Below are 115,343 nucleotides of genomic sequence, written 5' to 3'. Positions count from 1 at the left end.
ATCGCAACGACAAGATCATGTCCAACATCCTGCAATCCGTCCCGGTCAATCAAAAAGTCGGCATCGCCTTCTCCGGCGGCCTCGATACCAGCGCCGCACTGACCTGGATGCGCCAGAAGGGCGCCATCCCCTACGCCTACACCGCCAACCTGGGCCAGCCGGATGAGCCGGACTATGACGCCATCCCCAAGAAGGCCATGCAGTACGGTGCCGAACTGGCGCGCCTGATCGACTGCCGCGAACAGCTGGCCAATGAAGGTATCGCGGCCCTGCAAAGCGGCGCCTTCCACATCTCCACCGCCGGCATCACCTACTTCAACACCACCCCGCTGGGCCGCGCCGTGACCGGCACCATGCTGGTGTCGGCCATGCGTGAAGACAACGTCGACATCTGGGGCGACGGCAGCACCTACAAGGGCAACGACATCGAGCGCTTCTATCGCTACGGCCTGCTGGTGAACCCCAACCTGAAGATCTACAAGCCCTGGCTGGACAGTACCTTCATCGACGAACTGGGCGGCCGCAAGGAAATGTCCGAGTTCATGATCAAGTCCGGCTTCGACTACAAGATGTCGGTGGAAAAGGCCTACTCGACCGATTCCAACATGCTGGGCGCGACCCACGAAGCCAAGGACCTGGAATTCCTCAACAGCGGCATCAAGATCGTGCAGCCCATCATGGGCGTGGCGTTCTGGCGCGATGACGTGGAAGTCAAGGCCGAGACGGTCACCGTGCGCTTCGAAGAAGGCCGTCCGGTGGCGTTGAACGGCAAGACCTTCGCCAGCATGACCGAGCTGATCCTGGAAGCCAACCGCATCGGTGGCCGCCATGGCCTGGGCATGAGCGACCAGATCGAGAACCGCATCATCGAAGCCAAGAGCCGCGGCATCTATGAAGCCCCGGGCCTGGCCCTGCTGTTCATCGCCTACGAGCGCCTGGTCACCGGCATCCACAACGAAGACACCATCGAACAGTACCGCGACAACGGCCGCAAGCTGGGTCGCCTGCTGTATCAGGGTCGCTGGTTCGATTCGCAAGCCATCATGCTGCGCGAAACCGCCCAGCGCTGGGTGGCGCGCGCCATCACCGGCGAAGTCACGGTGGAACTGCGTCGCGGCAATGACTACTCGATCCTCAACACCGAGTCGCCCAACCTGACCTACCACCCGGAACGCCTGACCATGGAAAAGGGCGAAGGCAGCTTCTCGGCCATCGACCGCATCGGGCAGCTGACCATGCGCAACCTGGACATCGCCGATACCCGCCAGAAGCTGTCGATCTACCAGAACACCGGCCTGCTCGATTCCAGCACTGCCGTGTCGCTGCCACTGCTGGGCAAGGACGAGAAGTAATTCCCGCTGGATTCACCTTTACCGTTTAATGGAAGCGATTCGATGAGCACTCAATTCGACAACGTCACCGTCCTGAAAAAGGGCAACGTCTACTTCGACGGCAAGTGTGTCTCGCACACCGTGCTGCTGGCCGATGGCAGCAAGAAGACCCTGGGCGTGATCCTGCCCTCCTCGCTGAACTTCAGCACCGGCGCACCGGAAATCATGGAAATCAACGGCGGCAGCTGCCGCGTGCGTCTGAAGGGCGAAGAAGCCTGGAATACCTACGCTGCCGGCACCACCTTCAGCGTGCCGGGCAATTCCAGCTTCGACATCGAAGTGACCGAGACCCTGGATTACGTCTGCCACTTCGGCTGATCCAATCGGCGCCTCAACGAAAAAGCCGTCCAGTAGCGATACTGGACGGCTTTTTTACATCTTCATCCGGGAGGCTGCCTAGATGAAGACCGGTTCCGGCTCCAGCTGCACGCCGAACTTTTCCTTCACATCCTCCTGGATTGCCCTGGCCAGCCTGGCTACCTCCGCCCCGGTCGCACCGCCCCGGTTGACCAGCACCAGTGCCTGTTGTTCATATACCCCTGCACGCCCGATGCTCTTGCCCTTCCACCCGCAGCGGTCGATCAGCCAGCCGGCGGCCAGCTTGTAGTGATCGTCATCGACGCGATAGCTGACCAGGTTGTTGTATTGCGCCAGCAAGGTATCGCGCAGACGGGCCGACACGATGGGGTTCTTGAAGAAGCTGCCGGCGTTGCCGATCTTCGCGGGGTCGGGCAGCTTGCGGGTACGGATGGCGATGACGGCCTCGGCGATGTCACGCGGGCCGGGTTCAGTGATGCCGCGCTCCTGCAGGGCCTGGGCCACGTCGGCGTAGTTGGCATTGGCGTGCCAGTGCTTGGGCAGTGCGAATGTCACTGCCAGTACCACGGCGCGGTCGCGCAGTTCCTGCTTGAAGATGCTGTCGCGGTAGCCGAAGCGGCAGGCTTCATGGTCGAGGGTGAGCAGTTCGCCGCTGACCAGGTCGAAGGCTTGCAGGCTGTGGAAACGGTCCTTGATCTCGATGCCGTAGGCGCCGATGTTCTGGATGGGCGCGGCACCGACGCTGCCGGGGATAAGTGAAAGATTCTCCAGCCCGCCCAGGCCCTGTTGCAGCGTCCACTGGACGAAGGCGTGCCAGTTCTCGCCGGCGGCGGCGCGCACGTAGATGAAGTTTTCATCCTCGCCGGTGATCTCTATGCCCCTACCCTGCATATGCAGCACCAGTCCGCTGAAGTCTTGTGTCAGCAGCAGGTTGCTGCCGCCGCCCAGGACCAGGCGCGGCAGGGCCATCAGGGCGCTATCCTCGCGCAGCGCATGGAGGGTCCGGGCATCCGTGACGGGCAGGTAGGCACGGGCCCGAGCCTCGATCCCGAAGGTATTGAGGGTGCGCAGGGAAATGTCGTGCTGGACGGGAAGTGAAGAAGTGCTCATAGGGGTGGGATTATATCGCCCACGCGGGGGCAAATCCGCTGACAGTGGCCTGGCGATAGCGGCGGGGGCGCCAGTCCGTTAAAATCACGGCTTGGACGCCGGCCTTCGCCGGCTGCAAGAACATAAGGAACAAGCCATGCCCTCATTCGATACCGTCTGCGAAGCCAACCTGGTGGAAGTCAAGAACGCCGTGGACCAGGCCAACAAGGAAATCTCCACCCGTTTCGACTTCAAGGGCACTGACGCCCGCGTCGAGCAGAAGGAGCGCGAGCTGACCGCCTTTGCCGACTCCGACTTCCAGCTGAGCCAGGTGCGCGATGTGCTGACCAACAAGATGACCAAGCGCAACGTCGATGTGCGCTTCCTGGACGAAGGCAAGATCGAGAAGATCGGCGGCGACAAGGTCAAGCAGGTCATCAAGGTGAAGAACGGCATCGAAAGCGACGACGCCAAGAAGATCGTGCGCGTCATCAAGGACAGCAAGATGAAGGTGCAAGCCAGCATCCAGGGCGACGCCGTGCGCATCACCGGCGCCAAGCGCGACGACCTGCAGGCGGCCATTGCGCTGCTGCGCAAGGAGATCAAGGAGATTCCGCTGGAGTTCAACAACTTCCGCGATTAAGCGGGGCGCTTCCTCCAGCAGTGACTACAACGCCGGCTTTTGCCGGCGTTTGTTTTTGGCGCCAGCTCGATGATATTCGAGAAAACGTAGCTGATTGCTTGAGGGCAAGCGGGTTTCCGCGCCGCCAAATCTACACTCCTTCCACCCAAAAATATCGGCGTCTCTTGAATTGAGCGCTGATGGGCTGTTTGGGCAAGTTGCCAACTGACGGAAGGAGCAAAGATGGAACACACGCAACCCGAAACGCTGCACCTCGCAGTCCGAGACCGACTCAATCCGCGTCGAGAAGGCGCTTGCGCCATTGGCATCACTTCGTCGCAGCTGCGGGAATATCCCGCCTCCAACGGAGGTTTGAAATGAAGATCATCGGCTGGATTCGCTATGGCGATAAAGCCGCCTGCGGCGGGACGGTGATTGAGGGTGACCAGACTTGCCGCAGCCATGGGCGGGCTTATGCCTTTCAGGGGGCTCGGGTGGCTTGCCGACAGGACTGCATCATTGCTGATGGTTTTCCGCGCTCTACGCTCACCAATGGACGGGCTCAGGTTATTCATGGGATGAAGACCAGTGCCGGGTGTCCGTTGCTTTCTACGCTCAATGAGGTTGATGGGGTGGGCAATGCGAGCGGTGAGGACATTCCAGCTCGCTTCGTGCAAGACGATGAGGGAGAGTGGATTGGGAAAATGAATGAAGGGTATGATCAGCACTTCGTCTTAACAGACGGACAAACCGGGCAGGTTCTCGCCAATCGCTATTACCGGATGACTTGCAACGGACAAATTAGCGAGGGTAAAACCGACAGCAAGGGGAGAACAAAGAAAGTATCTTCCGACGACGCCGCAGAAGTCACTATTGAAGTCATGCCGGAAGGCTACAAGGGAGCCTCTGCATGATTCCGCAAGCGATCGTCGTTGTCACAGCAGCGCTAACGTTAAAGTCAGATTCAGAGCCTGTACGCATCAGGGTCAATAAGCCACGAGGTTCGATTTATTGGGGTGGTGCCGGATTAAACGGCCCCTACATACAAGATCAAGTTTCAGCCCTCCAAGAAGCTGGGATCAAGCACATATGGATAGGAAAACGTACCTATGGCGAGTATCCGGACGCTGCACGTTCTGCAACTGATCTGCGTTATGAGGGACGCAGCGATGATCGATCTTGGATGATCGAAAGTATGGAGAATGTGCCCGCTGAGCAATTCAACCTGATTGGCTATTCCTACGGGTCATTGATGGCGGCTCACACCGCTCATGTCTACGCTTGCAACGGGCATCTCGTCGATCACTTGGTGTTGATCGCCTCTCCAATCGATGGGGACTTTCTTGAGAAACTTCAACAGAATAAAAACATCAAGAAAGTGCTCATCATTGACCTTCGCCAACACAAGGACCCGATTTACGCAGGCATGTCCCAGTGGCGTTTGATCCTGTCCAAATCAACTTTGGAAAAACAAGATGAAGCGTCTGGCACAACACGCGGCATTGGCCATTTCTATTACAGGCCAAACTCAGACGAAGGGAAGTTTCGCCGCAGGCAATTGGCAAACTATTTATATCGACAGGGCCTTCGATGATTCCAAACAGCTTTTTTTCAAATGTGCTTCGCTTCCTGGCTCTTCTTGGGGGCATGTTGTTTGCTGCGAGCGGTCCAGACTATCTGCGGGGAACGATTTCTTACGGACTATCGAATAACTGGCACTTTCAAAATGTTTCCGGATGGGGCTTTCGATTCGGACTCTGGTTTCAGTTATTGATTATTGGATTAGTGGCGGTCTCACCATTTTGGGTATGTGTTAAAAACGATACCCCGCCAAGATTTCTACCAAAGCGCAAAACGATCAACCTGATGGTCGGATTTGGGCTAATTTTTTTCCTGTTCTCTGCGGGTCTTGAAATACTGCTGAAAACGCATTTTCCTTAACAATCGCGGCAATTTACCGGATAGCGTCATGAACAAAGGTTGCCGGGCCCAAAACAACAAAGCCCTGGCTCCCACCAAGGCTTTGTTCACAACCTCACGCCAGCAGTCACCGACGCTTCAATCTCTCTTCAACGACAAGCCTCAAGCCGCGTCCCGCTCATCCCCCACCAAACGGCGCTGCTTGACCGAATCCGCCAGGCCCTGCAACACTTGCAGGCTTTCTTCCCAGTTGATGCAGCCATCGGTGATGGACTGGCCGTAAGTCAGTTCCTTGCCCGGCACCAGGTCCTGGCGACCGGCGACCAGGTGCGATTCGACCATCACGCCGACGATGCGCGTGTCGCCCGCTGCCACCTGGCGGCCGATGTCGGCGCAGACCGGGATCTGGTTTTCCGGCTTCTTGGAGCTGTTGGCGTGCGACGCATCGATCATCAGGCGCGCCGCCAGGCCGCTCTTGGCGATGTCCTGGCAGGCGGCTTCCACGCTGGGAGCATCATAGTTGGGCTGCTTGCCGCCGCGCAGGATGATGTGGCAATCCTCGTTGCCTGCGGTGGAGACGATGGCCGAGTGGCCGCCCTTGGTCACCGACAGGAAATGGTGCGGCTGCGACGCGGCCTTGATCGCATCCACGGCGATCTTGACGTTGCCGTCGGTACCATTCTTGAAGCCCACCGGGCAGGACAGGCCAGACGCCAGTTCGCGGTGCACCTGCGACTCGGTGGTACGGGCGCCGATAGCGCCCCAGCTGATCAGGTCAGCGATGTATTGCGGGCTGATCACGTCCAGGAATTCGGTACCGGCCGGCAGGCCCAGATCATTGATGTTCAACAGCAGCTCACGGGCCGCTCGCAGGCCGTCGTTGATGCGGAAGCTGTTGTCCATGTACGGGTCATTGATCAAACCCTTCCAGCCGACCGTGGTACGCGGCTTCTCGAAATAGACGCGCATGACGATTTCCAGCTCGTTCTTGTGACGCTCACGCTCCACCACCAGGCGACGCGCATACTCCATGGCGGCCTTGGTGTCGTGGATGGAGCAGGGGCCGATGACGACCATCAGCCGGTCGTCCTGGCCGTGCAGGATGCGATGCAGCGCAGTGCGAGCTTCGGCGGTGGTGCGCTCGACCTTTTCAGTGCAGGCGAATTCGCGGATGAGATGCGAGGGGGGGACCAGTTCTTTCATTTCTCGGATGCGAAGATCGTCAGTGCGCGGCATTTTTTTCTCCTGGTGTACTGCAATGATTCAGCTGGAAATTGACCAAAAAAAAACCGCCATCACTGGCGGTTTTTTAGGAAATCGGTTTTGTCTTTTTACGAACGCTTACCGCTTTTCACCGCCGTGGGGCTGGAATAGCTAAAGTAAAAATAAAAGTAAGCGCGGGCGAAAGACATGTCTGGCGTCATGGGTTAAGTGAAGCAGGCATTCATAGTGCTACAAATCAGGGGCTTTGGCAAGCAACAAGACGAAAAGGAGGTGTTGCGCTGCAAATGCAATATTTATTCACCAAATGCACATCAATAGAATAATTTTTGCAAATATTATCAAACAAACCGCCATCTACACAATAAAAAATCAACGACTACGCAAGCCTTGCGCAACACTGCGTACCCGGTCGGCTGTAGCATTCCTGCAAAAAAAGTGAAGATTTGATCTGACCACGTCAGTTTTTCCTGCTTCGGGACGACATTTTCCCGCCTTCGACATGAAAAAAACCGCCGGTCGCTGAGACCGGCGGTTTTCACCAGAAACGATGCTGCGATGAACGATCAGGCCGTGCCGCCCACGGTCACGCCATCCAGGCGCAAGGTCGGCTGCCCCACTCCGACGGGGACGCTCTGGCCTTCCTTGCCGCACACGCCGACACCCGAATCCAGGCGCATGTCATTGCCGATCATGGAGACGCGGTTGAGCACATCCGGGCCATTGCCGATCAAGGTCGCGCCCTTGACCGGATAGGTGATCTTGCCATCCTCGATCATGTAGGCCTCGCTGGCCGAGAAGACGAACTTGCCATTGGTGATGTCCACCTGACCACCACCGAAGTTGACGGCATACAGGCCATTCTTGACCGAGGCCAGGATCTCGCCCGGATCCTTGTCGCCGCCCAGCATGTAGGTATTGGTCATGCGCGGCATGGGCAGATGGGCAAAGGATTCGCGGCGGGCGTTACCGGTGACGTCCATCTTCATGAGGCGCGCATTCATGGTGTCCTGGATGTAGCCCTTCAGGATGCCGTCTTCGATCAGCGTGGTGCACTGAGTCGGATTGCCTTCATCGTCGATGTTGAGCGAACCGCGACGATCGGCGATGGTGCCATCGTCCACCACGGTCACGCCCTTGGCGGCCACGCGCTCGCCGATGCGACCGGAGAATGTCGACGAACCCTTGCGGTTGAAGTCACCTTCCAGACCGTGGCCGATGGCTTCGTGCAGCAGGATGCCGGGCCAGCCGGGGCCGAGCACCACCGTCATCGGGCCAGCCGGGGCCGGGCGCGCATCCAGGTTCACCAGAGCGGTGGCCACCGCTTCGGAGGCATACTTTTCCAGCAGGGTCTCGGAGAAATAGCCGTAGTCATAACGCCCACCGCCACCGCTGCTGCCCATCTCGCGACGGCCATTCTGTTCAGCGATCACGGTCACCGACACGCGCACCAGCGGGCGAATATCCGCCGCCAGCACACCATCGGCGCGCGCCACCAGCACCACGTCATATTCACCGGAAAGGCTGGCCATGACCTGTTTGACGCGCGGGTCCTTGGCGCGGGCGATGCGCTCGATGCGTTCCAGCAATTGCACCTTGGCCGTGGCATCGAGCGAAGTCAGCGGATCATGCGGCAGGTACAGCGCGCGACCACCCGCCGGGGTCATGGCACCGGCCACCTTGATCTTGCCGCTGCCCTGGCGGGCGATGGTGCGGGTCGCGGCGGCGGCATCCAGCAGGGCCGACTCGGAAATCTCGTCTGAATACGAAAACGCGGTCTTGTCGCCCGACACGGCGCGCACGCCCACGCCCTGGTCGATGGAAAAACTGCCGGTCTTGACGATGCCCTCTTCCAGGCTCCAGCCTTCGCTCTTGGTGAACTGGAAGTAAAGATCGGCGTAATCCACCTTGTGCGTGAACATGCTGCCCAGGGCCTTGAGCAGCTTGGATTCGTCCAGGCCGAAGGGAGTCAGCAGCAGGTCGCGCGCCACTTGCAGGGCGCCCATGTTGGGTTCAAATAATTTCATAGCGTCTTGTCGGAAGGCAAAAAGGTCAAAGCTTGCGGTGGCGTAGCGCCGGCAAACTTTCTCGAACGTATTGTAGACGATGGGGATCAATGTCGCCGATCACAAGCCCCTCCCCCTCGGGGAGAACCGAGACGATCTCGCCCCAGGGATCGACCAGCATGCTGTGACCCCAGGTGCGGCGGCCATTGACGTGCTCGCCGCCCTGGGCCGAGGCCAGCACATAGCACTGGTTCTCGATGGCGCGGGCGCGCAGCAGCAGCTCCCAGTGGGCGCGGCCGGTGGTATAGGTGAAGGCGGCGGGCATGACGATCAGGGCGCACTCGCCCATGGCGCGGTAGAGCTCCGGGAAGCGCAGGTCGTAGCACACTGACAGCCCGACCCGTCCGAACGGCGCCTCGAAGCTGCGTACCTCGCTGCCGTATTCGATGGTGCGGGCTTCGTCGTAGTTTTCTTCACCTCGTACGAAATTGAACAGGTGGATCTTGTCGTAACGCGCCACCCGCTGGCCATCCGGTCCATAGACCAATGAAGTATTGAGCACCTTGCCGGAAACCGCCGACTGTAGCGGCAGCGTGCCGCCCACCAGCCACAAGCGGTGCTGGCGCGCCAGGGCGCTCATGTGCTCCTGGATGGGGCCGCTGCCATCGGCTTCGGCATGGGCCAGCTTGTCGCGCTCGTGGCGGCCCATGATGGGCCAGTATTCGGGCAGCAGCACCAGCTGCGCACCTTGCCGGGCAGCTTGCGTCACCAGCTGCGCAGCCGCATCGAAGTTCTCTTGCGGCTCGGGCGTGGAGACCATCTGGATCGCCGCCACCTTGAAGGAATCATTCATGTCTGCCTCTTGCCAGCGTGGGGTGGGTTGAAACAATGCCGCCAGTATGGCCCATCCTGACCTGCCGCGCAGGGCTGCCGCAGGACCGGATCAGGCACCGGAATTGATGCGCGCTCCCGGCTCGGGCACCCGGCGCCGCTCAGGCGGGGCCACTGAGGGGGCCGGTGCCAGGTCATTGACCGGCTTGTCGTCGGTCTTGCCGTTCTTGTCCTTCTGCAGCACTTCGCGGGCCCGCTCGCCATCCACCGGTATGACCTGCCCCTGCTTGACCACGATGGGATCGCTCCACGGGCCGGTCACCTTGTATTCGAAGCTGAGCGACTTCATCACCGGATTGCGCAGGAACAGTTGCGCCAGCAAGGTACTCACCCCCACCACCGGATTGACTGCCATGGCCACCACGGAGGCGGTGCCGAGGTTGATCTCGGGGATCACCACCACATGCAGATCCTGGGTTTCGCGGGCGATGTCGGCCGAACCGCTCATCAGCACCGAGGCCGTCACGCCGGTCATCTTGAGGTTGTCGGTGCTGGCGATGCCCTTGGCAATGCTGGCGGTACCGGCCACGGTGTCGAAGGCAAAACCTTGCGAGAACACGTCCCGGAAGTCCAGCGTCAGCCGGCGCGGCAGCGCCTGCAGGTTGAGCACCCCCAGCAGCTTGGCCGCACCCGGATCAACCTTCAGGAACTGGCCGGAGTGCACATCCATGTGTACCTGCCCGGCCAGGGTGGCCATATCCATGGCATAGGGCGGCGCCTTCCAGCTGAGATCGCCATCGAGCTTGCCGTGCCCGCCGCGGATGGTGCCGGGATAGCCGAAGCGTTCCAGCAGCTTGCCCGCATCCTCGATATCGAGCGCATAGGTGAAGTTGGACGTGTGATTGCTGCCGAAGCTGAGCCAGTTGCCGGCCGCCCGGAACTGCGCGTCGGGATTGGCCAGCAACAGGCGGCTGATGCGCCATTCGCGGCCTACCGAGGTGACGATGTTGCTGGCATCGAGCTCCAGCCGGCCCAGCTTCTTGCCGCCCAGCTCGAACTGCTCGGCCCGGATGTCAAGGGCGGGCATCTGCAGGTGGTCGTCACTCTTGTCGGCACTGGCGGGCTGGGCCGTGTCGGCCGCGGTGCCGGACTTGGGAATGACCAGCGAGGACAGGCGCGCCGTGACCTTGCCGGCACCGCGCGCACTGGCGGGCTCGTCCCAGGTCACGGTACCGGAGGCCTGCCGGGACTCCAGGCTGATCTGCCAGGCATTGCGGCGGTGGCTGGCTTCCAGGACCAGCTGGTCGAGTTTCTTGCCCATCATGTTGAACTCGCCCACCCGGGCCGACACGCTGTCCGGCTCCAGATACTGCGTCACGTCGCTGCTGCCGAGCCGGTCGTTGCCTGCGCTGCTGGCGGCCTCGTTGCCGGCCAGCGCCTTCTTCAGGGCCAGCCAGGTATCGGCATCCAGGCTGTCGGTCGCCAGCGCCAGCCTGAGACCGGAAGCAGGCGTCGGCGCCGGCTGGTTCCAGCCGATGCCGCCGCTGGTGACGCGCCAGGCATTGCCGTTGCCGGCCACGCGCTCGCGTACATAGCGCGAGGCCACATGAGGACCCAGCGCCACGCGCATTTCCTCGCGTTCGATCAGTGGATCGGAAGAGGCCAGCGGCAGCAGATCGAAGCGCATCGGCAGGCTGTCCTGCACCCCTTTGCGCAGCGGCACCGGCAAGTCCGCGCCCAGCCCGGCCAGGTTCGACTCGACCGTGACCTCCGGCTGCCCCGCACGCACCGCCACCGTCGCGGTGTAACGCGTACCACCGGAGAAGCGCGCCAGCAGGCGCTGCAGCGAAGGATCGGGGTATTGCTTGCGCAGATTCTCGATGTTGATGGCGCCGTCCATGCGTACCTGGCTACTTCCATCCTTCTGCGTGCCGCCGCTGATGGCCAGATTGTCGCCCAGGAATTGCCCGTGCACGCCATTGAGCGAAAAACCGCTTTCGTTGAACTCGACCTTGCCACTGGTGCGATAGATGGGCGGCAGTTCAGGCAGCAGGTCCACATCGTTGTTGGCGAAATGGAAGACGCCCTGGGCACGGGTCTCGATGGCGTGATTGAGCGGCATCTGGAACTTCAGGTCCAGCCGCGCTTCACCACTGGCCGTGGTGTGCTCCATGACGTTGCCGGTCCAGCGTGCCACCGGGCTCTGGTTGACGTATTGCAGGAAGGCCGGCATGGGGCCGTTGGCCACGCCGTCGATTTCCAGCACGGCATCATGCGATTCGACATCGGCCACGCGCGCGCTGACCGGGCCCAGCCGCGCGCCCAGGGTGCGGGCACCCTCAGCCTTGATCTCCAGTCGTGTACGGTCGATGCTGATGTGTCCCCGCCCCTCCTCCAGCAAGGGCCATTCGGGTTCCTTGCCGTCGCGACCGACATGACCGGGCGTGTAGTTCAGCTTGAGGCCGTCGAAATCACCCGCGAGCTGGAACACGCCCTTGGGCTGCTCGCCCGGCTTGGTGGTCTGGAAGGGGAAATCGGCCAGCGCGCCCTTGAGCTTGAACCGTACGTCCTTGAGATTGCCGGCCAGCAAACCCTCGGTAAGCCAGCGATGCAGCGGTTCGCTCATGTGTTGCGGGAGATAGCGGCGAATCGCCTTCACATCGAAGCTGGTCAGCTCGCCGTGCAGGTCGACGCTGCCGAGCGAACCACCCTGCAACGGTAGCAGGTGCTGACCACTGAGACTGCCGGCCACGCCCGGCTGGGCAAACTGCATCTGGTCCAGGTCCACCTGCAGGGTCTGGTCCTTCAGGTATTGCCAGCGCGCCTGCAGCTTGAGGCTGTCAAAGGGCAGGCTGGACTCGCGGAACAGATCGGTGGGCAGCTCCACCGCCAGTTGCCGCGCATCGACCTTGACGGATCCGCCCTTCTCGCTGGCGTCAATCTCGCCGGAGAGGTTGCTGAAGCCGGGGAACGCGGCCCACTGCGCGCGCGCCGGCTGGACGCCGTTCCTGCGCGGCTCGACATGGGCCGGCAAGCCCTTCAGGCCCAGCCCCTGGAAGCGACCATTGACACGATAGGAACTCAACTCGGGATAGCTGCCCTGCCATTGCACGGTGAAGTCATGCAGCTCCCCGCGTGGCGCCAGGTCATCCAGCAACTTGCGCTGGGAGGGCGCCAGCGGCAGGCGGGCGGCCAGTTGCGACAAGGTCTGCAGATTCAGGTAGGTAGCCTTGAGGCTGGTGCGCTCGGCCTTGAGCGCAGTGGCCGGTTCATAGCTCTCGGCAATCGAGGTCGGCGGCAGGACGAAGCCGTCCGGCGTTTCGATGGAGAAATCGGTCAGCGTGACCTGGTGTCCATTGGCACCGAAGGTCGGTACGCCATCCTCCAGATTGGGTCCCAGCGTTTCGCTGGCGGAGATGCGGCCATTGACACGCTTGAGCGAAAGCGGCTCCAGCTGGCGCGACAGGCGGGCATTGAAGTCGGTCAGGCCGAGGTCGGCGGTGAAGTTGGCCACCTTGGCATGGTCCAGGGTCAGCCAGGCCCGCACCGAACCGCGACCGCTGTTGATGGCGATCGGGTAATCGAACCAGGCGCGCCAGACCGACAGGTCGGTATTGCGCAGATCCGCATACAGCACGCCCTTCCAGCGCGCGATGTCGGAACTGCGTCCGAAGGCCGGATGACTGAAGTCGGCCCGCACATCCAGAGGGGCAGCCATGTCCTGCGGCGGGATGGCGCGCAACGACAGACGATGACGCAGCCAGCGGTTGTGCAGTACCAGGTTGACGTCTTCCAGCACCAGTTCCGGGGCACGGCGCAATTCATCATTCCAGCGCAGCTTGCTGTGACGGATCACGATTTCGCGCTGGGACAGCAACCAGTCCAGGCTGCTGCCGTCGCCGCCGGCCGGCACCGGAATACCGGCCACGTAAAACTTGCCGGCGGCATCGCGCCGGATGGCCAGGTCGGCCCCTTCGATGCTGAGGTTCTCCAGTCGCAGGGAGGCCACCAGGAAGCTGCTCCAGGACAGCGTGGTAGACACGCGCGGCAGGCTCAGGGCCGGTTCGCCCTGCTGGTCATGGACGGTGAGATTGGTCAGCGAGAGCTGCGGACGCAGGCCGCTCCAGGAGGCCTCGATGACATCGATGCTGACCGCGCGACCGATCTCGTGCGAGACCAGCGCCTCGATACGCGACTTGTAGTGGCCGATCTCGGGCAGCACCGCATAGCGCAGCACCAGGAACAGTGCGCAAAAGACGAAATACGCTGCCAGCAGCAGCTTGAGGGTGAAGCCCAGGACGTGGTGGGTGGCCCGGTTCAGGCGCCGATAGCTGCCCCGCGCAAATCGCCAGCACAGCGCCCAGCGGCCAGGCTTGGGTGTGGCGTTATGTTGTTCTTGGGACATCAGGTTGCAAGGCGGCTCGGCAAATGAATGGAATCGGGCAGGCAGCATGATCGCATGGAAAACCGGCCCATGCCATCGTGACAATGGGACTATGAGGGGCAAAAACGCCGATAAGTTTAAAAAGGAAGGCTAGAATCGCTTGATTGGCTGCTCTTCCAGCAGATCGTCAGTGCGCAGTCTGCGTCAATCCCGCCGGACACGCATCACACGCGGGCGATCCGCCCTGCCTGCATTGTCGGCACGGGCCGGCCCGCTCTGAAGCGGGAGGGGCAGCGGTTTTCCTCCTTTTACACCTTGTCGTGGAGCTTTGCGGTCTCTTATGTCTGTTCATCCTCTCTCTCTGGTCGACGCCTCCACTTCCCGCTACTACACCCGCTGGACTCAGGCCGATCCGGCCCGCCCGGCCCTGGTCGCGCAGACGGCGGCGCAGCCCATGGACCGCGCCGCCATGCAGCAACGCCTGGCGGCCGACCTCGAGGCCGGCCTCGCCCTGCCGGCGGCCATGCGGCGTCTGCGCAACCTGATCATCTGCAGCCTCATCACGCGCGATCTGGATGGCCGCGCCGACCTGGCCGAAGTGGTGGCCACCATGACCGGTTTTGCCGATTTCGCCGTGCAGACCCATCTGGCGGCCCTGATGCAGGAACAAATCGCGCTATATGGCATCCCGGTCGGTGAAGAATCAGGACGCCCGCAGGAAATGATCGTGCTGGGCATGGGCAAGCTGGGTGGCGGGGAACTGAATGTTTCTTCCGACATCGACCTCATCTTCGTCTATCCGGAAGATGGCGACACCCGCGCCGAGGCCGGCCAGAAGTCGCTGTCGAACCATGAATTCTTCGTGCGCCTGGGCAAGAAGCTCATCGGCGCCCTGGCCGAGATCACCGCAGACGGCTTCACCTTCCGCGTCGACATGGCGCTGCGCCCCAACGGCAACTCCGGCCCGCTGGTAGCCAGCTTCAACATGGTCGAGGAATACCTGGTGCGCCAGGGCCGCGAATGGGAACGCTATGCCTGGACCAAGGCCCGCGCCCTGACCGGTACCGAAGAAGACATCGCTGCCCTGGAAGCGATCAGCCGGCCCTTCATCTTCCGCCGCTATCTGGACTTTGGCTCCATCGATGCCCTGCGCTCCATGCACGGCCAGATCCGCGCCGAGGTCAAGCGCCAGGAAGCCCTGCATCCCGACCGCAGCAACAACGTCAAGCTGGGACGCGGCGGCATCCGCGAGATCGAGTTCACCAGCCAGGTGTTCCAGCTGATCCGGGGCGGACGCGACCCCGAGCTGCGCGACCGCTCCACCCGCACCACCCTGCGCACTCTGGCCACCAAGGAACTGCTGGCGCCCGAGGTAGTGGACCAGTTGCTGGAGGCTTATACCTTCCTGCGTGACCTGGAGCACCGCCTGCAGTATCTGGAAGATGCGCAGACCCACACCCTGCCCGTCAATCCCGACGACCTGCTGCTGGTGGCCAACATGATGGGCTACGCCGACAGCCCGGCGCTGCTGCAGGAACTGGAGCGCCAGCGCGCTATCGTGGCCGCGCAGTTCGATGCCATCTTCGCCGACAAGCAATCCGAGGGCGAAAGCGAAGGCCCCACGGTGGCCGTGAGCGAGAACGACAATCTCGAAGGGCTCACCGAGGCCCTGCGCCTGGTGGGTTTTCCCGAGGAAGATATCGACAACGGCGCGCGTCGCCTGCATCTGACCTGGCAGTCGCCGCGCATGCAGAGCCTGCCCGAGGCCAGCCGCAACCGGCTCAACACCGTCATCAACAACTGTCTGCCGCTGCTGGCCGCCTTGCATTACGACCAGTTGCCCGCGCTGGGCCGCCTGCTCGATTTTCTCGAAGCGATCGCCCGGCGCGCGGCCTACCTGGCCCTGCTCACCGAATATCCCTACGCCCTGCAGCGGCTGGTGCGCATGATCGGGGCCAGCGGCTGGGCTGCGACTTACCTCACGCGCCACCCGCTGCTGCTGGACGAACTGCTGGACGACCGCAATCTCAAGGCCGCCTCCGACTGGAACGCCTTTGCCGACACCTGCCGCCGTCAACTGGCCAGTGCCGAGGGCGATACCGAACGCCAGCTCGACATCCTGCGCGAGCTCCATCACGCCGAACTGTTCCGCCTGCTGGCGCAGGATCTGGAGGGTGATCTGTCGGTGGAAAAGCTGGCCGATGAACTCTCGGCCCTGGCCGACGTGCTGGTGCAGGTCACTCTCGAAGCGATCTGGCAGACCATCGCCCAGCGCCACGTCGAAGTCCCCCGCTTTGCCGTGATTGCCTACGGCAAGCTGGGGGGCAAGGAACTGGGTTATGCCTCGGACCTGGACGTGGTCTTCCTCTACGACGATGACGACCAGGAAGCACCGGCGCTGTATGCCAAGCTGGCCCAGCGCTTCATCACCTGGATGACCAGCCACACCCCGGCCGGTACCCTGTTCGACATCGACATCGCCCTGCGCCCGGATGGCGCCAGCGGCTTGCTGGTGTCGCCGCTGTCCTCCTTCGAGAAATACCAGTTGAATGCCGCCTGGATCTGGGAGCATCAGGCCCTGACGCGGGCGCGCTTCTGTGCGGGCGATGCGGCCATCGGCGAGCGCTTCGAGGCGCTGCGCGAACGCGTGCTGCGCCAGCCGCGCGATGTGAACAAGCTGGAAGAGGAAGTGCTGTCCATGCGCCGCCGCATGCGCGAAGCCCACCCCAACCGCAGCATGATGTTTGATCTCAAGCACGATGAAGGCGGCATGATCGACATCGAGTTCATGGTGCAGTATTTGGTATTGCGCCATGCCTGCGACCATCCGCAGCTCACCGGCGACATCGGCAACATCGCGCTGTTGAAACTGGCGGCCCAGCTGGGCCTGATCGATGGCCTGCTGGCGGCCGAAGCGGCCAATGCCTATCGACTCTTCCGCAAGCTGCAGCACCAGATCCGCCTGCAGGGCTCGGAGCGCGCCCACATCGATGCGATCCGGGTGGAACATGAACGGGCTTGCGTGATCCGGCTCTGGCAGCAGGTTTTCGGTTGACGCCTCCAAGGCGCGGTGAAGAAAAAAACGGGAGGCGCCTTGCAGTGCCTCCCGTTTTTTCCTTTGACTTCACCTGCGTGACATCCTGTATGACCTCTTTTAATTCATTGGCTTGACCGCCACCAGGTTGATCAGGGTTTCTTCCCGATCCGCCTTGGGCTTGATACCAAAGACACGCTCCAGCAGCCCCAGGTCTTCGCGGCTCCACCACAGGTAGGGATAGGAGATCGCCTGCGGCGCCACCTCGAACCCGGCGCTGCGCACCAGGGCCAGATATTCGCCGGCGGTCTTTTGCACCTCCATCGGATGGCGGAACAACAGGCGGATGATCCACGAGTGGATGTAACGCCTGGTCGATTCGGCGAACAGGAGAATACCGCCCGGTTTGAGGACGCGGTAGAACTCGCGGATGGCTTCTTCCTGATCGATCAGATGATGGAAGGTCTGGTGGCAGAACAACAGGTCCACGCTGTTGTCTTCCAGGTGCATGCGCGAACTGGAGCACTGGATGAATTCGGCACGCAGGCCCTCGGCCTCGGCCTCGCTGCGGGCCGCGGCGATCATGTTGGCATCGATGTCCATGGCGATCAGGCGCTGCGGAGCAAAGCGCTGGTGCAGCTTCTTGAGCGAGCGGCCCCAGCCGCACCCGACGTCGGCCACCACGGGATAGCTGCTGCGACGCTCGGCAATGAGCCGCTCCAGATCCTGCAGGGCGCGTTCCAGCACGTGCAGGGTCCAGGTCGGCGTACGCAGGAACCAGAGGCCGAAGGCGGTCTCGGGGACGTGCTCCGGCATGGCCGGAGGCAAGGGCGGTGAGTGTGAGTTCATGTCGTTATGCTTGTTGTACTGGCCGGATGCCGGGCCGGTACTGGCGGACATCCGGGTCGCCGGCGGTTCCCCCTGCCGGCTGATGGAAAAATGCCCCGCAAGCGAAGGCGCGCGGGGCATCAGATGTTACCGGCTGGCAAGCAGGACTGCAACTTTCCTGCGCCTGTTGCTGCCCTCAGTACTTGGGCGGAGTCTTCTCGTCCCGGCTGGCGCGGCGATCGCTGCTGCCATCACGCGAAGACGAGGAGCTTTCGCGGTCGCGCGAACGGGCGTTGTCGCGGTTGGAGTCGCGGTCGCGGGTGCGGCTGCTGCGGTCGCTGTCCTTGCTGTCCTTGCTGTCCTTGCCATCCTTGGCCTTGGCGTCATCCTTGGCGGCGTCGGGCGCCGGCGCAGGCGGTGCCACGGTCTGGATGCCCTTGGCGGCCATGTATTCGTGCATGTCCTTCCAGCCGGTGAAGATGCCGGCCTTCAGGGCGTCGGGATTGCGCTGGTAGCAGTCTTCCAGGCTCTGGCCGGCCTGGCGGCAGCCGGCGCCCAGGGCAATGCCTTCGGCCTTGGCCTCTTCCGGGGTCTGCTTGGGCTTGGAAAAGCTGCTGATGTAGTCGCACGCGGACAGCGAGAAGCTGACGGCGGAAATCAGGGCCAGGTTGGCCAACAGGCGACGAGCCTGGGATGAGCTTGCTGACATGCGTTGCCTCGTTGGGTCGGTTGCTCTTGTTGTTGACGGGCCGTGCGGCCCTTGGCGGCAAATGGACAAAAGGCCATTGCAAGCGACGCTCGCAACAGCCTTCTGATCCGTTTGCAGGCTGATTCGTCTATTTTCACCGCGGCAAGCAGGCCTGCATACGAGGAAAAGAAGCCGAAACAGCCCTGAAATTGACGCTCCCGACCGGGGAACCCCGGCCAGAGCGCCAGATCACGCGTCTTATTTGGCGTTGGCCAGGGCGACGGTGGTGTCGAGCATGCGGTTGGAGAAGCCCCACTCGTTGTCGTACCAGGACGACACCTTCACCAGACGGCCGGACACCTTGGTCAGGGTGGCGTCGAAGTTGGACGATGCCGGGTTGTGGTTGAAGTCCACCGACACCAGCGGATCGGTGTTGTAGGTCAGGATGCCCTTGAGCGGACCGGATTCGGAAGCGGCCTTCAGGATGGCATTGACTTCATCCACGCTGGTGTCGCGCGAGGCCACGAAGGACAGGTCGACGATGGACACGTTGATCGTCGGCACGCGGATGGCGTAGCCGTCCAGCTTGCCGTTCAGTTCCGGCAGCACCAGGCCGACGGCGGCAGCAGCGCCGGTCTTGGTCGGGATCATGGACTGGGTGGCCGAACGGGCGCGGCGCAGGTCTTCGTGATAGACGTCGGTGAGCACCTGGTCGTTGGTGTAGGCGTGAACGGTGGTCATCAGGCCGTTTTCCAGACCGATCTTGTCGTTCAGTGGCTGCACCAGCGGGGCCAGGCAGTTGGTGGTGCAGGAAGCGTTGGAGATCACGGTGTCCGAAGCCTTCAGCACGCCGTGGTTGACGCCGAAGACGACGGTGGCATCCACATCCTTGCCGCCCGGAGCGGAGATGATCACCTTCTTGGCACCGCCCTTGATGTGGGCGCTGGCCTTTTCCTTGGTGGTGAAGAAACCGGTGCATTCCAGCACCACGTCCACGCCCAGCTCGCCCCAGGGCAGCTCTGCGGGGTTGCGCTGGGCCAGCACCTTGATGCGGTCGCCGTTGACGACGATGGAGTCGCCCTCCACGGTCACGGTGCCCGGGAACTTGCCGTGGGCGGTGTCGTACTGGGTCAGGTGGGCATTGGTCTTCGGATCGCCCAGGTCGTTGATGGCGACGATCTCGATGTCGTGCTTCTTGCCGCCTTCGTAGTGAGCGCGCAGGATATTGCGGCCGATGCGGCCATAACCGTTGATTGCTACGCGAATTGCCATGCTCTTCTCCTCAAGTAGTAAAAATCAATGCAAACCGGTAGTCGGGAAAGCGACCTGCCCGACAGCTTGCACCCTGGCGGCGCCGCCCGTCGGACATGAATCCTTCTTTTCCGGCCTTTTTGTTCAGTTGTTCTTGCCGTCCCTGCCTGCCCTGCTCATCCTGCCAATCCATCCAGTCCCGCGCTCATCCGCTCAGGAGTGGAGCTTGCGCCAGACGAAACCGATCTCGTCGAGTTCACTGCCATCATCCCAGGTGAACGTTTGTTCATAAAGCCTTTCGGCCCCGAGCGACTCGAAAAATTCCCCGGCGCCTTCATTCTTGCTCAGCACCCAGGCCATGAGGCCGGTCGCACCGGCACTGATGAGGGTGGCCGCCACATTGGCCAGCAGCCGCTTGCCCAGTCCCTTGCGCTGCTCATCGGGCAGCACGCAGATGGCGGTCAGCTCGGCATCGCAGCCGAAGCGCGACTCGGCCAGCGTCATGCCGGAAGCAAAACCGATGATCTCACCGCCGCTCTCGGCCACGAAGGTGCAGGCGGCGTCCGAAGACGCTTCCAGCACCTGCTCCCACAGCTTGACGCTTTCCTCGGGCTTGAGGTGATCCAGGTAGCTGTCGGGCACCAGGCCGCGATAGGCGGCGCGCCAGGCGTCGATGCGCACACCGGCGATCGACGCAGCATCGGCCTTGCGGGCGCGGCGGAACAGGACCTCTTCCGTCATAGACGACACAGTATTCAAGCCAGTACTGCCTTGGCCTTGGCCACCACGTTCTCGACGGTGAAGCCGAAGTGCTTGAACAGCACGCCGGCCGGGGCCGATTCGCCGAAGGTATCGATACCGACCACGGCGCCTTCCAGACCCACATACTTGTGCCAGAAGGCGGTCACGCCGGCTTCGATGGCCACGCGCGGAACACCGCGGGTCAGCACGGAGGCCTTGTAGGCGGAGTCCTGGCGGTCGAACACGTCGGTCGAGGGCATCGACACCACGCGCACGGCGATGCCTTCAGCGGTCAGGGCGTCAGCGGCCTTGGTAGCCAGTTCGATTTCGGAACCGGTGGCGATCAGGATCACCTTGGCATCGGCCGCATCGCGCAGCACGTAGCCGCCACGGGCGATGTCCTTGACCTGGGCGTCTGTGCGCTCCTGGAAGGGCAGGTTCTGGCGCGAGAAGATCAGGGTGCTCGGGCCATCGTGACGCTTGATGGACTCGGCCCAGGCCACGGCGGTTTCAGTGGTGTCGCACGGACGCCAGTTGTCCAGGTTGGGGATCAGGCGCAGGCTGGAGACGTGTTCCACCGACTGGTGGGTCGGGCCGTCTTCGCCCAGGCCGATGGAGTCGTGGGTGAACACGAACAGCGAACGGATCTTCATCAGCGCCGCCATGCGCAGGGCATTGCGGCTGTAGTCGGAGAAGGTCAGGAAGGTCGCGCCGAAGGGCAGATAGCCGCCATGCAGGGCGATACCGTTCATGATGGCGCTCATGCCGAATTCGCGCACACCGTAGTTGATGTGATTGCCGCGCTGGTCGGCGCGCACGGCCACCGATTCCTTCCAGTTGGTCAGGTTCGAGCCGGTCAGGTCGGCCGAGCCGCCCAGGAATTCCGGCAGCGCCTGCGCATAAGCCTGGATGGCGTTCTGGCTGGCCTTGCGGGTGGCGATGGTTTCCTTCTTTTCCAGCGTGGAATTGATGTAGGCGGTCACGGTCGATTCGAACGCGGCCGGCAGCTCGCCCTTGAGGCGACGCAGCAGTTCGGCGGCCTCGGCCGGGTATTGGGCGGCATAGGTGTCGAAGGTCTGCTTCCAGCTGGCTTCGAAGTCGGCGCCGGTGGCCTTGGCATCCCAGGCGGCGTAGACGTCAGCGGGAATCTCGAAGGGTGCGGAAGTCCAGCCCAGCGCTTCGCGCACGGCGGCGATTTCCTTGTCGCCCAGGGCGGCGCCGTGCACCTTGTCGGTGCCGGCCAGGTTGGGCGAACCCTTGCCGATGACGGTGCGGCAGCAGATCAGGGTCGGCTTGTCGGCCAGCTTGGCCTGGTGGATCGCCGCGCTGACGGCTTCGACGTTGTGGCCATCGACAGCGGGGATGACGTTCCAGCCGTAGGCTTCGAAGCGCTTCGGGGTGTCGTCCTTGAACCAGCCTTCGACGTGACCATCGATGGAGATGCCGTTGTCGTCATACAGCACGATCAGCTTGGACAGGTTCAGCACACCCGCCAGCGAGCAGGCTTCGTGCGAGATGCCTTCCATCAGGCAACCATCGCCGACGAAAGCATAAGTATAGTGATCGACCACGGACAGGCCGGGCTTGTTGAATTCGGCGGCCAGCAGCTTTTCAGCCAGCGCCATGCCCACCGCATTGGTGATGCCCTGGCCCAGCGGACCGGTGGTGGTTTCCACGCCCGGGGTGATGTGCACTTCCGGGTGGCCGGCGGTCTTGGAATGCAGCTGGCGGAAGGACTTGATGTCCTCCATCGACAGGTCGTAGCCGGTCAGGTGCAGCAGCGCGTACTGCAGCATGGAGCCGTGGCCGTTGGAGAGCACGAAGCGGTCACGGTTGGCCCAGTGCGGGTTGGACGGGTTGTGACGGTAGTGCTTGGCCCACAGGGCCACTGCGATTTCGGCCATCCCCATCGGCATGCCCGGGTGTCCGGAATTGGCTTTTTGAACTGCATCCATCGCCAGCGCGCGGATCGCGTTGGCCATCTTGTCGGTGGGGAGAGTGGAAATCATGTCGAGGTCTGAGTTTGCTGTGCGGGAGGCGCTGTCAGGCGCACCAATCGGGTTTTGTAGCCAAAGCGCCGCCCCGGAAGGCCAAGTGCAGCGCGGGGCCGTATTTTACCAGAGTGCGCCGGGGGGATTAAAATTCGGGACCAGCCCGTAACCGGACTGACAACTTTTTTCATGTCTTTTTGATCTTCTTCGCCCAGGACCCTGCCCCATGCCCCGCTTTTACTTCCCGCACCCCCTCGGCATTGGCTCGGCCCTGGTCCTGCCCGAGCAGATTGCCCATCACATCCAGGTGTTGCGCCTGCAACCCGGCGATACGGTGACCCTGTTCAATGGCGAAGGCGGCGAGTACACCGCCAGTCTGAGCGCCATTGAGAAGAAGCGCGCCCACGCCGAAGTGAAGACTTTTTCTCCGCGCGAAGCCGAACTGCCCTATGCGCTGACTTTGGCCCAGGCCCTGCCGGAAGGGTCGAAGATGGACTGGATCGTCGAGAAAGCCGTGGAACTGGGCGCCACCGCCCTCCAGCCGCTGGCCGCGCAGCGCTGCGTGGTGCGCCTGTCGGGCGAACGCGCCGAAAAGAAGCAGGCGCACTGGCAAGGCATCGTGCATGCTGCCGCCGAGCAATGTGGTCGCAATCGTCTGCCACAGCTGGGCGAGGTGACCGACTTCAAGCGCTGGATCGCCCAGAGCGACCTGCACCGCCGTATCCTGCTCTCCCCGCGCGGCACCGAGCCGCTGTCGGGCTGGGCGCGCCATCATCCGCCGCAGGCCGTGACGGTCATCGTCGGCCCCGAAGGCGGTTTCAGCGAGGAAGAGGAAGACCTGGCCTGCGCCCAGGGTGCGCTGATGCTGTCCATGGGCAGCCGCGTGCTGCGTACCGAGACCGCCGGGCTGGCGGCATTGGCGGCCTTGAATGCGGTGTGGGGGGAGCTTTGAAGAAACTTTCACACCGCTGATCCCGTGCAGCCTGGCCGCGAAGCGTTACCGCGATTTGTTGAAGGAGTTAGGGCAATGAGCAATCAACGATTTTCCAGCATCTGGGATGCCATCGAGGACACCCCGGAAGAAGCGGAAAACATGAAGCTGCGTTCCGTCCTCATGACGGCACTGAAGAACCACCTTACCCGCACGGAAATGAGCCAGGCACAAGCCGCCAAGCTCTTCGGGGTGACTCAGCCGCGTGTCTCCGATCTGATGCGAGGCAAGATCAACCTGTTCGGACTGGATGCGCTGGTGAACATGGCCACGGCTGCCGGCCTGCACATCGAAATGCGTGTAATCGAATCTGCTTGAGGTTCTCGACACTCGTCGTTTGAAAATAATAGGCAACTGTCCGTATCTCGGACTTGTTGCCAGGGCGGACGCATTGGACATCGACGAGAAACCGCCTGATTCCCGTGCAGCCCACCACGACGGACGTCCAAATTCGGCGCACGCCTCCCCATTTTGTCTCGCTGACAAAACTCTTCATTTACCCTCGCGCAACTTGCCTTCCAGCACTTCACCTCGCAAACCCGCGTGGTGAAGCCTTTTGCCGTTTTCCAGCCGCTTGACGGACCAGCTGGCACGCCTCCTGCTTAAAGATATTCAATCTTGTATTCAAGTTTGAATATCCACCATGACCACTACCCACGCCCTGCAGCAAGCCGCCCCCGAAGCCGCTCCGACCACCATCGCCGCCACCCTGGCGGCCTACCGGGAAGGCCGCAGCACGCCTGGCAAGGTGGTAGCCGAACTGCTGGCGCGCATCGACAGCAGCGGGCGCGATGAAGTCTGGATCAGCCGGGTGCCGTCCAAGCAACTGAAACAACAAGCCGCAGCACTGGACCTGATGTTGCAGATCAAGGGCGAAGCGGTGCTGGAGAGCATGCCGCTGTTCGGCATCCCCTTCGCCGTGAAGGACAACATCGACGTGGCCGAGATGGTCACCACCGGGGCCTGTCCCGAATTCGGCCGGCTGGCCAGCGAAAGCGCCACCGTGGTGCAACGCCTGCAAGCCGCTGGAGCACTGCTGGTGGGCAAGACCAACCTGGACCAGTTCGCCACCGGCCTGGTCGGTGTGCGCTCCCCCTACGGCGCGGTGCGCAACGCCATCAAGCCGGAATATGTCTCCGGCGGCTCCAGTTCCGGTTCGGCCGTGGCGGTGGCGCTGGGCCAGGTGATGTTCTCGCTGGGCACCGACACCGCCGGCTCGGGCCGCGTCCCCGCCGCCTTCAATCACCTGGTGGGCCTGAAACCCACCAAGGGCCTCATCAGCGCACGCGGCCTGGTGCCGGCCTGCCGCACCCTGGATTGCATCTCCATCTTCGCCCACGACGTGGCCGATGCCTGGCGCGTACTGCACAGCGCTTCCGGCTTCGATGCCGAGGATGGCTATTCGCGCCGCCCCACCATGCTGGGCGTGAAGCGCCGGGGTTATCGCATCGCCATCCCCGATCACTGCGAATTCTTTGGCGACAGCCTCGCCCAGGAAGCCTGGGAGCGCAGCCTGGCGCAGATCGCCGCCCTGCCCGGCGTGAGCCTGGCGAAGATTCCGTTCGCCCCCTTCAGTGCCGCCGCAGAACTGCTGTACCAGGGCCCCTGGGTGGCCGAGCGCCGTGCAGCCCTGGGCGACTTCTTCCAGGAGCACCGGGACGCCATCCACCCGGTGGTAGGCCAGATCACCGCCCAGGCCGACGACTACGACGCCGTAGACAGCTTCAACGCTCAATACCGCCTGGCCGACCTGCGCCGCCAGGCCGAAAGCCTGCTCGAAGGCAGCGACCTGATGTTGGTGCCGACCACCACCACCTTCCCCACCATCGCCGAAGTCGAGGCCGATCCGGTGGTGCGCAATGCGCAGCTGGGCCATTACACCAACTTCGTCAATTTGATGGACATGTCGGCCCTGGCCATCCCCGCCGTGTGGCGCCGTGATGGTCTGCCCGCCGGGGTCACCCTGATCGGGCCGGCCGGTGCCGATCATCTGCTGGCCGAAGCCGGCGCACGCCTGCAGCAGCAACTGGGCGGCGCGGCGCAAGCCGACGCGATTGCCGCCGCCCCGCTGCCCTTCAATGAAAGCACCATCAAGGTCTGCGTGGTGGGCGCCCACCTGGCCGGCCAACCGCTGAACTGGCAATTGCTGGAAGCCGGCGCGCGCCGCGTGGCCGTCACCCGCACCGCTGCCCACTATCGTCTTTACGCCCTGGCGGGTACCACGCCACCCAAGCCGGGCCTGGCTCGTACCGAAGGCGAGGGCGCGGCCATCGCAGTGGAAGTGTGGGAAATGCCGCTGCGCCAGTTCGGCGGTTTCGTCGCCGCCATCCCGGCGCCGCTGGGCATCGGTACGGTGGAGCTGGCCGATGGCAGCAGCGTCAAGGGCTTCATCTGCGAGCCGGCCGGCATTGCCGACGCCACCGACATCACCCACCACGGCGGCTGGGTCCCCTACCTCCATTCCTTGAACTGACACCCTCACCACGGAGCTGCTCATGAAAAAGAAGTCCCCCGCCGCAATCCACGATACCACCCGCCGCGACTTCATCGCCAAAGCCGGTGCCGTCGCCGCCACCGCCGCCATCGCGGGCGCCCCGGCCATCCTGCGGGCGCAGACCGTCCCCATCCGCATCGGCTACTGGCCGGTGGCCGCCGGCCTGCCCTTCTATGCCGCAGTGGAAGCAGGTTACTTCAAGCAGGCCGGGCTGGAAGTGCAAGCGATCAAGTTCGCCGGCGCCCAGCAAGTGATGGAAGCCATGCTGGCCGGCCGCGCCGATGGCTCGGCCAATGGTACCGGTGCCGGCAACCTGGCCATCGGCGAGATCGCGCAGCCGGGTCTGTTCAAGATCTTCGCCACCAATCCCAGCAACGCCAAGTACGTGCTCGATGAATTCCTGGTGCCCAAGGACAGCACCGTCAAATCGATCGCCGAACTCAAGGGCAAGAAGGTCGCCTCCGGTCCCGGGATCCAGAACGTTACGCTGGCCAAGACCGTGCTGGAACGCGCCGGCGCCACCGGTGCCACGGTAGTGGAATTGCCCATCGGCCAGCACGTGGCCTCGCTGGCGGCCGGCCAGGTCGATGCCGCCTACACGCTGGAACCGACGGGCACCGTAGGCCGCATGAACAACAGCACCCGCGTGCTGGAGGCAGGGGTCATCGCAAAGTACATCCTCGGTGATCCGATGGCGCCCTGGCATGGTGGCGCCGCCGCACTGACCACCGAATTCATCAAGAAGAATCCGGAACTCACGCGCAAGTACATCGCCGCCTATGCCCGCGGCATCGAGCTGGTGCGCAAGCAACCGGATCAGGCGCGCGCCTACCTGAAGGGCTATACCGCCATCGAGGGTTCGCTGACCAATGAAGTCCCGCTGGCGGCCTACATGCTCTACAACGAATTCAAGCCCAGCGATATCGCCTACTTCCAGAAGTTCTACGACCTGTTTGTCGAGAAGGGCGTGTTCTCCCAACGCATCGTGGTCGACAACCTGATCTACAAGGGTTGAGCGCATCATGAACGAGACCATCGCTCCTGCCGTGACCGTGGCGCCCAAGCCTTCCGCTACCTCGACCACGGCGCCGCCGGCGACCCGGCCGCGCAAGCGCGCGGCGCTGGGCCGTCTGCTGCCCCTGGTCGGTCCCGTAGCCTTGTTCGTGGTGTGGGACCTGGTGGTGCGGGCCGGCTGGATCAAGGCCATCCTGCTGCCGCCGCCGGAAGCCACTCTCATGGCCATGTTCAAGGGCCTGGCCGGGGGACCGCTGCTGCTGGATTTCAGCGTGACCGTGATCCGCACGCTGGAAGCCTTTGCCATTGCCGCCGTGCTGGGCCTGCCCATGGGCGTCCTGCTGGGCAGCAACGAGCGCGCCTATCGCAGCGTGGAATTCCTGATCGACTTCTTCCGTTCCACGCCCTCCTCCGCGCTGATCCCGCTGTTCCTGCTGATCTTCGGGGTGTCCGACATCAACAAGGTCGCCATCGCCGCCTTCGGCGCCTTCCTGATCGTGCTCTTCAACAGTGCCTATGGCGTGCTCAATGCGCGCAAGCAGCGGGTGATGGCGGCCAAGGTGATGGGGGCCTCGCGCTGGCGCATCTTTTGCGACGTGCTGATCTGGGAAAGTCTGCAGGCCAGCTTCGTGGGGCTGCGCAGCGCGGTCTCGATGGCGCTGGTGATCGTGATCGTGGCGGAGATGTTCATCGGTTCCGAGAACGGTCTGGGCCATCGCATCATCGATACCCAGCAGGTATTGAACGTACGCGAGATGTACGCCGCCATCCTGTCGGCGGGCGCGCTGGGCTATGCCCTGAACGTGGTCTTCATCGTCATTGAAAAACGCATCGTGCACTGGAGCGGAAGATGAGTGTCGTGATCAGCCCCAAAATCGACCTGCCCCCGGAAACGCCCTTCGTTCCCGGGCCGCCAGGCACCCACATCACCATTCGCGGCCTGACCAAGCATTTCGCCGGCTGGCCGCTGTATGAAAACTTCGACCTGGATATCCCCAAGCACCAGATCGTTTCCATCTTCGGCCCCAATGGCTGCGGCAAGTCCACGCTCATCAACATGATCGCCGGCCTGATTCCGATTGACGCCGGACAGATTCTGTTTGACGGCAAATCGCTGGCGCAGACCAAGATCGGCTACGTGTTCCAGAACTACCGCGATGCCATGTTCCCGTGGCTGCGCACCATCGACAACATCGCCTATCCCTTGAAGCTGGAAGGCAAGTCCAAGGCCGAGATCAGGCATCGGGTCGATGAACTGGTGGCGTCCTTCGACGTGAAGTTCGACCTGATGCGCTATCCCTACGAACTCTCGGGTGGCCAGCAGCAGACCGCTTCCATCATGCGCGCCCTGGCGCCGGGGCCGGAGGTGCTGTTCCTGGATGAACCCTTCTCGGCGCTGGACTTCGAGATGACCCTCTTCATCCGTGAAAAGCTGCAACAGGTGTTCCTGCAGACCGGCACCACCATGGTGCTGGTATCGCACGACCTGGAGGAAGCGGTCTATCTGGCCGACCAGATCCTGCTGTTGACCAAGCGTCCCACGGCAGTGGCAGACATTCTGCATTACCAGGACCCACGGCCGCGCACGGTGGAAACGCTGTCGCAGCCGGGCTTCATCGCCGCCAAGAAGCTGTCCATGGAAATCTTCCAGCGCGAAGTGCGCAAGCCGGCGCGCATGCAGGCACCGGGTTCGCTGGCGCTGTCCTGAGTCGTACCGAATCAGTGATCCACCCCCACCATCCACGTTCTCATTGGAGCGCAACAACATGAAAAACCGCCGCGATTTTCTGAAACTGTCCGGAGCCGCCGCCCTGGGCGCTGCCTTCCCGCTGGAGCTGATGGCTGCCAGTCCCTTGACCGTGGGCTTCATCTATGTCGGCGCGCGCGATGACTTCGGCTACAACCAGTCGCATGCGCAGGCCGCGGCCATCATCAAGAAAATGCCCGGCATCAAGGTGGTCGAGGAAGAAAAAGTGCCCGAGACCGTGGCCGTGCAAAAGACCATGGAAGCCATGATCCAGCAGGATGGCGCCACCCTGCTCTTCGCCACCTCCTTCGGCTACTTCGATCCGCACGTGCTCAAGATCGCCGAGAAATATCCCAAGGTGCGCATCGCCCACTGTGGCGGCCTGTGGACCGCCGGCAAGCACCCCATGAACGTGGGCAGCTTCTTCGGCTACATCGAAGAGTGCGAATACCTCTCGGGCGTGGTGGCCGGCCACATGAGCAAGAGCAAGAAGCTGGCCTTCATCGCCGCCAAGCCGATTCCGCAGGTGCTGCGCAACATCAATGCCTTTACTCTGGGGGCGCAGTCGGTCGACCCGTCCATTACCTGCCACGTCATCTTCACCGGTGACTGGTCGCTGCCGGTCAAGGAAGCCGAGGCCGCCAACAGCCTCATCGACCAGGGTTGCGATGTCATCACCTGCCACGTCGATGGCCCCAAGGTGATCGTGGAGACCGCAGAAAAGCGCGGCGTCATGACCACCGGCTATCACGCCAGCCAGGCTGCGCTGGCCCCCAAGGGCTACCTGACCGGCGCCGAGTGGAACTGGGCCACGCCCTATACCGAGATCGTCAAGGCCACGCTGGAAGGCAAGCCGATGATCAACTTCCTGCGCGGCGGCCTGAAGGACAACTTCGTCAGGATGTCGCCCTACGGTGCTGCCGTGAGCGCAGCAGCGAAGAAGAAGGCCGACGAAATCAAGGCGCAGATGCTGGCCGGCAAGTTCCAGATCTTCAAGGGCCCGATCAAGGACAACAAGGGCAATACCGTGATCCCGGCCGGCACCACGCAAGTCCAGACCGACGTCGTGCTGGAGAAGATGAATTACCTGGTGGCCGGTGTGGTCGGCCAGGTCTGATCCAAGCTGCAGGATGGCCTCATGACTTCCCTCCCCGCTCCCGGCGTGGCCGCTGCCGCCAGCCCGCCCTTGCTGCGCCTGCGTTCGGCCCTGCTCAATGGTGCCGCACCGGCCTTGCCCACACTGTGCGCACTGGCCGGTACGCTGCTCTTGTTCGTGCTGTTCCTGCTGGTGCAGGGCAAGCCGGCGGGCGAGGCCTGCCTGCTGATCTTCCAGGGTGCATTCGGCACGATGTTCGCCTGGCAGAACACCTTGCAGCGCGCCGCCCCGCTGCTGTTGACGGCGCTCTGCGTGGCCTTGCCGGCGCGCGTCGGGCTCATCGTCATCGGCGGGGAAGGCGCGCTGGCGCTGGGCGGGCTGGCAGCGGCGGTGATGCCGCAGTGGCTGCCGGTCCTGCCTTCGCTGGTGATGCTGGTGGCCATGGCGCTGGCCGCGATGCTGGCCGGTGGGCTGTGGATCGCACTGTGCGGCGGGCTGCGCCAGTGGCGCGGGGTCAACGAGACCATCTCCAGCCTGCTGCTCTCCTATCTCGCCGTGGCGATCTTCAAGCATCTGGTGGAAGGCCCGCTGCGCGACCCGGCCAGTCTCAACAAACCCTCGACCCTGCCCCTGCCGGACGCTTATCTGGTAGGCTCCCTGCCCGGACTGGACGTGCACTGGGGCCTGGCCTGGGGCGCACTGGCCTGTCTGGCGGCGTGGATTTTCCTGCGCCACAGCGTGGCCGGCTTCGCCATGGGAGTGGTCGGCGGCAATATCCGCACCGCGCGGCTGGTCGGCCTGCCGGTCAATCGGCTCATACTCACCGCGTGTGCCCTGGGGGGCGCAGCGGCGGGACTGGCGGGCATGTTCGAAGTCAGCGCCGTGCAGGGCAGCGCCACCAGTGCGCTGCTGGCCGGTTACGGGTTCTCGGGCATCCTGGTGGCCTTTGCGGCGCGCCAGAATCCGCTGGCCATCATCGTCTGCGCCATCGTCATCGGCGGCGTGGAGGCCAGCGGCAGCCTGCTGCAACGGCGCCTGGACCTGCCCGACGCCACCACTCTGGTGCTGCAGGGCCTGCTGTTCTCCAACCTGCTGGCCTGGGAAGCCATCACCGGGCGTCTGTCGGCGCTCAAGCTGCGCTGGCAGCAACAGGCGCACGCCATTCCCGCCACGGAGGCCGGCCATGTATGACATCGATCTCACCACCCTGCTGCTGGCGCTGTTCGCCGGTGCGATCCGGGTCGGTACGCCCTTTCTCTTCGTCAGCCTGGGCGAGTGCCTGACCGAAAAAGGCGGGCGCGTGAACCTGGGGCTGGAAGGCATCCTGGTCTGCGGCGCCATGACCGGTTACGCCGCCTCCTTCTACAGCGGCTCGGCCTGGCTGGGCGTGCTGGCGGCCGGCTGCGCGGGGCTGTTGCTGGGCATGCTGCATGGCGTGGTATGTTCGCTGCCGCGCGTCAACGACATCGCCTTCGGCATCGCGCTGATGCTGCTGGGTACCGGCCTGGCCTTCTTCCTCGGCAAGCCCTTCATCCAGCCGCAGGCGCCGATGCTGCCGGCCATCGATCTCGGTGCCTGGAGCAGCAATGCGCGCCTGCATCACGCCTTGCAAATCAATGCGCTGTTCTTCGTCGGCGTGCTCCTGGCCCTGGTGCTGCAATGGGGCCTGTCGGCCACGCGCTGGGGACTGGCCTTGCGGCTGGTGGGCGATCATGCCGAGACCGCCCGCGCCCTCGGTTACCGGCTCACCGCTACGCGCATTGCCGCGACCGCAGCAGGCGGCTTCCTGGCCGCCGTCGGCGGCGCCTACCTGTCGCTCTACTACCCCGGCAGCTGGAACGAGGGACTCTCCAGCGGCCAGGGCTTGATGGCCGTGGCCCTGGTGATCTTCGCGCGCTGGCAACCGTGGCGCTGCCTGCTGGCCGCACTGCTGTTCGGCGCCGCCGGTGCACTGGGACCGGCCTTGCAGGCGGTGGGCGTGACCTCCGGCTATTACCTCTTCAACGCGGCCCCCTATGCGCTCACGCTCTTGATCATGATCATCACCTGCCGTCCCGACCGCACGCTGTCGAGCGCGCCGGGCGAGTTGAGCCTGACCCGATAAATCCACGATCCCCAAGGAGAAACCATGTCCGAACGCTACATCCAGGCCGAACCCTATCCCTGGCCCTACGACGGCGCCCTGAGCCCGGCCAATACCGCGCTCATCGTCATCGACATGCAGACCGACTTCTGCGGCATCGGCGGTTACGTGGACAAGATGGGCTACGACCTCTCGCTCACGCGCGCCCCCATCGAACCCATCAAGAAAGTGCTGACTGCCATGCGCGCCGGGGGCTACACCATCATCCACACCCGCGAAGGCCATCGGCCCGACCTCTCCGACCTGCCCGCCAACAAGCGCTGGCGCTCGCGCCAGATCGGCACCAATGGCGTGGGCATCGGTGACGCCGGTCCGTGTGGCCGCATCCTGGTGCGCGGCGAACCGGGCTGGGAAATCATTGCGGAACTGGCGCCCTTCGAGGGCGAGATCATCATCGACAAACCCGGCAAGGGTTCCTTCTGCGCGACCGACCTGGAGATGATTTTGCACACGCGCGGCATCCGCAACATCGTGCTGACCGGCATCACCACCGATGTCTGTGTCCACACCACCATGCGCGAGGCCAATGACCGTGGCTTCGAGTGCGTGATGCTGGCGGACTGCTGCGGCGCGACCGACTACAACAACCATCTGGCGGCGCTGTCCATGATCAAGATGCAGGGTGGCGTGTTCGGCGCGGTCTCCGATTCGTCCGCACTGATCGATGTGATCGGGGCCTGACATGCACGCCCTGGAGCTGGAGATCATCAATGCGGGCAAATCCTTCGGCAGCTTTCGCGCGCTCGACGAGGTATCGCTGAAGATCCGCGCCGGCACCATCCATGCGCTGCTGGGCGAGAACGGTGCGGGCAAGAGCACGCTGGTCAAGGGACTGGTCGGCTATAGCCCGCTGGACCAGGGCAGCATCGTGGCCGATCGCCGCGAGGTGGAGATCCACAGTGCACGCGTGCCCAACCAGCTCGGCATTGGCATGGTCTACCAGCACTTCACGCTGGCGCCCAGTTTGACGGTGGCCGAGAACCTGCTGCTGGCGCGCGGCGACCTGCCCTGGCGCATCCGCTGGGGCAGCGAGCGCGCGGCGCTGGAAGAATTCATGGCGCGCATGCCCTTCAAGCTGGCCCCGGAACGGGTGGTCAGCAGCCTCTCCGCCGGCGAAAAGCAGAAGCTGGAAATCTTGAAGCAACTCTATCTGCGCCGCCGCTTCCTGATCCTGGACGAGCCGACCTCGGTGCTCACCCCGCAGGAAGCCGACGAGGTGCTGGGACTCATGCACGCCCTGACGCGCCAGCAGGAACTGACGGTGCTGATGATTACCCACAAGTTCCACGAAGTGAGCGCCTATGCCGACGACGTCACCGTGTTGCGCAAGGGCCGCCTGGTCGGCAGCGCCCAGGTTGCGCAGACCACGCCGGATGCACTGGCGCACTGGATGATGGGTCATGCCCGCGCCGAGCAGGCTACGGTGGCGCGGGAGAAAGTGCCAGCGGACGCGGGCGTCGGGCTCGATGTGAAGAATCTGACGGTCAACAACGATCGCGGCGTGGCTGCCGTGCGGGCGCTGTCGCTGCAAGTGAAGCGTGGGGAAATTGTTGGCCTGGCCGGCATCTCCGGCAACGGCCAGAAGGAACTGGTGGAAGCCCTGCTGGGCCAGCGGCCTCACCTGCTGGGCGAGATCCATGTGGACGGTGCGCCCTACCGCGCCACCCGTGAGCAGATGCGACGCCTGCGGGTCTTCGCGCTGCCGGAAGAACCGCTGCGCAATGCCTGCATCGCCGGCATGAGCGTGGCCGAGAACATGGCGCTGCGTCACTTCGACGTGGCTCCCTACAAACGCGGCGGCTGGCGGGTCGACCGCAGCGCCATGCAGCGTCGGGCGCAAGCGCTGATCGCCGCCTTCAACGTCAAGCCGCCTCTGCCTGAACGGCCCATCGGCACGCTCTCCGGCGGCAACGTCCAGCGCGCCGTGCTGGCACGCGAACTGGGCGAGGAAAGCCAGGACGGTGCGGCCAACGTACTCATCGTCGCCAATCCGGTCTTCGGGCTGGATTTCGCCTCGGTGGCCGACATCCACGCGCGATTGCTGCAGGCCCGCGCACGCGGCGCAGCGGTGCTGCTGGTGAGCGAAGACCTGGATGAACTGCTGGAACTGTCCGACCGCATCCTGGTGATGACCGAGGGTCGCATCGTCCACGTGGCACAGGACGTGGCCATCCAAGGCGCGGACCGCGCCGCCCTGGGCCGCTCGATGGCGGGCCAGGCCGAACAACCTGCTCACGCCGAGGCCGCATGATCCGTATCGACGCTTTCCCCTATCCCTATCAGTTCCACCCGCGCAGCACGGCGCTGGTGGTCATCGACATGCAGCGCGACTTCGTGGAAGAAGGCGGGTTCGGCAGTGCGCTGGGCAATGACGTACGACCGCTGGGCGCCATTGTGCCGACCGTGGCCGCGCTGCTGGCGCTGGCGCGCCAGACGCAGATGCTGGTGGTGCACACGCGTGAATCGCACCTGCCCGATCTCTCTGACTGTCCGCGCGCCAAGCGCCTGCGCGGCAATCCCACGCTGGGCATCGGTGATGTGGGGCCGATGGGGCGCATCCTGGTGCGCGGTGAACCGGGCAACCAGATCCTGCCGCAGCTGGCCCCCATGGCCGGCGAGATCGTCATCGACAAACCCGGCAAGGGCGCCTTCTACGCCACCGACCTGCACACGCAGTTGCAGGAACGCGGCATCACCCATCTGCTGGTGGCCGGTGTGACCACCGAAGTCTGCGTGCAGACCTCCATGCGCGAAGCCAATGACCGCGGCTATGAATGCCTGGTGGTGGAAGATGCCTGCGCCAGCTATTTCCCCGAATTCCATCGCGCCACGCTGGAGATGCTGACCGCCCAGGGCGGCATCGTCGGCTGGCGCGCCCCGCTGGCGCAACTGCAAGGCGCCGTGGCCGCCTACGCCGGAGAAAATCCATGATGCAAGTGAACCTGCCCCACGTCGTGGCCGAGGTCGAACAGGCCTTTGCCGATTACGAATACGCCCTGCTCATCAACGACATCCCGGCGCTGGACCGCTGGTTCTGGTATGACCCGCAGACCGTGCGCTACGGCGTGGGCGAAGTGCTGCTGGGCGGCGAGGCGATCCGCCAGTACCGCAAGACCTGCACCCCGGTGCCGGCCTCGCGCAAACTGCATCGCACCGTTGTCACCACGTTCGGCAGCGACTATGCTACGGTCTCCACCGAATTCACCGACCATACATCGGACCGCATCGGTCGCCAGATGCAGACCTGGGTGCGCATGGAGGAAGGCTGGCGCATCGTTGCCGCCCATGTCAGCCTGATGGCATGAATCCCCTGCCCCATCGAACCGGAATGCCCGCACCATGACCGCCACCGTCGCCAACCCGCTCGCCGAACAGGTCTATCACCGGATCAAGGACGACATCTTCAGCTTCCGCCTGCTGCCGGGCGACAATTTCACCGAGACCGAGATGGCCCAGCGTCAGGGCGTCTCGCGCACGCCCTTGCGCGATGCGCTGTTCCGGCTGCAGCGCGAAGGTTATCTGGAAGTGGGCTTCCGGCGCGGCTGGAAGGTCTGCCCGATCGACTTCGACCGGCTCGACAATCTCTACGATCTGCGCATCGTGCTGGAAATGGCCGCACTGGACAAACTCTGCAGCCAGCAAGATCCGAGCGCCGAACTGGAGCAGTTGAACGCCATCTGGCTGGCCGAACCGCAAGCGCGCCACACCGATGCCGTCAAGGTGGCCGAATTGGACGAGGCCTTCCACACCAACCTGGTGGCCGCGGCCGGCAATGTGGAAATGACACGGGTGCATACCGAAGTCACCGAAAAGATCCGCATCGTGCGGCGCCTGGATTTCCTCAAGAAAAAGCGCATCGAAGCCACCTACGAGGAACACGGCAAGATCCTGCAACTGATCGCCAAGCGCCGCGCCACCGAAGCGCAGATCCTGCTGCGCGCCCACATCACGCAGAGCAAGCTGGAGGTCAGAAAGATCACCATCTGGATGCTGGCCGAGGCACGCCAGCTCCAGGAGCCGGAAGCGGCGCTGGCCCGCTGACAGCGCCTGGAACAATCCTTCACATGAAAGATTGCCAACTTTTCCCGCCGGAAAGATGAAAAACTGCGCTCGATCGCGGCCTCTGCCCGCTTGATCGGCGCCGAGCCGCCACCAAATCAAGGAAAGCCGCCGAAACCATTTATAATGGAAGGCTTTTGTAACAGCGCATCTTTCCAGCGGCTCAATGAAGGTATTTCGCGGACTTCCCACAGCCGAATCGCGCGCCCCGTGCGCGCTGACCATCGGCAATTTCGACGGCGTGCATCTGGGCCACCAGGCCCTCTTGGCGCGCGTGCGCGAGGCCGCCGCCAAGCTGGGGCTGGACGCGGCGGTGATGACCTTCGAACCGCATCCACGCGAATTCTTCGCCCAGCTGGCCGGCACCCCCGAACGCGCTCCGGCGCGCATCGCCAACCTGCGTGACAAGCTCGAAGCCCTGGCCAACTCCGGCATCGACCGGGTGGTGGTGGAGCATTTCGGCAGCCATTTCGCGGCCCTCTCCCCGCAGGATTTCATCGAGAAGATCCTGGTCCAGGGCCTGCACGTGCGCTGGCTGATGGTCGGTGACGACTTCTGCTTTGGCGCCCGCCGCGCCGGCACGCTCGACACCCTGATCGCGGCCGGCAAGCAGTATGGCTTCGAGGTCCATGCCCTGCCCACGGTGACCAATGCCGGTGTACGCATCTCCTCTTCGGCCGTGCGCGCGGCGCTGGCCGAGGGCGATTTCACCCTGTCGCAGCAGTTGCTGGGCCATCCCTACGCCATCAGCGGCCGGGTCGTGCATGGCAAGAAGCTGGGCCGCACCATCGGTTTCCCGACGCTGAACATGCGCGTGGGCCACAAGCGTCCGGCGCTCTCGGGCATCTTCGTGGTGCAGGTGCATGGACTGGCCGAGCAGCCGCTGCCGGCGGTGGCCAGCCTGGGCGTGCGTCCGACCGTGGACGACAGTGGCCGGGTGCTGCTGGAAACCCACTTGCTGGATTTCCAGGGCGATTGCTACGGCAAGCTGGTGCGGGTGGAGTTCCTCGAGAAGCTGCGCGACGAGGAAAAGTACGTCGACCTACCCACGCTGACCACGGCCATCGCCCGTGACGTGGACAATGCCCGCGCCTGGTTCCGTGAACATGCCGGCTTGGCCGTCTCGGCCACCGACCGAATTTGATCGCTGGGCGGTTGCCGGAGCCCCGCTTCGGCCACCGTCCAGCCGCCCCATCCAGCATTTCGCCAGCGCGCATCTTGGCGCGCGCGGCTCCTGAATCAACCTGCATTCAACGAAAGTCCTGTCATGTCCAATAACGAATCCTCCGCCAAACCCGGCAAACCGGAAAAAGCCGGCAAGGCCCCCTCCAAGTACCCGGTCAACATGACCGAAACCGGCTTTCCCATGCGCGGCGACCTCGCCAAGCGCGAGCCGCAATGGGTCAAGGAATGGCAGGAGAAGAAGGTCTACGAGCGCATCCGCAAGGCCTCGGCCGGTCGTCCCAAGTTCATCCTGCATGACGGCCCGCCGTATGCCAACGGCGACATCCACATCGGTCACGCCGTCAACAAGATCTTGAAGGACATGATCGTCAAGGCCCGCAACATGGCCGGCTTCGACGCGCAATACGTGCCGGGCTGGGATTGCCACGGCATGCCCATCGAGATCCAGATCGAAAAGCAGTTCGGCAAGAACCTGCCGGTGGCCGAGGTGCAGGCCAAGGCGCGCGCCTACGCCGGCGAGCAGATCGAGCGCCAGAAGGCCGACTTCATCCGCCTGGGTGTGCTGGGTGAATGGGACAACCCCTACAAGACCATGAACTTCTCCAACGAAGCCGACGAGCTGCGCGCCCTCGGCAAGATCCTGGAGAAGGGTTACGTCTATCGCGGCTTGAAGCCCGTGAACTGGTGCTTCGACTGCGGTTCGGCCCTGGCCGAGGCCGAGGTGGAATACCAGGACAAGCGCGATCCGGCCATCGACGTCGGCTTCCCGTTTGCCGAACACGACAAGGTGGCCACCGCCTTCGGTCTGACCGAGCTGCCGACCCGCAACGGCTACATCGTCATCTGGACCACCACGCCCTGGACCATCCCGGCCAACCAGGCGCTGAACGTGCATCCGGAATTCGAATACGCGCTGGTGCAGACCACCCGCAACGGTGAAGCCACCCTGCTGATCCTGGCCAAGGACCTGGTCGAATCCTGCCTGCAGCGCTTCGGCCTGGAAGGCCAGATCATCGCCACCACCACCGGCGAGAAACTCTCGCTGATCCGCTTCCACCATCCGCTGGCCAAGGCCGATGCCGGCTACGATCGTCTCTCGCCGGTCTTCCTGGGCGACTACGTGACGGCCGACAGCGGCACCGGCATCGTGCACTCCTCGCCGGCCTACGGTATCGAGGACTTCGTCTCCTGCAAGGCGCACGGGATGAAGGATGACGACATCCTCAACCCGGTCATGGGCGATGGCCGCTATGCCTCCTGGCTGCCGCTGTTTGCCGGCCTGACCATCTGGGAAGCCTCCAAGCCCATCTGCGGCAAGCTCGATGAAGTGGGTTCGCTGTTCAAGCTGGTCATGTTCGACCACAGCTACATGCACTGCTGGCGCCACAAGACTCCCATCATCTATCGCGCCACCTCGCAATGGTTCGCCAGCATGGACAACACGCCCAAGGATGGCGGCCCCAGCCTGCGCCAGACCGCGCTGCAAGGCATCGAGGACACCGCTTTCTTCCCCGGCTGGGGCAAGGCGCGCCTGCATGGCATGATCGCCAACCGTCCGGACTGGACGCTGTCGCGTCAGCGCCAGTGGGGCGTGCCGATGGCCTTCTTCGTGCACAAGGAAACGGGTGAACTGCATCCGCGTACACCGGAGCTGATCGAACAGGTCGCCCAGCGCATCGAGAAGAGCGGCATCGAAGCCTGGCAGGCACTGGACCCCAAGGAATTGCTGGGTGAAGACGCCGAGCACTACCTCAAGAACCGCGACACGCTGGACGTCTGGTTCGATTCCGGCACCACCCACCAGACCGTGCTGCGCGGCTCGCACGCACAGCAGTCGCAGTTCCCGGCCGACCTCTACCTGGAAGGTTCGGACCAGCATCGTGGCTGGTTCCACTCGTCGCTCTTGACTTCCTCGATGTTGAATGGCCGCGCGCCCTACAAGGCCCTGCTCACGCACGGCTTCGTGGTCGATGGCGAAGGCAAGAAGATGTCCAAGTCCAAGGGCAACGTGGTGGCCCCGCAGAAGGTCTCGGACTCGCTGGGCGCGGAAATCCTGCGCCTGTGGGTAGCCTCGACCGATTACTCGGGCGAGCTGTCGATCTCGGACGAAATCTTGAAACGCGTGGTGGAAGCCTACCGTCGCATCCGCAACACCCTGCGCTTCCTGCTGGCCAACACTGCCGACTTCGATCCGGCGCAGCACGCCGTGCCGGTGGCGGAGATGCTGGAAATCGACCGCTATGCCATCGCCAACATGGCACGCCTGCAAGCGGAGGTGCTGGCGCACTTCGAGACCTACGAATTCCACCCGGTGGTGGCCAAGCTGCAGATGTACTGCTCGGAAGACCTGGGCGGCTTCTACCTGGACATCCTCAAGGACCGCCTCTACACCAGCGGCGTGGAGTCGGCCGCACGCCGCTCGGCCCAGACCGCGGTGTGGCACATCACGCAGTCGCTCTTGCGCCTGATGGCACCGATCCTGTCCTTCACGGCCGAAGAAGCCTGGCGCTTCTTCGCCGGCAAGGATGCCTTCGAGGCCAGCGGTGAAACCATCTTCTCGCAGGTCTACTACGCCCTGCCGGAAGTGGCAGATAGTGCGGCCCTGCTGTCCAAGTTCGCGGTGCTGCATGAAGTGCGCGCAGCCGTCACCAAGCAGCTGGAAGAAGTGCGTATCGCCGGCAGCATCGGTTCTTCCCTGCAGGCCGAGGTGGAACTGAAGGTCGCCGGCGAGAAGGCGGCCCTGCTGGAAAGCCTGGGCGATGACCTCAAGTTCGTGCTCATCACCTCGGCTGCCCGCGTCACCCCGGTAGCGACGGTGGAAGAGGAAGCCGTAGTGGTCACGCCCTCGACGCATCAGAAATGTGAGCGTTGCTGGCACTATCGCGCCGATGTCGGGTCTCATGCCGATCATCCGGGCCTGTGCGGTCGCTGCTACAGCAACCTGTTCGGCCAGGGCGAACAGCGCCGCTTCGCCTGATCCGGGCGGGACGGCCTTGCTAGCGGCCCGCTGCCTTCTGCGGCGGCGGACCGCCCACTCCAACAAGAACATCCATGGCAACCAAAAAGCGCTCCTCCTCTTCCGGTTCTTCGTCCACCCTCCAAGGGCTGCTGCCCTGGCTGGGCATCGCCACCATCGTGCTGCTGCTGGACCAGCTCACCAAGATCACCATCCTGAAACTGTTCCACTATGGCGAATCACTGCCGGTGACCGGTTTCTTCAACCTGGTCCTGGTCTACAACAAGGGCGCGGCCTTCAGCTTCCTGGCCGCCAGCGGTGGCTGGCAGCGTTATCTGTTCACCGCCATCGGCATCGGCGCGGCGGTGTTCATCATCCACCTGCTGCGCAAGCATCCCGGTCAGCGCATGTTCTGCTGGGCGCTGGCGCTGATCCTGGGCGGTGCCATCGGCAACGTGCTTGACCGCGTGGTCTATGGACACGTGATCGACTTCCTCGACGTCTACGTCGGCAACTGGCACTGGCCGGCCTTCAACATCGCCGATAGTGCGATCTGCGTGGGTGCGGTATTGTTCGTCGTGGACGAACTGCGCCGCGTCTCCAAAAAGTAGGCAAGTCCGCCCGTTCGCACGTCTGAACACGCCTGCGGTACGCCGCATTCCGGGAGCAAACAATGGATCTGGCTGGCAAGAAAATCGTACTGGGCCTCACCGGCGGCGTGGCCTGCTACAAGGCCGCCATGCTGGCGCGCGAACTGGGTCGCGCCGGCGCCGCCGTGCACGTGGTCATGACCGAGGCGGCCACGCACTTCATGACCGCCGTCACCATGCAGGCCCTGACCGGCAACCCGGTCTACACCGACCAGTGGGATGCGCGCATGGACAACAACATGCCGCACATCAATCTCACGCGCGACGCCGATGCGGTGGTGATCGTGCCCTGCTCCACCGATTTCATCGCCAAGCTGGCCCACGGGCATTGCGACGACCTGCTCTCGACCCTGTGCGTGGCCCGTCCGGCCCGGGTACCGCTGATGGTGGCCCCGGCCATGAATGTGGAAATGTGGCAGAACCCGGCCACCCAGCGCAATGTGCGTCAGATCCGCGAGGACGGCATCCTCCTGCTGGGGCCGGACGCCGGTGCGCAAGCCTGCGGTGAGGTCGGCGAAGGCCGCATGCTGGAGCCGGCGCAACTGCTGGAAGAGATCGTCGCCGCCTTCCAGCCCAAGGTGCTGGCCGGTCGCCGCGTGCTGCTGACGGCCGGGCCGACCTTCGAGCCGATCGACCCCGTGCGCGGCATCACCAATCTGTCCTCCGGCAAGATGGGTTATGCCATCGCCCGCGCCGCCCGCGAAGCCGGGGCCGATGTCACCCTGGTGTCGGGCCCGACGGCGCTGCAGACGCCTTTTGGCGTGCACCGGGTGGACGTGCAGACGGCGCGGCAGATGTATGAGGCGGTTTTGGGCAATGTGAAGGAAAAAGACTTGTTCGTGGCGGTTGCGGCCGTCGCTGACTGGCGCGTGGCCAATGCCAGCGACCAGAAACTGAAGAAACAGGACGAAAACGATACGCCGCAGCTGGAGTTCGTCCAGAATCCTGACATCCTGGCCAGTGTGGCCGCCCTGCCCCAGCGCCCGTATTGCGTCGGTTTTGCCGCCGAGTCGGAGAATCTGGAGCAATATGGCGCGGCCAAGCGGATTCGCAAGAACATTCCGCTCTTGGTCGGCAACATCGGTCACCAGACCTTTGGTCGGGATGACAATGCTCTCATGCTGTTCGACGCCCAGGGCCACAGCGCCCTGCCGCGTGCGGACAAGCAGACCCTGGCCCGCCAGCTGGTGCGCGAGATTGCGCGCCGCATGGCGGCCTGACGGTGCACGGCCCGCGTCTTGCGGGCCGTGTCTTTTGTACGCTTTTGTTTTTTGGAATCCGATTACGCCTCATGAAGACCATCGACATCAAGATCCTCGACCCCCGCATGAAAGACCAGTTACCCGCTTACGCCACCCCCGGCAGCGCCGGCCTGGACCTGCGGGCCTGCATCGATGCGCCGCTGACGCTGGCGCCGGGTTCCACCCATCTGATCCCCACCGGCCTGGCGATCCACCTGGCCGATCCGAACTATGCCGCCGTGATCCTGCCGCGCAGCGGCATGGGCCACAAGCATGGCATCGTGCTGGGCAACCTGGTCGGACTGATCGATTCGGATTATCAGGGGCAGTTGATGATCTCGACATGGAACCGCGGCAGTACCGAGTTTGTCCTAAACCCCATGGAACGCCTGGCGCAGCTGGTGATCGTGCCGGTACTGCAGGTCGGCTTCAATGTGGTAGATGAATTCGACAGCAGCCAACGCGGCGCCGGTGGTTTCGGCAGCACAGGCAAACACTGATGGAGAACCGCATGCTCGTATCCCCCCTGCCGCAGTGGCAGAAACTGAAAACCCTTGCCGTCCTGGCACCGCTGGCCTTGCTGGCCGCCTGTGCCACCCAGGAACCGGGTCCGGTGACGGACACACCGTCCAAGCCGGCCACCACGACCACCCAGGCGCCGCGCCCGGTAGCCGACAATCCCCAGCAGCAGCAATTGCGCGAACTGATCGCGCAGCAGGACCGGCTCTACCGCGTGGCAGCGCCGCTGCTGACCAGCAACGCCCAGCTGTGCCGGGGAAATTCCCGCAATCTGCTGGGTTTCACGGCCAAGAACAAGTACTCCTTCCCCATCGAATTTGCCGATACCGCACGCAGCCTGGGCTATGACGACCGCCTCCAGGTGACCGGCGTGCTGCCCGGCAGCGGCGCCGAGCAGGCTGGCATCCAGCGTGGCGACGTACTGATCTCGGTGGCTGGCAAGCCCATGCCGCAAGGCACGGATGCCGAACGCCAGGCGGCCGTGCTGCTCAGCCCGCTGGTGGTCAAGAAGGCGCCCATTGCACTGGGCATCCAGCGCAATGGCCAGAACAGCATCGTCAGCGTCCCGCTGACCTACGCCTGCGCCTTCAGCATCGAGCTGGGCAATGCCGACAACGTCAACACCTACGCTGATGGCCGCCGCGTGCTCATCACGCGCGGCATGCTCAGGTTCACCCAGTCCGATGATGAACTGGCCTACCTGATCGCCAAGGAAATGGCGCACAACATCCTCGGTCACGCCATCCGCCAGCGCATGGTCTCGACCATCGCCGAAGTGATCGACAACCTGCTGCTGCCGCATCCTGACCCGACCATGACTGTCGGCACGGCCGGCATCCGCGTCTATCCGCAGGATCTGGATGCCGCGGCCGATACGCTCTCGCTGTACCTGCTGGCGCGCGCCGGCTACAACATCGACAACGTGCCGGCCTTCTGGAAGCGCCTGGCTGACCAGGTTCCGGCCAGCGTGCCCAATGGCTATACGGCGCTGCATCCCTCTACGACCTATCGCCTGGCGATGATCGAAAAGGTCACGCAGATCGTCAAGGCCAAGCAGGAGGCGGGCAAGCCGGTGGTGCCGTAAAAATGGTGATATGAAGTATTTGAAGTGAAGACGGCGCGGTGAAGACCGCGCCGTTTTTGTTTGCTTCTCGAAAATGAAGCCCTCTGCAAAACAAAGGCCACGCCGGTTTCCCGACGTGGCCTTGATGGCTTGCCTGATGTGGCTTATTCGACTTCGAGCTTCTCTTGCGGTTCTTCCGGCGGAGACGAATCGTCGCCTTCGGGGAAGTCCAGCTTGATCTGATCCTTGTCGTCCATCTCCACCGTCACACGGCCACCGCTGACCAGCTTGCCGAACAGCAGTTCGTCGGCCAGCGCCTTGCGGATCAGGTCCTGGATCAGGCGCGACATCGGACGTGCACCCATCAGCGGATCGAAGCCCTTCTTGCCCAGGAACTTGCGCAGGCTGTCGGAGAAGACGGCTTCCACCTTCTTCTCGTGCAGCTGCTCTTCCAGCTGCATGAGGAACTTGTCGACCACGCGCAGGATGATTTCCTCGTCCAGCGGGCGGAAGCTGATGATGGCATCCAGACGGTTGCGGAACTCCGGGGTGAACATGCGCTTGATGTCCGCCATTTCGTCGCCGGCTTCCTTCTTCTCGGTAAAGCCGATGGTGCGCTTCTGCAGGCTCTCGGCCCCCGCATTGGTGGTCATGATGATGATCACGTTGCGGAAGTCGGTCTTGCGGCCGTTGTTGTCGGTCAGCGTGCCATGGTCCATCACCTGCAACAGGATGTTGAAGATGTCGGGGTGTGCCTTCTCGATTTCATCGAGCAACAGCACGGCATGCGGCTTCTTGTTGACGGCTTCGGTCAGGAGACCGCCCTGGTCGAAACCGACATAGCCCGGGGGCGCGCCGATCAGGCGGCTCACGGCGTGACGTTCCATGTACTCCGACATGTCGAAACGCACCAGCTCGATACCGAGGATGAAGGCCAGCTGCTTGGCCACTTCGGTCTTGCCCACGCCGGTCGGGCCGGAGAACAGGAAGGAGCCGATCGGCTTGTCAGTCTTGCCCAGGCCGGCACGTGCCATCTTGATGGCCGAGGCCAGTGCTTCGATGGCCGGGTCCTGGCCGAACACCACGTTCTTCAGATCACGCTCGATGGTCTGCAGCTTGGCGCGGTCGTCCTGGTTGACCGACTGCGGCGGGATGCGGGCGATCTTGGAAATGATTTCCTCGATTTCCGGCTTGCCAATGGTCTTCTTCTGCTTGGACTTGGGCAGGATGCGCTGGGCGGCACCGGCTTCGTCGATCACGTCGATGGCCTTGTCAGGCAGGTGACGGTCATTGATGAAGCGTGCCGCCAGTTCTGCTGCCGAGGTCAGCGCCGAAGCAGAATACTTCACACCGTGGTGTTCCTCGAACTTGGACTTCAGGCCGCGCAGGATCTGCACGGTCTGCTCCACGGTCGGTTCGTTCACATCGATCTTCTGGAAGCGACGCGACAGCGCGTGGTCCTTCTCGAAGACGCCACGGAATTCGGTATAGGTGGTCGCGCCGATGCACTTCAACTGACCGCTCGAGAGCGCCGGCTTCAACAGGTTGGACGCATCCAGCGTGCCACCCGAAGCCGAACCCGCACCGATGATGGTATGGATTTCATCGATGAAGAGGATGCCGTTGGGGCTGTCCTTCAATTGCTTCAACACGGCCTTGAGGCGCTGCTCGAAGTCACCGCGGTACTTGGTACCGGCCAGCAGCGCGCCCATGTCCAGCGAATAGACCACGGCATTCTTGAGGATCTCGGGCACGTCGCCTTGCGTCACGCGCCAGGCCAGGCCTTCGGCGATGGCGGTCTTGCCCACGCCGGCTTCGCCCACCAGCAGCGGATTGTTCTTGCGGCGGCGGCAGAGCGTTTGGATGACGCGCTCGACTTCGGACTCGCGACCGATCAGCGGATCGATCTTGCCTTCGGCGGCGGCCTTGTTCAGGTTCTGGGTGAACTGATCCAGCGGGCTTTCCTTCTGCTGGCCTTCGGCCTGCACGTCTTCCGCGCCTTCCGGGGCCTTCTGCGGGTCGGCCTGCTGATCCTTGCGCACGCCGTGCGAGATGAAGTTGACCACGTCCAGACGCGTCACACCCTGCTGGTGCAGGTAGTAGACCGCGTGCGAATCCTTCTCGCCGAAGATGGCCACCAGCACGTTGGCGCCGGTGACTTCCTTCTTGCCGTTGGAAGCCGACTGCACGTGCATGATGGCGCGCTGGATCACGCGCTGGAAGCCCAGCGTGGGCTGGGTATCCACCTCATTGGTGCCGGGCACCGTGGGCGTGTTGTCGGTGATGAAATTGGTCAGCGTCTTGCGCAGATCGTCAATGTTCACCGAGCAGGCGCGCAGCACTTCTGCGGCGGAGGGATTATCCAGCAGCGCCAGCAGCAAGTGTTCCACGGTAATGAATTCATGACGGGATTGTCTGGCTTCGACAAAGGCCATGTGCAAACTGACTTCGAGTTCCTGCGCAATCATGCTTCCTCCATCACGCATTGCAGGGGGTGCCCTGCTTTTCGAGCGTGGGTTAAAACGAGTTCCACTTTTGTGGATGCGATATCTTTGGGATACACACCACACATTCCCTTCCCATCGCGGTGAACCTTGAGCATGATCTGCGTCGCGGTTTCACGGTCCTTGTTGAAGTACTGCTGGATGACGGCGACGACGAATTCCATCGGCGTATAGTCATCATTCAACAACAAAACCTGGTACATCGGGGGCGGCTTGAGCTTGGACTCTTGCCGTTCCAGAACTGTACCGCCATCATTTTCGTGCTTGGTTGCCATGCGTTTATTGGACCATCAAAAGCTGTGCAACGCACAATGATCTCGTAACCTCTAGATGAGATAGATATTACTTGTTTTCCGGACCTTGCGCAGATGACGATGATTTATCCTAAATCAAGGGTTTCTTTCCCCATCACTCAAACAGGACCACAAAGCAGAACATGAAAACTGCTTGACTTTTGGATTTCGACCGAGAACAATGGAATTCATTGATTAGTAGTTACTAAATGTAACAACTCGTCGATACGAAAGGGGGCACGGTTTAAGGGGGGCTGCGTGACGCGCGATGCTTCTTGCTTTGACGGCTCGTGTGATAGTTATTTTTGAAAGATGCTTTTATGGCAACAGGTACTGTCAAGTGGTTCAATGATTCCAAAGGCTTTGGCTTTATCACTCCGGATGACGGCGGCGAAGATCTGTTCGCCCATTTCTCCGCAATCCAGATGAACGGCTTCAAGACCCTGAAAGAAGGTCAAAAAGTCCAGTTTGACGTCACGCAAGGCCCCAAGGGCAAGCAAGCATCGAACATCCAGAACGCCGCTTAAACCCCGGTTTCTCTAAAAGCCCCGCAATCGCGGGGCTTTTTTCATTGGGCGCCAAATCCACTCTCCCCCTGTAACGCAAAAAAAACAGCCGACACAAGCCGGCTGTTTGTTGTTTTTTAGTCATCAATTTCAGCACGGACATGCGCTCCAGGCAGTCCGCGCGGCTTACATGTTTTCGATCATCACTTCACCGAAACCGGAGCAGGAAACCTGGGTCGCCCCTTCCAGCAGGCGGGCGAAATCGTAGGTCACGCGCTTGGCCGAGACCGACTTCTGCATGGCCGAGATGATCAGGTCCGCCGCCTCGATCCAGCCCATGTGGCGCAGCATCATTTCGGCCGAGAGAATGCTGGAACCGGGGTTCACATAATCCTTGCCGGCATACTTGGGGGCGGTACCGTGGGTGGCTTCGAACACGGCCACCGAATCCGACATGTTGGCCCCGGGCGCGATGCCGATGCCGCCGACCTGGGCCGCCACCGCGTCCGAGATGTAGTCGCCGTTCAGGTTCATGGTGGCGATCACGCTGTATTCGGCCGGACGCATCAGCACCTGCTGGAAGAAGGCATCGGTGATGGCATCCTTGATGATGATCTGGCGACCGGTCTTGGGGTTCTTCAGGCGCATCCACGGGCCGTCGTCGATCAGTTCCGCACCGAATTCGCGGCCGGCCAGCGCATAGCCCCAGTCACGGAAGGCACCTTCGGTGTACTTCATGATGTTGCCCTTGTGGACCAGCGTCACCGAGGGCTTGTCGTGGTCAATCGCATACTGGATGGCCTTGCGCACCAGGCGCTCGGTGCCTTCGCGCGAGACCGGCTTGATGCCCAGGGCCGAGGTCTCGGGGAAGCGCAGTTTCTTGACGCCCATTTCGCGCGTCAGCAACTCGATGAGCTTCTTCACTTCGGGCGTACCGGCCTGCCATTCGATACCGGCGTAGATGTCTTCGGAATTCTCGCGGAAGATCACCATGTCGGTCTTCTCCGGTTCGCGCAACGGCGAAGGCACGCCCTTGAAGTAGCGCACCGGACGCAGGCAGACATACAGGTCCAGCTGCTGGCGCATGGTCACGTTGAGCGAACGGATGCCACCACCGACCGGGGTCGACAGCGGCCCCTTGATCGAGACCAGGTACTCCTTGAGCACGTCCAGGGTTTCCTCGGGCAGCCAGACATCCTGGCCATACAGCCTGGTCGACTTCTCGCCCGCATAGATTTCCATCCAGTGGATCTTGCGCGCACCGCCGTAGGCTTTCTCCACTGCCGCATCGACCACCTTCAACATCACCGGCGTGACGTCCACGCCCACGCCATCGCCCATGATGAAGGGGATGATCGGGTTGTTGGGGACATTGAGGGTGTCATCGGCATTGGCGGTGATCTTGCGCCCTTCTGCAGGCACTTGGATATGTTGGTACGACATCGTGGTCTCCGACGGTTGAGGCGGTAGCATTAGGAAGCATCAGCGGCAACGCCCATGCAGGATCAGCGACGACCTTGCATGATTTGCCATACAAGCCGGGAATTTTAAGAGATTTCCGGGTTTTGAGCCGGGAAAATTCCGGATTGCAATGGTAATGTCTTATATAAGATATAGAACATGATCATTTGATTATCCATCAGGATTTTACGCAAGGCCATCTTTTTGCGACACTAGCGCATGCCTCTGATCCTCTTCAACAAACCCTTCGGCGTGATGAGCCAGTTCTCGGCCCATCCCGAGCGCCAGACCCTGGCTGACTACCTCGATATTCCCGCCATCTACCCTGCCGGCCGACTGGATGCCGACAGCGAGGGCTTGCTGCTGCTCACCGATGACGGCAAGCTGCAACACGCCATTGCCCACCCGCGCCGCAAGCAGCCCAAGACCTATCTGGCTCAGGTCGAGGGTCTGGCCACCCCGGATGCCCTGCAGCGCCTGCGCGACCCGCTCGACCTGGGCGACTTCGTGACCCAGCCCGGCCAGGCAAGGCTGATCCAGCAACCTGACTGGATGTGGCCGCGTACGCCGCCCATCCGCCAGCGCGCCCACCAGCCCACCAGCTGGGTCGCCCTGACCATCAGCGAAGGCAAGAACCGCCAGGTGCGCCGCATGACGGCCGCCGTCGGCCTGCCGACGCTGCGCCTGGTGCGTATTGCCATCGGTCCGTTCTCGCTGGCCACCCATCCGGTGATGCCGGGGGAGTGGCGAGAAGTCGATCCGCAAGAGCTGGAGAGCTGAGCAACCGCCCGCGCCGACGGCGGGAAACTCTTGCAAAATAGTCAATCAGACAAGTTTTTCAGCCGGCGGACCTGCCCACTTCTTCAGGAATGTTCATAAAAAAGATCTGAAACGGTGTCAACCTTCATACGCGCACTTCGTTATTGGCAGTGATTCGCACGAATCATCGTTTGCCTCACATCCCTAACATGTTGAATTGAAGGACGCAAAATGAAAAAATTGATCGCCGCTCTGATCGCTGGTCTGTTCGCAACTGCTGCTTTCGCACAAGCTCCGGCCGCGCCTGAAGCACCGAAGGCTGAAGCCGCTGCGCCGAAGGCAAAGAAGGCCAAGAAGGCAAAGAAGGCCAAGAAGGCAAAGAAGGCAGCTGAAGCTAAGTAATTAGCGTCCGCTCAATGAAAAGGCAGGCTCGTCCTGCCTTTTTTCATGTCCGCAAGGTTTGCGACCTGCCCGCAGGCACACCGCACACGGGCTGTCGCGCTGCTGCTATGCTGTGGGGCTTTGGCAGCCCGAGGCCGATCCGAATCACGACTGATAATGAACATGCGCCAATCTTCCCTTTCCCGTTTTTTCCTGCGCAGCGCGGCCGCCCTGCTGGCGCTTGGCTGCCTCTCTAGCGCCGGTGCGCAAACGCCGCAGGTGCGCAGATTCCCCACCACCCAGCTCAATATCGGCATCTATCTGATCAAGGCCGAAGTGGCCCAGACCGAAGCCGAGCGCGAGCAAGGCCTGATGTTCCGCGAGAAAATGGCCGACAACGAAGGCATGGTGTTCCTCTTCGGCCAGCCGGCCGGGGTGTGCATGTGGATGAAGAATACGCTGATCCCCCTGTCGGTCGCCTTCATGGATGAAAAAGGCGTCATCATCAACATCGAGGAAATGAAGGAACAGACCCTAGACTCACACTGCGCCAAGCGCCCGGCGGTGTATGCGCTGGAGATGAACAAGGGCTGGTTCAAACAGAAGAACATCAAGCCAGGCACCAGGATCGAGGGCCTGCCCCGATAAGATCGCCAGGAACGGCGGGACGGCACTGCAAGGCAGCGTCCCTGCCGATACGTCTACAAAACACAAGGCTTGTAGAGAAGCATCGCGAAAACGCAAAAAACCGCTTGAATTCAAGCGGTTTTCTTGTACTGCAGTCTGAAGCGGGCGAGGCCGCGCTTCAGTTCAAGCGCCGGAGCAATTAAGCAGCCAGGGCCTTCAGGGCAGCAGCCAGGCGGCTCTTGTGACGAGCAGCCTTGTTCTTGTGGATGATCTTCTTGTCGGCGATGCTGTCGATGGTCGACACGGAAGATTGGAACACGGAGGTTGCTGCAGCCTTGTCGCCGGCGGCGATGGCCTTGCGAACTGCCTTGATTGCGGTGCGCAGGGTCGAGCGCTGGCTCGAGTTGTGAGCGTTTTGCTTGACTGCTTGACGAGCACGCTTACGTGCCTGTGCGGTATTTGCCATGAAAATTATCCTAAATCGAGAGTCGTTTGCGCCGCAAACCCCGAGGACTCGCGATGCCAAATTCTGTAAAGCATCGGATTATAACCAGATTCCGGTAACAAGGCAATCCACTTGTCCGCATCTGCCCCAATTCTGCCGTAAACACGATGCCATCCGTTGCGATGCTGCCGCAGGCTTGCCGATTTCCGCAAAGAAATTCATACCGGTTGACGAACCTGCTGACGCCGCGGCGACTCTATCGGCCCGGGCGCGGGGGTCATTGTCTTTTCTTTCACATCGGCTTGAAACCACCCCTTCCCCGCCCCTGCACACGGTTCTGCCGCCGCGCCCGCCCTCCATGAACGCCGCCGGCCAACATCACCACCGCAAAAGCACCGCTGCCCACCGCTATAATGCCGCTCCATGAATCTGCATAAAACCCTCGCCGCCATCTCCGGCATGACGATGCTCTCGCGCATCACCGGGCTGGCCCGGGAAATTCTGTTCGCCCGCACCTTCGGCGCCTCCGCCTACACCGACGCCTTCAACATCGCCTTCCGCATTCCCAACCTGCTGCGCCGGCTCTTTGCCGAGGGCGCCTTCTCGCAGGCGTTCGTGCCGATCCTGGCCGAATACAAGAACCGGCGCGGTCCCGAGCAAACCAAGCATCTGGTGGACCACGTGGCCACGGCCCTGATGTGGGTCATGCTCATCACCTGCGTGGCCGGCATCATCGCCACCCCCTTGGTGGTCTATTTCATCGCCACCGGCCTGCAATATGATCACGATGCCTTCAATGCCTCGGTGTTGATGACCCGCATCATGTTTCCCTACATCGGCTTCATGGCCTTTGTGGCGCTGGCCGGGGGCATCCTCAATACCTGGAAGGAATTCAAGATTCCGGCGGTCACCTCGGTGCTGCTCAATGTCGCCTTCATCGTCGCCGCGCTGTTCGTGGCACCCTTCATGAAACAACCCATCTACGCGATGGCCTTTGCCGTGCTGGTGGGCGGCATCCTGCAGGTGGCGATCCAGGTGCCGGCCCTGATCAAGATCGGCATGCTGCCGCGCCTGTACTGGAATCCGCTGCTGGGGCTGCGTGACGAAGGCGTCAAACGGGTCTTGAAGAAGATGGGCCCTGCCGTCTTCGCCGTCTCGGCGGCGCAGATCAGCCTGATGATCAATACCAACATTGCCTCGCGCCTGGAGCATGGCAGCGTCTCCTGGCTAAGCTATGCGGATCGCCTGATGGAATTCCCGACCGCGCTCTTGGGCGTGGCGCTGGGTACCATCCTGCTGCCCAGCCTCTCCAACGCCCATGCCGCCGAGGACATGGAAGAGTATTCCGCCCTGCTGGACTGGGGGCTGCGCCTGACCTTCATGCTGGCCATGCCATCGGCCGTGGGCCTGGCCACGCTCTCCGAGCCGCTCACGGCCACCCTGTTCCACTATGGCCGCTTCGATGCGCTGTCGGTCACCATGGTCAGCCATGCGCTGGTGGCCTACGGCGTGGGCCTGATCGGCCTGATCGTGGTGAAGATCCTGGCACCCGGCTTCTACGCCAAGCAGGATATCCGCACCCCCGTCATCATCGCCGTGGGCGTACTGATCGCCACCCAGCTCATGAACAGTGTCTTCGTGCCGCTGTTCGCCCACGCCGGTCTGGCGTTGTCCATCGGGCTGGGTGCCTGTCTGAATGCCCTGTGCCTGTTCATCGGTTTGCGCCGTCGCCGGATCTATGTGCCGCGTCCGGGTTGGGGCCTGTTCCTGGTACGCCTGACCGGCGCGCTGCTGGTGATGGCGGGCGTGGCGCTGTGGAGCGCCGGCCACTTCGACTGGGTTGCGCTGCGCGCCCATCCGCTGCTGCGCATCGGCGCGCTGATGCTGGTATTGATGGTATGTGCAGCGGCGTATTTCGGACCGTTGTTCGCGATGGGCTTCCGCCTGCGCGAATTCAAGCGCATCGCGCGTCGCTGAAGGGGCTTGCACAGCACTTCATCACAAGCCGGGCGCACTCTGACACAAGAAATTTCATTCCCCTCCCGGCAGACCTGACGCAGCGCGCAATATTTTGATAGCATGGGTGACATGACGCTCACCTCCCTCGACTATTTTGCTTCGCTGGTGCGCCAGGATGATTCGATTCCGCTGTTCGAATCCGCCTTGACGCTGGGACAGGATTTTTATCCGGAAATGGATTTTGCCGAGGAAGAGATGGCGCTCGACACGCTGGCGCTCAAGCTCAAGCAGCGCCTGCCCTCGGATGCCTCGCAGATCCAGAAGCTGCGCATGCTGAATCATTTCTTCTTCCAGGAAATGGCCTTCGCCGGCAACGTCAACAATTACTACGATCCCGACAACAGCTACATCCACCGCGTCATCTCGACACGACGCGGCATTCCCATCTCGCTGGCAGTGGTCTACATCGAACTGGCCCAGCACATCGGGCTGGACATGAAGGGGGTGTCATTCCCCGGCCATTTCCTGATGAAGCTGTCGGTGCAGTCGGGCGAGATCGTGCTCGATCCCATGAATGGCGCCAGCCTGTCGCGGCAGGAACTGGAAGAGCGACTGGAGCCCTATCTGGCGCACCAGCCGGAAGAAGATTTCGGTGATGAACTGCCCTTGGCGGCCTACCTGCGCGCGGCCCATCCGCGCGAGATCCTGGCGCGCATGCTGCGCAACCTCAAGGCCATCTTCATGGAAGGCCAGCGCTGGCAACAAGTGCTGGATGTGCAGGAGCGCCTGGTGATCCTGCTGCCCGAGGAAATCACCGAAAAGCGCGACCGTGGCCTGGCCTACGCCAACCTGGGCCAGGCCCAGGCGGCGCTGGAAGACCTGGAAGCCTATCTGGCCCTGCGTCCCCATGCCGAGGACGCGCCCAACCTGCGCGAGATGCTGCCCGACCTGCGCGAAGCTCTGCGCAAGCCAAGCTGATCGGCTTGGCCGGGCTTACTGCCGGCCTTCGATTTCTTCCCAGCGTTCCAGGCTCACCAGCAGTTCTTCGTCGATCTCGGCGAAGCGCTGGTTCAGCTTGACGGCTTCATCGGCGCTCTTCTTGTACAGATCCGGATCGGCCAGTTTCGCCGACAGTTCCTTCTGTTCCGCTTCCAGCACGGCGATGCGCTTGGGCAGCTCTTCCAGCTCGCGCTGTTCCTTGTAACTCAGCTTCTTCTTGGCCGGTGCGGGCGCCGCTGCGGGTGCGGCCATGGTCGATTCAGCCTTGACCTCGTTCTTGTCGGCCGCCTTGGCAGCCGCCTTCGAAGCAGCGGTTGACTGGGCCGGACGCTGGCGCTCCCAATCGGAGTAACCGCCCACGTATTCACGCCAGAGGCCATTGCCTTCGGAGGCGATCACCTGCGTGACCACGTTGTCCAGGAACATGCGGTCGTGGCTGACCAGGAAGACCGTGCCTTCATACTCTTCCAGCAATTCTTCCAGCAGTTCGAGCGTATCGATGTCGAGGTCGTTGGTCGGTTCGTCCAGCACCAGCACGTTGGCCGGCTTGGCGAACAGGCGCGCCAGCAGCAGGCGGTTGCGCTCGCCCCCGGAAAGCGTGCGCACCGGCGAGCGCGCGCGTTCGGGCGCGAACAGGAAGTCCGACAAATAGGTCATCACGTGCTTGCGCTGGCCGTTGACTTCCACCCAGTCACTGCCCGGGGCGATGGTGTCGGCCAGGGTGGTTTCTTCATTCAATTGCGCGCGCATCTGATCGAAATACGCCACCTGCGTCTTGGTGCCCTGCTTGACGGTGCCGCTGTCGGGCGCCTCCTCGCCCAGGATCAGCTTCAACAGCGTGGTCTTGCCCGCGCCGTTCTGGCCGATCAGCCCGACCTTGTCGCCGCGCATGAGGATGGTGCTGAAGTCGCGCACGATGGTCTTGGGACCGTAGGCCTTGTTCACATTCTCCAGTTCCGCCACGATCTTGCCGGAACGCTCACCGGTACCCACTTCAAGCTTGACCTGACCCTGTCGTTCGCGGCGCTCGCTGCGCTGCACGCGCAGGGCTTCCAGACGGCGTACGCGGCCTTCGTCACGGGTGCGGCGGGCTTGCACGCCCTTGCGGATCCAGACTTCTTCCTGGGCCAGGAATTTGTCGAACTTGGCATTCTCCACTTCCTCATTGGCCAGCAGCTCGGCCTTGCGGGCCTGGTAGGTGGTGAAGTTGCCGGGGAAGGAGAGAATCTTGCCGCGATCCAGTTCGATGATGCGGGTGGAGACGTTGTCCAGGAAGCTGCGGTCGTGGGTGATGAAGAGGATGCTGCCCTTGAAGTCGCGCAGCAGTCCTTCCAGCCAGAGAATGGAGCCGAAATCGAGGTGGTTGGTCGGTTCGTCCAGCAGCAGCACGTCAGGATTGCCCACCAGCCCGCAGGCCAGCGCCACGCGCTTCTTCATGCCGCCGGAGAGCTCGCCGATGCGGGCCTCGCGGTTCAGGTTCAGCTTGTCCAGCGTGGTCTCGACCTTGTTGCCGATGGACCAGGCATCGGCCGCATCCAGCACGGTCTGGATCTGGTGCATGCGCTCCAGCAGGGCATCGTCGTTGTCACCGCCGAACTGGCCGGTGATGGCTTCATATTCGGCCAGCAGCGCCGGCAGCTCGCCCAGGCCCGAGGCCACGGCGTCAAAGACGCTCATCTCTTCCGGGAAGTGCGGCTCTTGATCGACATAGGCTATTTTCAGGTTCTGCTGCATCACCAGCAAACCATCATCGAGCTTGGAGCGCCCCGCGATGATCTTGAGCAGCGAGGACTTGCCGGTGCCGTTGCGGCCGATCAGGCCGATGCGTTCGCCGGTCTCCAGCGAGAATTCGGCGTGATCCAGAAGGGCGACGTGGCCGAAGGCCAGTTGTGCGTCGGAGAGGGAAATGACTGCCATAGCGTGCGTGATCTGCGTGAATGCGACGGCCAGGGCCGCGCAGGATGAAAGCAAAGGCGCTTGATGCGGGAAAAAGCGCAAGAGCGGCATTGTACCGACTGCGCCGCCGAAATGCTGATTTAAGCGCAGCCACGCTCCATCGCGGGACGCAGAATCACTCCGGTTTGCATCAAAGCAACGGGATTGATGAAAAATAGCGACAAAAGCTCGAATTTCCCCGTCGTTCGAGAGCCATGTTACAACTGGTTAAGCATTGCCCAGGGCCGGGCCGCCGGGCTGGCGGCGTGATGCGGTAAGATAGCGCATTCCGATTCCCGCTCATCCCATGCCTTTTTCCTCTCTGCCAGACCTGCGCCGCCAGCGCGGCTTCCTCAATCCCAACATCGCCAAGTTCATCGGTCTGTCCATCCTCGGTCTGGGTGTGGCCGGTGCGCTGCTGGTGGTGTATGCACTGATCTTCATCAACCCGCGCCTGCCCTCGCTGGACCTGATCACCGACTACCGCCCCAAGGTACCGCTGCGCATCTGGTCCGAAGACAAGGTCTTGCTGGGCGAATTTGGTGAAGAAAAACGCAGCCTGGTCAAGCTCGAAGACATCCCGGCCGACATGAAGAATGCCGTGCTGGCCATCGAGGACTACCGTTTCTATGAACACGGCGGCATCGACTGGATCGGCATCGCCCGCGCGCTGGTAGCCGACATTCTTCGCGGCAGCGCCTCGCAGGGGGCCAGCACCATCACCATGCAGGTGGCGCGCAACGTCTTCCTGACCAAGGAGAAGACCTTCTCCCGCAAGCTCTACGAGGTGCTGCTGGCCAACAAGATCGAACATGCCCTGACCAAGGACCAGATCCTGGAGGTCTACATGAACCAGATCTACCTGGGCCAGCGCGCCTTCGGCTTCGCCGCCGCCGCCCGCACCTACTTCGGCAAGGACCTCAAGGACATCACCCTGGCCGAAGCCGCCATGCTGGCCGGCCTGCCCAAGGCGCCCTCGGCCTACAACCCCATCGTCAATCCCAAGCGCGCCCACATCCGCCAGCAGTACATCCTGCAGCGCATGCTGGAAGTGGGTTTCATCACCCAGGCCCAGTACGACAAGGCTTCCAAGGAAGAACTGAAGGTGCGCGCACCGGGCAGCCAGTACAGCATCCACGCCGAATACGTCAATGAAATGGTGCGCCAGATGGTGTACGCGCAGTACAAGGAAGACACCTACACCCAGGGCTTCAACGTCTACACCACCGTCAATGCAGCCGACCAGCAGGCCGCCTACCAGGCCGTGCGCAAGGGCGTGATGGATTACGACCGCCGCCACGGCTATCGCGGTCCGGAAGAAACCATCGCCCTGCCCGCCAACGCCGACGATCGTGCCGCGGCCATCGACGACGTGATGGACGACCACCCCGACAACGATGACATCCTGGCCGCCGTGGTGGTGGCCGCCAGCCCCAGGCAGATCGATGCGGTGCTGCGCAGCGGCGACAAGATCAGCATCAAGGGCGAAGCCCTGCGCTTCGTCGCTGCGGCCTTGTCGGAGAAGGCCAAAAAGGAGATCCGCATCGCCCCCGGCGCGCTGATCCGCGTGATGCAGGACGCCAAACAGAACTGGCAGGTGGTGCAGTTGCCGCAGGTAGAAGCGGCACTGGTCTCGGTGGTGCCGCAGGATGGTGCCATCCGCGCCCTGGTCGGTGGCTTCGACTTCACCCAGAACAATTTCAACCACGTCACCCAAGCCTGGCGCCAGCCGGGCTCGACCTTCAAGCCCTTCATCTATTCGGCGGCGCTGGAGAAGGGTTTTGCCCCGGCCTCCATCGTCAACGATGCCCCGGTTTCCTATCCGGCCGGCCCCGGCCAACCGAACTGGGAACCCAAGGATGACGAAACCCCGGCCGGCCCCATGACCGTGCGCACCGCCCTGCAGAAGTCGGTGAACCTGGTGGCCATCCGTACACTGGACTATATCGGCGTGCCCTATGCGCGGGAGTTCATCACCGGCACCTACGGCTTCGACGCCGACAAGGTCCCGCCCTACCTGCCCATGGCGCTGGGCGCGGGCCAGACCAACCCGCTGCAGCTCTCGGCGGCCTATTCGGTCTTTGCCAACGGCGGCTACAAGATTCAGCCCTACCTGATCTCGCAGATCACCGATGCGCGCGGCAAGGTGCTGTCCAAGGCGGATCCGCTGATCGTGGGCAATGGCGCGCCGCGCGTGGTGGCCGAACGCAACAGCTACATGATGACCAGCATGCTCAAGTCGGTCGCCCAGAGCGGTACCGGCGCGCGCAGCAACAGCATCGGCCGCACCGACCTGGCCGGCAAGACCGGCACCACCAATGACGCCGTCGATGGCTGGTTCGCCGGTTATCAGCGCACCCTGGCGACCGTCGCCTGGATGGGTTACGACCAGCCCAAGAGCCTGGGCAGCAAGGAATTCGGGGCGCAGCTGGCGCTGCCGATCTGGGTCGACTACATGGCCAAGGCCCTCAAGGGGGTGCCGCAGTTCGACCTGCCGGTGCCGGACGGCATCCGCTTCATCGATGGCGAACCCTACTACGACAACTTCACTCCCAACAACGGTCTGGTGACCAATGTGGGCGTGACAGTGGTGGATGCCCTGTCAAACTTCTTCGGCTGGACACCGAGCTCCACCCCGGCTGCACCGGGCGCTCAACAGGGCAATACGCAGGCGGCGCCGAACCTGCCCGGGTCCTCCCCCAGCACCCCGCGCACGCTACCGGGCGCACCGGCGGGCCGTCCCCTCAACGAGAACGCACGGCGCTTCATGGACAACACCAACCAGGGACATTGAAGCCGGGCCGGGCCTGGGGCCTGGGGCCTGGCACGTGGCACTTCAGGAGCGGGACGGCAAAAGCAAACGGGCACTTCCGAAGAAGTGCCCGTTTGCTTTTGTCTGGCGCCCCCGACACGGATCGAACGTGTGACCTATCCCTTCATACCGCTATGGCTTTCGCCACCATCAGATACAGATGACCGGATGTTTGCAGTCTGGACTATACCTTGGCCATGGACCCTGCCCTGGCGAGCAAGATCGGGAGGCCGGAGCCGTCTAGTCTCTACACCTTCCGGCTTCCGAGGAAACCGGCTTGGCTCGGTATTGCCAGCAGCCGCAGGCTCAAAAGCATGCGCTGTCAGGGTTCACCGACTTTGACTCCATTCAGGCGGCGCCTTTCGGCATCCGCTGCCCAATTTGACTTAGGAGGGGATCGCTCTATCCACTGAGCTACGGGGGCAACAAGGCCGCTATTGTATCCGCTGCGCCCGCCCTTGCAAAGCTGCAAGCTTCCCATGCGCCGCATCGGCCTTGCACTACAATAGGCCGATGCGCTCGCCCACAATAAATATGAAGAAGCTTGCAGTCACTGCCCTGGGGACATGGATGACAGCGGGCCTGGCCATGGCCCAGCCGACGGCGGACAAGCCGGGGACGATGCCGGGCATGGCCGAACGCATGGCCGCCTGCATCGCCTGCCATGGCAAGCAGGGGCGGGCCACGGCCGATGGCTACTATCCGCGCATCGCCGGCAAGCCGGAGGGATACCTGCTCAATCAGCTGCAGAGTTTTCGTGATGGACGGCGCCGTTATCCGATGATGAATTACCTGCTGGGCAATCTTTCGGATGATTATCTCCGGCAGATCGCCGCCTTCTTCGCCGACCAGCATCCGCCCTATCCGCCGCCGGTTCCCGCCGACGCCGGCACCGCCGTACTGGATCGGGGGCGCCTGCTGGTGAGCCAGGGCAAGCCGACGCAGGGCATTGCTGCCTGCGCCAGCTGCCATGGCGTCGGGCTGGGCGGCGTACAGCCGGGCATTCCGGGATTGCTGGGCCTGCCGCACGACTATATCAATGCGCAACTGGGAGCCTGGCGCAATGGCGAGCGCACTGCCAGCGCACCGGACTGCATGGGCAAGATTGCCCGGGCCCTGAGTCCGGAAGACATCAATGCCGTCAGCAGCTGGCTGTCCTCCCAGCCGGTGCCGGCCGACTATGCCCCGGCGCGCAGCCTGCCCCAGCCACTCCCGGTGGCCTGCGGCAGCATGCCGCCGCCGGGCCCTGCCGACGCAGGAGCGGCACGATGAACAAGATCTTGCGTCGGGGACTGGGGATGCTGCTGGGCAGCGTGCTGGCGGTCGTGGCGCTGGCAGCCGGCGTGATCGCCTGGCAAAGCCTGCGCAGCGAAGATGCCGGTGTGGCCGCCCCGGTCACCGATGCGCAAGCGCAGCGACTCAGGGGGCAATACCTGGCACGCGCCGGCAACTGCATGGCCTGCCATACGGTGCGCGGCGGTGCGGCCTATGCCGGTGGCCGCCCCATCGCCACTCCCTTCGGCACGCTCTACACCACCAATCTCACGCCGGACAAGGCCACCGGCCTGGGCGACTGGAGCGCCGACGATTTCTGGCGCGCCCTGCACCACGGACGTGGACGTGATGGCCGTTTCCTCTACCCGGCCTTCCCCTACACCAGCTACACCCGCCTCACCCGCGACGACAGCGATGCCCTGTTCGCCTGGCTGCGCCGCCTGCCTCCCGTAGTTCAGCCCAATCGTTCACATGATTTGCGCTTCCCCTACGACCAGCGGCCGCTGCTGGGCCTGTGGCGCGCATTTTTCTTCACACCGGCTGTTTACCAGCCTGATCCGGCGCGCTCCGCCCAGTGGAACAGGGGCGCCTACCTGGTGCAAGGGGCTGGCCATTGCAGCGCCTGTCACAGCGCCCGCAACCGGGCCGGCGCCAGCATTGCGCCGCTGGCACTGGCCGGGGGCATGATCCCGGGGCTGGACTGGTATGCGCCGCCCCTGCATGGAGCAGAGCATGGCCTGGGCAACTGGAGCGAGGCGGACATTGCCGCCCTGCTCAAGACCGGCGTCTCGCCGCGCGCCGCCTCGCTGGGGCCGATGTCGGAAATCGTCGGGCGCAGCCTGCAGTATCTGAACGATGAGGATATCGGCGCCATGGCGGTCTACCTGAAGTCGCTGCCGGCACAAGCCCTGCCCGAGGATGGCATGGCCGCCCAACCGGAACCCGTCGAGGCCGAACGCATCCTCAAGCAGGGCAAGAAGCTCTACGGAAGTCTGTGCGTGGACTGCCACGGCGGCCGTGGCCAGGGTAGCGCACCGGATTATCCGCCGCTGGCGGGCAACCATGCCATTGCCGGGCCAGAGCCGGTCAACGCCATCCGGGCCGTGCTCAATGGTGGATTCCCGCCCTCCACGACAGGCAACCCCTACCCCTTCGGCATGCCACCCTTCGGTCCGCAGCTCAGTGACCAGGAGGTGGCCGCACTGGTCTCCTATGTGCGCAATAGCTGGGGCAACCAGAGCGGCTTCGTTTCGGCCTCGGAGGTGAACCGCTATCGCAGCGTGCCGCTGGATTGATCCTGCGCAGCGCATCCTGGGTCCGGCTCGAAAAAAAAAAAGGCGATCCGGATATCGCCTTTTTCATTCATGGATGAAGAAACGTCAGTGCTCGGTACTGAGCTTGTAGCCCATGCCGCGCACCGTCTGCACGTAGTACGCCAGATCACCCAGCGACTTGCGCAGGCGCATGATGTGCACATCGACCGTGCGCTCCTCGATGAAGGTGTGGTCTCCCCAGACCCTGTCGAGCAACTGGGCGCGTGAAAAGATGCGTTCCGGATGCGCCACCAGATAGCGCAGCAGCTTGAACTCGGCCTGATCCAGCGCCACCGACCTGCCCGCCACGGCCACCTGGCGGCGTTCGACGTCGATGCTGATGTCGCCGTAGCGCAGTGCCTGACTGCCGATCTCGGGCGTCTTGCGACGCAGCAGGGCCTGCACCCGTGCCACCAGTTCCTTGGGCGAGAACGGCTTGGTCACGTAGTCATCCGCGCCCTCGTTCAAGCCCTTGACCTTGTCTTCTTCCATGCCCTTGGCGGTGAGCATGATGACCGGCAGCGCCGCCGTACGCTGGTCGCGCCGCAGCTCCGCCAGCAGCACCAGACCGGAACTGTCGGGCAGCATCCAGTCCAGCAGCACCACGTGCGGCAGCGATTCGGCGATCAGCTTGCGGGCCTGGGCCACGTCGGTGGCGATGGTGGTGGCAAAACCCGCTCCCTGCATCGTAAAGCGCAACAGCTCCGCGATGCTGGGTTCGTCTTCGACCATCAGGATGTGGGGGAGCTCTTTTGACATCTTCCTTGGCTTCGCTGTGGCTCGATCAGAGTACCTTGGCCGCGATACGCTGGGCCATGGTACGCGCCAGGTCGGCTTCTTCGGCTTCCACCATCACGCGGATCAGCGGTTCGGTGCCGGACGGTCGCAGCAGCACGCGGCCGCGCTCGCCCAGTGCCTCTTCCACCGCAAGCTTCTCGGCTTGCAGGGCGGCGTTGGACTTCCAGTCATAGCCGGCCGGAATCTTCACATTGATCAGCGATTGCGGAAACAGGGTGATATCGCCGGTCATCTGCGCCAGGCTCTGGCCGGCGCGCTTCAGTGCACACAGGACCTGCAGCGCCGAGACGATGCCATCGCCGGTGGTATGCCTGTCCAGCGCCAGCAGGTGGCCGGAACCTTCGCCGCCGAGCAGCCAGCCCTTTTCCTGCAGCACTTCCAGCACGTAGCGGTCGCCCACCTTGGCGCGCGCGAAGGGCACGCCCATCTTTTTGAAGGCCACTTCCAGGGCCATGTTGGTCATCAGGGTGCCGACCGCACCATCGACCGGGCCGGTGGCCAGGCGATCCTTGACCATCAGGTAGAGCAGTTCATCGCCGTTGTAGATGCGGCCATGGCCATCGACCATGATGAGCCGGTCGGCGTCGCCGTCCAGGGCAATGCCCAGGTCGGCGCGGTATTCACGCACCGCGGCTACCAGCGACTTGGGCGCGGTGGCGCCGCAGTCCTCGTTGATGTTCAGGCCATCGGGCTGATTGCCGATGGTGATGACTTCGGCCCCCAGCTCATGGAAGACGTGCGGGGCGATGTTGTAGGCCGCGCCGTTGGCACAGTCCACCACCAGGCGCATGCCACGCAGGTCCATGGCGCTGGGGAAGGTGCTCTTGCAGAATTCGATGTAGCGGCCGGCCGCATCCGACAGGCGACGTGCCTTGCCCAGCTTCTCGGAGGGAACGCACTCCATGGGCTGCTCCAGGGCGGCTTCGATGTCGGCCTCGACCTGGTCGGGCAGCTTGTTGCCCTTGGCCGAGAAGAACTTGATACCGTTGTCGTGATAGGGATTGTGCGAGGCCGAAATCACCACGCCGGCCGACAGGCGCTGGGCGCGGGTCAGGTAGGCCACGGCCGGGGTCGGCAGTGGCCCGGCCAGCCAGACATCCACGCCAGCCGCTGCGAAACCGGCCTCCAGGGCGGCTTCCAGCATGTAGCCGGAAATGCGGGTGTCCTTGCCGATCAGCACCGTGGGACGCGCCACGCCATCCTTGGACTTGGCCAGCACCTTGCCGGCCGCATAGCCCAGGCGCATGACGAAATCAGGGGTAATGGGTGCCACGCCTACGCGACCGCGCACACCATCGGTGCCGAAATATTTTGCTGCCATGTTGATCCTTTTTATTGCTTGTCGATGTCTTGCTGGCCGGGCGAAGGCGTCGGCCTGTCTCCAGTGAAGACGATGGGTTGCTGCCTGATGATCGGTGAGGTACGAAGCTGCATTGCCGCTGTGCCTACCGATCGGCGCGCCCGGCCTGCCACATGGCCAGTGCATCGACCGTCTCGGCCACATCATGCACCCGGATGATCATCGCGCCCTGCTGCGCCGCCGCCAGCGCCGCGCCGAGACTGCCGGCCATGCGGCGTTCCAGCGGCTTGCCGGTGACGGCGCCGATCATCGACTTGCGCGACATGCCCGCCAGCAGGGGCAGGTCCAGCATGTCGATCAGTCGGCGCGTGTTCTTGAGCAAAGCCAGATTATGCTCCACAGTCTTGCCAAAGCCAAAACCGGGATCGATACAAATCCGTTCACGTCCGATGCCGGCTGCGCGCATGAGGTCGACCTGGGTCTGCAGGAATTGGGCGACCTCGGTCACCACATCTTCATATCGGGGTTCCTGCTGCATGGTCTGCGGCTGACCCTGCATGTGCATCACGCACAGGCCGGCCTCGCTGTCCTTGACCGCATCGATGGCGCCCTCGGCACGAAAACCATTGATGTCATTGATCATGTCCACCTCGGCGGCCAGCGCTTCGCGCATGACGGCGGGCTTGTAGGTATCCAGCGAGATCGGCTTGCCGCAGTCGCGCAGGGCATAGATCACCGGCATGACGCGCTCCAGCTCTTCCTGCAAGGACAGCGGGGCGATGCCGGGACGGGTCGACTCGCCACCGATGTCGATGATGTCGACCCCGTCGGCGATCATCTGTTCGGCATGGGTCAGGGCCAGCTCCAGGCAGTGATGGCGGCCGCCATCGGAGAAGGAATCGGGCGTCACATTGAGAATGCCCATGACCAGCGGCCGGCGGCCAGGCTGGACCGGCAGGCGGAACCTGCCGCACTTGAGAAATGCTTGCGTCATCTTGCTGTTGTGGGTGGTGCGGATGAGTTGTCCGACGTAGCGACCTTGCGGAGGCTGCGCCGCCTGCCATCGCTCTGCGGCTGCATGATACACCGCCGATGGACCGTCTTTATACTTTTGTCCGGCAAGCGCGTCATCGACTGCACGGTTTTTCATCTGCCAAATAAAAAAGGTGAGGATCGCTCCTCACCTTCATCAAACCTGCGGTCTCAGGCGCTCGGGCTCTTCGCCGCAGCCCTCACGCTTCAGGCCGGAGCCGTGGCGTTGGGCGAGACGTCGCCGGAACGATTGCCGTCCGAGGGCGACTTCTTGACGGGAGTCCCATTGCGCGGCGGACGCGGTTCGTCACCGTTCATGATGTCGTTGACCTGATCGGCGTCCAGGGTTTCCCATTCCAGCAGGGCCTTGGCCATGACGTCGACCTTCTCGCGGTTTTCTTCCAGCAGACGACGGGCCAGGGCATATTGCTCGTCGAGGATGCTGCGGATTTCAGCATCCACCTTTTGCTGGGTGGCTTCGGAAACGGTCTTGGAGGACATGCGGCCGAAGTAGGCGTCCTGCTCCGAATCTTCATACACCATGGTACCCAGGGTCACGGACATGCCGTAGCGGGTAACCATGGCGCGAGCCAGCTTGGTAGCGCGCTCGAAGTCGTTGGAAGCGCCGGTGGACATCTGGTGCATGAAGATTTCTTCAGCGATACGGCCACCGAAGAGGATAGAGATCTCTTCCAGCATCTTGTCCTTGTACATGTTCACGCGGTCATGCTCCGGCAGCTGCCAGGTCAGGCCCAGGGCGTAGCCACGCGGCATGATGGTGACCTTGTGGACCGGATCGGCCTTGGGCAGCAGCTTGGCGACGACGGCGTGGCCGGACTCGTGGTAGGCGGTGTTGCGGCGCTCTTCCTCGCGCATCACGGCCGACTTGCGTTCCGGACCCATGACGATCTTGTCCTTGGCATCTTCGAAGTCCTGCATTTCCACCAGGCGCTTGTTGCGGCGCGCAGCGAACAGGGCGGCTTCGTTGACCAGGTTGGCCAGGTCGGCACCGGAGAAACCGGGGGTACCACGGGCCAGGATGTCGGCCTTGACGTCCGGCGCGATGGGCACCTTGCGCATGTGGACGTAGAGGATCTGTTCGCGACCACGGATGTCGGGCAGGCCGACCATCACCTGGCGGTCGAAACGGCCCGGACGCAGCAGCGCCTTGTCCAGCACGTCGGCGCGGTTGGTAGCGGCGATGACGATGACGCCGGAGTTGGCTTCGAAACCGTCCATCTCCACCAGCATCTGGTTCAGGGTCTGTTCACGTTCGTCGTTGCCGCCGCCCATGCCGGCGCCACGATGGCGACCGACGGCGTCGATTTCGTCGATGAAGATGATGCAGGGAGCATGCTTCTTGGCGTTCTCGAACATGTCACGCACACGCGATGCGCCCACGCCGACGAACATTTCCACGAAGTCCGAACCCGAAATGGTGAAGAACGGCACCTTGGCTTCGCCGGCGATGGCACGGGCCAGCAGCGTTTTACCGGTACCCGGGGGGCCGACCATCAACACACCGTGGGGGATGCGGCCGCCCAGCTTCTGGAACTTGGTTGGATCGCGCAGGAATTCGACCAGCTCCTGCACTTCTTCCTTGGCTTCATCGCAACCGGCGACGTCGGCGAAGGTGACCGAATTGCTGTTTTCATCGAGCATGCGCGCCTTGGACTTGCCGAAGGAGAACGCACCGCCCTTGCCGCCGCCCTGCATCTGGCGCATGAAGAAGATCCAGACGCCGATCAACAGCAGCATCGGGAACCAGGAAATGAAGATTTGCGACAGGAAGGACTGCTCTTCCGGCTGGCGCACGTCGAACTTCACGCCATTGTTCAACAGGTCGCCGACCAGGCCGCGATCCAGGATGGTGGTCGCGGTCTTGACCTTGGTGCCGTCCTGAGTGGTGGCGATGATGTTGCGATCCTCGATGGTCGCGTCCTTGATGTGTCCGGCCTTGACCTCGGAGATGAAGTCCGAATACGCGATCGGCTTGGCATTGGTCGCCATGCTGCGGCTGTCGAACTGTTTGAACACCATAAACAGCACGAGCGCGATGACTACCCAGATGGCAGCCTTGGAAAACATATTGTTCACTGGAACTCCTCCGACGCCTGCGCGCCACGTTGCCTTTGTATCGTCCGATTTTACCCGGATTCAACCACCCTTACACGGAAAACCGCCGTCCGACCAGCCTCGCCCCGCCCTGCTGTGCCATCGCGCAACGCACAACAACGCGTCGCATCAGGCTGCAGGCTCATTTCTTTGCCATTCCGTCATCAGCTTGAAGACGGGCGGGGAAGACCTGTTTGTCGCCAAGTTTGTCACCGATTCAGACAGACTAACGATTTCCAGAAATCGATATAAGGCTGAAATCGGGCAAAACAAGGCGGGAAAATTCACTAAATCGCCGGTTTTACAGCAGATTTTGCGCTGGATTGCGGATGACGAACCGGTTTTGAATCAACTTTAACCGATTTAACTGCGAGGATTTTTCAGGATTTTCCCTAGCAGAAAGATTTCGGACGACTTGTCGCGGCTGGCCTTGGGTTTCTTGGACATCACCGTCTTGAATTCGGCCCGGAATTTGTGCACCAGTTCGTTGTAGCCGGTCCCGTTGAAACACTTGACCAGCAAAGCGCCGCCAGGTTTCATGTGCAGTTGCGCAAAATCGATGGCCAGGTCAATCAGGTACTCCACCCGTGCGGCATCGGCAATGGCCACGCCCGACAGGTTGGGCGCCATGTCCGAGAGCACGAGATCGGCCTTGCGCCCCTCCAGCACGGCTTCGAGCTGGCGCACCGGCTCGTCTTCGCGGAAGTCGCCCTGGATGTAGTGCACATCGGCAATCGGGTCCATCGGCAAGATGTCCAGCCCGATGATGGTGCCGTGGATGCCGCCCCCCTCGGCACCGGCCAGCTTGTTGCGGGCGTACTGGCACCAGCTGCCGGGGGTGCAGCCGAGGTCGACGATCACCTGCCCGGGCTTGATGAGACGTTCTTCCTCATCGATTTCCTTGAGCTTGTAGGCGGCACGCGCGCGATAACCTTCCTTCTGTGCCAACTTCACATAAGGGTCGTTGATATGGTCGTGTAACCAGTTTTTGTTCAGTTTGTTCTTTGCCATTCGCGTAGAATACTGGTTTTATCTCATTGAGGGACAACTTGGCGCCGCCGAGACCTCGTCCCGAACCTGCACTCCCATGTTGAATCTGACTCCCGCCGAGCGCAGCGAACTGCGCGCCCAGGCCCATGGCTTGAACCCCGTCGTGATGGTAGGCGAAAGTGGCCTTTCCGAATCCGTCATGAAGGAAATCGACAAGAGCCTCAACGCCCACGGCCTCATCAAGGTCCGTGTCTTCGGCGACGACCGCGAAGCCCGCATCGCGATCTACGAAACCATCTGCGCCGAGCTCAAGGCCGCGCCGGTACAACACATCGGCAAGCTGCTGGTGCTGTATCGCCCGCAAAAGGACGAAGGCAAGAAAGCCGCTGCCGGCGCCAAGGGCGGCCTGCGCGAAGTGACCATCGTCAAGTCGCACGCCACCAAGCGTCCTTCGGTGAGCAAGGTCATGCTCAAGGGCAACGAACGCATCACCGCCGGTGGTCTGGTCAAGAAGGCCAAGCCGCGCCAGCGCAGCACCAAGAAGAGCGCTGGCTGATCGCCGCCACGGGGCCACGGTCCACAAAACAGAATGCCCGCTGATGCGGGCATTTTCATTTCCGGCGTCGGTGTTGCGGCAGGATCAATGCCGCATCCGCCCTGCTCTGCGCGGGACGGATGCGGCGGACTACGTCAGACGTAGCGCACTTCCAGGATTTCGTATTCCTTCAGGCCCGAGGGGGCTTCCACGGCCACCACGTCACCGGCGCTCTTGCCGATCAGGGCACGGGCGATGGGCGAGGTCACGGAAACCTTGGATTCCTTGATGTCGGCTTCGTCCAGACCGACGATCTGGTAGGTCACCTTCTCGCCGCTGTCCAGGTTTTCCAGGTCCACGGTGGAGGCGAAGACCACGCGGCCTTCGGCGTTCAGTTCGGCCGGGTCGACGACCTGGGCCGCGCCCAGCTTGCCTTCCAGGTCGGCGATACGGCCTTCGATGAAGGCCTGGCGCTCCTTGGCCGACTCGTATTCGGCGTTTTCGGACAAGTCACCCTGCGCGCGCGCTTCGGCGATTGCATTGATGACTTCCGGACGGTCTTTGGTTTTCAAACGGTGCAATTCTTCCTTCAGAAGTTCGGCGCCACGCTTGGTAAGGGGAACTGTGCTCATAAGTCTCTTGCTCAAGGTTAGGGTTACACGGAAGACGCATCCAAGGTCCGCCGGCCGCTGAACACGCAAAAAGATCTCCGCGCCGCCAACCTGGCGGACAAGCGTTGTTTTTACGGGAACAGTCTGACTGGTGAACGGACCGTTGCTGCAGGATTCCGTCAGCTCTTCAACAACACGCGCTCTGACTCAGAGCCGCTAAGGACATGACGCCACGCGCAAATCCACATGCGTGAGGCCCGATGGCGTCATGTCCTTAGCGTCCCCGGACGGATCTGCCCTGCAACATTGAACATGTTGTGGCCGCAGGGTGTCGTCCAAAAGTCAGAGAGGGCATCGATTGCTCAGATGCCCTCTTTGCCTGCCGGCGTCAATCAAGCTAAAGCCGGCAAAAGTAACGTGTTGTGGGTTTAGTGTATAGCTTTATGCAGGCCTTGTAAATCGTAGACGTCCAGCGCGTCCAGATGGCGCATGCCTTCCACTGCCGCTTCGGCACCGGCGATGGTAGTGAAGGTGGTCACACGGGCGGCCAGTGCCGAGGTACGGATCGCTCCGGAGTCGGCAATGGCGTTGCGCTTTTCTTCAACGGTGTTCACCACCAGGGTGATCTCGTTGTTCTTGACCATGTCCACGATGTGCGGACGGCCTTCCACCACCTTGTTGACGGTCGTCACCGGGATGCCAGCAGCGCTGATGGCCGCCGCCGTACCCTTGGTGGCCACAATCGAGAAGCCCAGGGCGACCAGGTCGCGCGCCACTTGCACGGCACGCGGCTTGTCGCTGTTCTTCACCGACAGGAAGACCTTGCCGGACTTCGGCAGCTTCACGCCAGCACCCATCTGCGACTTCACGAAGGCTTCACCGAAGGTCTTGCCCACGCCCATGACTTCGCCGGTGGACTTCATTTCAGGGCCGAGGATGGTGTCCACGCCCGGGAACTTGACGAACGGGAACACGGCTTCCTTGACGCTGTAGTAAGGCGGCACCACTTCGTTCTTGATGCCCTGGCTGTCCAGCGACTGGCCGACCATGCAGCGCGCGGCGATCTTGGCCAGTTGCAGGCCGGTCGCCTTGGAGACGAAGGGTACGGTACGCGAAGCACGCGGGTTCACTTCCAGCACGAAGACGGTATCGACGGTCTTGCCATCGACTTCATTTTGCTGAATCGCGAACTGCACGTTCATCAGGCCGACCACGTTCAGGCCCTTGGCCATCAGTGCGGTCTGGCGCTTCAGTTCTTCAATCGTTTCCTTGGACAGAGAATACGGCGGCAGCGAGCAAGCCGAGTCGCCCGAGTGCACGCCAGCCTGTTCGATGTGTTCCATCACGCCGCCGATGAAGGTACGTTCACCGTCGGAGAGGCAATCGACGTCCACTTCGATGGCGTCGTTCAGGAAGCGGTCCAGCAGCACCGGAGAGTCATGCGATACCTTGACGGCTTCGCGCATGTAACGCTCCAGGTCACGCTGCTCGTGGACGATTTCCATGGCCCGGCCACCCAGCACGTAGGACGGGCGGACCACCAGCGGATAACCGATTTCCTGCGCCAGTTGCAGCGCATCGGCTTCGGTACGGGCGGTACGGTTGGGCGGCTGGCGCAGGCCGAGGTCCTGCAGCAGCTTCTGGAAACGCTCGCGGTCTTCAGCGGCGTCGATCATGTCGGGCGAGGTGCCGACGATGGGCACGCCATTGGCTTCCAGGTCCAGCGCCAGCTTCAGCGGGGTCTGGCCGCCGTACTGGACGATCACGCCGACCGGTTTTTCCTTCTCGACGATTTCCAGCACGTCTTCCAGCGTCACCGGCTCGAAGTACAGGCGGTCGGAAGTGTCGTAGTCGGTCGAGACGGTTTCCGGGTTGCAGTTGACCATGATGGTTTCGTAACCGTCATCGCGCATGGCCAGTGCCGCGTGCACGCAGCAATAGTCGAACTCGATGCCCTGGCCGATACGGTTCGGGCCACCGCCCAGCACCATGATCTTCTTCTTGTCGGTCGGGTTGGATTCGCACTCTTCGTCGTAGGTCGAATACATGTAGGCGGTATCGGTCGAGAACTCGCCCGCACAGGTATCGACGCGCTTGAAGACCGGACGCACACCCAGCTTCTTGCGCTGCTCGCGCACGGCGGTGTCGGTGGTCTTCAGCAGCTTGGCCAGGCGGCGATCCGAGAAGCCCTTCTGCTTCAGCTGGAACAGGGTCGCCTTGTCCAGCGACTCCAGCGCCACATCCTTTTCCAGCCACAGTTCGATGTCGACGATTTCCTTGATCTGCGACAAGAACCACGGGTCGATGTGGGTCAGGCCATGCACTTCTTCCAGCGAGAAGCCTTGGGCGAAGGCGTCGCCCACGTACCAGATGCGGTCCGGACCGGGTTCGCCCAATTCCTTCTCGATCAGTTCGCGGTCGGTGGTCTTTTCGTTCATGCCATCCACGCCCACTTCCAGGCCACGCAGGGCTTTCTGGAAGGATTCCTGGAAGGTACGACCGATGGCCATGACTTCACCCACGGACTTCATCTGGGTAGTCAGGTGCTTGTCGGCCTGCGGGAATTTCTCGAAGGTGAAACGCGGGATCTTGGTCACGACGTAGTCGATGGACGGCTCGAAGGACGCCGGGGTCGCGCCGCCGGTGATCTCGTTGCGCAGTTCATCGAGCGTGAAGCCCACGGCCAGCTTGGCCGCGATCTTGGCGATCGGGAAGCCGGTGGCCTTGGAGGCCAGTGCCGAGGAACGCGAGACGCGCGGGTTCATTTCGATGACGATCATGCGGCCATCAGCCGGGTTGACCGAGAACTGCACGTTGGAGCCGCCGGTATCCACACCGATTTCACGCAGCACCGCCAGCGAGGCGTTACGCATGATCTGGTATTCCTTGTCGGTCAGCGTCTGTGCCGGTGCCACGGTAATGGAGTCGCCGGTGTGCACGCCCATCGGGTCCAGGTTTTCGATGGAGCAGACGATGATGCAGTTGTCCGCCTTGTCGCGGACCACTTCCATTTCGTATTCCTTCCAGCCGATCAGCGATTCTTCGATCAGCAGTTCGGACGTCGGCGAAGCCTCCAGGCCGCGCTTGCAGATGGTTTCAAATTCTTCGGCGTTGTAGGCGATACCGCCGCCGGTGCCGCCCATGGTGAAGGACGGACGGATGATGACCGGGAAGCCGATGGTCTTCTGCACCGCCCACGATTCTTCCATCGTGTGCGACACGCCCGAACGGGCCGAACCCAGGCCGATCTTGGTCATGGCCTGCTTGAACTTGGAGCGGTCTTCCGCCTTGTCGATGGCTTCCGGAGTGGCGCCGATCAGCTCAACCTTGTACTTGTCCAGCACGCCATTGCGATGCAGGTCCAGCGCGCAGTTCAGCGCGGTCTGGCCGCCCATGGTCGGCAGGATGGCGTCCGGCTTTTCCTTGGCGATGATGCGCTCGACAGCTTGCCAGGTGATCGGCTCGATGTAGGTGGCATCGGCCATTTCCGGGTCGGTCATGATGGTGGCCGGATTGCTGTTGACCAGGATGACCTTGAAACCTTCTTCACGCAGGGCCTTGCAGGCCTGGGCGCCGGAATAGTCGAATTCGCAGGCCTGGCCGATGATGATCGGGCCAGCGCCAATGATCAGGATGCTTTTGATGTCAGTACGCTTAGGCATTTTGTTTCTTCTCCATCATCGCCACGAACTTGTCGAACAGGGGAGCGATGTCATGCGGTCCAGGGGATGCTTCGGGGTGGCCCTGGAAGCAGAAAGCAGGTTTGTCGGTACGCTCGAAGCCTTGCAGCGAACCGTCGAAGAGCGACACGTGGGTCACGCGGCAATTGGCCGGCAGGGTCGCCTGGTCCACGGCGAAACCGTGGTTCTGCGAGGTGATCATCACCTGCTTGGAATCCAGGTCCTGCACCGGGTGGTTGGCGCCGTGGTGGCCGAACTTCATCTTGAGGGTCTTGGCGCCGGAGGCCAGGGCCATGATCTGGTGACCCAGGCAGATGCCGAAGGTCGGGATGCCGCGCTCGATCAGTTCCTTGGAAGCGGCAATGGCGTAATCACAGGGTTCCGGATCGCCAGGACCGTTGGAGAGGAAGATGCCGTCCGGGTTCAGGGCCAGCGCTTCGGCCGCAGTGGCTTGCGCCGGCAGCACGGTGACCTTGCAGCCGCGCTCGGCCAGCATGCGCAGGATGTTGTACTTGACGCCGTAGTCGAAGGCGACCACGTGGAATTTCGGGGTGATCTGCTGGCCATAGCCGCGGCCCAGGCGCCATTCGGTCTCGGTCCAGTTGTAGGCCTTCCGGGTGGAGACCACCTTGGCCAGGTCCATGCCAGCCAGGCCCGGGAAGGCGCGTGCCAGTTCCAGTGCCTTGGCGGTGGCAGCAGCAATGTCGGCTTCACCGGCGACGATGGCGCCGTTCTGGGCACCCTTCTCGCGCAGGATGCGGGTCAGCTTGCGGGTGTCGATGCCGGCGATGGAGACGATGTTGCCTTCTTTCAGGTAATCCGACAACGATTGCTGGCTGCGGAAGTTCGACAGCAGGCGCGGCAGGTCCTTGATGATGAGGCCGGCGGCGTGGATCTGCGACGCTTCGACGTCTTCACGGTTCACGCCCGTGTTGCCGATGTGCGGATAGGTAAGGGTGACGATCTGGCGGCTGTAGCTGGGGTCGGTCAGGATTTCCTGGTAGCCGGTCATCGCGGTATTGAAGACCACCTCACCGGTGGTATTGCCTGCGGCGCCGATGGAAAAACCTTGGAAGACAGACCCGTCTGCGAGCGCGAGGACGGCCGGAATCGCGGGACCGGAAAGAAGAGGCAGCAAGGGTAACTCCTGAGATTGTTACCGCCGCGGCTGGATGACCGGTAGACCTTTGCGCGCCAAACTGACCGGCGCGAACACCCCGACTCATTCGGTACGGAAGCGTGGCTGGGCCTGTTGGGAACGAGGAAGAGGAATGGGTATGCGCTACGGCGGATAAAATTGGCTAAACCGCTCAATTATAGCGCAAGAGCCTCCCTCCGGCAAATCGTAGATTGCCGAAAGTTGGCGCAAATTGCACCTAAACGGGGTGCAGGCAAGGCGGGAGCGCCGGCAGACGAGGCTGCCGGCACGGGAGAGATTACAGGCCCAGGGCAGCGATACCGGCTTTGGCGATCTGCACGTCTTCCGAGGACTTCACGCCCGAGACGCCGACGGCGCCCACGTAATGGCCATCGACCACCACCGGCACGCCGCCTTCGAGCAGGCCATCCAGGCCGGGAGCGCTCAGGAAGGAGACGCGGCCGTTGTTGATCATGTCTTCATAGATCTTGCTTTCGCGGCGACCCAGGGCAGCGGTGCGGGCCTTGGCCGGGGCGATCTGCGAGGAGATCGGGGCGGCGCCGTCCATGCGCTGCAGCCACAGCAGGTGGCCGCCGTCATCGACCACCGAGATGGCCACGTTCCAGTTGTTGGCACGGGCTTCGGCTTCAGCGCCGGCAGCGATCTTCTTGACGTCGTCCAGCGACAGGAACGGTTTGGTTTGCATGTTTGCTCCGATAGGCAGAAAAAATTGAACGCTGATTGTACGGCCAGAAAGTCTTTTTTGACATCCCGCCCGGCCAAGTCATCTTCACGCCATAGATGAAGTTTTTTGCATCACACCTGGCCTGCAACTCATTTTTCTCATGCAGCAAGGAAACTTTCTGTAAAAACGTAAATCTTTTAGCCGGGCTGTTTTCCTACCGCGCGTAGGAAAACCCCTGACAGGGAGAAACCCGCAAGCAGCCCGCTTTAACCCGTAAATCATTTCAGTTTGACAAGCTGGCACGAATCCAGCTTTTGACAAGCCGTAAGATTTACCTTACATTCCTGCAATCCTATTTTGAGAGGATCCCGATGACCCTACGCCGATCTGACCGAATCCGACGACAAACCGCTCGTGCATGCGCGCTGGCGGCCGGCCTCTGGATCAGTGCATCGGCTCATTCCGCTGACCTTTCCCTGGCAGCGCAGGATCTTCCTCCTCCCCAAGCGACCTCCCCGCAAGCCCAGCAGTTGATCAGCAGGACCAATCTTGCGATCGCCCGCCTGCAAGAAATCACCAATCGTGCTTCCGAACTGGCCACCCAGGCGCTGGCCATGCTGGGCATCAATTACCGTTACGGCGGCAATTCGCCTGATACCGGCCTGGATTGCAGCGGTCTGGTGCGCTACGTCTTCAAGGAAGCATGGGGCACGGACCTGCCGCGCACCTCGCTGGAAATCAGCCGCGTGGGCGAGAAGGTTGGCAGCGACAACCTGCAACCGGGCGACCTGGTGTTCTACAACACCCTGCGCCGCGGCTTCTCGCACGTCGGCATCTACCTGGGTGACGGCAAGTTCATTCACTCCCCCTCGACCGGTGGCCAGGTGCGCATCGAGAGCATGGACGAGTCCTACTGGAAGAAGCGCTTCAATGGTGCGCGCCGCATCATCGCGGGCGACGACGAACAGAAATGATCACCATCACGGTGCACCGTACATAGCAAAAGGCCGCTGGGGACAGCGGCCTTTTTTTTCCTTCATATACCGCCCAGAAACGGCCCAGCCGTCAGTTACCGGTCTCCATCTGCTTCAACTTGCGCTTGATTTCCGGCATGGCTGCACTGGCAGCCTGCTCGCCGGCCAGGATCGCCACGTTGCGGCTGGCGAAGTCGCTCCCCTTCATGGCGCCCAGCCCCGGCTGCAGGACGATGTCGGCATTCTTCAGCTCATACTGGTTGATGGTCTGCCCCATGATGGCGAAGGTCTGCAGCAGCACGTCGAGGGAACTGCTGGCCGCTGCCTGCGCCTCCGGATTGGCCGAGATGTTGACCGCGATCACGAAGTCCGCCCCCATCTGCCGTGCGAAGTGCACCGGCACCGGCGCCACCAGTCCGCCATCGACATAGGTATGGTCGCCGATCCTGACCGGCTGGAACACGCCCGGCACCGCCGAGGACGCGCGCACTGCCGTACCGGCATTGCCGCGCTGGAACAGGATGGGCTGACCGGTACGCAGATCGGTGGCCACCGCGCCGAAGGGAATCTTGAATTTCTCGATGGGCACGTTGTGCACCGCCTTGTTCACGTAATTCTGCACGCCCTCCCCCTTGAGCACGCCACTGAGCTTGGAGAACAGCGGCACCGACCAGTCCGAGATGGCCGCCTCGTCCATCGCCAGCGCCAGCTTCTGCAGGGCGAAGCCGTCATTGCCGGCGGCATAGAGCGCGCCCACCAGGCTGCCGGCACTGGTCCCCGCCACCACGTCCACGGTGATGCCCTGGGCTTCCAGCGCCTTGATCACGCCGATGTGGGCAAAGCCGCGCGCAGCGCCGCCGCCCAGGGCCAGGCCGATCTTGATCTTGCGCGGAGTGGGCGCCGCCGTGGCGCTGGGTGCGACGGTGCCCTCGGCGGGTCTGGACGCAGCGCCCCCCGGCAAGAGCGATGACGTGCCGCAGGCAGAGAGAAACAAGGCAGAAACAATGGCCGCAGCCATCAGACGGAATCGAATGCGCATGACGCGAGGGGCAGCAGTGATGAAGCCCGACATTGTACTGCAAGCACCCCGACCGTCCGGAGAGTGCCACAGGCAGTGGTGTAGAATGCGACCCCGGCTTTTCGATTCAGTCCAGACGCCTTCGGCGTCACAGTCCCATGAATATCGTCATCAACGAAGAACTGAAACAGTACATCGATCCCCTCACCCCCAACGAATATGCCGCGCTGGAACGCAGCCTGCTGGCCGAAGGCTGCCGCGATGCGCTGGTGCTGTGGGGCGAGGTGCTCATCGATGGTCACAACCGTTACGAAATCTGCAGCAAGTACGACCTGCCCTTCAAGACCATCCAGAACGACAGCTTCGGCTCGCTGGAGGACGTGCTGCTCTGGATGATCGACAACCAGCTCGGTCGTCGCAGCGTTTCGGACTTCCAGCGCGGCATGCTGGCCCTGCGCAAGCGCGACATCATCGCCGCCCGCACCAAGGCCGAGGCCAAGCCCGCCAAGGTGGCCGCCGCTACTGACCAGACCGCCGCGCCTGAAGGCGTTGGCGATGCCTCCCCCTCAGGCGATGATCCCTGGCACGCCGATGACAACACCGGTCGCATCAAGACCCGCGAAGACATTGCGCGTGCCGCCGGCATCAGCAGCGCCACCATCGGCCAGATCGACCGCATCCGCAAGACCGCCGCACCCGAGCTGGTGGAGGCGGTGCGCAATGGCGCCATCTCCATCAATGCCGCTGCCGCCGTGGCCACCTTGCCCAGCCAGGCGCAGGTCAGCGCGGTCGCCGGTGGCAAGAAGGAATTGCGCGAAGCCGCCAAGAAGGTGCGCGAACAGCAAGCCGCCACCCGCACCCCGCGCGTGCCGAAGGCGCAAGAGATGAGCGAGCAGGCCATCCCTCTGGTGGAAGGCCAGGAGAACGAACTGAGCGCCGCCCTGCGCCGCGAAATCGCTTCGCTGCAGGCGCGCGTGAGTCGCCTCTCCGAAGAAAACCAGGGCTTGCGCGCAGAGCTGGCGCTGCTCAAGGGCAACGTCCCGCCGCAGGACTGAGGCCGCTTTCCTCATGGCCACCTTCACCATCGCGCAACGCGCCGAGATCACACTGGAGATCCGCAAGAGCCGCTTCATCGGCATCGTCATGCCGGTGCCGGGGCGCGAGGCGGCCATGCAGGAGATCGCCAGGATGCGCGAGGCCCATCGCAGCGCCACCCATGTCTGCTGGGCATTGATGGCCGGTGGCCAGTCCGGCATGTCCGATGACGGCGAACCTTCCGGCACGGCCGGCCGCCCCATGCTCGAAGTGCTGCGCCATCATGAACTCGATGGCGTGCTGGCCATGGTGGTGCGTTACTACGGTGGCGTGAAACTGGGTGCGGGCGGCCTGGTGCGCGCCTACACCGATGCAATTGCGACTGCGCTCAAGAGCAGCGAGCGCACCGAACGCGTGGCACAAGCCGAAATCGAGATCGGCGTGGTCTATTCGGCCGAACCGCAGTTGCGCCACTGGCTGATCCAGCAGAAATACGAACTGCTGGATAGCCGCCACGACACGCTGGCCCATCTTCACCTGCGCTTGCCTGAAGCGGCACTGTCGCAGGCCGAAGAGGCGATCCGCCGACTCTCTTCGAACGCCGAGATCAAACGCCTCAGTTGACCCGAAATGTGCGAAGATCGCGAGCGCCACGCGGCCTCGGGGGAGGCCGGACGGCCATCGTCACCACGCCACCGCGCCAACACCAGGGGAAGCCATGCCGCCAGACCAGAGTGATTTCGATCCCGTTCTCTTCATCAAGGATGGGCCCTCAGCGCCCTTGCTGGATACCAACCAGTATCCATACATGCTCAACGAGGCCGGCGTGGGTCGCCAGAGCGCCGTCGTCGTGGGAGAACTGATCACGCTGGCGCCGGAAGCACCGGCGCTCGAACGCGGCGTGACCTACCGCGACATCGCCCACTGGCAGCGCACGATCACGCCCAAGGACTGGCCCTCCTACGAGATTACCGAATTTGATTTCCGCGTTCCCGAAGTCCGTTACGAACCCCTGCCCGCCACCCCGGAGAACGCCCAGGCCTTCGGCGCGACCTTGCTGCGCAATGGCCAATGCCTGCATTTCAGCTACGACGGTCTGGTGATGGCCGAGTACACCTATGGCAAGTGGGCCGGTTACGAATCGCCGTATCTGGGCGATGGCCGCAGCCGCGAGCTGCTGACCTGGAATGCCACCGACCTGGAGTACCACGACTTCGCGCACATCTTCTTTTCGCGCGGACCCGAGCCGCTGGTGATCACGGTGGCGCGCTGGCGTCCTTACGTCAATGAAATCAGCCTGGCCGACCTGTGGGTGGAACCGGGCGACGCCCTGGTGATCCCGCCCAAGCGCATGGCCCCGCCGCCCCGGCCTGGCATGAGCGAACAGGACAAGCGCCTGCTGGTGGTGGACATGCACAACAACCGCAATTCAGCCCAGGCCTGCCGCCGCTATGACGGTCCGCCCGGCCTGTTCACGGTGACGGTGCTGGCCGATCCGGCGGTGATGTCGGCACCGCTGACCCGCCCTTATTATCACGAAGAAAAACAGCCGACCTGGCACGGCATGTTGCGCTAGGGCTTTACTGCTGACCGAGCTCCCGATAGAGGTCATTGGCCCGCATCAGGTGCGCGCGCATGGCTTCGGCGGCGGCATCGCCGTCATGCGCGGCAATGGCGTCGACGATGCGCTGGTGCTCGGCCAGGGTCAGTTCCTCCGCGCCGGGCGCGCGCACCAGGGTGGTGTAGAACTCGCTGGCCCAGCGGAACATCGATTCCACCACCGAGGGAAAGATGGGATTGCCGCTGATGTCGGCGATCTCGCGGTGAAAAGCCATGTCGCGTTCGATGAACTCTTCCAGGTTGACCATCGAAGCGCGGTGCGCGGCGATGGCCTCGCGCAGGCGTGCGACCTGCTCTTCGGTGGCGCGTTCGGCCGCCATGCGGGCGGTGCTGGTTTCCAGGAACACGCGCGCTTCCTTCATATGTTTCAGCATGTCCGGCTTGGTCCGCAGCAGATGCTGCGCGCCCGCCGCGATCTGAGCGATGAGGCGGTCGGCGGTTGGATCGACCACGCGCGCCCGTTCACCATGGGCAATTTCCACGAATCCCGAGCGCTCCATGGCCTGCAGCGCTTCGCGCACGGCCGGGCGGCCGACCCCGTACTGATCCATCAGATCGCGTTCGGAGGGCAGTTGCGAACCCGGCGGAAATTCCCCCTGATGAATGCGCGCCATCAGGCGCTCCAGGACTTCCTGGTATAGCTTGCGTCGCTGTATCGGTTCCGGCATGGCTGGGCTGTCTCAATTGTAGGTTTCGTTGGACGCGCACTCTACCACAATCCCGCGCCAGGACTGTGATTGCGGCCACCAGCCCGAGCCCGGATTTCAGTGGCAGCGCCCCTCCAGCACATCGCCGAAGAAACTGCGCGCGCCGACCTGCCCGCCCTTGAGCACCAGCTCCAGTCCATCGCGTCCGGGATGATCCGACCACGCCCGGCACAAGGGCGCGCCCGGCGCCAGTCCGGCGCAGACCGACAGCGCCGTGATGTCCAGCGCGCTGGCCACTTCGCCCGAGCTGTCCCCCCCAGCGATGGCGATGCGTTGCAAGGGAATCGCCTCCAGCAAGCGGCGCATGGTCGCAGCCAGCGCCAGGCCAAGCTGCTGCGCCGCCTCCGCCCGCGCCAGTCCGGCTGCGGCGGCGATGGCATCAAAGCCGGTGACGCACGGATCGTCCGGCCCTTCTGCCGAAAACACCAACGGGCTGCGCCCGTCCCGCAGCGCCGCCACGGCCGAGCTGACCAGCCGTGCCAGTTCCGCCTCGCGTGTGGTCTGCGACAACACCGCCGGCAAATCCATGCGCAGGCATACGAAACCGTGTTCGCGCGCCCAGCCGATCTGCCCCGCCGTCACCGGCGAGCAACTGCCGCTGACCGCCGCGATCACCGGCACCGGCCCGGCCTGCGGCAATGCAGGCTGGGCAGCGATCCAGCCGCGCGTACGCCAATACGCCGTGAGCGCATATTGCAGCCCCGAGGAAGAGGCACTGAAAACGCCCTCCCCGCGCCCTTCCCAGACCAGTCGACCGGCTTCGCGCAGGGTCTCGTCATCCAGAACATCGATCATCACCACCGGCACATCCTGGCCACGCAGTGAGGGCAGCCGCGTATGGGCGACTTCGGCGCCGTCGCGCAATTGCAGCATGTCCACCAGTTCGATGCGGCGCGCCGTCTGGCGGCGCAGATGGCGGCGCAGATCGGCCTCGTCCATGGGGGTGACCGGATGGCGCGCCATGGTCGGATGCCGGTCCAGCCGATGAGCTTCGCCGTCGACAGCGGCGAACAGATTGCCGAACACCTGATAGCGCTTGAGCCGCGGCGCCCCCACGATCATGGGCGAAAAGTCGCCGCGCATATGGCGTACGCCCAGGTCGATGGCACGACCGATGGAGCCGGTAGCGGGCGAAGAGTCGAAGGTGGAGCACACCTTGTATTGCATCAGCGGCGCGCGCAGCGAGGCCAGCGCTGCAAAGGGCGCGGGCAGGTGATCGTCCATCCATTGCGGCGAACGCCCCCGCGAGGCCCCGGCGATACCGATGCAGCGCACCTCGGGAAAGCGCGCCAGCAGCGCCGCGTCGGGCGTGCGCAGCAACAGCACGGTAGACAGCCCGGCGGCGCTCATGACTTCCATGGCGTCAGTGGAGCCGGTGAAGTCGTCACCGTAATAGGCCAGCAGCAAACCCGGCGGCAGACCGTCGTGATCGGGCAGCAGACTCATTTCCAGAACCCCAGCGCCGCCTGCAAGGCCGGATGTCGTTGGGCATGCTGGGCCAGCGGCAGGCCTTCGATGGCAGCCACCCAGGCTTCGCGCAGCGCCTGCACACCGGCGGCCACTCCCTGCGGATGACCGAAGATGCCGCCGCCAGCCGTGTGGATCAAGTCGGCACAACCAATGGCCGCATAGGTATCGGCGGCCTGCAGACCGGTCTGGCCGGAACTGAAGACCGGCATGGTGCTGACCATCTCGGCACCCGGCACCACCGGTTGCAGGACCGAACGCGCGGCGGCCACCACGCTCTCATCGGGCTCGCTGAACTTGTTGCGCAAGCCGTTGACGTGCATGTGATCGGCCCCGGCCAGGCGCCACAGCTGCTGCCATGGCGCGTAGTCCCAGCCCAGTTGCGGGCTGCGCGTGAGATAGCCCCAACCGGCACGATGCGCGTGGATCGGCAACTGCGCATGGCGGCGCAGTTCCTGCAGACCGACCAGGCCGATGGAATTCAAGACCGCCATCACGCAGCTTCCCCCCTCGGCCAGCACCAGGTCGTGACGACGGCGCATCTGGTCGAGATCGCCGGTCAGGTTGAAGGCCACCATCACCTTCTTGCCGGTGCGCTCGGCATGCTCATTGACCACCCGCATCACCGCCCGCACCCGTTCATCGAAGGGACAGCGGCCACCATCGGCCTGCAATTCATCATCCTTGATGAAGTCGATACCACCGGCCACCAGTTCACGCACCTGCTGTACCGTCTCCTCCACCGACAGCCCGATGCTGGGCTTGATGATGGTGCCCATCAGCGGCCCGTGCGTCACGCCCGTGAGCTTGCGCGTGCCGGCGATGCCGAAGGCGGGGCCAGGATAGGCTTGCACGAAGGCGCGCGGCAGGCGCAGGTCGGTCAGCCGCAGGCCCGAGACCTGGCGTAGTTCGAACAGGTTGCCGGCCACCGTGGACATCAGGTTGGGCAGCGAGGCACCAGTGTTTTCCAGGGGCCATGACAGTTCCAGCCGGCATTGCGTATAGCGCGCGGCGGGCATACCGCCGGGCAGGCTGGGCGTGGTGCTGTGGCCGAGGATCTCCAGCTTTTCCACCCGCGCCCCGGAGCGCTCCTTCAATGCGGGCGTTTCGGTGGCCAGCGCCACGAAGGTGCCGCTGGATTGTTCGCCTGCGATGACCTCGGCCGCGCGGGCCGGATCATCGCCGGTTTCCAGCCAGTAGCTGGCGTAGATGCGTTCCATGCGCGCTCCTGGTCAGGTGATGCGGCGGATGCTCTCCGCGATCTCGTCGTGGTCGAAGACCTTGAGCCAATCGTCGCGCAAGAGACGCGGCAAGCCGTTCTGGATGGCCTTGTTGCAGGCGTCCGAAAACGCCCCCGGGATCTCCTTGAAGATCACCGCCCCGAGGATGTTCATGTGGCCCAGCAGGAAATCACGCGCCGCCTCTTCCGGCACGCCACGGCGTACCGTCTCGTCCATGGCTTGCTTCATCGCGTAGAGCAAGGTGGCACAGACGGTTTCCGACAGGCCCGGCTCCAGGATCGCCATCTGCTCCACCGTCAGACGATAGCTGCGCAGGATGGGCTGGTAGATGACCTTGGCCACGTCCTCCCCCAGGTCAAAGGCCGACTCGGGCCCCTGCATCAGGGCGCTGGTGATCGATTGTCGGGCCGCACCGCCGCCGAAGAAGTCACGACGGCCTTCGCTCGTGGTCTCGTCATTGAAAATGGGCGGATGGCAGGGGTGGGCCACGAAGTAGACCAGGTCCGGACGATCCGGCAGGTGGCCGGCGAAGGGCGCGGCCGCGTCCAGGGTCATCACCATCACCCCGGCGCGCAGCTTGGGGGAGATCTCGGCGGCGATCTTGCCGATCAGGGTATCGGGCACGGCCAGGATGACCACGTCCACATTGTCCAGCGCGGCATCGATGCTGATGCACTCCACGCCGACTTCCTCGCGCAGGCGCTGCTGGCCGGCCGGACTGACTTCCACGTGCGCCACGCGGTAGTCGGATTTCTTCAGATTCTTCGCCAGGCGAACGCCCATCTTGCCGCCTGCGCCGAAGAGTGCAATTTTTTCCTTCATGTGATTTCTCCTGTCATCGTTACCGGCCCGCTCACGCGGTGAGCGGGTTCATTGCTTGCTGGCCAGCGCGGCGTTGAGCCCATGCCACTGGCCATGGATTGCCTTCACTCGGCAATCACGCGTGCCTGCAGTTCGGCGGCCTCTTCACGGGCACCGGCGCCGATGGCGAAGATCACCGCCGCCGACACCGCCATGAGCGCACCCACCACGAACATCGGCGCCTGGTAGCTGCCGGTGGCATCCTTGATCGCCCCGGTGATGAAGGGCGCCATGAAGCCGGCCGCGTTGCCCACCGTGTTGATCAGTGCAATCCCTGCGGCCGCGGCCGCTCCCGAGAGGAAACGTGCCGGAATCGACCAGAAGGTCGGCAGGGCCGAGAAGATGGCGCAGGCGGTCACCGTGATGGCCAGCACCGTGGTGGCCGGGCTCTGCATGTAAAGTGCCGCCGGGATGCTGATGGCGCCCAGCAAGGCGGGCAGGCCCACGTGCCAGCTGCGCACGCCGCGCCGGGTGGCGTCACGGCTCCACAGGAACAGGGCGATGGCCGCCGGCAGGTAGGGAATGGCGGTGATCAGCCCCTTCTGGAACACATTGAATTTGCTGCCGAATTGCGCCTCGAAACCACCGATGATGGTCGGCAGGAAGAAAGCCAGGGCATACAGGCCATAGATCAATCCGAAGTACACCAGGGCCAGCAGCCACACGCGCGGATTCTTCAGTGCCGCGCCCGCATGGGCTACGTGCTCGACACGCTTGTTGCCCTGTTCGGCTTGCAGGGCGGCCGTGAGCCACTTGCGCTCGGCCTCGTCGAGCCATTTGGCATCGGCGGGCCGGTCGGCCAGATAGAACCAGGCCATCACGCCCACCGCGATGGCCGGCAGTGCCACCCCGGCGAACATCACGCGCCAGCCTTCCAGCCCGAACAGGCCATGTGCCTCGATGAGCAGCGCGGCCATCGGCGCGCCGATGACGATGGTCAGCGGCTGGGCCAGATAGAACAAGGCCAGGATATGGCTGCGATGCCTGGCCGGCACCCACAGGCTCAAGTAGAGAATGGCTCCCGGGAAGAACCCGGCCTCGGCCACACCCAGCAGGAAGCGCAGCACATACAGCCCCTCCACGCTGCTGACCCAGGTAAACAGCAACGCCACGATGCCCCAGGTGACCATGATGCGTGCCAGCCAGCGGCGCGCGCCGTACTTGTGCAGGGCCAGGTTGCTGGGGATTTCGAGCAGCACATAACCGATGAAGAAGACCCCGGCCGCAAACCCGAACTGGGCGGCGGTCAGGGCCAGATCACGGCTCATGCCATTGGGGCCGGCGAAGGAAATCGCCGTGCGATCCAGAAAATTGATGAAAAACATCAGGCCCACGAAGGGCACTAGCCGCATTGCGACCTTGCGGATGGCCGATCTTTCGACGGCGCTTTGGGGCGTCTCCATTGTTGTCTTGTCTCCTGTCGGGTTCAGAGGCTGTGCCTGATCAACGACAACCTCTACGGGTTTGGCCAGGGACGCGGGGGCTGTGCGCCTTGCGGTCGCCTGGCTGCCTTGGTTGTTTCTTTGTTATTTCGTTGTTTTTCCAGAAGGCAACGCACAGATCAAGCCGGAGAAGACCAACTGGTATAATCACTATACCATTACACCAAAAATGCTAGCTCAAATTTTTTGCATGGATGAGGTGAAGATCCTTTCACTTCGGCCGCCAAGCTCCGTCCCTTGGCGCTTTGCGGCGGGTCAGCGTCCGGCCACGGTCATCGGGCAAGGGCGAACGGAGCAGGCCTGCTGCCGGCTGAGCGGCGCAAGTGAAGCTTTGTGCTTAACAGTGAGGAAAGAGAGACAGGCAGGAAGACCGCGGCAGCATCCGCCGCGCCCGGCCATGGCCGGGCGCCGGATCAAACGGCGCTGGCCTCTTGGCGCAACAAGCCCACGAAGGCTTCGCCCGCCCTGGACAACTGCCCGCCCTTGCGCGTGACGATGCCGATGGTCTGCGACATCGAACGCAGCTTCACCGGCAGGATACGCAACATGCCGCGCCTGACGAACATCTCGGCCACCGCCGTGGGCAGGATAGAAACCATGTCGGTCCCCTGCTGCAACAAGGCCACCGTCACGAAGGTCGAGGCGGTAGAGATGGCATTGCCCGGCATGCTGACCCCGGCCAAGTCCATTTCGCGCTCCAGCACCGCATGCAGGGGCATGTGGCTGGGATAGGTCACCCAGCGATAGCCCGCCAGCGCCGCCAGACGCATCTGCCTGCCACGCGGGCGCGGATGTTCGCCCGAGACCACCACCGACAGCGGTTCTTCCGACAAGGGCTGATAGTGATACTTGCCGGGATTGTCGGAGACGCTGGCGCGCGCCACCAGCAAATCGAGATGGCCTTCGTCGAGCAGGCTCAGCAATTGTCGGCTGGTCTGCTCGACAATATCGATGGAGAGCTCCGGATGGCGCCGCTGCAAGGCATCTACCGCCGGCACCACCAGTTCCGGCAAGGCCCCCATGACCGCCCCGATGGCCAGCCGCCCGCCGCGTCCGGAGCGGATCTGCGCCATCTCCTCGCACAGCGAACCGAGATCGGTCGCCATCAGGCGCGCATAACGGATGACGCAATGACCGAACTGATTGGGAATGAGACCGGATCGGGTCCGTTCAAACAATTGCGCATCCAGCATCGCTTCGAGCTCGGCCAGCGATTTGCTGGCGGCCGACTGGGTCATGGCCAGGGCGCTGGAGGCCTTGTGCAGCGATTGGTGCTCGTCCAGCGCGATGAGCAGTTGCAGCTGCTTCATGCGCAGGCGGGACAGGAGACTGTTGAGACGTTGCTGGCTGGGCGCGGGTTTCATGGGTGATTCCAAAAAGCGATCACATGATGGAAAGTCTTCACTATACAGGCCATCGGCGCGCCCGTATATTGAGCCCCATTGCACACCGCCATCGCCTGATGGCCCACGACAACCAAGACGGAGACTCCCATGAGCACCCCCCTTTATCGCGGCGTATTCCCGGTCGCCCCGACCATCTTCGACCAGGACGGCAAGCTGGACCTGGAAGGCCAGAAGCGCGCCATCGACTTCATGATCGATGCCGGCTCCAACGGCATCTGCATCCTGGCCAACTTCTCGGAGCAGTTCGTGCTCTCCGACGACGAGCGCGTGCTGGTGCAGGACACCGTTCTGAAGCACGTGGCTGGTCGGGTGCCGGTGATCGTTACCACCACCCACTTCGGCAGCCAGATCTGCGCCGAGCGCAGCCGTGCGGCGCAAGATGCCGGTGCGGCCATGGTGATGGTGATGCCGCCGTATCATGGCGCCACCTTCCGCGTGTCGGAAAAACAGATCTATGAGTTCTATGCACGCGTTTCGGACGCCATCGATATCCCCATCATGATCCAGGATGCACCGGTGGCCGGTACGCCCCTGTCGGCGCCCTTCCTGGCGCGCATGGCCAAGGAAATCGAGAACGTCTCCTACTTCAAGATCGAGACCGCCGGTGCCGCCTCCAAGCTGCGTGAGCTCATCGAACTGGGCGGCGACGCCGTGGTCGGCCCCTGGGATGGCGAAGAAGCCATCACCCTGATCCCCGATCTGGACGGCGGTGCCACCGGTGCCATGACCGGCGGCGGTTATCCGGATGGCATCCGCAAGATCGTCGATGCCTATTTCGCCGGCGACACCGAAAAGGCTGCCGAGCTCTACATGCAGTGGCTGCCGCTGATCAACTACGAGAATCGTCAATGCGGCCTGGCGGCGTGCAAGGCACTGATGCTCGAAGGCGGCGTGATCAAGTCCGACATGCTGCGCCATCCGCAAGCCCCGATGCACCCCAAGGTGCGCGAAGGCCTGCTGCGCGTGGCGCGCCGTCTGGATCCGATGGTTCTGAGCTGGGGCAAATAAGGTCGTCGGCCAACTCCGCTTGGTGGGGAACCGTCGAGTGATTGAAAACGGGAGCTGCGGCTCCCGTTTTTTATTGTCTGTGCCTTGCGTACGTCGTTGAACCTTCAAAAATGTTTGTGATTGCGAATGAATTTTGCCGCATCTTTCGTCGCCGCCCCGTCGATCCCGCATCATTGCGCCTTCACCCCGGTTACCCTGTCCATTCGGGCGACCAGGCTCCCCCGAACTGCTCCCGCTGAAGCTCATGCACATCGAATTGCACTATCCCTCCACGCACAACACCCTGCCCGGCGTGGCCGATCACCTCCGCCAGTTGCTTCCACTGCTTGATTGGCTGGCCATCCACGGCATTGCGGTGGAAAGCTGGTATGCACCGGCCGCCGAGATCGACAGTGAAGACGATCTCGCCTTCACTTGCTCCGATCCGGCATGCGTCCCCGCCTTCTCACACCGTCAGCCCGCCACTGCAGCCATTGCCGTTTTCGATGCCGAGGACGCTGTGCGTGCCGACGACGGCATTCGCCCGCTGGCCCTGTGGAGTGGAGAAGAACGCAGTGCAGGCGCATTCCTGCTGCATTCGCTGTGTACGCGGCAATACGGCCAGCCCTGCCAGCTGTTGCTGCAAAGCCAGTTGATATCTCCCCTGGAAGAGCGACATGCGCTGGTCAGACTGGTGCAAGCCCTGGTGCAGTGGTGGCCCGTATCGAGCCTGGAGGTCGGCATCGGCAACGCCCACGAGACCGATGCAGACGATGCGGTTGCGGAGTCGGCGGTCTGGATGCGCTATCTCCCCAAAGTGGTCGCCCCCGAGGATGTCCCCGATGGCCCACAGCTGGTGACCATCCACGGGATCGATGGCGCACCAAAGGGCACGCTGATCCTGGCGGTCGATGCCGAGCGCTTCGATCCGGCCAGCGCGGCACATCAGCAGGCGGCGCGCCTGCTCGCTACTTGTCCGCTGCCCTAGCGAAGGGAGGCAGTCATGCGCAGCCGCAATCTATGGCATCCTCTTTCTCCTTTGTCGCCAAGAGGAATGCCCGATGTCCCTGTCCCCTCAAACCAGCCACTTCCGCCCGGTCGCGCTGGAACACGCCAGTCGTCTAATCAACCATGGCCCGACCGTGCTCGTCACCAGTGCTCATGATGGCCGCCGCAATATCATGGCGGCCGCCTGGTCGATGCCGGTGGAATTTACCCCACCGCGCATCGCCGTAGTCATCGACAAGAGCACCTGCACCCGCGAACTGATTCGGCTATCGGGCAGCTTCGGCCTCATCGTCCCCGGTGCGGCGCAGATGGACCTGACCTACGCGGTGGGTAGCACGAGCGGTCGCGACGAGGACAAGTTCGCCCGTCACCGGATCCCCGCCTGCGAGGGTCCGGTACTGGGTATGCCGATACTGGAACAGGGCTGTGCCGCCTGGATGGAATGCCGCTGGCTGCCCCAGGGACAAACCGAGGATGCCTACGACACCTTGTTTGCGGAAGTCGTCAGCGCCGCCGCCGATGCGCGCATCTTCGAGAGCGGCCACTGGCACTTCACCCAGGACAACGCCGAGCTGCATACCCTGCATCACCTGGGCGCCGGCAAGTTCGTGGTAGCGGGCAACCAGGTCCAGGCCCAGGCGGGCTGAAGCCGGCCAGCCACGCCTGGGACGGCAAGCTCAGCACGCCTGAATCGCTTCGGTAAAGCAATATCCCACGCCATGCAGGGTGCGCAGCGGCAGATCACACATGGTGCTGTCGCGCCACTTGCGGCGCAGACGACTGACGGTCTTCTCCAGCACGCGTTCATCGAAGCTCACCCAATCTACCCCGAAGGCGTGCGCGATGGTGCAGCGGTCGGCGGCGTGGCGGGTGCTGTTGGCCAGCGCCTTCAAGAGCGCTACTTCGCGCGAGTTGATTTCCACCGCATCGTGTTGTGGCGCATGCAGCGTGCGTCCGGCCACGTCCAGCCGCCACGCCTGCGGCGCCACCCGTCGCAGCATCACATCGAGATAGGCGTTGAGCAACTCCATGCGCTGCGGCATCGCTTCACAGAAGTCGGCGCCCCGCTCCAGACCGCCGATACGGACCATCGCGCTCTCATGCTCGGCCGCCAACAGCAGGATGCCCATGCGCGCACTGGCCTGGCGAAGTTGCCGAGTCAGCAGATAGCCTGCCCCGCTGGCCCGCCCCATCTGCACGATGGCGATGTCGCCGGGCTGCACCGGCGTCAGCAATTCTTCGCCATCGGCCATCACGCGGTTGACCTTGTGCCCCTGCGCTTCCAGAAAACTGCCCAGCGCACTGTGGCGTTCACTTCTCAAGATGTCTTGCACCAACAAAATGCTGGCCATACAGGCCTCCCCTGATCTTGATCCAATCCCATGACACGTCGGACCGGCACGGCCGGACCGACCCTTTGCCGTCGTGACATGGCCGCGCACAAGATTGCTGCACGGCACCCGCCTCCTGACGCGCTCAAAATTTAGCGCAAGAGAACTGGCATTTCGCGCGCGCGGTTGTGCAAGGCAGCCTCATGGTTCTGGCACAAGGAAAAATATTTCGCGGGATGAGAATTCGCCGCAGGCAGAACGCGCTGCTTTACCTGTCTGCATGCGCGCCCTGGTTCAATGCGAAAAACAGGGTCTGAAAAAGGCGAGGTCATCTTTAACTTGAATTCACAAATCCCCGCGTTGATGTCATCTCGATGAAAGCACGTCCAAGGTCCCGGACACTGACAGTTCCTGCCTCGCAGGCATCGCCATATCGAATTTATTCGACGATTTACTCGTCGATGTTTTGCCTCCTGATCACATAGTTTTGATGGCGGGAAAAATATTTTCTGGCCGACCATTTTCGCTTCGTGTTGTCGAAATTTCGCGGTAACTTCGCGCTCATTTCTGATGAGGCGAATATGGTCTACAAATCAGCACATCCGGCACTGGCCGGACCTTTGGCAGGGCAGCGCATCCTGGTCGTCGACGACGCCGAGGAAGATCGGATGCTGCTGTCGGACTTCCTGCTGCGCCATGGGGCGCGCCTGTATGTGGCCCGCGACGGGCAGGACGGCTATCGCAAGGCGCAGACGGTACGGCCGGACCTGATCCTGATGGATATCCGCATGCCGGTCTACGATGGGCTGACCAGCTGCCGCCTGCTCAAGGCCAACTCGAGCACGCGCAATATCCCGCTGATCTTCCTCTCGGCGGCGGCGTCCACGGAGGAAAAGGTCAATGGTCTGTCGGTCGGTGCGGTGGACTACATCACCAAACCCTTCGATTTCGAGGAAGTGCGCCTGCGCCTGTGTGTGCATCTGCGTTCACTGCTGCATACCGAGCTGCCCCCTGCGGCCACGGTGGGCAGCTTTGGCCAGCAAGCCGGGTCCAGTACCTTCGACACCGTATTGTTCCAGGCCGCGCGACGGCTGATGCTCGACAAGCTGGACCAGCCGCTGAGCCTCAATGCGCTGGCCGCGGCAGTGGGCACCAATGCGCGGCGCCTGTCGAGTGCCTTCAAGCACTGCGCCGGGGTGACGGTATTCGACTTCCTGCGGGAAGAACGCATGAAGGAAGCCCGCCGGCTGCTCTCCGAGAGCACCCTCGATATCGGCGCCATCGCGCTGGCGCTGGGCTACAGCAATACCGCCAATTTCTCCACGGCCTTTCGCGAACGCTTCGGCATGCCCCCCAGCCAGTTCCGGCGCTGATGTGCGCGCGATGTGGCGACTGTCCCGATGGCGTTGGTGGCATGGGTGGCTGGGTATTGCGCTGGCCTTGCCCGCCTTGCCTGCGCTGGCCTCCCTGCCGCCCCAGGCCATCGACCTGACACAGGTCGCCAGCCGCGCAGTGGTCACATCGGGCTTGCAGATCCTGCGCACGGCCGACGGCAGCTTGCCACTGGCCACCGTGCTGGAGAGTACACAATGGGAGTCGGTGCACCAGCCCATGCTGCAGGAAGGCTACAGCACCGGTGCCTTCTGGCTGCGCGGAGAACTGCGCAACCCCGGCCCGCGTTACCTCACGCGCTGGCTGACGCTGGACTCGGCGCGATTGCAGGACGTCCGGCTGTATCTGCCGGCGCGCCGGGAAAGCGCAGCATCCCCGTCCCTGCTGCCGCAACAGGCCGGTACGCTGCATTCGCTGGCAGGAAAGGAGGTCCTCAGCCGTACCGCCTTGTTTCCGCTCACGCTGGCCCCGGGTGAGCAACGCGCTTTCATCCTGCGGGTGGCCGGGGATTCGACCATCGACCTCAAAGTGATGCTGTGGGAACCGGCCGCGTTTCGTCAGGAGGAAGGTCGCGAGCTGGCATTTCAGTCCTTCGTGCTGGGCATCTCCCTGCTGCTGCTGGCCTATACGCTGGTCCAGGGTATCGCCTGGCGTGACCGCGGCTTCGGGTGGATGGCAGCATGGATCCTCGCGGGACTGCTGTATATCTGGGCATTCCAGGGCTATCTCTATCTTTATCTGTTTCCCGCAGGCGCTCCCTGGCTGGTCCGTGCCCCGGCGACCCTGGGCTGTCTGGCCACCCTGCTCTACGTGCGCATGAGTTATGTACTGGCCGGACTGGAGCGCCTGCGCGGCTGGAAGACCGTCTACACCGGGATGGTGGTGCTGCTGATGATGATCACCGGCTGGACCGCCCTGGGCGACTATCGTCTCACCGCGCCGCTGGCCAATGCCAGCGCTGCCCTGGCCTACCTGGTCTGGCTGGCCTCGATGCTGCATGCCTGGTGGCGCGGACTGGCGCATGCACGCTTGCTGACGCTGTCCTTCGCACTGACCTGGCTGGGGATGTCGCTCAAGCTGCTCGAGCTCAACGGTCTGGTCGAGCGCAGCCTGCTGCCGGACTGGCATTTCGCGGCGCTGTTCCAGCTGGGACTGCTGTGCATGAGCACGATGGTGGTCATCAGTCGCGCAATCGAACTGCACCGCAAGCATGAGCAGATGCAGTGGAGCATGCTCTACCAGCGTGTGCGCGAGCAATTGAAACTGGAACAGGCAGTCGCTGCCCGCACCCGTGAATTGCGTGAAGCGCTGGAGGCGGCCGACCAGGCCAACCGCGCCAAGACCGGATTTCTCACCCGCATCAGCCACGATCTGCGCACACCGCTGACCTCCATCCTCGGCTTTGCCGACATGCTGCAGACCGGCGGTGACGAGCGCGCGCGCCATGGTCGAATCATCGTGCGCAGTGCACGTCACATGCTGGCCATGGTCAATGACCTGATCGACTATGCGCGCGGCGACCGCCCGGACCTGCCGCAGCCGGCCGCCGTCTACGCCCATGCCCTGTTGCAGGAGATCGGCCAGGAGGCCGCCCTGCTGGCGCAACGCCAGCACAATGCCTTCCGCCTGCAGGTGGCGCCCAGCCTGCCGCCGGTGCTCACGCTGGACGCCCGCCGGGTAAGGCGCATCCTCGGCAACCTGCTCGACAACGCCGCCAAGTACACCCGCGATGGCCAGATCAGCTTGCAGGTGTACTGGCATCCGGCGTCAGCGCAGTCCGGCATGGGGGTCATGGAAATGCAGGTGCGCGACACCGGATGCGGCATTCCGCTGCATTTCCAGACGCGCGTGTTTGAACCCTTCGAGCGCGCCCATGCGGATCGCTCGCAGCCGGGCATCGGCATGGGGCTGGCCATCGTGCGTCAGTGGATACAGCAGATGGGGGGCCAGGTGGCGCTGGAGAGCGCGCCCGGTCAAGGCACCACGATGACGCTGCGCCTGCCGGCAGCCATTGGCAGCGAACACGACATCGCCCGCCACGATGCCCTCGAAGACGCCAGCGGCCACCTCGTGATCGATGGCGAAGGACGCCTGGTGCTGGTGGTGGAAGACCATGTCGACATCGCCCAGCTGCTGGGCGACCAGCTCGGCAGCGTCGGTTTCGCCGTGGAACTGTATGCCGACGGCGAAAGTGCCATCGCCCGCATCGCCGCACAAGATGCTCCTGAGGTGGCGCTGGTGCTGACCGACTACCAGTTGCCGGGCCTGCATGGTGATGCCGTGCTGCAGGCCGCACGCCGGCATCTTCCGCAAGTGCCGGTGCTGTTGCTGTCGGCCACGCTGCAACCGGAACGGGACGAAGAGGATGGCGAGCATTTCGATGCCTGTCTGCTCAAACCGGTCAATTTCCTGGAACTGCAGGAGACCATCAGCCGCTTGCTGGACCTGCAGAAGCAGCCGGATTCAGAACCGGAGCAAGCCGCCGCACCGCCCCTGCAGCGGCCACCTCAGGCCGAGCTGCAGCAGGCCCTGTCGCTCATCGAGATGGGGGCGGTGTCGGATCTGCTCGACTGGTGCGAGGCGCTGCAACAGTATCCTGACTGCAGAAACTTCGAAGCCATGGCCCGGCAACTGCTGATGACGGGCGATCTGTCCGGACTGGAGGCCCTGTGCCGACAGGCTGATCGAAAAGATTGAAGATTCGATCGCGACTTGCGCCGTCCGTTATTTTTTGGAATATGCGACATATATGATATCATTTTTTGATACCAATTCGCGCCATGAAAAGCACGCATCGAAGAACCCTGTTGAGCATCTTCAGCGACCCGCTGCCCCGCTCACTGGAGTGGCACCAGATCGAATTGCTTTTCATCGCCATGGGTGCGCAAGTCATCGAGGGACGCGGATCGCGTGTGCGCTTCATGATCGGCGATGTGATCGGGACATTCCACCGCCCCCATCCATCCAAGGATGCGAAACCGTATCAGATCCGCGATGCCCGCAGCTTCCTGCTCAACGCAGGAGTGCGCATTGAGAAAGGAATGACGCAATGGGAACAATGATCTACAAGGGCTATGCTGCCCGCATCGAATACAGCGACGAAGATGAAAGCTTCATCGGTCGTATCGCCGGAATTCAGGATATCGTCGGGTTTCACGGCGACTCTGTCGCCACCCTCAAGGCCGCTTTCGAAGAGGCTGTTGATGATTATCTGGAGACCTGCGCAAAGGCGGGCAAGGCACCGCAAAAGCCGTTTTCAGGAAAATTCATGGTTCGCGTCTCGCCCGAGGTGCATGCGCATGCGGCCACGATGGCCGAAGCGCGTGGCATGAGCCTCAACGCCTGGGCAGCGCAAGCCCTGGCGCTGTATCGATGACGGCGTGCCGTTGCGGATCAGTTGCGCTCCCGACTGCGTTCATCCCCACCCGCTGACTCGCCCTCGGGCTGGGTGCGCGCCAGTTCGGCGTTGCGCTGGTTGATCTGGTACTGCTCCTCGGCATGCTCAAACGCCTGCTGCTCCTTGGGCGAACGGCTGCATGCCCCCAAGGTCAGCGGCAGCACCACCGCCAGGGTCAGGATGGCGAGCGAAGCCAATGGTAAGGGGACCGGTCGGACAGTCACGGAAAGTCTCCAAAATTATATTTCTATACGGAAATATACGCCTCACCAATCCTCACTGCAAGCCATACCTTGCGCCCTGGTGCGTTGATCCCTTCCCGTGCGGTCGGCCGATACGGCCCAGATGCGTGGCACGAAATCCTTCTGCCCTCTTGAGGCCGTCAGCAGGCTCACGCGCCTGCTGGCACAGGCGTTCAAGCTACCGTTGGAGACCCGGGCGGTGCTGCACGAGGGCAACGACTCAGTCGCGCGCCGCGATCCAGTCCCAGGTGTCACCTGCCGTCATCGGTCGGGCAATGCCATAACCCTGGCCGTATTCGCAACCGAGGTGGTGCAGGATGCGCCGGCACTTTTCGGTTTCCACGCCTTCGGCGACGACGGCGAATCCCAGCTTCTGTCCCAGATGGATCATCGACGGCACGATCTGCTGGTCGGAATAATTGCTTTCCATGGTCCGGATGAAGGACTGGTCGATCTTGATATAATCCGCCGGGATGTTCTTGAGGTAGCTCAGATTGCTGAAACCGGCACCGAAGTCATCGATGGCCACCTTCACGCCCAGGCGCTTGATCTCCTGGATCCTGCCGTAGAGTTTCTCGGGATTCTTGCTCATCGCACTTTCGGTGAACTCGATCTCGATGAGCCCGGCAGGAATGCGGTGCTGCCGCAACAGCAACACCAGCGTCTGCACCAGGTCGTCATTATCGAAGTCGCGTGCTGACACGTTGATGGCCACCGGAATGGCCCGCCCACGGCGCGCCCAGGCCGCGGCCTGTTCGATGCCATGCTGCAGTACCCACAAGGTCACCTGGCGGATCAGCGCAGTCTTCTCGGCCAGCGGAATGAACAGCCCTGGCGAGATCACGCCATGTACCGGATGGCGCCAGCGCAGCAGCGCCTCCACGCCAACACACTGCCCGGAGGACAGGGCCACCTTGGGCTGGTATTCCAGCCACAACTGCTCGCTCGAGAGCAAGGCTGCGGGAAGGGCCGAGAGCAGTTCAAAAAAATGCTTCTGCTCACGCCCCAGCGGCTGCTCATAACGGCAATACAGATTGCCGCGCTCACGCGCATTGTCGGCGGCGGTCAGCAGCGATGGCACCAGTTCATTGATGTCATCGCACTGTGCCAGCGGCATGATGCCCGCCGAAATCTCCAGGCGATGCGGAATACCCTGGTATTGGACGGTCTCGGCAAAGGCGCGCTCGACCTGCTCCATCTGCTGCTGCCAGATATCGCGCCGCTCCAGGTAGGCGAAGGTGGTGGTACCGATGCGGTACAGCGCCACCTCGCCCAGCGCCTGGCGTAGTTGTTCCTTGGCCTGGATCAGGAAGCCTTCCACATAGTCCCAGCCCAGTGCCTTGATCATGTCGCGCAGGTAGACACGATCACAGAGATCGATGGCCACCACCGTCAGCTTGCCAGCCAGCGCCTGCGTGCCCTGCCCCAGGGATGTGAGGCTGTGCAGGTCGGCCGTCAGGCGGCTGCGATTGGGCAGAGAGGTGAGGCTGTCCACGTAACTGGAGACGCGCAGCGTGTCCAGGCGGGCCATGACGATGGCCGCCAGCTGTCGCAGCGTCAGCCTTTCGGCTCGACCGAACTGCGTGCGTGGCGACTTGCCGATCACGCACAAGGTCCCCAGCCGCACACCGTCGGCAGTCTGCAACGGGGCGCCGGCATAGAAGCGAATCCCGGGTTCACCGGTCACCAGCGGGTTGTCGGCGAAGCGCGCATCCTGGGTGGCGTCAAGCACCACCATGACCTGGTCCTGCTCGATCACGTGACTGCAAAAGGACTGTGAACGCGGCGTAGCTTGCGCATCCAGTCCGTGCCGTGCCTTGAACCACTGGCGGTTCTCGGCCACCAGCGAGACCAGCGCAATCTCGGTCCCGAACAACGTGGCGGCCAGCTCGGTCACCAGATCACACAGCACGTCTGCCTGGGTATCGAGCACACAGAAGGTATCGAGTACGGCCAGGCGTTGCTGCTCATCCCTGGATGGCTGGTCGTGACCGAGATGCCCGGGCAGCGGGCTGGTCAGACGGAGAAGGTCGGCGTGCATGGCATGGCCCTGATCAGAAGGTGACCCATTCGTCGGAGGCGCCGGCCATGCTGCGGCCGGACGCCGGCGTCACCAGCGCGGTACTCGGGCGCGGCGCGCGCGCCACCGGAGGCAGCTTGACCGCAGGTGGCGCAGGCCGGGCCGGTACGGCAACGGCCACCACCTCGATGGACGATTCAGGTACGGCATGGGTATCGAGGCGGAATACGCTGACCGCCTGGGCCAGTTCCTGTGCCTGTTCCTGCAAGGATTGTGAGGCGGCGGCGGCTTCTTCCACCAGGGCCGCATTCTGCTGCGTGACCTGGTCCATCTGGCCGACTGCCTGGCTGACCTGCTCGATGCCGCTACGCTGCTCTTCTCCCGCAGCGCTGATCTCGTTGATCATGCCGGTCACGCGCTGCACGCTCTGGACGATCTCGCGCATGGTGTTGCCGGCTTCGTTGACCAGCACGCTGCCGGATTCGACCTTGGCGACCGAGTCGCTGATCAGGGCCTTGATTTCCTTGGCCGCGGCAGCCGAGCGCTGCGCCAGGCTGCGCACTTCGGTGGCCACTACCGCAAAGCCACGGCCCTGCTCACCGGCGCGCGCCGCCTCGACGGCGGCATTGAGTGCCAGGATGTTGGTCTGGAAGGCGATGCCGTCGATGACGCTGATGATGTCCACGATCTTGCGCGAGGAGGCATTGATTTCTTCCATCGTCTCCACCACGCGGCTGACCACGCCACCGCCGCTGCTGGCGATGTCGGAGGCCGCCTGCGCCATGCGATTGGCCTCGCGGGCGTTGGCAGTGTTCTGCTGCACGGTGGATGTCAGTTCTTCCATCGAGGATGCAGTTTCCTCCAGCGAGCTGGCCTGCTGCTCGGTCCGCGAGGACAAGTCGAGGTTGCCGCTGGCGATCTGCGAGGAAGCCGTGGCGATCATGTCGGTACCACGGCGCACGCCCGAGACGATGCGCACCAGGCTGGCGTTCATTTCCTTGAGGGCGCGCAGGAGCTCGCCGGTTTCGTCGCGCGATACGGTGTCGATGTGCGCGGTCAGATCGCCATCGGCCACCTGACGCGCCAGACGCACGGCCATGGCCAGCGGACGGGTGATGTTGTTGGCCAGCCACCAGGCCAGCAGCATGGCCAGCACCACCGAGATGACGCCGCCGATGATGAGGGTCCTGTCCGTCAGGGTTTCGAGCGCATCGGCCTGCTCGGCGCGCTGTTGCAGCAACATGTTTTCGGTACGGTCCATTTCCGCGAAGATGGCCCGCATGTTGTCCATTTCCGCCTTGCCACGACCGGCCTGGATGAAGTCGACCAGCTTGCTCATCTCTTCACGGCCCTGGCCCACGGCGCGACGCAGGGCCAGGGTCGGCTCGATGGCCGTCTTCACCCAGCGCTGCTCGGCCTCGGCCACCTGTTGCAGGCGCTGCTGCTGGGCCGGATTGTCCGCAGTAATCTGACGCGCCTTTTCCAGGTGCGTCGTGAAGCTGGCCATGCCCTGCTGCAAAGGCTCCAGCGAAGCCTCATTACCGGTCAGGGCAAAACCGCGCGCGCCGGTTTCCATGTTCACCAGGCTCTCCAGCATCGCCTGCATTTCTGCCCGCGCTTCGTAGCTGTGGATGTTCATGTCGTTGGCAGCACCCAGCCGCGCAACATTGAGGTAGGCCACGCCGACCAGGACGACCAGGATGGCGCAAACCAGTCCGAAGCCGATATAGAGGCGAGTACCGATTTTCAGGTCCGATAATTTCATGATGGTTTTTTCCGGGGGGACAGCAAGGTTCTCTGATGACGCCCGGCGCACGCCTGCACGGAATGCGCCAGATCTTGTTTGATGCAAGACATTTCACACTTCCGAGAAAGCGTGACATACTGCCAAAAATCATTAAAACAAACGGCAATATTTCTGGATAACGATGCAACGAATTTTCATTGCAACGACTCTGAACAGATATCCGGAAAATATATCCGTACATTTACAAAAAAATTTTCATAGGACATAGGACAATGTCGAAAATACAAAACTCATCCCCTCTTCCGGCGGTCACGGCCTCTTCGGAACCCGCCGAGCTTTCCGATCTGCCGCTGCTGCGTCCCGGTGCGGTGGCGCGCCAGCTGGGCATGTCGGTCGAGACGCTGCGCGCCTGGGAACATCGATACGGCATCAGCTCATCGCAGCACAGCGGCGGCGGCCAGCGCCTGTATTCACAGGAAGACCTGCAACGCCTGGTCTGGATCAAGACCCTGGTGGATGCCGGGCATCGCATCGGCAAGCTGGCCGCGCTGTCCCCGCAGGACTTGCAGGCCCTGGCGCAGGGCCTGCCTGGCGAAGTCGCCGCCCCCCTCGAGCGCCAGGCCAGCCTGCCGATGCGCCTGGCGCTGGTCGGTCCCTGGATTGCCACCAAGGCGGTGGGACAGGCGCTGGCGCAACGGCAACTGAGCGTCACTGCCGCAGTCGAGACCCTCGACGAACTGGACCTCAAACATTTCGACGGCGACCTGCTGCTGCTGGAGAGCACAGTCCTGGATAGCGATCTCGATCTGCGCCTGGAGAGCCTGCGCCGTTCCTTCATCCAGGTACCGGTGCTGATCCTCTATCGCTTCGGGGCGCCGGACATGGTGGCGCGCCTGACCGAGGCCGGGCATCGGGTGGTGCGCAAGACGGTAGAGGGGATCGATGTGGAATGGCTGTGCGAGATGATCCGGCGCATGGAGCCGACCGCCGCCCAACTCCCCGGCGACGACGACCTGCTGCCGGCGCCGCGCTTCAGCGAGAGCACCCTGGCCTCGGTGTCGGAGCAGTCCGATCGCATGCAGTGCGAATGTCCGCGCCACCTGGCCGAACTGTTGACGGCACTGGTCGGTTTCGAGCGCTACAGCCGCCAGTGCGAGGATGACTCCGTCGCAGAAGCCGACCTGCACCGTGAACTGCGCATCGCCGCCGGACGCGCCCGCCTGCCGCTGGAAGATGCACTGCAGAAGCTGGCGCGCTTCAAGGGGATTTCCCTGGCCCAGGCACGCACTCCGGAGACCATTCCGGAGCAATAGAGCACGCGATGACGGCCCGCATTGCGGCCGTGATTCATTACGCCTGGCCCAAAAAAAACAGCGCGCCCTCTGGACGCGCTGACTGCTGCATGGCCTGACCAGCCAGGCCGTCCGCCACCTCAGAACTGTTCCCAGTCCCCTTCTGTGGCGGCCGGCTTGAGGGCAGGCTGTGCCGCCGGCAAGGCCTTGGCCGGGGCACTTGCCTTGGGTACCGGCTTGCGCGGCAGCGCCGCTGCCCGTGCGGTGACGTCCACCGTACGCGCGGCACGGACGGCGGCCGGGCGCCGTACGTCATGACCACCCAGCTTGAAGACCCCGACCGTCTCCACCAGGCGGCCCGACTGCTCCTGCAGCGATTGCGCGGCGGCAGCGGCCTGCTCCACCAGCGCGGCATTCTGCTGGGTTACCTCATCCATCTGCACGATGGCCTGATTGATCTGTTCGATGCCGTCGCTCTGCTCGCCGCTGGCAGCAGTGATCTCGGCCACCACATCGGTGACGCGCTTGACGCTGGCCACCACTTCATCCATGGTGCTGCCCGCCTGCTCGACCAGGCGACTGCCGTTTTCCACACGCTCCACCGAGGCGTCGATGAGGGTCTTGATTTCCTTGGCCGCCGCTGCGCTGCGTTGGGCCAGGGTCCGCACCTCCGAGGCCACCACCGCAAAGCCGCGCCCCTGCTCGCCGGCCCGCGCCGCTTCCACGGCGGCATTCAAGGCCAGGATATTGGTCTGGAAAGCGATGCCGTCAATGACGCTGATGATGTCGACGATCTTCCTCGACGCATCGTTGATCTGTCCCATGGTCTGTACCACTTCGCCGACCACGCTGCCGCCCTGCATCGCCACCTGGGAGGCGGTCTCGGCCAGGCTGTTGGCCTGGCGAGCATTGTCGGCGTTTTGCTTGACGGTGGAGGTCAGTTCCTCCATGGCCGAGGCCGTTTCTTCCAGCGCGCCGGCCTGCTGCTCGGTGCGCGAGGACAGGTCCAGGTTGCCGGTGGCAATCTCGCTGGAGGCAGTGTTGATGGTGTCGCTGCCCTGGCGTACTTCGGTGACGATGCGGTGCAGGTTGTCGTTCATGGCCTTGAGGGCCGCCAGCAGGGTGCCAGTCTCGTCCTTGGAAGTGACCTCGATGCGCACCGTCAGGTCGCCCGCCGCCACCGCCGTGGCCACGCCTACCGCCTCATTGAGCGGACGGGTGATGGAACGGGTAATGAGCAAGGCACACAGCACCGACAGCAGAATGGCTGCGACAGACAGCACGATCACGGTGTTGACCGCGTTGGAGGAAGCATCATCCCCTTTGGCCACGCTCTGATCCATGAGCGCCACCTGGAAGGCGACCAGTTCCTTGAGGACCTCAAAGTATTTGTCCTGTGCAGGTATCGCTTCGCGGAAGAGAACTTCTCCCGCTTCGACCTTCTTCTGCTGGCGCAGCAACTCCACCACCTTGTCGCGCGACTTGGCATATTCACCACGCACCTCCTTGACCTTGGCGAACAATTGCTTGCCCTGAGGGGTAGCAAGGCGCTTTTCCAGATCGGCCATCTGTACGTTGATCTCGCGCGTATTGCTCAGCGAGCGCTCCACATAGTTGTTCGTAGCGGCCTGATCGGGGGCGATGATCGCATTGCGCAACGCCCGTGCGGCTGAATTGACCCTGTCGTTGATCTGGTTGACCAGCACCACCTTGGCGTAGCGGTCATTGACGATTTCATCAGTGATGGCACTCACCGTCCACAGATTCTTGACCGCCACCACGCCGATCACGCACATCACGGCAATGAGTGCGGCGAAACAGACGCCCAACCGGACACTGATCTTGATATCCGACATTTTCATACGATCCCCTTTTCATTTTTGAACCTGAGCAAGCCCAGGCAACCCCTCTGCCCAACCGACCGCTGTCAGCTGATTGAAAGCAATATAAGCGATTTATTTAACGTATTCGGCAAAAATATCTTTTACTTCATACGTTTCGTCGCATTTCAGCGCCACAGTTGCCGAGTCATTCACGCGCTCGCGAAGAACGGTGAGCATTGCCTGCCGGAAAATGCCATTCCAGGCGGAAACGGGTGCGATTTCAGAACAATTGAACAGATTCCCTCAGGCAAGGCGCGACTTAATCCACATCAAGCTTCACGTGTTTAAGGGCCGGAAAACTATTGCAATAAAATAAACCAAAAACAATTTGCATTAAAATACAAATGTCGAATTTGATTAATTTGATTCAAGACAGCTTTGACTCAGCAGAAGTCAGCCCGGAGTCCTGCCATGCCCCTCAGACGTCTCAACAACAAGGTCAGGATCATCTCGCTGGTGCTGGCCATCCTTGGCACGGCGCTGTTCGGCTATGCCCTGCTCAATGGCAGCCTGAGCAGCCGGGAAGCGGCGTTCAAAAGCGGCGAGACTGCCACCCTCAATATCGCCACCGGACTGTCGATCCAGGTCAACCTGAGCTTTCGCGCTGCCGACCTGCTGATCCAGGAGATCATGGCGCTGGAGCACCAGCCCCAGCTGCCCGCCGTCGAGCTGCAGCGCCTGATCCAGGACCTGCTGGCGCGCCAGAGCCGGCTGTTTCCGGAGATGGACAGTGTGCTGGTCATTGATGAACAGGGACACACACTGCAACGCTGGCCGGCCCTGCAAGCCGTGGAGATGGTGCCGGGCATGGAGCCGCTATCGACTCCCTCAACCCTGCGCAAGGACCTCCAAGACAAGCCCACGGACCTGCAGATCGGTACGCCCGTCATCAGCAGCGTGACCGGACGCTGGATCATTCCGCTGACCCGCCTGCGCCAACGCGACGGCCATCCTGCCGGCCTGGTCCGGGTGGGGGTCAGCCTGGATCATTTCATCGGTCTCTTCAATGAGGTCGATATCGGCAGGCAGGGTTCGCTGGTGCTGGCCACCACGACAGGCACCATGCTGCTGCGCCGTCCCTACGGCCCCCAGTTTCTCGGCAAGAACATGGCCGATCTGCCGCTCTACCGCGACAATGCGCAGCAGCGGCGCTCCGGCTGGGCCATGATCCGGTCGGCCCAGGATGACGTGGTGCGGCTGAACTACTTCACGCGTGTGCCGGACTATCCGCTGTTCGTCACGGCTGCGCTGTCCCATGACGACATGCTGGCCGACTGGCGCGAGGCGCAACGCGCCCACCTGCTGGTGGTGATCTCGGCGGTGCTGCTGGTGAGTCTGCTGACGGTCTATCTGCTGCGGGTGGTGCGCATGCGTGACCTGGCCGAGGAAGAAATCGAAAAGAAGAATCTTTCCCTGAAGCTGCTCACCGAAAACCTGCGGGCCCAGGCCATGCTCGATGGCATGACCGGCATCCCCAACCGCCGCTACCTGGACGAACAGCTGCAGCAGGTCATGCACAATGCCAGTCGCAGCAAGAGCGCGCTGTCGCTGGTGATGTTCGACGTGGATTACTTCAAGAAGTACAACGACCTGTACGGTCACATCCAGGGCGACTACTGCCTGCAGGACATCGCCCGCACCCTGCGCGCCGTGCTGCGTCGCCACGGCGACCTGGCAGCGCGCTACGGGGGCGAGGAATTCGCCCTGCTGCTGCCCGACACGGACCTGGCTGCCGCACACCGGATCGCACAGAAGGTCCTCGATGCGGTGCGCGCCCTGAAGATCCCGCACCAAGGCAATGCCGGCGGCGTGGTCACCATCAGCGCCGGCGTCATGAGCTGCGTAGCGCGTGCGGACATGCAGATCGGGGATATCTTCAAGGCCGCGGACCGGGCCTTGTACCGCGCCAAGGAAAACGGCCGTGACCGGGTCGAGGACTGCCAGTTGCCGCGACCGGTGGTACTGGGCAAGCAACAGGACGCATCGACCACCCGCGATGGCACGACCTGATCTGCTGCCGCGTGTTCAGCGCAGGCGCGCCGGACTCAATGCTGCCGCCTCCACACCGAAGCGGGCGATATGCGCTGGCACGGGTTCGCCCCTGACCAGGGCGGCATAGGCTTCGCCGGCGGCAGGTGAGGACTGGATGCCGTAACCACCCTGCCCCGCCGCCCAGAAGAAGGCGGGCAGTTGCGCATCGTAGCCGCCGACGAAACTGCCATCGGCGACGAAGGATCGCAGGCCGGCCCAGACATGGGCCGGACGGCGGATTTCCAGCGTCGTGCCGTTCTGGATATGGTCGATGGCGATGGCGATGTCCAGCTCCTCGGCCTGCACGTCGTGCGGTGCGACCGCATCGGCATTGGCTGGCGAACCCAGCAGCAGGCCGGCATCCGGCTTGATGTAGAAGGATTCATCAACCGGCATGAACATGGGCCAGTGCGCACTGTCTGGCGGTGCGGCAAAGGTGAAGGCCGAGCGTCGCTTGGGTACCAGCCCGATGGGCGCCGCCCCGGCCAGAGCGCCGATCTCGTCGGCCCAGGCACCGGCAGCATTGACAATGACGCCGGCGTTGAACTCTCCCTGACTGGTGTGCACGTGCCAGTGGCCCTCAGCCGGCACATGCTGCAGCGACAACACCTCGGCATTGCACAGCACGCGCGCACCCGCGGCCCGCGCACCGCGCAGGAAACCCTGGTGCAGGGCATGCACGTCGATGTCGCTGGCGTCTTCCTCATAGACCGATCCGATCAGGTCGGTCTCACGCAAGACCGGCACCATGGCACGGGTCTGGTCCGCATCGAGGCGCTGAACCTTGTCGGAGACCGAACGTACCAGCGCCTCATGGGCATCGAGCTGTTCCCGCAAGGCAGCAGTAGCGTAGAACAAGGCGCCGCGCGGCGTGAGCAGCGCGTGTTCGGCAAAGCCTTCGGGCGGATGATCGAAGAAGGCGCGGCTGGCACAGGTCAGTGCCCGCACCTGGGGCGGGCCGTAGCTTTCCATGTAGAGCGCGGCTGAACGGCCGGTACTGTGATAGCCCGGCTGCGATTCGCGCTCCACCAGCAATACGCTGCCGTGACGCGCCAGCCAGTAGGCAATGGAAGCACCGGCAATGCCGGCGCCGATGATGAGATAGTCGACGCGGCCGTGCTCATTCATGGACATGCTCCCGAGGCAGCTTCAAAGCGCGGCAATGACGGCCACTTCCACATCCAGTCCCGGCGCCATCAGCAGGGCCTGCACGCAGGCGCGCGTGGGCGCGTGACCGGCCGGCACCCAGGCGTCCCACACCGCATTGAAGGCGGCGAAGTGCTCCGGGCTGGAGAGCCAGACATTGGCGCTGACGATACGCTCGCGCGCAATGCCCTGCGCCTGCAACTGTGCATCGACCTTGGCCAGCACTTCGCTGGCCTGCTGCGCGATGGGCGCACCCGCGTGGTCGGGTACCTGTCCGGCGACGAAGGCGAAATTGTTGGCCAGCACCAGCTGGCTCATGCGGGCATTGGTGTTGAAGCGTTGTATCGTGCTCATGGAATCTCGAAGAAATGGAATGATATAAATTCTAAAAATTATATAAATGTTTTATACCGCAGACTGTGCCGCCACCGCCGTCACCCCGCCATCCAGGACAGGCGGATGGGTGACGATGGAGTTCAACGGTGCGTGGACGGTCTTGAGCTTGTGCAGATCGGGACGTGGCCGGCGCAATGTCTCCTCGCCCGCAAACGCCGCCTCCAGTGCTCCCGCCCAGGCCAGCAGGCGGGCATCGTCGCGGAAGGCACCGGTCACCTGCAGGCCGAAGGGCATGCCGCGATGATCGCGTCCGCACGGCAGCGAGATCGAAGGATTGGTCGCCAGCGTGACCACATAGGTCAGGGCCAGCCAGCGATAGTAATTCTCCAGCGCCACGCCGTTGACCTCCTTGAGGTACAGCTCGCTCCAGGGGAAGGGCGAGACCGGCGTAGTCGGCGAGAGGATCAGGTCATAGCGCGCATAAAGCTGCTGGAAGCGGCGGAACAGGCGGGTCTGCTCACTCTGGGCCCAGGCACAGTCGGACAGGCTCATGGCCGCCCCCATTTCGTAATTGGCGCGGGTATTGGGGCCCAACGAGGCAGGGTCGCGCCGATAGGCGGCCTCGAAACCGGCCACGAAGGCTTCGGCACGGATCACGTCGAAGGCGCGATGGGCCTCGCCCATGTCGACCTCGACCGGTTCGCAGACCTGCACGAAACGCCCGATGGCGGCCATCTTCTGGCGGAAGACCTGGCGGATGCCATCGTCTACTGCGCACACGCCGAAGTCCTCGGTATAGCCGATGCGCAAGCGTGACAGGTCCACCGGTGGCAGCGCTGCGAAGGCCCCTTCATCGACCGCATAGCTCAAGGGATCGCTGGCATGCAGCCCCAGCGTGGCGCGCAATTGCAGCACGGTGTCGGCCACATCGCGGCCCATGGGACCGACCACCGAGATCGGTGTCCAGCCCAGCAGCTTGCGCTCGCTCGGCACAAGCCCCGGCGACGGGCGAAAACCGACCACGCCGCACTTGGCCGCCGGAATGCGCAGCGAGCCGCCGGTATCCGAACCTGAGCACAGGGGCAGCAGATCCGCCGCCAGCGCTGCGGCCGAACCACCGGAAGAACCGCCGGCATTGAGCAACGGATTGAAGGGATTGCCGGTGGCGCCCCACACCGTATTGCGGCTGTTGGCGCCCGCCCCCATCTCCGGCACGTTGGTCTTGCCGGCCACGATGGCACCGGCGGCACGCAGGCGGGCTACCAGCGCGTTGTCGCGCGCGGGGACATTGCTGCGATAGATGGGCGAACCGTAGGTGGTGAGCAGACCTTCTGTCTCTTCCAGATCCTTGATGCCGATGGGCAGCCCGTGCAGCAGACCCAGCGGGCGAGCGTCCATCACGGCCTGCTCGGCCGCGCGCGCCTCCTGGCGGGCGCGCTCGAAGCAGGTGGCGGTCACGGCATTGATATGGGGATTGAGGTCTTCGATGCGGGCGATGCAGGCGTCCAGCAGTTCGACCGGAGAGACTTGCTTGCTGCCGATCAGCTGGCGCAGTTCGACGGCACTTTTTTCGACGAGGATGTCAGACATGAATTTCCTTGAAGTGGGATCAGGCCAGCGGTATCTGCTCGGTGCTCTTGCTGGTGCGGATGAACAGGCTGACCAGCACCGAGAACAGGGCCGCGCCGATCAGGAAGCTGAAGGCGTAATCGTAGTTGGCAAAGGCGCTGACCAGGAAGCCGATCACCAGCGGCGAAATGAAGCCCGCCAGTTGTCCGCCCAGGTTGACCATGCCCACGCCGCTACCGACCAGTTGGGCCTGCAGCAGCTTGGTCGGCAGCGCGATGCAGGTGGCCAGTACGAAGGACTTGAAGAAATACGCCAGGCATTGCCAGGCAATGACACCTTCCACGCTGCGGGCAGTGTACATGCAGTAGACGAAGATGGCCGTGAGCAGGGAGGAGCCGATCAGCAGCAGCTTTTCGCGACCATCGAAGAAGCGCACCATGACCCAGCCGCCAATGGCGGTGGACAGCCCGGCCATGACATAGGGCAGCGGCAGCAACAAACCCACCGCCTTCAGGTTCAGCCCGCGTACGGTCATCAGATAGGTCGGCATCCAGCTGTCGAGCCCCTTGTTGATGATGGACAGGCCAAACCACACACCCACGATCTTCCACATCAGCGGCATCTTGAGCAGGGCCGCAAAAGCCTCCTTGTTGATGGCCTTGGGACCATCCTTGCCGGGCAGCACCGGCCGCACGCAGAACCAGTACACCAGCGCGAACACCAGCCCGACGATGCCGATGGTATGGAACACCGGACGCCAGCCGAAATGCAGGATCAGCGGGGCAATCAGCAGCGGTGCCAGCATGCTGCCGATGTAGTTGGACGATATCAGCAGCGAAGACATCTTGGGCCGTTCGGCCCGGCTGAAATGTTCGGCCACGCCCTTGACGCTGGCCGCCGGAAACGCGCCCTCGCCCAGGCCGAAGATGAAGCGGATCACCACCAGGCTGGTGATCGACCAGGCCATACCGGTGATACCGGTGAAAACCGACCACAACAGGATGGAAACGACGATCACGGGCCGCGAACCGTAACGATCGGCCAGCCAGCCGCCGGGCAGTTGCAGCAACGAATAACCGAGGAAGAAACTGGAGAGCAGGATGCCCAGCTCCGAGGGCTTGAGCTGGAATTCACCGGCGATCTGGGTCGCCGCGAAAGTGATGGCGGCGCGGTCGATATAGGACACGCACCAACCCAGATAAAGCAACACCAGCACCAGGTATCGGTAACGTCCCTCGCCCTGCGCCTTCGTCATTGCAGCCCTTGCAGCATCCATGAAGCCTCCCTCGCAACGCGATGGCGGGCAAGCTTGCCGCCGATCGGTGAGCCAATCCTAAGCCCGCGCATGGTTTGCCACAAGTACAAGTTTTCGAATTAGTGATTGCCGAATCGGCAAACCGTTCCTACAATCGCTGCATGTCCCATATCCCTACCCGCATCTTGCAGGAGACCGCCGTACGCTACTTCCTTGAAGTCGTGCGGCGCGGCTCCATTACCGAAGCGGCCCATACCCTCAACGTAGCCTCCTCGGCCATCAGCCGCCAGATTGCCCGCCTCGAAGCCGAGCTCGACACCCCGCTGTTCGAGCGCGTCTCGCGCGGCATGCGGCCCAATGCCGCAGGAGAATTGCTGGCCGCGCATGCGCTGCGCCAGCAACTGGAAGCCGAGCGCATCGGCAATGAACTGGCCGCCCTGAAAGGCTTGCGGCGCGGGGAAGTGAAACTGGCCACCACCGAAGGCTTCGCGCTGGAATTCGTCCCGGTGGCCATCGAACAGTTCTGCGCTCAGCACAAGGGCATCCGTTTCCAGCTGTCGGTGGGCAACGCAGTCCATGTGGCGCAGCAGATCCGCGAAGGAGCAGTGGACCTGGGCCTGACCTTCACGATGGCACCGGATCCGGACATCAAGGTGGAGTTCGCCCAGCGCGCCCCCATCATGGCAGTGATGCGACCGGACCATGCCCTGGCCCATCGCAGGCAGGTCAGCCTGTCGGAGCTGGCGCCCTACCCGCTGGCCATGCCGCAGAAGAACATCACCATGCGACGCCTGATCGACGCCTGCTGCAGCCGCCGTAACGTCCTGCTGGAACCGACGCTGGCGGCCGACTCCATCAGCGCCCTGCTGTGCTTCGTGATGGCCGGCCAGGGCATCGGTTTCTCGGCCGCGCTGCCGATCCGCAGGCTGGTACGTGAAGGGCAGCTGGCGGCCCTGCCCATCCGCGACAAGGACATGAATACCCTGCAGCTGGAAATCCAGTCCCTGGCCGGACGCACCCTGCCCGATGCCGCCCGCGCCTTCCTCAACACCCTGATTGCGCGCGCCAGCGCACGGCATTAGGCGTCTTCCTCCAGCAGCGCGCCGGCACCTTGCAGGACCAGCAGCGGCGCCAGGTGAAAGGAATGTTCCAGGCGCGCCTGCGGATCTTCCATGTGCTCGGCGATGACGCCCATGCAGGCCGCCACCAGGCAACGTGCCACGTCGATGGGGGTCAGCCCGCGCCGCAACTGGCCACGCTCATAGGCGATATTGAGGACGGCGGTGAGATGCTGCAAGGCGCGCAGGCTCAGTGACTCGATGCGCTCGCCCAGTTCCTCGGGCAGCTCGGGCGTGCCGCGATAGCGCAGCACCACCTCCATGCGCCGACGCTGGCGCACATTGCGCAGGAAATCGAGCAGCTTGAACCACAGTACTTCGCGCAACAACATCAGCGGCTGCTCGCTCTGGCGATAGACCGCCAGTTCCGGACCGATATCGAACGGCCAGACCAGCTCATCGAAGACCGCCTTGACCAGCGCCACCTTGTCCGGAAAGTGCCAGTACACGGCCCCGCGCGTAAAGGCGGCGCTGGCGGCCACGTGTTCCAGCGTGGTGGCGCGCACCCCGCGCCGGGCAAAGGCAGCCAGTGCCGCGTCGAGCAGGATGGCGCGGGTCTTGTCGGCGCGCGGGCTCATGGCGCGGCGGTGGCCGGATCGCTCGCCACGGGGGTGCCGGTGCGCTCCACCCAGCCGCCGCCCAGCGCCTTGTAGAAAGTCACCAGGTTGGTCCAGCGCGACAGACGCGTACCGATCAGGGTCTTCTGTGCCGAATACAACGTGCGCTGCGAATCGAGCACGTCCAGGTAGCTATCCACACCACTGTTCAAGCGTGCCTGCGAGAGGTGATACGAGGCGTCGCTGGCTTCCACCAGATCCTCCTGGGCCTTGAGCTGGCGGCCCAGGGTATTGCGCTGGGCCAGCGCGTCCGAGACTTCCTGGAAGGCGGTCTGGATGGCTTTCTCGTACTGGGCCACGCTGATGTCGCGGCTGATGGTGGCGATATCCAGATTGGCCTGATTGGCACCGCCATCGAAGATCGGCAAGGAAATCTGCGGCACGAAACTCCACGAACCCGACCCGCCCTTGAACAAGCCGGCCAGCCGCGCGCTGGCCGTTCCCGCATCGGCGGTCAGGCTGATGCTGGGATAGAAGGCCGCACGCGCCGCGCCGATATTGGCGTTGGCCGCGCGCAGGGAGCGCTCGGCCTCGACGATGTCGGCGCGGCGCTGCAGCAGTTCCGAGGGCAGCCCGGGCGGAATGCTCGCCAGCGGACTGGCGGCGGCCAGGGCGGTATCCGGCAGGCCGTGCGGCAACAATCGGTCCGGCAGGTCCTTGCCCACCAGCAGCACCAGGGCATTGCGGTCCTGATCGACCTGGGCGGTGTAGCTCTCCACATCCACGCGGGCACTTTCCACGCTGGTCTGCGCCTGGCGCAAGGTCAGTGCCGAGGCCGAGCCCAGCTCGAAGCTGCGCTGCGTGAGCGCATAACTGCTGCTCTGGCTGGCCAGCGTGTCCCTGGCCAGGCGCAGGCGATCCTGGTCGGAGGCCAGGGTCAGCCAGGCCGTGGCCACTTCGGCGATCAGGCTGATCTGGGTACTGCGCCTGGCTTCGGCGGTGGAGAGGAAGGATTGCAGCGCCTGTTCCTTGAGGCTGCGCACGCGTCCGAACAGGTCCAGTTCATAGGCGCTAAAGCCCAGCGTGGCGGTATAGCTGCGTGAGGTCAGCGCGCGGCCGGTGGTCGACAGGTCGGCCGGCGTGCGGCTGGCCGATTCGCTGGTGGCGGCGTTGATGGTCGGGAACAGTGCGGCACGCTCCACGCCATACTGGGCGCGCGCCTTTTCGATGTTGAGCACGGCCACGCGCAGGTCACGATTGTTGGCCAGACTCAGACTTATCACTTCCTGCAATGTCGGATCGGTGAAAACATCACGCCAGCCGATATCAGAAACGGCCGTCGCCGGCGTGGTGCTGGCGGGCGCTGCACTGTGGTCGCCCGCAAAGCGGCTGGCGACGGGCGCGGCGGGACGCTGGTAGTCCGGTATCAGGGTGCAGCCGCCCAGCAGCGTGGCCAGCAACAGCGGCGTCATCAGGAGACGGGGGCGTTGCGCGGCGCGGGTGGTCGGAAAGGAATTCATGTCAGTGCTCCGGAGAAATCGCGGGTTGGCCTTGCGGCGCGGAAGTCGGCTTGCGGGCGAACAGCTTCATGATGATCACGAAGAACAGCGGCACGAAGAAGATCGCCAGCACCGTGCCCGAGAGCATGCCGCCGATCACCGCCGTCCCCAGCGCATGCTGGGCACCGGCGCCGGCACCACTGCCCAGTACCAGCGGCAGCACGCCGAGGATGAAGGCCAGCGAGGTCATGAGGATAGGACGCAGACGCATGCGCACCGCTTCCATGGTGGCTTCCACCAGGCTCTTGCCGTGCTCGTAGAGATCCTTGGCGAACTCCACGATCAGGATGGCGTTCTTGCAGGCCAGGCCGATGGTGGTCAGGAGACCTACCTGGAAATAGACGTCATTCATCTTCCAGGTCAGGATCGCACCCAGCAATGCGCCGAACACGCCCAGCGGCACCACCATGATCACCGAGAACGGCACCGCCCAGCTCTCGTAGAGCGCCGCCAGCGCCAGGAACACGATCAGGATCGAGATCGAGTAGAGGATGCCGGTCTTGCCGCTGGAAGCCTTTTCCTGCAAGGACAGTCCGGTCCATTCATAGCCGATGCCGGGCGGCATCTTGGCCAGGGCCGCTTCCACGATGGCCATGGCCTGACCGCTGGAGGCCGCGCCCGGCAGGGCCATGCCGAGGATCTCCATGGACGGCACGCCGTTGTAGCGTTCCAGGCGCGGCGAGCCGGAGGCCCAGCTGGCCGTGGAGAAGGCACTGAACGGAACCATGGTGCCGGCGCTGTTGCGCACATACCAGCGGTCCAGGTCCGAAGGCAGCATGCGGTATTGCGCATCGGCCTGCAGCATCACCTTCTTCACGCGGCCCTTGTCGATGAAGTCATTGACGTAGCTGCTGCCCCAGGCGGTGGCGATGGTGTCATTGATGTCGGACATGGACACCCCCAACGCACCGGCCTTGTCGGTGTCGACATGGAGGCGGAATTCCGGCGTATCTTCCAGCCCGTTGGGGCGCACCGCCACCAGACGCTTGTCCTGCGACAGGATGCCGAGCAACTGGTTGCGGGCCTGCATCAGGGCAGCATGGCCGAGGTTGGCTTCATCCTTCAACATCAGGTCGAAACCGGTGGCATTGCCCAGCTCGGACACCGCCGGCGGGGCGAAGGCAAACACGCGGGCATCGCGGATGCGGGCGAAGGCGGCACCGGCCTTGGCTGCCACGTCGGTCACCGAGAGCCCCGGGCCCTTGCGCTCATCCCAGGGCTTGAGCTTGATGAAGGCAAAGCCCATGTTCTGTCCGCTACCGGCGAAGCTGAATCCGGAGACGGCAAAGATGCCCGATACCGCATCCTTCTGGTCTACCAGGAAATGATGCTCGACCTGCCGGATCACTTCGTCGGTACGCGCCTTGGTCGCGCCGGAGGGCAACTGCAGGATCGCAAACAGCGTGCCCTGGTCTTCATCCGGGAGGAAGCCCACCGGCAACTTCATGAAGCCGGTCACCACCAGTGCCAGCAGCACCGCATAGGCCGCCATGTAGCGCCAGCCACGACCCAGCATGTGGCGCACGATGCCCTGATAGCGCAGGTTGCCGCGATCGAACTGTCGGTTGAACCAGCCGAAGAAACCGGTGCTCGCCAGCGCATGCCCCTTGGCCGCAGGCTTGAGCAGCGTGGCGCACAGGGCCGGCGTCAACACCAGCGCCACCAGTACCGACAGCGTCATGGCCGAGACGATGGTGATGGAGAACTGGCGATAGATCACCCCGGTGGAACCGCTGAAGAAGGCCATCGGCACGAACACCGCCGCCAGCACCAGCGCCACCCCGACCAGGGCACCACTGATCTGGCCCATGGACTTGCGGGTGGCCTCCCTGGGCGGCAAGCCCTCCTCGGACATCACGCGCTCGACGTTTTCCACCACCACGATGGCATCGTCCACCAGCAGGCCGATGGCCAGCACCATGGCAAACATGGTCAGGGTATTGATGGTGAAGCCGAACACGGCCAGCACGCCGAAGGTTCCCAGCAACACCACCGGCACGGCGATGGTCGGGATCAGCGTGGCGCGGAAATTCTGCAGGAACAGGTACATCACCAGGAACACCAGCACCACCGCCTCGATCAGGGTGCGCACCACTTCCTCGATGGAGATGCGCACGAAGGGCGTGGTGTCATACGGCTTCTGCACTTTCATCCCGGCGGGGAAGAATTTCTCCAGCTGGGCCACGCGCGCATCGATGGCCTTGACGGTATCGAGCGCATTGGCGCCGGTGGCCAGTTTGATGGCCAGGCCGGCGGCGGGCTTGCCGTTGTAGCGACCCACCGAGGTGTAGCTTTCGCTGCCCAGTTCGATGCGGGCCACGTCGGCCAGCTTGACCTGGGCCCCGCCGGTGAGCGTGCGCAGCACGATGTTGCGGAACTGCTCGGCCGTGCGCAGGCGGGTCTGGGCCGTGATGGTGGCGTTGATCTGCTGGTTCTCGGCGGCCGGCAAGCCGCCCAGCTGACCGGAAGACACCTGTACGTTCTGCGCCTGGATGGCGTTCTTCACGTCCAGCGGCGTCAGGCTGTAGCTGTTGAGCTTGTCGGGATCGAGCCAGATGCGCATGGCATATTGCGAACCGAAGAGCGTGGTATCGCCCACCCCTTCGACCCGACTGATCGGATCCTGGATGTTGGCCGCGACGTAGTCCGACAGGTCCGAGCCGCTCATGCTGCCATCTTCCGAGGTAAAGGCCAGCACGTTGAGGAAGTTGGTGGCCGACTTGGTCACCGTGATGCCCTGCTGCTGGACTTCCGAGGGCAGCAGGGGCGTGGCCAGCGAGAGCTTGTTCTGCACCTGCACCTGGGCCGTATCCGGATTGGTACCGTTCTCGAAGGTCAGCGTAATGGTCACCGTGCCGGACGATTCACTGGTGGAGGCCATGTAGCTGAGACGATCCAGCCCCTTCATCTTCTGCTCGATGATCTGGGTCACGGTATCTTCCAGCGTCTTGGCCGACGCCCCCGGATAGTTGGCAGTGATGGCGATGGCCGGTGGCGCGATGGCCGGGTACTGCGCAATCGGCAGGGTCAGCACCGAAATGGCGCCGGCCAGCATGACGATGATGGCGAGGACCCAGGCGAAGATGGGGCGGTCAATGAAGAAGCGAGCCATGATCTGTTCCCGCCTTTCAGTTGGTGTGGGTGCCGGTGCCGCTGGCCGTGGCCACCGTGGCCTTGGGCGACCACGGCACCACGTTCACCTTGGCCCCCGGGGTGGCGCGCTGCAGGCCATCGACCACCAGCTGGTCGCCCTCCTTGAGACCGCTGCTGACCAGCCACTGGCTGCCGATGGCGCGATCGGTCACCAGGGCGCGCTGTTCCACCACGCCCGCTGCATTGACCACGAAGGCCACCGGCTTGCCGGCACCATCGCGACTGACTGCCTGCTGCGGCACCAGCAGGCCCTGCTGGCGCACCCCCTCCTCCAGTACGGCGCGCACATACATGCCCGGCAGCAGATCGGTCTTCGGATTGGGGAACACCGCGCGCAGGGTGATGGCCCCCGTGTCCTGGTTGACCGTCACGTCCGAGAACTGCAACGTCCCCTCCTGCGCATAGGTGCGGCCATTCTCCAGCACCAGCCTGACCTTGGCGCCATTGCCCGACTTCTGCAGCTGGCCATTGGCCAGCGCTTCCTTCAGGTTGAGCCAGGTGGTACTGGACTGGGTGACGTCGACGTAGATCGGATCGAGTTGCTGGATGGTGGTCAGCGCCGTGGTCTGGTTGGCAGTCACCAGCGCACCCGGGGTCACGCTGGACTTGCCGATGCGCCCGGAGATGGGCGCGTCGACTCTGGCGTAATCGAGATTGATGCGGCTGGTCTGCACGTTGGCGCGGGCCGAACCCACATCGGCCTCGGCTTCGCCGAGCGAAGCGACGGCGTCATCGTAATCCTGCTGGCTGACCGCCCTGATGGCCACCAGCTCCTTGTAGCGGCTGGCCTTCAGGCGCGCCGTCTTCACGCTCGCCTCGGCCTTGGCCAGCGCCGCCACGCTGCTGTCATAGGCGGCCTGATAGCTGGCCGGATTGATCTGGTACAGCACCTGGCCCGCCTTGACGTCACTGCCCTCACGGAAGCTGCGGGTCTTGATGATGCCGTTGACCTGCGGCCGTACGTCGGCGATCTGGTAGGGCGAGGTCCGCCCCGGCAGTTCCGTGTGCAGTTCCACCGGTTGCGCATGCACCGTCATCACCCCCAGCACGGGCGTGCCCGCTGCCGGTGGCGGCCCGCCCGGCGGCTTGCCGCAGGCACTGAGAACACTGAGGATGGCCAGTGCAGCGACGGGCCGTAGTAGGGGTGGGGTGCGCATGAAGGACTCTCCGGAAAAGAAGGAAGATTTTTATAACGATACCGAACTGTACAGTATTATTAATTGACAGTTCTTTCCCGGTCAAGCAATACTGAACACATCTGTACGAAAAAGACACTTGTAAAGAAATCACGGAGACCAGCAATGAGAGTCAAGACCCCTGCCCGGCGCGAGGCCATCCTGGCCGTGGCGGCCGACGTCTTCAAGGAGATGGGTTTCGAGGGTGCGTCCATGGCCGAGATCTCGGCCCGCATCGGTGGCTCAAAGGCCACGCTGTATGGCTACTTCAAGTCGAAGGAGGAGCTGTTCGTGGCGGTGACCCACGGCGAGGCCAAGAAGCAGATGGAGCCTGCCCTGGCCGCACTGGACCAGGAGGTGGACGATCTGGCGAAGACCTTGCAGGTCTTTGGCGAAAAGGCGGTGAGTTTCCTGTGCCAGGAGAGCACCTTGCAGACGCACCGCATGATCGTGGCCGAAGCCGGCCGCAGTGACATCGGCCGCCGCTTCCACGAAGAGGGACCGAAGATGGGGATGGAGCGCATCGCCGCCTTCCTGAAGAAGCAGATGGCAGCCGGTCGCCTGCGACCGGCCGACCCCATGCTGGCGACCCAGCAGCTGTGCGCCCTGCTCGATTGCGAGACGGTCAAGCCGATGATGCTGGGACTGGAAACCAGCATCTCGCGGCCGCGCATGAAGCGCATGGTGGCGCGTGCGGTCGACACCTTCCTGGCGGCCTATGCGGTGCATCGATAGTCCGAAACGATAC

Annotated in this window: 97 protein-coding genes; 53 read left to right on the top strand and 44 right to left on the bottom strand. The window is 63.2% G+C overall.

Annotated features, from left to right (window positions below):
• The first annotated feature begins 17 nt into the window (after window positions 1-17).
• A complete protein-coding gene (argG, locus tag GWL_RS04025; protein WP_008326964.1) occupies window positions 18-1,352 on the top strand; it encodes an argininosuccinate synthase in 1,335 nt (444 codons plus the stop codon).
• 42 nt (window positions 1,353-1,394) lie between these two features.
• On the top strand, window positions 1,395-1,709 hold the full coding sequence (locus GWL_RS04020; RefSeq protein ID WP_006463128.1) for a pyrimidine/purine nucleoside phosphorylase: 315 nt from the start codon (window positions 1,395-1,397) through the stop codon (window positions 1,707-1,709).
• Between the two features lie 78 nt (window positions 1,710-1,787).
• On the opposite strand, the gene murB is transcribed toward GWL_RS04020, so the two are convergent.
• A complete protein-coding gene (gene murB, locus GWL_RS04015) occupies window positions 1,788-2,819 on the bottom strand; it encodes a UDP-N-acetylmuramate dehydrogenase (RefSeq protein ID WP_008326962.1) in 1,032 nt (343 codons plus the stop codon).
• 136 nt (window positions 2,820-2,955) lie between these two features.
• Between murB and GWL_RS04010 the strand changes: the two genes are divergently transcribed.
• The 4 genes from GWL_RS04010 (at window position 2,956) to GWL_RS23255 (ending at window position 5,361) form a co-directional block, all read left to right on the top strand.
• Window positions 2,956-3,441, top strand: a complete 486-nt coding sequence (locus GWL_RS04010) for a YajQ family cyclic di-GMP-binding protein (protein WP_008326960.1) — start codon at window positions 2,956-2,958, stop codon at window positions 3,439-3,441.
• A gap of 356 nt (window positions 3,442-3,797) precedes the next feature.
• Entirely contained in the window at window positions 3,798-4,334 is a 537-nt protein-coding gene (locus GWL_RS23825) for a PAAR domain-containing protein (RefSeq protein ID WP_034350029.1), read from the top strand.
• Window positions 4,331-5,014: an alpha/beta fold hydrolase gene (locus tag GWL_RS23260; RefSeq protein WP_034350026.1), complete on the top strand. Its 684-nt coding sequence runs from the start codon at window positions 4,331-4,333 to the stop codon at window positions 5,012-5,014. The genes GWL_RS23825 and GWL_RS23260 overlap by 4 nt, the downstream gene beginning before the upstream one ends.
• Window positions 5,011-5,361 carry a hypothetical protein gene (locus tag GWL_RS23255; RefSeq protein WP_157174192.1) on the top strand — a complete coding sequence of 117 codons (351 nt, stop codon included), beginning with the start codon at window positions 5,011-5,013 and terminating at the stop codon, window positions 5,359-5,361. Before GWL_RS23260 ends, GWL_RS23255 begins: the two co-directional genes overlap by 4 nt.
• Before the next feature lie 141 nt (window positions 5,362-5,502).
• Here GWL_RS23255 and aroG read toward each other — a convergent pair whose 3' ends face one another.
• The 4 genes from aroG to GWL_RS03980 form a co-directional block, all read right to left on the bottom strand.
• On the bottom strand, window positions 5,503-6,576 hold the full coding sequence (gene aroG, locus GWL_RS03995; RefSeq protein WP_008326955.1) for a 3-deoxy-7-phosphoheptulonate synthase AroG: 1,074 nt from the start codon (window positions 6,574-6,576) through the stop codon (window positions 5,503-5,505).
• Between the two features lie 551 nt (window positions 6,577-7,127).
• On the bottom strand, window positions 7,128-8,588 hold the full coding sequence (gene tldD, locus GWL_RS03990; protein ID WP_008326953.1) for a metalloprotease TldD: 1,461 nt from the start codon (window positions 8,586-8,588) through the stop codon (window positions 7,128-7,130).
• Between the two features lie 25 nt (window positions 8,589-8,613).
• The gene (locus GWL_RS03985; protein ID WP_008326951.1) at window positions 8,614-9,420 is read right to left on the bottom strand and encodes a carbon-nitrogen hydrolase family protein; all 807 of its coding nucleotides are present in this window, start codon (window positions 9,418-9,420) and stop codon (window positions 8,614-8,616) included.
• A gap of 90 nt (window positions 9,421-9,510) precedes the next feature.
• Window positions 9,511-13,803: a YhdP family protein gene (locus GWL_RS03980; RefSeq protein WP_034350024.1), complete on the bottom strand. Its 4,293-nt coding sequence runs from the start codon at window positions 13,801-13,803 to the stop codon at window positions 9,511-9,513.
• Window positions 13,804-14,122: 319 nt separating this feature from the next.
• Between GWL_RS03980 and glnE the strand changes: the two genes are divergently transcribed.
• Window positions 14,123-16,837: a bifunctional [glutamate--ammonia ligase]-adenylyl-L-tyrosine phosphorylase/[glutamate--ammonia-ligase] adenylyltransferase gene (gene glnE, locus GWL_RS03975; protein ID WP_008326940.1), complete on the top strand. Its 2,715-nt coding sequence runs from the start codon at window positions 14,123-14,125 to the stop codon at window positions 16,835-16,837.
• A gap of 99 nt (window positions 16,838-16,936) precedes the next feature.
• Here glnE and GWL_RS03970 read toward each other — a convergent pair whose 3' ends face one another.
• From GWL_RS03970 to tkt, 5 genes are all read right to left on the bottom strand, one after another.
• Complete coding sequence (locus GWL_RS03970; RefSeq protein WP_034350506.1) at window positions 16,937-17,665, bottom strand: class I SAM-dependent methyltransferase; 729 nt, start codon at window positions 17,663-17,665, stop codon at window positions 16,937-16,939.
• A gap of 175 nt (window positions 17,666-17,840) precedes the next feature.
• Window positions 17,841-18,353 (bottom strand): hypothetical protein, encoded by a 513-nt coding sequence (locus GWL_RS03965; RefSeq protein WP_008326936.1) that lies wholly within the window; start codon window positions 18,351-18,353, stop codon window positions 17,841-17,843.
• Between the two features lie 237 nt (window positions 18,354-18,590).
• Entirely contained in the window at window positions 18,591-19,604 is a 1,014-nt protein-coding gene (gap, locus tag GWL_RS03960) for a type I glyceraldehyde-3-phosphate dehydrogenase (protein ID WP_008326926.1), read from the bottom strand.
• A 192-nt stretch (window positions 19,605-19,796) separates the two neighbouring features.
• Window positions 19,797-20,324, bottom strand: a complete 528-nt coding sequence (locus GWL_RS03955; RefSeq protein WP_008326922.1) for a GNAT family N-acetyltransferase — start codon at window positions 20,322-20,324, stop codon at window positions 19,797-19,799.
• A gap of 14 nt (window positions 20,325-20,338) precedes the next feature.
• On the bottom strand, window positions 20,339-22,381 hold the full coding sequence (tkt, locus tag GWL_RS03950) for a transketolase (protein WP_255347957.1): 2,043 nt from the start codon (window positions 22,379-22,381) through the stop codon (window positions 20,339-20,341).
• Between the two features lie 160 nt (window positions 22,382-22,541).
• On the opposite strand from tkt, the gene GWL_RS03945 reads away from it, so the two are divergent.
• The 20 genes from GWL_RS03945 (at window position 22,542) to GWL_RS03850 (ending at window position 43,494) form a co-directional block, all read left to right on the top strand.
• Window positions 22,542-23,267, top strand: a complete 726-nt coding sequence (locus GWL_RS03945; RefSeq protein ID WP_008326917.1) for a 16S rRNA (uracil(1498)-N(3))-methyltransferase — start codon at window positions 22,542-22,544, stop codon at window positions 23,265-23,267.
• A gap of 75 nt (window positions 23,268-23,342) precedes the next feature.
• Complete coding sequence (locus tag GWL_RS03940) at window positions 23,343-23,624, top strand: helix-turn-helix domain-containing protein (protein ID WP_008326915.1); 282 nt, start codon at window positions 23,343-23,345, stop codon at window positions 23,622-23,624.
• Between the two features lie 325 nt (window positions 23,625-23,949).
• Window positions 23,950-25,779 carry an allophanate hydrolase gene (gene atzF, locus GWL_RS03935; RefSeq protein WP_008326914.1) on the top strand — a complete coding sequence of 610 codons (1,830 nt, stop codon included), beginning with the start codon at window positions 23,950-23,952 and terminating at the stop codon, window positions 25,777-25,779.
• Between the two features lie 22 nt (window positions 25,780-25,801).
• Window positions 25,802-26,815 carry an ABC transporter substrate-binding protein gene (locus tag GWL_RS03930; RefSeq protein WP_008326910.1) on the top strand — a complete coding sequence of 338 codons (1,014 nt, stop codon included), beginning with the start codon at window positions 25,802-25,804 and terminating at the stop codon, window positions 26,813-26,815.
• Window positions 26,816-26,822: 7 nt separating this feature from the next.
• Window positions 26,823-27,668, top strand: a complete 846-nt coding sequence (locus tag GWL_RS03925) for an ABC transporter permease (protein ID WP_008326908.1) — start codon at window positions 26,823-26,825, stop codon at window positions 27,666-27,668.
• A complete protein-coding gene (locus GWL_RS03920; protein ID WP_034350020.1) occupies window positions 27,665-28,522 on the top strand; it encodes an ABC transporter ATP-binding protein in 858 nt (285 codons plus the stop codon). The genes GWL_RS03925 and GWL_RS03920 overlap by 4 nt, the downstream gene beginning before the upstream one ends.
• Window positions 28,523-28,580: 58 nt before the next feature.
• Window positions 28,581-29,678, top strand: a complete 1,098-nt coding sequence (locus tag GWL_RS03915) for a BMP family ABC transporter substrate-binding protein (RefSeq protein WP_034350017.1) — start codon at window positions 28,581-28,583, stop codon at window positions 29,676-29,678.
• Between the two features lie 21 nt (window positions 29,679-29,699).
• Window positions 29,700-30,848, top strand: a complete 1,149-nt coding sequence (locus GWL_RS03910; protein WP_008326902.1) for an ABC transporter permease — start codon at window positions 29,700-29,702, stop codon at window positions 30,846-30,848.
• Window positions 30,841-31,761, top strand: coding sequence for an ABC transporter permease (locus tag GWL_RS03905; RefSeq protein ID WP_008326900.1), 921 nt, complete (start codon window positions 30,841-30,843; stop codon window positions 31,759-31,761). Before GWL_RS03910 ends, GWL_RS03905 begins: the two co-directional genes overlap by 8 nt.
• Window positions 31,762-31,785: 24 nt before the next feature.
• On the top strand, window positions 31,786-32,481 hold the full coding sequence (locus GWL_RS03900) for a cysteine hydrolase family protein (protein WP_008326899.1): 696 nt from the start codon (window positions 31,786-31,788) through the stop codon (window positions 32,479-32,481).
• Window position 32,482: 1 nt separating this feature from the next.
• Window positions 32,483-34,051, top strand: a complete 1,569-nt coding sequence (locus tag GWL_RS03895) for an ABC transporter ATP-binding protein (protein WP_008326896.1) — start codon at window positions 32,483-32,485, stop codon at window positions 34,049-34,051.
• Window positions 34,048-34,731, top strand: a complete 684-nt coding sequence (locus GWL_RS03890) for a cysteine hydrolase family protein (RefSeq protein WP_008326894.1) — start codon at window positions 34,048-34,050, stop codon at window positions 34,729-34,731. The genes GWL_RS03895 and GWL_RS03890 overlap by 4 nt, the downstream gene beginning before the upstream one ends.
• Window positions 34,728-35,105, top strand: a complete 378-nt coding sequence (gene hpxZ, locus GWL_RS03885) for an oxalurate catabolism protein HpxZ (protein WP_008326892.1) — start codon at window positions 34,728-34,730, stop codon at window positions 35,103-35,105. Before GWL_RS03890 ends, hpxZ begins: the two co-directional genes overlap by 4 nt.
• 34 nt (window positions 35,106-35,139) lie before the next feature.
• Window positions 35,140-35,841, top strand: a complete 702-nt coding sequence (locus GWL_RS03880; protein WP_008326886.1) for a GntR family transcriptional regulator — start codon at window positions 35,140-35,142, stop codon at window positions 35,839-35,841.
• A 184-nt stretch (window positions 35,842-36,025) separates the two neighbouring features.
• Entirely contained in the window at window positions 36,026-37,003 is a 978-nt protein-coding gene (locus GWL_RS03875; protein WP_008326885.1) for a bifunctional riboflavin kinase/FAD synthetase, read from the top strand.
• A 123-nt stretch (window positions 37,004-37,126) separates the two neighbouring features.
• Window positions 37,127-40,021, top strand: a complete 2,895-nt coding sequence (gene ileS, locus GWL_RS03870) for an isoleucine--tRNA ligase (RefSeq protein ID WP_008326884.1) — start codon at window positions 37,127-37,129, stop codon at window positions 40,019-40,021.
• Window positions 40,022-40,095: 74 nt separating this feature from the next.
• Window positions 40,096-40,611, top strand: a complete 516-nt coding sequence (gene lspA / locus GWL_RS03865) for a signal peptidase II (protein ID WP_008326883.1) — start codon at window positions 40,096-40,098, stop codon at window positions 40,609-40,611.
• Window positions 40,612-40,673: 62 nt separating this feature from the next.
• Window positions 40,674-41,870 (top strand): bifunctional phosphopantothenoylcysteine decarboxylase/phosphopantothenate--cysteine ligase CoaBC, encoded by a 1,197-nt coding sequence (gene coaBC, locus GWL_RS03860; protein ID WP_008326879.1) that lies wholly within the window; start codon window positions 40,674-40,676, stop codon window positions 41,868-41,870.
• 71 nt (window positions 41,871-41,941) lie between these two features.
• Complete coding sequence (dut, locus tag GWL_RS03855; RefSeq protein ID WP_008326876.1) at window positions 41,942-42,391, top strand: dUTP diphosphatase; 450 nt, start codon at window positions 41,942-41,944, stop codon at window positions 42,389-42,391.
• 11 nt (window positions 42,392-42,402) lie between these two features.
• Entirely contained in the window at window positions 42,403-43,494 is a 1,092-nt protein-coding gene (locus tag GWL_RS03850; RefSeq protein WP_192811555.1) for a M48 family metallopeptidase, read from the top strand.
• 143 nt (window positions 43,495-43,637) lie between these two features.
• Here GWL_RS03850 and clpA read toward each other — a convergent pair whose 3' ends face one another.
• Together clpA and clpS are read right to left on the bottom strand one after the other, a co-directional pair.
• A complete protein-coding gene (gene clpA / locus GWL_RS03845) occupies window positions 43,638-45,941 on the bottom strand; it encodes an ATP-dependent Clp protease ATP-binding subunit ClpA (RefSeq protein ID WP_008326864.1) in 2,304 nt (767 codons plus the stop codon).
• The gene (gene clpS / locus GWL_RS03840) at window positions 45,938-46,252 is read right to left on the bottom strand and encodes an ATP-dependent Clp protease adapter ClpS (protein WP_013233417.1); all 315 of its coding nucleotides are present in this window, start codon (window positions 46,250-46,252) and stop codon (window positions 45,938-45,940) included. Before clpS ends, clpA begins: the two co-directional genes overlap by 4 nt.
• 338 nt (window positions 46,253-46,590) lie before the next feature.
• Here clpS and GWL_RS03835 point away from each other — a divergent pair, with 338 nt between their 5' ends.
• Complete coding sequence (locus tag GWL_RS03835) at window positions 46,591-46,797, top strand: cold-shock protein (protein WP_006463169.1); 207 nt, start codon at window positions 46,591-46,593, stop codon at window positions 46,795-46,797.
• Window positions 46,798-46,962: 165 nt separating this feature from the next.
• On the opposite strand, the gene icd is transcribed toward GWL_RS03835, so the two are convergent.
• Window positions 46,963-48,219: an NADP-dependent isocitrate dehydrogenase gene (icd, locus tag GWL_RS03830; RefSeq protein WP_008326862.1), complete on the bottom strand. Its 1,257-nt coding sequence runs from the start codon at window positions 48,217-48,219 to the stop codon at window positions 46,963-46,965.
• A 237-nt stretch (window positions 48,220-48,456) separates the two neighbouring features.
• On the opposite strand from icd, the gene GWL_RS03825 reads away from it, so the two are divergent.
• The 3 genes from GWL_RS03825 (at window position 48,457) to GWL_RS03815 (ending at window position 50,025) form a co-directional block, all read left to right on the top strand.
• Window positions 48,457-49,017, top strand: coding sequence for a pseudouridine synthase (locus tag GWL_RS03825; protein WP_008326861.1), 561 nt, complete (start codon window positions 48,457-48,459; stop codon window positions 49,015-49,017).
• Window positions 49,018-49,227: 210 nt separating this feature from the next.
• Window positions 49,228-49,398, top strand: a complete 171-nt coding sequence (locus GWL_RS23610) for a hypothetical protein (RefSeq protein WP_006463172.1) — start codon at window positions 49,228-49,230, stop codon at window positions 49,396-49,398.
• A gap of 162 nt (window positions 49,399-49,560) precedes the next feature.
• Window positions 49,561-50,025 (top strand): DUF192 domain-containing protein, encoded by a 465-nt coding sequence (locus GWL_RS03815; protein WP_034350501.1) that lies wholly within the window; start codon window positions 49,561-49,563, stop codon window positions 50,023-50,025.
• Between the two features lie 178 nt (window positions 50,026-50,203).
• Here the strand turns inward: GWL_RS03815 and rpsT are convergent, their stop codons facing one another.
• The gene (gene rpsT / locus GWL_RS03810) at window positions 50,204-50,470 is read right to left on the bottom strand and encodes a 30S ribosomal protein S20 (RefSeq protein WP_006463174.1); all 267 of its coding nucleotides are present in this window, start codon (window positions 50,468-50,470) and stop codon (window positions 50,204-50,206) included.
• A gap of 402 nt (window positions 50,471-50,872) precedes the next feature.
• On the opposite strand from rpsT, the gene murJ reads away from it, so the two are divergent.
• Both murJ and GWL_RS03800 read left to right on the top strand, forming a co-directional pair.
• On the top strand, window positions 50,873-52,426 hold the full coding sequence (gene murJ / locus GWL_RS03805) for a murein biosynthesis integral membrane protein MurJ (protein ID WP_008326858.1): 1,554 nt from the start codon (window positions 50,873-50,875) through the stop codon (window positions 52,424-52,426).
• 111 nt (window positions 52,427-52,537) lie between these two features.
• On the top strand, window positions 52,538-53,386 hold the full coding sequence (locus tag GWL_RS03800) for a SirB1 family protein (protein WP_034350500.1): 849 nt from the start codon (window positions 52,538-52,540) through the stop codon (window positions 53,384-53,386).
• A gap of 15 nt (window positions 53,387-53,401) precedes the next feature.
• On the opposite strand, the gene GWL_RS03795 is transcribed toward GWL_RS03800, so the two are convergent.
• Window positions 53,402-55,324 (bottom strand): ATP-binding cassette domain-containing protein, encoded by a 1,923-nt coding sequence (locus GWL_RS03795; protein WP_034350499.1) that lies wholly within the window; start codon window positions 55,322-55,324, stop codon window positions 53,402-53,404.
• A gap of 325 nt (window positions 55,325-55,649) precedes the next feature.
• Between GWL_RS03795 and GWL_RS03790 the strand changes: the two genes are divergently transcribed.
• From GWL_RS03790 to GWL_RS03780, 3 genes are all read left to right on the top strand, one after another.
• Window positions 55,650-58,136 (top strand): penicillin-binding protein 1A, encoded by a 2,487-nt coding sequence (locus tag GWL_RS03790; protein WP_008326854.1) that lies wholly within the window; start codon window positions 55,650-55,652, stop codon window positions 58,134-58,136.
• A 552-nt stretch (window positions 58,137-58,688) separates the two neighbouring features.
• Entirely contained in the window at window positions 58,689-59,426 is a 738-nt protein-coding gene (locus GWL_RS03785) for a c-type cytochrome (protein WP_008326852.1), read from the top strand.
• Window positions 59,423-60,724 (top strand): cytochrome c, encoded by a 1,302-nt coding sequence (locus tag GWL_RS03780; protein ID WP_008326844.1) that lies wholly within the window; start codon window positions 59,423-59,425, stop codon window positions 60,722-60,724. The genes GWL_RS03785 and GWL_RS03780 overlap by 4 nt, the downstream gene beginning before the upstream one ends.
• Window positions 60,725-60,808: 84 nt before the next feature.
• Here the strand turns inward: GWL_RS03780 and GWL_RS03775 are convergent, their stop codons facing one another.
• The 4 genes from GWL_RS03775 to ftsH all read right to left on the bottom strand — a co-directional run bounded on the left by GWL_RS03775 (window position 60,809) and on the right by ftsH (window position 65,969).
• The gene (locus GWL_RS03775; protein ID WP_008326843.1) at window positions 60,809-61,501 is read right to left on the bottom strand and encodes a response regulator; all 693 of its coding nucleotides are present in this window, start codon (window positions 61,499-61,501) and stop codon (window positions 60,809-60,811) included.
• Between the two features lie 25 nt (window positions 61,502-61,526).
• Window positions 61,527-62,861: a phosphoglucosamine mutase gene (glmM, locus tag GWL_RS03770; RefSeq protein ID WP_008326842.1), complete on the bottom strand. Its 1,335-nt coding sequence runs from the start codon at window positions 62,859-62,861 to the stop codon at window positions 61,527-61,529.
• Between the two features lie 124 nt (window positions 62,862-62,985).
• Window positions 62,986-63,834, bottom strand: coding sequence for a dihydropteroate synthase (gene folP / locus GWL_RS03765; protein WP_034350497.1), 849 nt, complete (start codon window positions 63,832-63,834; stop codon window positions 62,986-62,988).
• Window positions 63,835-64,079: 245 nt separating this feature from the next.
• Window positions 64,080-65,969 carry an ATP-dependent zinc metalloprotease FtsH gene (ftsH, locus tag GWL_RS03760; protein WP_008326840.1) on the bottom strand — a complete coding sequence of 630 codons (1,890 nt, stop codon included), beginning with the start codon at window positions 65,967-65,969 and terminating at the stop codon, window positions 64,080-64,082.
• Between ftsH and GWL_RS23250 the strand changes: the two genes are divergently transcribed.
• Window positions 65,929-66,345, top strand: coding sequence for a hypothetical protein (locus GWL_RS23250; RefSeq protein ID WP_157174191.1), 417 nt, complete (start codon window positions 65,929-65,931; stop codon window positions 66,343-66,345). The two genes, ftsH and GWL_RS23250, sit on opposite strands and share 41 nt — an antisense overlap.
• Before the next feature lie 5 nt (window positions 66,346-66,350).
• Here GWL_RS23250 and GWL_RS03755 read toward each other — a convergent pair whose 3' ends face one another.
• A complete protein-coding gene (locus GWL_RS03755; RefSeq protein ID WP_008326838.1) occupies window positions 66,351-66,998 on the bottom strand; it encodes an RlmE family RNA methyltransferase in 648 nt (215 codons plus the stop codon).
• A gap of 76 nt (window positions 66,999-67,074) precedes the next feature.
• On the opposite strand from GWL_RS03755, the gene yhbY reads away from it, so the two are divergent.
• Complete coding sequence (gene yhbY, locus GWL_RS03750) at window positions 67,075-67,533, top strand: ribosome assembly RNA-binding protein YhbY (RefSeq protein ID WP_008326832.1); 459 nt, start codon at window positions 67,075-67,077, stop codon at window positions 67,531-67,533.
• A gap of 134 nt (window positions 67,534-67,667) precedes the next feature.
• Here yhbY and greA read toward each other — a convergent pair whose 3' ends face one another.
• The 4 genes from greA to GWL_RS03730 all read right to left on the bottom strand — a co-directional run bounded on the left by greA (window position 67,668) and on the right by GWL_RS03730 (window position 73,647).
• The gene (greA, locus tag GWL_RS03745) at window positions 67,668-68,144 is read right to left on the bottom strand and encodes a transcription elongation factor GreA (RefSeq protein WP_008326831.1); all 477 of its coding nucleotides are present in this window, start codon (window positions 68,142-68,144) and stop codon (window positions 67,668-67,670) included.
• 407 nt (window positions 68,145-68,551) lie between these two features.
• On the bottom strand, window positions 68,552-71,785 hold the full coding sequence (gene carB, locus GWL_RS03740; protein WP_008326830.1) for a carbamoyl-phosphate synthase large subunit: 3,234 nt from the start codon (window positions 71,783-71,785) through the stop codon (window positions 68,552-68,554).
• The gene (gene carA / locus GWL_RS03735; protein WP_008326829.1) at window positions 71,778-72,941 is read right to left on the bottom strand and encodes a glutamine-hydrolyzing carbamoyl-phosphate synthase small subunit; all 1,164 of its coding nucleotides are present in this window, start codon (window positions 72,939-72,941) and stop codon (window positions 71,778-71,780) included. The genes carB and carA overlap by 8 nt, the downstream gene beginning before the upstream one ends.
• 298 nt (window positions 72,942-73,239) lie before the next feature.
• Window positions 73,240-73,647, bottom strand: coding sequence for a heme-binding protein (locus GWL_RS03730; protein WP_008326828.1), 408 nt, complete (start codon window positions 73,645-73,647; stop codon window positions 73,240-73,242).
• A 350-nt stretch (window positions 73,648-73,997) separates the two neighbouring features.
• Here GWL_RS03730 and GWL_RS03725 point away from each other — a divergent pair, with 350 nt between their 5' ends.
• Entirely contained in the window at window positions 73,998-74,600 is a 603-nt protein-coding gene (locus GWL_RS03725; RefSeq protein WP_034350010.1) for a C40 family peptidase, read from the top strand.
• Between the two features lie 91 nt (window positions 74,601-74,691).
• Here the strand turns inward: GWL_RS03725 and GWL_RS03720 are convergent, their stop codons facing one another.
• A complete protein-coding gene (locus tag GWL_RS03720) occupies window positions 74,692-75,639 on the bottom strand; it encodes a patatin-like phospholipase family protein (protein ID WP_034350496.1) in 948 nt (315 codons plus the stop codon).
• 137 nt (window positions 75,640-75,776) lie between these two features.
• On the opposite strand from GWL_RS03720, the gene GWL_RS03715 reads away from it, so the two are divergent.
• The 3 genes from GWL_RS03715 (at window position 75,777) to GWL_RS03705 (ending at window position 78,229) form a co-directional block, all read left to right on the top strand.
• Window positions 75,777-76,673, top strand: a complete 897-nt coding sequence (locus GWL_RS03715; RefSeq protein WP_008326825.1) for a hypothetical protein — start codon at window positions 75,777-75,779, stop codon at window positions 76,671-76,673.
• A gap of 13 nt (window positions 76,674-76,686) precedes the next feature.
• Window positions 76,687-77,277, top strand: coding sequence for a YigZ family protein (locus GWL_RS03710; protein WP_008326823.1), 591 nt, complete (start codon window positions 76,687-76,689; stop codon window positions 77,275-77,277).
• A gap of 94 nt (window positions 77,278-77,371) precedes the next feature.
• Window positions 77,372-78,229, top strand: coding sequence for a hypothetical protein (locus GWL_RS03705; protein ID WP_008326822.1), 858 nt, complete (start codon window positions 77,372-77,374; stop codon window positions 78,227-78,229).
• Window positions 78,230-78,233: 4 nt separating this feature from the next.
• Here GWL_RS03705 and GWL_RS03700 read toward each other — a convergent pair whose 3' ends face one another.
• The 6 genes from GWL_RS03700 to GWL_RS03675 all read right to left on the bottom strand — a co-directional run bounded on the left by GWL_RS03700 (window position 78,234) and on the right by GWL_RS03675 (window position 85,355).
• Entirely contained in the window at window positions 78,234-78,941 is a 708-nt protein-coding gene (locus GWL_RS03700; RefSeq protein WP_008326821.1) for a transcriptional regulator NanR, read from the bottom strand.
• 96 nt (window positions 78,942-79,037) lie between these two features.
• A complete protein-coding gene (oiaK, locus tag GWL_RS03695; RefSeq protein WP_008326820.1) occupies window positions 79,038-80,426 on the bottom strand; it encodes a 3-oxo-isoapionate kinase OiaK in 1,389 nt (462 codons plus the stop codon).
• Complete coding sequence (locus GWL_RS03690) at window positions 80,423-81,667, bottom strand: ribulose-bisphosphate carboxylase large subunit family protein (protein WP_008326819.1); 1,245 nt, start codon at window positions 81,665-81,667, stop codon at window positions 80,423-80,425. Before GWL_RS03690 ends, oiaK begins: the two co-directional genes overlap by 4 nt.
• Before the next feature lie 12 nt (window positions 81,668-81,679).
• The gene (locus GWL_RS03685) at window positions 81,680-82,510 is read right to left on the bottom strand and encodes a phosphogluconate dehydrogenase C-terminal domain-containing protein (RefSeq protein WP_008326818.1); all 831 of its coding nucleotides are present in this window, start codon (window positions 82,508-82,510) and stop codon (window positions 81,680-81,682) included.
• Between the two features lie 104 nt (window positions 82,511-82,614).
• A complete protein-coding gene (locus tag GWL_RS03680) occupies window positions 82,615-83,952 on the bottom strand; it encodes an MFS transporter (RefSeq protein ID WP_008326817.1) in 1,338 nt (445 codons plus the stop codon).
• Window positions 83,953-84,404: 452 nt separating this feature from the next.
• The gene (locus tag GWL_RS03675) at window positions 84,405-85,355 is read right to left on the bottom strand and encodes a LysR family transcriptional regulator (protein WP_008326816.1); all 951 of its coding nucleotides are present in this window, start codon (window positions 85,353-85,355) and stop codon (window positions 84,405-84,407) included.
• Window positions 85,356-85,484: 129 nt separating this feature from the next.
• On the opposite strand from GWL_RS03675, the gene GWL_RS03670 reads away from it, so the two are divergent.
• From GWL_RS03670 to GWL_RS03660, 3 genes are all read left to right on the top strand, one after another.
• On the top strand, window positions 85,485-86,405 hold the full coding sequence (locus GWL_RS03670) for a dihydrodipicolinate synthase family protein (RefSeq protein ID WP_008326815.1): 921 nt from the start codon (window positions 85,485-85,487) through the stop codon (window positions 86,403-86,405).
• A 244-nt stretch (window positions 86,406-86,649) separates the two neighbouring features.
• Window positions 86,650-87,372 (top strand): Imm52 family immunity protein, encoded by a 723-nt coding sequence (locus tag GWL_RS03665; protein WP_008326814.1) that lies wholly within the window; start codon window positions 86,650-86,652, stop codon window positions 87,370-87,372.
• Window positions 87,373-87,445: 73 nt separating this feature from the next.
• Window positions 87,446-88,039: a flavin reductase family protein gene (locus GWL_RS03660; protein ID WP_008326812.1), complete on the top strand. Its 594-nt coding sequence runs from the start codon at window positions 87,446-87,448 to the stop codon at window positions 88,037-88,039.
• Window positions 88,040-88,069: 30 nt separating this feature from the next.
• On the opposite strand, the gene GWL_RS03655 is transcribed toward GWL_RS03660, so the two are convergent.
• A complete protein-coding gene (locus GWL_RS03655; protein WP_008326795.1) occupies window positions 88,070-88,744 on the bottom strand; it encodes a response regulator transcription factor in 675 nt (224 codons plus the stop codon).
• Between the two features lie 560 nt (window positions 88,745-89,304).
• Between GWL_RS03655 and GWL_RS03650 the strand changes: the two genes are divergently transcribed.
• The 4 genes from GWL_RS03650 (at window position 89,305) to GWL_RS03635 (ending at window position 93,491) form a co-directional block, all read left to right on the top strand.
• On the top strand, window positions 89,305-90,096 hold the full coding sequence (locus tag GWL_RS03650; RefSeq protein WP_008326794.1) for a response regulator: 792 nt from the start codon (window positions 89,305-89,307) through the stop codon (window positions 90,094-90,096).
• A gap of 10 nt (window positions 90,097-90,106) precedes the next feature.
• Entirely contained in the window at window positions 90,107-92,812 is a 2,706-nt protein-coding gene (locus GWL_RS03645; RefSeq protein WP_008326793.1) for a hybrid sensor histidine kinase/response regulator, read from the top strand.
• Between the two features lie 110 nt (window positions 92,813-92,922).
• Window positions 92,923-93,177 (top strand): type II toxin-antitoxin system HicA family toxin, encoded by a 255-nt coding sequence (locus GWL_RS03640; RefSeq protein WP_008326792.1) that lies wholly within the window; start codon window positions 92,923-92,925, stop codon window positions 93,175-93,177.
• Window positions 93,174-93,491 (top strand): type II toxin-antitoxin system HicB family antitoxin, encoded by a 318-nt coding sequence (locus GWL_RS03635; protein WP_237713516.1) that lies wholly within the window; start codon window positions 93,174-93,176, stop codon window positions 93,489-93,491. The genes GWL_RS03640 and GWL_RS03635 overlap by 4 nt, the downstream gene beginning before the upstream one ends.
• Window positions 93,492-93,508: 17 nt before the next feature.
• Here the strand turns inward: GWL_RS03635 and GWL_RS03630 are convergent, their stop codons facing one another.
• The 3 genes from GWL_RS03630 to GWL_RS03620 form a co-directional block, all read right to left on the bottom strand.
• Window positions 93,509-93,709: a hypothetical protein gene (locus GWL_RS03630; RefSeq protein ID WP_008326790.1), complete on the bottom strand. Its 201-nt coding sequence runs from the start codon at window positions 93,707-93,709 to the stop codon at window positions 93,509-93,511.
• A 265-nt stretch (window positions 93,710-93,974) separates the two neighbouring features.
• Entirely contained in the window at window positions 93,975-95,795 is a 1,821-nt protein-coding gene (locus GWL_RS03625; RefSeq protein ID WP_008326789.1) for a bifunctional diguanylate cyclase/phosphodiesterase, read from the bottom strand.
• Between the two features lie 13 nt (window positions 95,796-95,808).
• Window positions 95,809-97,539, bottom strand: a complete 1,731-nt coding sequence (locus GWL_RS03620) for a methyl-accepting chemotaxis protein (RefSeq protein ID WP_008326788.1) — start codon at window positions 97,537-97,539, stop codon at window positions 95,809-95,811.
• A gap of 254 nt (window positions 97,540-97,793) precedes the next feature.
• Here GWL_RS03620 and GWL_RS03615 point away from each other — a divergent pair, with 254 nt between their 5' ends.
• The gene (locus GWL_RS03615) at window positions 97,794-98,834 is read left to right on the top strand and encodes a MerR family transcriptional regulator (RefSeq protein WP_008326787.1); all 1,041 of its coding nucleotides are present in this window, start codon (window positions 97,794-97,796) and stop codon (window positions 98,832-98,834) included.
• Between the two features lie 119 nt (window positions 98,835-98,953).
• Here GWL_RS03615 and GWL_RS03610 read toward each other — a convergent pair whose 3' ends face one another.
• Window positions 98,954-100,675 (bottom strand): methyl-accepting chemotaxis protein, encoded by a 1,722-nt coding sequence (locus tag GWL_RS03610; protein ID WP_008326786.1) that lies wholly within the window; start codon window positions 100,673-100,675, stop codon window positions 98,954-98,956.
• A 432-nt stretch (window positions 100,676-101,107) separates the two neighbouring features.
• Between GWL_RS03610 and GWL_RS03605 the strand changes: the two genes are divergently transcribed.
• Entirely contained in the window at window positions 101,108-102,706 is a 1,599-nt protein-coding gene (locus GWL_RS03605; protein ID WP_008326785.1) for a sensor domain-containing diguanylate cyclase, read from the top strand.
• Between the two features lie 15 nt (window positions 102,707-102,721).
• Here GWL_RS03605 and GWL_RS03600 read toward each other — a convergent pair whose 3' ends face one another.
• Genes GWL_RS03600 through GWL_RS03585 form a run of 4 tightly spaced genes read right to left on the bottom strand, consistent with a single transcriptional unit; the run spans window position 102,722 to window position 107,054 of the window.
• Window positions 102,722-103,855, bottom strand: coding sequence for an FAD-binding oxidoreductase (locus GWL_RS03600; RefSeq protein WP_008326784.1), 1,134 nt, complete (start codon window positions 103,853-103,855; stop codon window positions 102,722-102,724).
• A 21-nt stretch (window positions 103,856-103,876) separates the two neighbouring features.
• Window positions 103,877-104,227, bottom strand: coding sequence for a RidA family protein (locus tag GWL_RS03595; RefSeq protein WP_008326782.1), 351 nt, complete (start codon window positions 104,225-104,227; stop codon window positions 103,877-103,879).
• Between the two features lie 51 nt (window positions 104,228-104,278).
• Window positions 104,279-105,799, bottom strand: coding sequence for an amidase (locus GWL_RS03590; protein WP_008326780.1), 1,521 nt, complete (start codon window positions 105,797-105,799; stop codon window positions 104,279-104,281).
• A gap of 19 nt (window positions 105,800-105,818) precedes the next feature.
• On the bottom strand, window positions 105,819-107,054 hold the full coding sequence (locus tag GWL_RS03585; protein WP_008326777.1) for an MFS transporter: 1,236 nt from the start codon (window positions 107,052-107,054) through the stop codon (window positions 105,819-105,821).
• A gap of 140 nt (window positions 107,055-107,194) precedes the next feature.
• Here GWL_RS03585 and GWL_RS03580 point away from each other — a divergent pair, with 140 nt between their 5' ends.
• Entirely contained in the window at window positions 107,195-108,115 is a 921-nt protein-coding gene (locus GWL_RS03580) for a LysR family transcriptional regulator (RefSeq protein WP_034350002.1), read from the top strand.
• On the opposite strand, the gene GWL_RS03575 is transcribed toward GWL_RS03580, so the two are convergent.
• Genes GWL_RS03575 through GWL_RS03560 form a run of 4 tightly spaced genes read right to left on the bottom strand, consistent with a single transcriptional unit; the run spans window position 108,112 to window position 114,577 of the window.
• The gene (locus GWL_RS03575) at window positions 108,112-108,729 is read right to left on the bottom strand and encodes a TetR family transcriptional regulator (RefSeq protein WP_008326775.1); all 618 of its coding nucleotides are present in this window, start codon (window positions 108,727-108,729) and stop codon (window positions 108,112-108,114) included. The genes GWL_RS03580 and GWL_RS03575 overlap by 4 nt on opposite strands.
• Window positions 108,726-110,228 (bottom strand): AdeC/AdeK/OprM family multidrug efflux complex outer membrane factor, encoded by a 1,503-nt coding sequence (gene adeC, locus GWL_RS03570; protein WP_008326774.1) that lies wholly within the window; start codon window positions 110,226-110,228, stop codon window positions 108,726-108,728. Before adeC ends, GWL_RS03575 begins: the two co-directional genes overlap by 4 nt.
• A 1-nt stretch (window position 110,229) precedes the next feature.
• Window positions 110,230-113,379, bottom strand: coding sequence for an efflux RND transporter permease subunit (locus GWL_RS03565; RefSeq protein ID WP_008326773.1), 3,150 nt, complete (start codon window positions 113,377-113,379; stop codon window positions 110,230-110,232).
• A gap of 16 nt (window positions 113,380-113,395) precedes the next feature.
• Entirely contained in the window at window positions 113,396-114,577 is a 1,182-nt protein-coding gene (locus GWL_RS03560; RefSeq protein ID WP_008326772.1) for an efflux RND transporter periplasmic adaptor subunit, read from the bottom strand.
• Between the two features lie 144 nt (window positions 114,578-114,721).
• Here GWL_RS03560 and GWL_RS03555 point away from each other — a divergent pair, with 144 nt between their 5' ends.
• Window positions 114,722-115,330: a TetR/AcrR family transcriptional regulator gene (locus GWL_RS03555; RefSeq protein WP_008326770.1), complete on the top strand. Its 609-nt coding sequence runs from the start codon at window positions 114,722-114,724 to the stop codon at window positions 115,328-115,330.
• Window positions 115,331-115,343 lie beyond the last annotated feature (13 nt).

It is taken from the genome of Herbaspirillum sp. GW103 (assembly GCF_000261365.1).
Classification (GTDB): Bacteria; Pseudomonadota; Gammaproteobacteria; order Burkholderiales; family Burkholderiaceae_D; genus Herbaspirillum.
Note: the sequence above shows the minus strand (reverse complement) of the source record. Positions and strands in the feature narration are given on the sequence as shown.

Bases quoted from the DNA above. Each gene is read 5' to 3' on its own strand.
- GWL_RS03705 (WP_008326822.1), top strand. From the start codon at position 77,372: ATGCCGCCAGACCAGAGTGATTTCGATCCCGTTCTCTTCATCAAGGAT.
- GWL_RS03850 (WP_192811555.1), top strand. From the start codon at position 42,403: ATGCTCGTATCCCCCCTGCCGCAGTGGCAGAAACTGAAAACCCTTGCC.
- glmM (WP_008326842.1), bottom strand. From the start codon at position 62,861: ATGGCAGCAAAATATTTCGGCACCGATGGTGTGCGCGGTCGCGTAGGC.
- GWL_RS03710 (WP_008326823.1), top strand. From the start codon at position 76,687: ATGGCCACCTTCACCATCGCGCAACGCGCCGAGATCACACTGGAGATC.
- GWL_RS03715 (WP_008326825.1), top strand. From the start codon at position 75,777: ATGAATATCGTCATCAACGAAGAACTGAAACAGTACATCGATCCCCTC.
- GWL_RS03905 (WP_008326900.1), top strand. From the start codon at position 30,841: ATGTATGACATCGATCTCACCACCCTGCTGCTGGCGCTGTTCGCCGGT.
- GWL_RS03670 (WP_008326815.1), top strand. From the start codon at position 85,485: ATGAGCACCCCCCTTTATCGCGGCGTATTCCCGGTCGCCCCGACCATC.
- GWL_RS03660 (WP_008326812.1), top strand. From the start codon at position 87,446: ATGTCCCTGTCCCCTCAAACCAGCCACTTCCGCCCGGTCGCGCTGGAA.
- aroG (WP_008326955.1), bottom strand. From the start codon at position 6,576: ATGCCGCGCACTGACGATCTTCGCATCCGAGAAATGAAAGAACTGGTC.
- GWL_RS03755 (WP_008326838.1), bottom strand. From the start codon at position 66,998: ATGGCAAAGAACAAACTGAACAAAAACTGGTTACACGACCATATCAAC.
- icd (WP_008326862.1), bottom strand. From the start codon at position 48,219: ATGTCGTACCAACATATCCAAGTGCCTGCAGAAGGGCGCAAGATCACC.
- GWL_RS03825 (WP_008326861.1), top strand. From the start codon at position 48,457: ATGCCTCTGATCCTCTTCAACAAACCCTTCGGCGTGATGAGCCAGTTC.
- GWL_RS03690 (WP_008326819.1), bottom strand. From the start codon at position 81,667: ATGGAACGCATCTACGCCAGCTACTGGCTGGAAACCGGCGATGATCCG.
- glnE (WP_008326940.1), top strand. From the start codon at position 14,123: ATGTCTGTTCATCCTCTCTCTCTGGTCGACGCCTCCACTTCCCGCTAC.
- GWL_RS03685 (WP_008326818.1), bottom strand. From the start codon at position 82,510: ATGAAGGAAAAAATTGCACTCTTCGGCGCAGGCGGCAAGATGGGCGTT.
- GWL_RS03560 (WP_008326772.1), bottom strand. From the start codon at position 114,577: ATGCGCACCCCACCCCTACTACGGCCCGTCGCTGCACTGGCCATCCTC.
- GWL_RS03775 (WP_008326843.1), bottom strand. From the start codon at position 61,501: ATGTCAAAAGAGCTCCCCCACATCCTGATGGTCGAAGACGAACCCAGC.
- GWL_RS23825 (WP_034350029.1), top strand. From the start codon at position 3,798: ATGAAGATCATCGGCTGGATTCGCTATGGCGATAAAGCCGCCTGCGGC.
- GWL_RS04020 (WP_006463128.1), top strand. From the start codon at position 1,395: ATGAGCACTCAATTCGACAACGTCACCGTCCTGAAAAAGGGCAACGTC.
- coaBC (WP_008326879.1), top strand. From the start codon at position 40,674: ATGGATCTGGCTGGCAAGAAAATCGTACTGGGCCTCACCGGCGGCGTG.
- GWL_RS03790 (WP_008326854.1), top strand. From the start codon at position 55,650: ATGCCTTTTTCCTCTCTGCCAGACCTGCGCCGCCAGCGCGGCTTCCTC.
- GWL_RS03835 (WP_006463169.1), top strand. From the start codon at position 46,591: ATGGCAACAGGTACTGTCAAGTGGTTCAATGATTCCAAAGGCTTTGGC.
- oiaK (WP_008326820.1), bottom strand. From the start codon at position 80,426: ATGAGTCTGCTGCCCGATCACGACGGTCTGCCGCCGGGTTTGCTGCTG.
- GWL_RS03890 (WP_008326894.1), top strand. From the start codon at position 34,048: ATGATCCGTATCGACGCTTTCCCCTATCCCTATCAGTTCCACCCGCGC.
- GWL_RS03725 (WP_034350010.1), top strand. From the start codon at position 73,998: ATGACCCTACGCCGATCTGACCGAATCCGACGACAAACCGCTCGTGCA.
- carB (WP_008326830.1), bottom strand. From the start codon at position 71,785: ATGCCTAAGCGTACTGACATCAAAAGCATCCTGATCATTGGCGCTGGC.
- ileS (WP_008326884.1), top strand. From the start codon at position 37,127: ATGTCCAATAACGAATCCTCCGCCAAACCCGGCAAACCGGAAAAAGCC.
- GWL_RS03585 (WP_008326777.1), bottom strand. From the start codon at position 107,054: ATGGATGCTGCAAGGGCTGCAATGACGAAGGCGCAGGGCGAGGGACGT.
- GWL_RS03665 (WP_008326814.1), top strand. From the start codon at position 86,650: ATGCACATCGAATTGCACTATCCCTCCACGCACAACACCCTGCCCGGC.
- GWL_RS03795 (WP_034350499.1), bottom strand. From the start codon at position 55,324: ATGGCAGTCATTTCCCTCTCCGACGCACAACTGGCCTTCGGCCACGTC.
- GWL_RS03970 (WP_034350506.1), bottom strand. From the start codon at position 17,665: ATGAACTCACACTCACCGCCCTTGCCTCCGGCCATGCCGGAGCACGTC.
- clpS (WP_013233417.1), bottom strand. From the start codon at position 46,252: ATGGCAACCAAGCACGAAAATGATGGCGGTACAGTTCTGGAACGGCAA.
- GWL_RS03915 (WP_034350017.1), top strand. From the start codon at position 28,581: ATGAAAAACCGCCGCGATTTTCTGAAACTGTCCGGAGCCGCCGCCCTG.
- argG (WP_008326964.1), top strand. From the start codon at position 18: ATGTCCAACATCCTGCAATCCGTCCCGGTCAATCAAAAAGTCGGCATC.
- GWL_RS03925 (WP_008326908.1), top strand. From the start codon at position 26,823: ATGAACGAGACCATCGCTCCTGCCGTGACCGTGGCGCCCAAGCCTTCC.
- tldD (WP_008326953.1), bottom strand. From the start codon at position 8,588: ATGAAATTATTTGAACCCAACATGGGCGCCCTGCAAGTGGCGCGCGAC.
- GWL_RS03620 (WP_008326788.1), bottom strand. From the start codon at position 97,539: ATGAAATTATCGGACCTGAAAATCGGTACTCGCCTCTATATCGGCTTC.
- GWL_RS03580 (WP_034350002.1), top strand. From the start codon at position 107,195: ATGTCCCATATCCCTACCCGCATCTTGCAGGAGACCGCCGTACGCTAC.
- GWL_RS03965 (WP_008326936.1), bottom strand. From the start codon at position 18,353: ATGTCAGCAAGCTCATCCCAGGCTCGTCGCCTGTTGGCCAACCTGGCC.
- clpA (WP_008326864.1), bottom strand. From the start codon at position 45,941: ATGATTGCGCAGGAACTCGAAGTCAGTTTGCACATGGCCTTTGTCGAA.
- dut (WP_008326876.1), top strand. From the start codon at position 41,942: ATGAAGACCATCGACATCAAGATCCTCGACCCCCGCATGAAAGACCAG.
- GWL_RS03720 (WP_034350496.1), bottom strand. From the start codon at position 75,639: ATGCGCATTCGATTCCGTCTGATGGCTGCGGCCATTGTTTCTGCCTTG.
- GWL_RS04010 (WP_008326960.1), top strand. From the start codon at position 2,956: ATGCCCTCATTCGATACCGTCTGCGAAGCCAACCTGGTGGAAGTCAAG.
- GWL_RS03575 (WP_008326775.1), bottom strand. From the start codon at position 108,729: ATGAGCCCGCGCGCCGACAAGACCCGCGCCATCCTGCTCGACGCGGCA.
- GWL_RS23610 (WP_006463172.1), top strand. From the start codon at position 49,228: ATGAAAAAATTGATCGCCGCTCTGATCGCTGGTCTGTTCGCAACTGCT.
- GWL_RS03655 (WP_008326795.1), bottom strand. From the start codon at position 88,744: ATGGCCAGCATTTTGTTGGTGCAAGACATCTTGAGAAGTGAACGCCAC.
- GWL_RS03595 (WP_008326782.1), bottom strand. From the start codon at position 104,227: ATGAGCACGATACAACGCTTCAACACCAATGCCCGCATGAGCCAGCTG.
- atzF (WP_008326914.1), top strand. From the start codon at position 23,950: ATGACCACTACCCACGCCCTGCAGCAAGCCGCCCCCGAAGCCGCTCCG.
- GWL_RS03940 (WP_008326915.1), top strand. From the start codon at position 23,343: ATGAGCAATCAACGATTTTCCAGCATCTGGGATGCCATCGAGGACACC.
- rpsT (WP_006463174.1), bottom strand. From the start codon at position 50,470: ATGGCAAATACCGCACAGGCACGTAAGCGTGCTCGTCAAGCAGTCAAG.
- lspA (WP_008326883.1), top strand. From the start codon at position 40,096: ATGGCAACCAAAAAGCGCTCCTCCTCTTCCGGTTCTTCGTCCACCCTC.
- GWL_RS03565 (WP_008326773.1), bottom strand. From the start codon at position 113,379: ATGGCTCGCTTCTTCATTGACCGCCCCATCTTCGCCTGGGTCCTCGCC.
- yhbY (WP_008326832.1), top strand. From the start codon at position 67,075: ATGTTGAATCTGACTCCCGCCGAGCGCAGCGAACTGCGCGCCCAGGCC.
- GWL_RS03930 (WP_008326910.1), top strand. From the start codon at position 25,802: ATGAAAAAGAAGTCCCCCGCCGCAATCCACGATACCACCCGCCGCGAC.
- gap (WP_008326926.1), bottom strand. From the start codon at position 19,604: ATGGCAATTCGCGTAGCAATCAACGGTTATGGCCGCATCGGCCGCAAT.
- GWL_RS03675 (WP_008326816.1), bottom strand. From the start codon at position 85,355: ATGAAACCCGCGCCCAGCCAGCAACGTCTCAACAGTCTCCTGTCCCGC.
- GWL_RS23250 (WP_157174191.1), top strand. From the start codon at position 65,929: ATGACTACCCAGATGGCAGCCTTGGAAAACATATTGTTCACTGGAACT.
- GWL_RS03955 (WP_008326922.1), bottom strand. From the start codon at position 20,324: ATGACGGAAGAGGTCCTGTTCCGCCGCGCCCGCAAGGCCGATGCTGCG.
- murJ (WP_008326858.1), top strand. From the start codon at position 50,873: ATGAATCTGCATAAAACCCTCGCCGCCATCTCCGGCATGACGATGCTC.
- GWL_RS03590 (WP_008326780.1), bottom strand. From the start codon at position 105,799: ATGTCTGACATCCTCGTCGAAAAAAGTGCCGTCGAACTGCGCCAGCTG.
- GWL_RS03945 (WP_008326917.1), top strand. From the start codon at position 22,542: ATGCCCCGCTTTTACTTCCCGCACCCCCTCGGCATTGGCTCGGCCCTG.
- GWL_RS03895 (WP_008326896.1), top strand. From the start codon at position 32,483: ATGCACGCCCTGGAGCTGGAGATCATCAATGCGGGCAAATCCTTCGGC.
- GWL_RS03875 (WP_008326885.1), top strand. From the start codon at position 36,026: ATGAAGGTATTTCGCGGACTTCCCACAGCCGAATCGCGCGCCCCGTGC.
- GWL_RS03645 (WP_008326793.1), top strand. From the start codon at position 90,107: ATGTGGCGACTGTCCCGATGGCGTTGGTGGCATGGGTGGCTGGGTATT.
- GWL_RS03635 (WP_237713516.1), top strand. From the start codon at position 93,174: ATGATCTACAAGGGCTATGCTGCCCGCATCGAATACAGCGACGAAGAT.
- GWL_RS23255 (WP_157174192.1), top strand. From the start codon at position 5,011: ATGATTCCAAACAGCTTTTTTTCAAATGTGCTTCGCTTCCTGGCTCTT.
- GWL_RS03920 (WP_034350020.1), top strand. From the start codon at position 27,665: ATGAGTGTCGTGATCAGCCCCAAAATCGACCTGCCCCCGGAAACGCCC.
- GWL_RS03800 (WP_034350500.1), top strand. From the start codon at position 52,538: ATGACGCTCACCTCCCTCGACTATTTTGCTTCGCTGGTGCGCCAGGAT.
- GWL_RS03780 (WP_008326844.1), top strand. From the start codon at position 59,423: ATGAACAAGATCTTGCGTCGGGGACTGGGGATGCTGCTGGGCAGCGTG.
- GWL_RS03880 (WP_008326886.1), top strand. From the start codon at position 35,140: ATGACCGCCACCGTCGCCAACCCGCTCGCCGAACAGGTCTATCACCGG.
- GWL_RS03625 (WP_008326789.1), bottom strand. From the start codon at position 95,795: ATGCACGCCGACCTTCTCCGTCTGACCAGCCCGCTGCCCGGGCATCTC.
- GWL_RS03605 (WP_008326785.1), top strand. From the start codon at position 101,108: ATGCCCCTCAGACGTCTCAACAACAAGGTCAGGATCATCTCGCTGGTG.
- GWL_RS03700 (WP_008326821.1), bottom strand. From the start codon at position 78,941: ATGCCGGAACCGATACAGCGACGCAAGCTATACCAGGAAGTCCTGGAG.
- murB (WP_008326962.1), bottom strand. From the start codon at position 2,819: ATGAGCACTTCTTCACTTCCCGTCCAGCACGACATTTCCCTGCGCACC.
- GWL_RS03600 (WP_008326784.1), bottom strand. From the start codon at position 103,855: ATGAATGAGCACGGCCGCGTCGACTATCTCATCATCGGCGCCGGCATT.
- GWL_RS03680 (WP_008326817.1), bottom strand. From the start codon at position 83,952: ATGGAGACGCCCCAAAGCGCCGTCGAAAGATCGGCCATCCGCAAGGTC.
- GWL_RS03785 (WP_008326852.1), top strand. From the start codon at position 58,689: ATGAAGAAGCTTGCAGTCACTGCCCTGGGGACATGGATGACAGCGGGC.
- GWL_RS03650 (WP_008326794.1), top strand. From the start codon at position 89,305: ATGGTCTACAAATCAGCACATCCGGCACTGGCCGGACCTTTGGCAGGG.
- hpxZ (WP_008326892.1), top strand. From the start codon at position 34,728: ATGATGCAAGTGAACCTGCCCCACGTCGTGGCCGAGGTCGAACAGGCC.
- GWL_RS03910 (WP_008326902.1), top strand. From the start codon at position 29,700: ATGACTTCCCTCCCCGCTCCCGGCGTGGCCGCTGCCGCCAGCCCGCCC.
- GWL_RS03985 (WP_008326951.1), bottom strand. From the start codon at position 9,420: ATGAATGATTCCTTCAAGGTGGCGGCGATCCAGATGGTCTCCACGCCC.
- GWL_RS03610 (WP_008326786.1), bottom strand. From the start codon at position 100,675: ATGAAAATGTCGGATATCAAGATCAGTGTCCGGTTGGGCGTCTGTTTC.
- GWL_RS03730 (WP_008326828.1), bottom strand. From the start codon at position 73,647: ATGCAAACCAAACCGTTCCTGTCGCTGGACGACGTCAAGAAGATCGCT.
- GWL_RS23260 (WP_034350026.1), top strand. From the start codon at position 4,331: ATGATTCCGCAAGCGATCGTCGTTGTCACAGCAGCGCTAACGTTAAAG.
- GWL_RS03555 (WP_008326770.1), top strand. From the start codon at position 114,722: ATGAGAGTCAAGACCCCTGCCCGGCGCGAGGCCATCCTGGCCGTGGCG.
- greA (WP_008326831.1), bottom strand. From the start codon at position 68,144: ATGAGCACAGTTCCCCTTACCAAGCGTGGCGCCGAACTTCTGAAGGAA.
- GWL_RS03615 (WP_008326787.1), top strand. From the start codon at position 97,794: ATGTCGAAAATACAAAACTCATCCCCTCTTCCGGCGGTCACGGCCTCT.
- adeC (WP_008326774.1), bottom strand. From the start codon at position 110,228: ATGAATTCCTTTCCGACCACCCGCGCCGCGCAACGCCCCCGTCTCCTG.
- folP (WP_034350497.1), bottom strand. From the start codon at position 63,834: ATGACGCAAGCATTTCTCAAGTGCGGCAGGTTCCGCCTGCCGGTCCAG.
- GWL_RS03900 (WP_008326899.1), top strand. From the start codon at position 31,786: ATGTCCGAACGCTACATCCAGGCCGAACCCTATCCCTGGCCCTACGAC.
- GWL_RS03815 (WP_034350501.1), top strand. From the start codon at position 49,561: ATGCGCCAATCTTCCCTTTCCCGTTTTTTCCTGCGCAGCGCGGCCGCC.
- GWL_RS03980 (WP_034350024.1), bottom strand. From the start codon at position 13,803: ATGTCCCAAGAACAACATAACGCCACACCCAAGCCTGGCCGCTGGGCG.